The sequence below is a fragment of the Enhydrobacter aerosaccus genome, from assembly GCF_900167455.1.
Taxonomy (GTDB): Bacteria; Pseudomonadota; Alphaproteobacteria; order Reyranellales; family Reyranellaceae; genus Reyranella; species Reyranella aerosaccus.
In genome coordinates this window covers 169,073-277,639 of record NZ_FUWJ01000003.1, presented here as the reverse complement: position 1 = coordinate 277,639, position 108,567 = coordinate 169,073, and the positions used below count along the sequence as shown (strand labels likewise).

Below are 108,567 nucleotides of genomic sequence, written 5' to 3'. Positions count from 1 at the left end.
TACCTACATTTTTTCCATGACTATCCAGCGTCTCGGATTGCCGGGCGGTGTCATTGCGGACGCCAGCCCGGTCCAGCGTCCGGCGACCTCGGTCGCGGAACTGAATGAACGGGCGCGCGAAGTGCTGCGCCTGGTGGTCGAGAGCTACGTCGAGACAGGCGAGCCGGTCGGTTCGCGGGCCTTGACCCGCCGGATCACCGAAACGCTGTCTCCCGCCACCATACGCAACATCATGGCGGACCTGCAGGATCTCGGGCTGTTGTACGCCCCGCATACATCGGCGGGCCGACTGCCGACGGAGGCGGGATTGCGCCTGTTCGTCAACGGCCTGCTCGAGGTCGGTAACATCTCCGAGCAAGAGCGGGAAAGCATCGAGGCGCGCTGCGCCGCAGTCGGCCGCAGCATGAATGAAGCGCTCGAGCAGGCAACGAGCCTGCTGTCCGGCCTGTCGCGCTGTGCCAGTGTCGTCATGGCACCCAAGACCGAACAGCCCCTCAAGCACATCGAATTCGTCAATCTTGGACCGGGCCGCGCCCTGGTGGTGACCGTCACGCAGTCCGGCCAGGTCGAGAATCGCCTGATCGATACGCCACCCGGCATGCCCGCATCCGCGCTGGCCGAGGCCAGCAACTATCTTAATTCGCGCCTGAGTGGCCGCACCTTCGAGGAAGCGCGCCGGCTGATCCTCGAGGATCTGCGGCTGAAGCGGGCCGAACTGGATGACCTGACCGCCCGGGTGATCGAGTCGGGCCTGGCGACCTGGGCCGGCGAGCCGGGCGGAGCGCTCATCGTGCGCGGCCAGGCGCGGCTGCTCGAGGACATCACGGCGATCGCCGATCTGGAGCGGGTCAGGTTGCTGTTCGATGCGCTCGAGCGGGGCGAAAGCTTCGCGCGCCTGCTCGAACTGGCCAACGGTGCTGCGGGCGTCCAGATCTTCATTGGCGCCGATAACCCCATGTTCGCCAACACCGGCTGCTCGATGGTGGTGGCGCCATTTCGCGATTCGCAGGAGCGGATCCTGGGAGCCATCGGCGTGATCGGCCCGACGCGGCTGAACTATGCCCGCATCATCCCGCTGGTCGACTACACCGCCCGCACCATCGGCCGGATGGTCGGTTAGCCCACAACATCTCGGCTAGGCCCAGCCTCGCCGTCTTGGACAGCTACCAGTCCCTTTCGTCGAAATCCTCGAACTGCTTCATGTCCTCGTCGCCGTTGACGGGGGACAGCGCGGTTTCCGCCTTCGGCAATGACAGGACGCGCAACCTGGTCTCGGGACTGATCAGGGGGACGATTTCCAGGAGGTCGTCCCGCCCGAAGGCGACGCAGCCGCGGGTCGGGCTCAGATCCGGGCGCGCGATATGGAGGAAGATCGCGCTGCCCCACTCGCCTTCCGGCGGGTCGTCGTTATAGCCGACCACGACAACGAGATCGTAGAGCCCGTCTTCGCGCCACATCTTCTCGTGGCTCCACTCGTTGGGAATGCGAACCAGGCGGTTGTAGGAGGGCGCCCTCGGATCGTCGCACCAGCCGTCATGCTCTGTGATGGCGCGGGCCGGCAGGCGAACCTTGGGCAGCACCAGCCGGTCGTTGCGAAAATAGATCCGCCGTAACGGGAATATTCCGGCCGGCGTGGCGGCATCGCCTTCGACCTTGTCCTCGCGGACCCCGCCTGCCCCGAGCACGCAGCGCCAGCGGTGGCTTCCGAGCGTCGCCCAGGCGAGCGCGGAATCGGCGGAATCGGCCTGAACGACAAGGGTCTGGGTCAAATCATCGGCATCTGACATTGAATCGCGCTCCTGCCGCCTTCATAAAGGCACGCCTTCGAGGGAGAAAGTTATGGCTTACGTTCTGCCGCCGCCGCCGACCGTTGGCGTCCCGGTCCACGGCACCAGCGATCTGTTTCCCGTCCGCCGCATCTTTTGTGTCGGCCGCAACTATGCTGCCCATGCTCGAGAGATGGGCCATGACCCCGACCGCGAACCGCCCTTCTTCTTCACCAAGCCGGCCGATGCCATCGTGATTTGCGCCGACCCGAAGAACCCGACCAAGGTCGCCTATCCGCCGGCCACCAAGAACCTCCATCATGAGATGGAGCTTGTCGTTGCCATGAAATCCGGCGGTGCCGACATCCCGGTCGACAAGGCCCTCGACCATGTCTTCGGCTATGCCTGCGGCCTCGACATGACCCGCCGCGACCTGCAGAACCAGGCCAAGGACATGGGCCGTCCCTGGGACATGGGCAAGGGCTTCGACCAATCGGCGCCGATCGGCGAAATCTATCCGGCGAGCCGGATCGGGCATTTGTCCAAGGGCACGATCCAGCTCGATGTGAACGGCAAGACACGCCAGAAGTCCGACCTCAACGCACTCATCTGGAGCGTGCCGGAGACGATCTCCTATCTGTCCGGCTTGGTAACGCTTGCCGCTGGCGACCTGATCTATAGCGGCACGCCCGATGGCGTGGCCGCCGTGGTCAAGGGCGATACGCTGGCCGGCTTCGTCGAAGGCTGCGGCACGGTCACCTGCACGCTCGTCTGACCGCTTATTGGGCCGCGAGCCGCCGGCTCGCGGTCCGTCAGAGCTGCTGCGCCCTGAAGGTGTCGCAGCGATTCATGTCCCCGCTCTCCAGGCCGCGCTTGAACCAGCGGACACGCTGGGCGCTGGTTCCGTGCGTGAAGCTGTCGGGCACGACCCGACCCTGCGTCTGTCGTTGCAGGCGATCGTCGCCAATGGCGGTCGCGGCCGCGAGTGCCTGATCGATATCCTGCTCGTCGATCATCCGGCCGCCGCGCTCCTGGTTCGCGTGGCTCGCCCATACGCCCGCCAGACAGTCCGCCTGCAATTCGACCCGGACCGACATGGCGTTGGCGTCGCGCCGGCTCATACCGTCCTGCACGCGGGCGACCTTGCCGGTGATGCCCAGCAGGTTCTGCACGTGGTGGCCGATCTCGTGGGCGATCACATAGGCCTGCGGGAACTGGCCGGGAGACCGGAAGCGGCTGGCCAGTTCATCGAAGAAGGAAAGATCGAGATAAACGCGCTGATCCCCGGGGCAATAGAACGGTCCCATTGCGGCTTGGCCCGTGCCGCAGGCGGTCTGGGTGGCGTCGCGATAGAGCACGAGGCGTGGCTGTCGATACTGGCGGCCAATCTGCTGGAACAGATCGCCCCAGACATCTTCGGTGCTCTTGAGGACGCGGGAGACGAATTTCACCTCCGGGTCCGCGTCCGTTGCCGGCCGCGAGGCGGTGCGGGACGGGCTCGGCGCCTGGACATAAGTGCCGCCGCCGGACAATCCGCCCAGCAGCGAAATCGGATCTATGCCCAGGATCAGCCCGATGACGACGATTGCGATCAGGCCGAATCCGCCCTTGAACAGGCCGCTTCCGATCGGAATCGGAATGCCCGGTCCGCCGAAGCCGCCGCCCAGGCCTCCCCCGAACCCGCCATCACCCCGGCGGTCTTCAATATTGCCGCTCTCATCGCCATCCATCCGCATGGCAGCGTCTCCGTCATCTACCTATATTGGCGGCGATGAGTCTCACCATCGCCACCTGGAACATCAATTCGGTGCGCCTGCGCATCGGCAACGTCGAACGGTTTCTGAAGCTCCGCAAGCCGGATGTGCTTTGCCTGCAGGAGACCAAATGTCCGGACGAATTCTTTCCGCATCAGGCCTTCGAGGCGCTGGGCTACAAGCACCGGCTGATACAGGGGATGAAGTCCTACAACGGCGTCGCCATCCTGTCGAAGGTGCCGTTCACCGCGACCAAGATCCATCACCGGTGCGGCAAGGAGGACTGCCGTCATATCGAGGCGGCTCTCGATACCGGCAACGATCCGATCCTGATCGACAATCTCTACATTCCCGCCGGCGGCGACATTCCCGATCCCGGCGTCAACGACAAGTTCGCGCACAAGCTCGAGTTCTACCGGGAGATGGCCGAGTGGTTCGCCGAACGGCGGCCCAAGCCGCGAATGCGCAAGGGACTGCGTCGGATCGCGGTCGGCGATCTCAATGTGGCGCCGCTCGAACATGACGTCTGGAGCCACAAGCAGCTCCTCAAGATCGTGTCGCACACGCCCATGGAAGTGGAGCTGTTCGGCAACATGATGGCGGCCATGGATTGGATCGACGTGCCGCGACGCTTCGTACCGGAGAACGAGAAGCTCTATTCGTGGTGGAGCTATCGCAATACCGATTGGCGCAAGTCCAACCGCGGACGCCGGCTGGACCATATTCTGGCGACGCCGGCCTTGTCGTCGGCGATCCGCAGCCATCATATCGATGTCGACATGCGCGATTGGGAGCAGGCTTCCGACCATGTGCCCGTACTGGCGACGTTCGATGTCTGATCGTTCGCGGTCCGGCACCGCTTTTGAAAAGGGCGAAAGATGACGTTCCTCGGAATCCTTCTGATCGGTCTGCTGATCGGCCTGATCGCACGGCTGCTAACGCCCGGACCGACACCCCAGGGCATCCTGGTGACCATCGTCATTGGTATCGCTGGTTCGGTGCTCGCGACCTATGGCGGCCAGGCGCTCGGCTTCTATCATGCCGGCGAGACTGCCGGTTTCATCGGCTCGGTCTTCGGCGCGATCGTGCTGATCGTCCTCGCCCGCCTGTTCAGCGGCCGTTAACGAACCCGGTAGAGGAAATAGCGATCCGCAGGAACGCCCGGCGGCTCGGGCAAGCGCTCCCACCGCGGCACCTTGAGAGACTGGTTGGCGAGCACATAGCCGCCGGAAGCCGCGAGTGCGTCAAGCGCCGGGCCGAGCCATTCGCCCATGGCCACGTTGGCAGCATGATCTCCGGTGCCCAGGTCGGTATGGATCAATGCTGCGGTAGCACCCAGACGGGCCGCTGCGCGTGGAATGGACTCGCGTGCTTCGCCGAGAAAGAGATGGTCCTCCGGCGGGATACAGTCGGGATGGGCGGCGACCTGCCGTTCGAACACGTAGATGTCGCGGCCGGGAAAGAGCGTGCGCAGGTGATCGTAGGTTCGGCCATTGCCGAGGCCGACTTCGAAAATGGGACCGGGCAGGCGATCGATCTCGGGCTGGAGGAAGTTCAGGCAGTCGCGCTGCGCTTTCATGCGCGCGATGAAACTGTCGAGGCGGCTCATGGAGGATCGTTCAGGCGGCTTTGGTGGCGGCGCGAAGTTTCTGATTCGTGTCCTCGAGGCGGTGCGCCAGCTCGCGCATCATCTCGATCGCCATCTGTGGGAATTCCGAGACCAGTCGATAGAACATATCCTTGGAGATCTTCAAGGTCGTCAACGGCTCGCGCGCACGGATGGTCGCGGTACGCGGCACGTCGCACAGGATGGCGATATCGCCGACGAAACTGTTCCTCCTTAACTCGGCGACCCGGATCTGGCCACCGGGCGTTTCCAGCAGCACATCGGCCGTGCCGCCCAGAATGACATACATGGCGTCGCCCACATCCCCCTGATGGAACAGCTCCTGGCCTTCGGCGTAGTGCATTCGTTCGCCCGTGAAGGCGATCAGCTTGAGTTTGGCCGGTTCGACCTTGGAGAAGAGTGGCACACCCTTGAGAATCTCCACTTCCTCGTTGAGGTTCATCGTATCCTCCTGACCCCGCTTCCCAACGCCCCACTTTGCCTGTTGCCCGCTAGGCCTGTTGGACGAGCTCGCAATAGAGCCCGCCTTTCGACTTGAGCTCTTCCGGCGCGCCGTGGGCGACGATCCGACCTCCCTGCATCACCAGAACCCGGTCGAACTTTTCCGCCTGGCTCGGTCGATTCGCGATCCAGACCACGCCCCGACCGTCTTTCGTTGCCGCCAGGATATTATCGCGAATGCGATCCTGGGTACGTCCGTCGAACACTGCCACAGCTTCGTTCACTACCAGAAATTGTGGTCGCTTGATCAGGGCGCGGGCGATTCCGAGTTTCTGGCGCTGGGTCGCGGGGAGCCGCTTGCCGGCGACGCCGACATTGTACTCCAGCCCGACCTCGATCACCGAATCGCGCAGACTGAGTTCGGTGAGGACCGTGGTGATCAGAGTGACGATCCGGGCCTCGGCCTGGGCCTGGCCATAGACGAGACGGCCAAACAGCACATTGTCCTGCACGGTGGCGGCGCTGTTGTAGCGGGCAAAATCGTAGAACTCGACCGCGCCGCGCAGGCTGTCCGGCAGGTGGGCGGCAAACTCGCGGCGGGCTGCCAGCAGCCGCTCCTCCATGGCCGCATCGATCAGACCCAAGCGGTGGCGTGCCTCGATGTAGCGCAGCGGGAGCGTCATCAGCCTCGGCCGATCGGCCTCGGGCACGGCCTCGACGCCCTTGCCGCCCAGTCTTTGCAGCAGCAGGCGGACATTGGGCAGTTCGTCGGCGGAGATGAAGCTGTATTGCTCGAACAGCGGGTTGTCGGGCGACAGGCCGGAGAAGAGTTCGACCATGGTTTCCGCGATGGAAAGGCCCATGCGGAGCAAATCCTGGTCCAAACCCGTATCCTTCAGGACCGACAGCATGTAGGCATTGGCGGCCAGATTGTCGCCGTCGAACTCCCGGCCGACCGGCGTGCCGAACAGCAGGTTCTCCGCCACCGACAGGTTCTTGTTGTACTTGTCGGCGTTGAAGGGCTCGATCAGACCCGCATATCCCGGATCCTGCAGGCGGCCATGCAGCGCCTTGCGGGCGGCCAGAATCTTCTCGGCGAGGTCCGGGCGGCGCATGCCGTCGATCGCGCCACGTAAGCCCAGCGAATATATCTCCTCGTCGAACTCGACCTGCTTGAGGACATCGACGACGCGCGGCAGCAGATCGGCCGGACCGGTGGCGCCCGCGAGTTCGTAATCGATCCAGTCGGCATTGGGATCGAGCACCGGATTGCCGGCTCGCGCCGTCTCGCGCCAGAAAGCCTCGCGAACCGCTCGCGTTTCCTCGTCGTAGGTCGCGGGCTTCACCGGGCGATGCTTGAGGCCGAACAGCAGATTGTCACGCACCGACAGCGGGAAGAGATAAGTCTCTTGGCCGATATAGCCGGCCCGTGAACCAAGGACGTATTCGGGAATCTGGAAGAAGTCCTGACCGTCGATCCGTATCGATCCGCTGCTCGGCAAGGTCAGGCGGCCGAGCACCTGGCCCAGCACGTCCTTGCCGGAACTCGCCGCACCGATCACCGCCAGCCTGGTATCCGTGGCCAGGGTCAAATTGACGGAGTCGAGCTGCTTGACCCGGCCGTCGTCGGACACCGTCACGCTGGACAGGACGAATTCGTGGCCGAGAGATGGCGGCGGTCCGTCGGGCAAGGCCTGCAGTTCCGGCGGCATCATGCCTTCGGGTTGGAACTGGTCGATCACCTGCTCGTACTTGATCTGCACGTCCTGACGCTGCTGATCCCAATCGATCAGCTCCTTGATCGGCGACGGCAGGTCCTTGTAGGCGAGCAGGACGCCGACGACCGCGCCGACATCCATCTTGCCGGTGATCGCGAAGTAGCCACCCAGCAAGTAGATCGCGAACGGCGTCGCCTGGGACAGGATGTTGTTCCAGAACTTGGCGACGAACTTCTTGTTGTAGAGATCGAACCGGATCTTGAAGATATGGCCGAGGCGCTCGGAGATATCGGCGCGCTCGTAGTTCGATGCACCGTGGACATGGATCTCGCTCACGCCGTCGGCGGTCTCGGCAATGCGGCCGGCGAGCAGGCGGGCTGAAATTTGCCGTTGCCGCCCGAGCACCAGGACTGGTTTGCGCAGGCGTGGCACGATCACCATCTGCACCCCCAGCAGGGCGATCACCACGAGGCTGAGAAGCAGGTTCTGCATCATGATGAAGGCGATCGCCGTCAGTGCCTGACCGCCTAGGAACATCGGCTGCACGAAGGCGTCGCCGATGAAGCCGCCCAAGGGCTCGACCTCGTCCTTGATCATGGTCGCCAGCTCGGCCTGCTTGACCTTGCGAAAATGCGCCGGCGGGAAGCGCAGGATGCGATCGTAGAGCTCGAAGCGCATGCGCCGCAGCATGCGCTCGCCCATCCGGCCCTTCTGGGTGTTGATCGTCTTCTTGAACTCGCTGTTGATGATCACCGCGACCAGGAAGACGAAGCTCATGACCACGAGATACTGGAGCTGATCGACCCGGAAGCCGTTGAGCAGGCGTATCGTGCCCCCTAGGAAATCCGGCAGGGGGATGTCGATCCTCAGGATGCGAACGTCCGCTGCCGCTTTGAAGGCAATGCCGGTGATGCCGTTGTTGACGATCGACTTCGGCACGCTGAGCGACAGGAAATAGAAGACCTGGGCCAGAACCACGAGACCCAGAATGACCAGCTGCTCGGGCCTGCTGTGCCGCCAGATATATGAGAAGAGGTTGCGCTGCATCGAGCCCCGAGGTGCAATCGCCCTGTAACACGTATATTCGATCAGTCCATTGATTACATTCGATATTTTTGAACCGGGCGGTGGGGGTTCGCGCTGGCCTCCGCTTATGGCATAGTCGGACGGAAATCCGGTCGGGGCAAACGCGCAACGGCCACGGGGGAGATCGCGTCGTATGCCCGCCAGCAGCCGGTCAAAGCGTGTGCTGCTCTACAGTCACGACTCTTACGGCCTCGGCCATGTCAGCCGCTGCCGCACGATCGCCAATGCCATCGTCGAGGCCGACAACTCGATCTCGGTCCTGATCATATCGGGATCGCCCGTGATCGGGTCCTACGAGTTCCGTTCGGGCATCGATTTCGTGCGTATCCCGGGCATGGTGAAGCAGATAACCGGCGAATATGACGCCGCCAATCTGAGGGTTGGTGCCGACCATACGCTGGAGATTCGCACTCGCATCATCCGTGACACGGCCGATATCTATCGGCCGGACCTGTTCATCGTCGACAAGGAGCCGCTGGGCCTGCGCGGCGAGGTGGTGCCGACCCTGGAGCTGCTGAAGGGTCGCGGCACGCCTCTGATCTACGGTCTGCGCGACGTGGTGGACGATCCAGCCCAGCTCGCGGTCGAATGGCAGCGCAAGAACGTGATGCCGGCCCTGCGTGATCTCTACGACGAGATCTGGGCCTATGGACTGCCGCAGATAAACAAGCCCCTGGCCGGGCTCGAATTGCCGCCATCGGTCCGCCACAAGACCATCTACACAGGCTATTTGCGCCGCGATCTGCCGCTGCATGCGGACATCCCGCACGAAGTCGAGGAGATCAACGGTCCGTTCATCCTGGTCACGCCCGGCGGCGGCGGCGACGGCGAAGATCTGGTGGATTGGGTCGTATCCGCCTACGAGACCGATCCGAACATTCCTTATGGCGCGGTGATCGTGTTCGGCCCGTTCATGTCGGCCACGGCGCGCGAAGCCTTCAAGGAACGGGCCGCCAGGTTCCCCAACATCCGCACCCTCACCTTTACCAGCCACCTGGGTGTCCTGATGCAGCGGGCGGCGGGCGTCGTGGCGATGGGCGGCTACAACACGTTCTGCGAGATACTGTCCTTCGACAAGCGGGCCATCATCGTGCCCCGCACGCGGCCCAGGCTCGAGCAGTTCATCCGCGCCCGGGCGGCGCGCAATCTCGGCCTTGTCGAGATGCTCGATCCCGGGAAGGGACGCGATCCACACGTTATGGCGACGGCGCTCCGGCAACTCCCGCAGCAGGGCTTGCCGAGCGACGTCATCGTGCCCGGGCTGCTCGACGGCCTCGGTAATGTGTGGCGTCTCGTCGCCAAGCAGCTCGCCCGGCCGCATCGTGGGCCGGCGCCGGTCGACGCGCCCGAAACGCCATCGCCGACTACTCCGGCATCCGATGGCTTGGCGGCGCGCAGCAAGCTCTAGAACAATCGGTGTTTCATGACAGATGGAAATGACGCGCAGATCGCGGTCGTAGTGAAGTGTTGGCCGCGTCTGTCGGAGACCTTCATCGCGCAGGAAATGGCGGGACTGGAGGCGCGCGGACTCAAGCTGGTCATCTACTCGCTGCGCCTGCCGACCGATCCGGCCATTCACCCGGTTCATGCGCGCGTGAAGGCGCCGATCGTTTATCTGCCGGAATACTTGAAGAACGATCCGCTGCGTGTCCTGCGCGCATGGTGGAAGGCGCGCAAGCTGCCCGGCTATCGCGCCGCGCGTGCCCGCTTCCTGCACGATCTGGTGCGCGATCGCACGCCCAACCGGATAAGGCGGTTCGGCCAGGGCCTGGTGCTGGCCGCCGAGATGCCGGCGGGTATCAAGCGCATGTATGCCCACTTCATCCATACGCCGGCCTCGGCGACGCGCTATGCCGCGATCATGCGCGGCCTGCCCTGGAGCGCCTCGGCCCATGCTAAGGATATCTGGACCAGCCAGGAGTGGGAGCTGCGGGCCAAGCTCGCCGATATCGATTGGCTGATCACTTGCACCCAATATGCCCTGGGCCGACTCAAGGAGCTGGTGTCCGATCAGACGCGCCTGCGCCTCGTGTATCATGGTCTCGATCTAGCCAACTTGCCGATGCCGCCAGCCCAGCGGTCGCGGCGCGATGGGTCCGATCCGAAGGATCCCGTTGTGATCCTGTCGGTTGGTCGCCGGGTCGCGAAGAAGGGTTATGACGATCTGCTGGCGGCGCTCGCCATGCTGCCCAAGGATATCAACTGGCGCTTCGAACATATCGGTGCGGGCGTGCTGGGCGATTCCTTCGAGCATATGGCCGAGCAGCTCGGCATTGGCGACCGTTGCGTGTGGCATGGCGCGCGTCCCCAGGCCGAAGTCTTCGCCGCCTATCAGCGCGCCGATATCTTCGTGCTGGCGAGCAAGACGGCCGACGATGGCGATCGCGAGGGCATGCCCAACGTCCTGCAGGAGGCCGGCTATCAGCGCATGGCCATCCTGTCGACGCGCTCGGCCGCGATCGGCGAGTTCATCACCGACGGCGACAACGGCCTGATGGCCGATCCGGCTGCTCCCGATCAGCTGGCCGCCGGACTGGAGAAGCTTGCTCGCGATCCCGATCTGCGCGCTCGGTTTGGCATGCGCGCCAACGAAGTGGTGCGGACCCGCTTTTCCTACGAGGCGGGCGTGGACTGGATCGCGCGCTCTCTGGCACTGCCGGCCCATGCCGACCTCACGCCCCAGATCGAGATTCCCGAGGCGCGCGCGGCGGAGTAGGGATGTCGCGTGATCCTGCGCGGCTTTTTCGAGCCGGACGAAGACGATAGCCGGAGAGGGCGCTATGCGCGTGCTGTTCCACACGCCGCTGAAACCGCCCGATAGCCCCATTGCCTCGGGCGATCGCGAGATGGCGAAAGGATTGGCGCGGTTGCTGCGGCGGTTGGGTCACCGGCTGGTCGCGCCGCTGGGCAGTCGCGTCGCCCCCGGCATTCCGGATCCCGAGGCCCATCTCGATCTCGAGCGGCGCGCTCGCGCCCAGGCGATGCGTCTCGTGACTCGATGGCGATCGCTTCCACCTCGCCATCCCGAACGCTTCGATCTGTGGTTTACCTATCACTGCTGGTACCGCAAGCCGGACTGGCTGGGGCCGCTGGTGACGCGGGCCCTTGGCATTCCCTACGTGATCGCCGAGGCCTCTCATTCGGTTCGTCGGGCGCAGGGCGCCACCCGTCTTGGCCATCGCGCCGTGGAGCGGAGCTTAGCCGCTGCCGATCTCGTGCTGACCCTAAATCCGCGAGATGTGCCCGGCATCAGGTCCCGGCTACAACCAGGCGTACACCAGATCTTGCTGCCGCCCTTCATCGATACGACGCCCTACCGCGCCGCGGCGACGATACGCTCGAAGAACGAGCCGCCGCTCCTGCTGACCGTCGCCATGATGCGGCCGCGCGACAAGCTCGATTCCTATCGCGTGCTGGCGCAGGCCTTTTCTTGGCTGAGCGATCGGCCGTGGCAGGCTCTGCTGGTTGGCGATGGCGGGGCTCGCCGAGAGGTCGAGGCGTTGATGGCGCCGTTCGGGGCGCGCGTCCGGTTCGCTGGCGCCGTTCCGCATGCGCAGTTGCCGGCGCTGTACGCCGCCGCCGACCTTTACCTGTGGCCCGCCGTCAACGAAGCCTATGGCATGGCCTTTATCGAGGCCCAGGCCGCCGGCTTGCCGGTCGTGGCTGGTCGGACGGGCGGCGTGCCCGCTGTTGTGGCCGATGGAATTTCCGGTCTGCTGACCCCGGTCGGGGATGCCGCGGCCTTCGCTTCCGCAGTCGCGCGCCTGCTCGATGATCCCGGCGAGCGCACTCGTCTTGCCGCTGGAGCGGCACGCCGGGCTCTGCAGCACCACGATGAGAAGGCAGCGGCGCACAGACTCGCCGCTGCGCTGGAGTTGGTGCGATGAGAGGGATCTTGTTTGCCGTCCTTCGTCATGCCCCGACAACGTGGAACGAAGGCCGACGCCTGCAGGGTATGACGGATGTGCCGCTTAGCGCCGAGGGCGAAGCGATCGCGGCGTCCTGGACGCTTCCATCGCCAATACACGGCTGGAGGCGCTTTTGCAGTCCGCTCGCACGCGCCCGCCGTACGGCCGAACTGCTCCAGCCCTCCGCCGTACCGGTCGTCGATCCGCGTTTGCGTGAGATGAGCTTTGGAGCCTGGGAAGGGCGCACGGTCGCCGAGCTGCGTATGACACTGGGGGCGACTTTCATCGATGCCGAGGGCCGCGGGCTCGATTTCGAACCTCCGGGGGGCGAGTCGCCGCGAACAGTCATGGCCCGGCTCGGCGAGTGGGCATCGGATATAGCCGCAAGCAGCGAGCCGGCGCTGGCAGTCTCGCACAAGGCCGTCATCCGCGCCTTTCTCGCCCTCGCCACGGGCTGGGACATGACCGGACGGCAGCCGATAAAGCTCGATTGGCAGAAGCTTCATCTGTTCCGGGCCCATCGCGATGGCCATGTGACTCTCGAACAGGCCAACGTCGACATGGATCGCGCATGACCCGCCGGGTCTTCTTCTACGTCCAGCACCTGCTTGGCATCGGTCACCTGCGGCGCGCCGCGATCGTTGCGCGTGCCTTGGCCGAAGACGGCTTCGATGTGCTGCTCGTCTCTGGCGGCGCGCCGATCCCGCTCGATCTCGGGCCCGCGCGCTTGCATCAGCTTCCGCCCGTTCGGGCTCGGGATGCCACTCTGCGCGAATTGGCGCGGCTGGACGGATCGCCGCTCGACGAGGCCTTTCGCGTGGCGCGCGCCCGGGAACTGGTTTCCCTCCTGCAAGCGGAAACACCCTCTGTGGTCATCACCGAGCAGTTTCCGTTCGGGCGCACGCAGTTGCGCTTCGAGCTGGTGCCGCTCCTCGAAGCAGCACGTGACTTGCGGCCGCGACCGCTGATCGTTTCCTCGGTCCGCGACGTCGTGCGCCGTACGGCCTCCCCCGCGCGCGTCACCCAAACCATCGAGACCCTGGCCGACTTCGATCTGGTGCTGATCCATGCGGATCCCGCCATGGCGAATTTTGCCGCGAGTTTCGTCGGATGGGAGCAGATTGCCGCGCGCGCCGTCTATACCGGCTATGTGGCGTCCCCGGCCACGCCGCCTAAAACGGACGATGCGGGGAAAGGCGAAGTGATTGTATCGGTCGGGGGAGGCGCGGTCGGTGGCCCGTTGCTCAAGGCCGCGATAGCGGCCCGCCCCTTGAGTCGTCTGGCTAATCGTCGTTGGCGTCTTCTCGTTGGCGGCAACCTGCCCGAGGCCGAGCTTCTGTCGTTGCGGCAGGAGGATGGCATCATCGTGGAGCCGGCCCGGGCCGATTTTACGACGTTGCTGTCGAATGCCAGCCTGTCGATCTCCCAGGCCGGTTACAACACGGTGATCGACATCCTGCGCTATGCCGATCGCGCCGTTCTCGTTCCCTTTTCGAGTGATCGCGAGACAGAGCAAGGCGATCGGGCACGCCTGCTGGCCGAGCGCGGCGCCGTGGCGGTCGTGCCCGCCGAGCAGCTGTCCGGGGAACGCCTTGCCGAGGCCATTGCCAACGCGCTTGACGGGCCGTCGATCCGAAGCTTTGCCCCTTGTGATGTGAGTGGCGCGGAGGCGACCGTGCGGCTTTTGCGGCAGAAACTGTCATGACTTGGCAAGCGTTCGACGACGAGATCGCCCGCTGGCGTGACGGCGGGCAGACGGCGGTGCTGTGGTGGCGAGACGATGATGCCGTCGACCTCAGTCCTGCTCTCGATCGGTTGTTGGCTCTCCGTCAAGAGACCGAGGTACCGCTGGCATTGGCCGTCGTTCCGGCGGCGGCAACACCGGCGTTGGCGGCCCGGCTGTCGGACGAAGCCGAGATCGACATATTGCAGCATGGCTACGCCCACACCAATCACGCCCCCGATTCCGACAAGAAGAGCGAATTGGGTCCGCATCGACCCGCCATGCAGGTGCTGGGCGAACTCGGAACGGGACGGCTCGCCCTGGAGAGACTTTTTGCCGGGCGTGCCCTGGCCGTGCTGGTGCCGCCGTGGAACCGGGTCGCCCCGGGGCTGGTGCCGACTCTGCCGGAAATCGGCTTCGTCGGCCTGTCGACCTTCGGCGATCGACGCCGTGCCGAACCGGTCCGCGGATTGCTCCAGGTCAATGCACATGTCGACCTGATCGACTGGAAAGGCGGGCGTGGCTTTGTCGGTGAGGAAAGGGCCTTGGCCGATCTCGTCCGCGCGCTGGCGGCAGCGCGAAATTCGCGCGAGCCCGTAGGCATCCTCAGTCATCATCTTGCGATGGACGGGAGGGGTTGGGATTTCCTAAGGTCCTTGATGGGAAGGGCAAGAATGACGTCGGGCGTCGAGCTGCGCACGGCGCGGAAAATTTTCGCGTCACGGGAGGCGCGCCTTTGAACTCGTTGGTGCTGAGCTATCCGCGCCATTCGCTGTGGGCTGATTACATACGGGCTGTCGGCGGCTGCCTGCTGTGCGGGTTGCCGCTGTTGCTGTTGCCGGTCGAGCGATGGATCGGCTTGATTCTGGCGTCCGGCTTCGTCGTCTTCGCTCTCTTCTGCGTGCGCACGCTGCTGCGTCAGAAAACGCGCTACGTGCTGAGCGGCGACACGTTGGCAGCGGACGGTCCATGGGGCAGCTTGATCGAGTGGGGGCGCCTCGACCGCATGAAGCTCGCCTACTATTCGACCAAGCGGGACAGGTCGGGCGGCTGGATGCAGCTTGTGATCCGATCTGCCGGTGCACGGACCGTGAAGATCGATTCCTCCCTCGATGGATTTTACGATATCGTCGAACGTGCCGCGCAGGCGGCGGAAGCTTGCGAACTCGAACTCAGTCACGCAACACGCGTCAATCTCAGGTCGATGGGAATCTCCGTGGCAGGCCAGGAAGAGACAGTATGAAGGATCTGCTGCGAGTAGAGAACCTGACGGTCGAGTTCGGCGTGCACGAGGGCATCGTCCGGGCGGTCGACAACGTCTCGTTCGCCATGCCGCCGGGCGGTACCGTCGCACTGGTTGGCGAATCCGGATCAGGCAAGTCGGTCTGCAGCCAGGCCATCATGGGACTGCTGCCTCGACCGGCGAAGATCACTTCCGGCTCGATCCTGTTCAAGGATCCGCGCGACGCATCGCCGGTCGTCGATATCGCCAAGCTCGACCGGCACGGACCGGAGATGCGCGAGATCTGCGGCGGTGAGATCTCCATCATTTTCCAGGAGCCCATGACGTCGCTGTCGGCGCTCCACACGGTGGGAGATCAGATCGGCGAAGCCGTGGAGCTGCACGGCCAGCATAGCGACAGCGGAGGGCGGTCGCGCCGGCTGAGCCGGGCCGAGATCGACGAGATCACCATTTCCATGCTGCGCATGGTGGGTTTCCCCGATCCCAAGCGCGCATTGCGGACCTACCCGTTCGAGCTGTCCGGGGGGCTGCGCCAGCGCGCGATGATCGCCATGGCGCTGGTGTGCCGTCCCGCCTTGCTGATCGCGGACGAGCCCACGACCGCGCTCGACGTCACCATCCAGGCCCAGATCCTGCGTCTGATGAAGGATCTGCAGAAGGAACTGGGTATGGCGCTCCTGATGATCACGCACGATCTGGGCGTGGTCGCCAATGTCGCCGATGATGTCGTGGTCATGTATCGCGGCAAGGTGGTGGAAGCGGGCGGCCTGCGCGACATCTACAGAGATCCGCAGCATCCCTATCTCAAGGCCTTGTTGCACGCCGTGCCGCGCTTCGACATGAAACCGGACGAGCGGCTCGCGCCCATTCGCGAAATCAAGGCGACGACCGGCCATCTGCTGCAGCAGAAGCCGGAAACCAAGCCGCTCCCGACCTTCAACCCGAAGGCACCGGTTCTCAAGGTCCGCCATCTCAGCAAGACCTTCAAGATTCGCAAGGCCGACACCTTGCTGGAGCAGCTGCTGGGCGGTGGTGCGACACGGGTCGTGCGCGCCGTGAACGATGTGAGCTTCGACGTGATGCGCGGCGAGTGTCTGGGACTCGTGGGCGAGTCGGGCTGCGGCAAGACCACACTCAGCAAGATGCTGATGCGCGGCGTCTCCGCCGATCCCAACGAAGGCGCCGGCCGGGTGATCTTCGACGACTGGGGCCGCAAGACCGACGTCTTGATGCTGGAGGGTGACGATCTCGCCCGCTTCCGCACCAAGCTGCAGTTCATCTTCCAGGACCCGTTCGGCTCGCTCAATCCGCGCATGACGGTTTACGACATCCTGGTCGAGCCGCTGGTGATCCATAGGGTTGGGGACGACGCCTATCGGCGCGAGATGGTGGGCGAGCTGATGGAGCTGGTCGGCCTCGATCGCCGGCAGCTCAGCCGTTACCCGCACTCCTTCTCGGGCGGCCAGCGCCAGAGAATCGGCATCGCCCGCGCCCTGGCACTGCGCCCCGACATGGTGATCTGCGACGAGCCCGTTTCGGCCCTGGACGTGTCGATCCAGGCCCAGATCCTGAATCTGCTCAAGGATCTGCAGAAGAAGCTCGGCCTCACTTACCTGTTCATCAGCCACAATCTGGCGGTGGTGGACTATATCGCCGACCGGATCGCGGTGATGTGCGCCGGGCGGCTGGTCGAGCTGGCGCCCGCGGGCGAACTGTTCCGCAAGCCGATGCATCCCTACACCCGGGCCCTTGTCTCGGCGGTCCCGATCCCCGACCCTAACCAGCGGCTCGACCTGCGGGCGCTGATGGAAGGCAAGGCCTCCGATCCGAAGCAGTGGCCAGCGCCCTTCACCGACACCGGCACCGCTCCGCTCTATTGGACCGAGGTCGAGCCCGGCCATTATGTCCGCATGACGAGGGAGGCGGCCTGACCATGCTGAACTACGTCGCCCGCCGATTGCTGCTGATGATCCCAACCCTCTTTGTCATCAGCCTGATCGTCTACATGATCATCAACATGCCGCCCGGTGACTGCGTGACGTCGCAGATCGACGAGTTGCTGTCGCGCGGCGACGCCAATGCGCTTGCGCGCGCGGACGAGCTGCGGGCCCTCTACGGGCTCGATCATTCCGTCTGGTATCGCTTCTTCCACTGGATCGGCGGTGTGTTCCGCTGGGATTTCGGCCTGTCCTGCCAGGACACCGTTCCGGTCAAGGATCTGATCGGCGAGCGCCTCATGCTCACGATCGTGATGGAAAGCTGCACCATCATCTTCATCTGGACCGTATCGTTCGTCATCGGCGTCTACGCCGCGACGCACCAATACAAGTTCGGCGATTACGCGGCTTCCTTCGTTGGTTTCCTCGGCCTGGCGATCCCGAACTTCCTGCTGGCTCTGGTGCTGCTCTATGTGGGCAAGGTCTATTTCGGCGTGTCGATCGGCGGCCTGATGGATCCCGAATTCATCGAGAAGCCGATGTCGTGGGACAAGTTCGTCTCCGTCGCCAAGCATCTCGTGATCCCGACGATCGTAATCGGCACATCCGGGACGGCCGGCATGATCCGCCGGCTGCGCGCCAACCTCCTGGACGAGCTGCAGAAGCAGTATGTCGTCACCGGCCGCGCCAAGGGCCTGTCGCCCTTCAAGCTGCTGGTGAAATATCCGCTGCGCCACGCCATCAATCCGTTCGTCGCGGATATCGGCCATCTTCTGCCCGAGGTCGTGTCGGGATCGGTGATCGTCTCGGTCGTGCTGTCGTTGCCGACCATGGGTCCGATGCTGCTGAACGCGCTCAAGACGCAGGACGTCAACCTTGCCGCGACCTTCCTGCTGTTCGTCGCGGTGCTGACGGTGATCGGCATGCTGATCTCCGACCTTCTGCTGGCGGCGCTCGACCCGCGCATCCGCTTCGGCGCGGCAGGCGAGAAGTGAGGCGGCCATGACAGACACCACATCCACGCCGGCTACGCGTTCCACGAGCCAGCATTTCGTCAGCCGGGAGCCCTGGGATCCGTACGTCGCCGACAAGCTGACGCCGGAGCAGGAAAAGTACTACATGGCCGGCCAGTGGAAGCTGATGTGGTGGCGCTTCCGCCGCCATCGGCCGGCGGTCATCTCGGCGGCGTTCCTGGCGCTGATGTATCTGTCGATCGTGATCTGCGAATGGATCGCGCCCTACGATCTTCATACCCGGCACGCCAAGTATATCTTCGCGCCGCCCCAGGGCGTGCATCTGTTCCATGACGGCAAGTTCATGGGGCCGTTCGTCTATGGCCTGAAGATCGGTCGCGACATGGACACGCTGCAGCGTGTCTACCAACCCGACCATTCCCAGCCGCAGAAGCTGCGGTTTTTCTGCTCCGGCGAGCGCTACGAGTTCTGGGGCCTGGTCGAGGGAACATTCCACTTCGTCTGCCCACCCGAGAATGGCAGCTTCTTCCTGCTGGGGACCGATCGACTCGGCCGCGACATGCTGAGCCGCATCGTCTACGCGGCCCGCATCTCGCTCACCATCGGCATCATCGGCATCGTGCTGTCATTCACGCTCGCCCTCGTCCTGGGTGGCCTCGCTGGCTATTACGGCGGCTGGGTCGATCTCGTGGTGCAGCGCGTGACCGAGATCCTGAAGAGCTTCCCCCATCTGCCGCTGTGGCTCGCCTTGTCGGCCGCGCTACCGGTGACGTGGTCGCCGCTGCTGATCTATTTCGGCATCACGCTCATCCTGGCCCTGCTCGACTGGCCGAGCCTCGGCCGTGCGGTGCGCTCCAAGCTGCTGTCGCTGCGCGAGGAGGATTACGCACTCGCGGCTCAGATGATGGGGGCAAAGCCCGCCCGCATCATCGGCCGGCATCTGCTGCCCGGCTTCATGAGCCATCTGATCGCCTCGGCGACCCTGTCCATCCCCTCCATGATCCTGGCCGAGACCGCGCTGAGCTTCCTCGGACTGGGGCTTCGGCCGCCGATCACCTCCTGGGGCGTGCTGCTGAACGAGGCCACCGACATCAACGTGGTGGCGGTGAACTGGTGGCTGATGTTCCCGGTGGTGCCGGTGATCCTGGTGATCCTGGCCTACCAGTTCATGGGTGACGGCATGCGCGACGCCGCCGATCCGTACGCCTGATCTGCAGGAAGGCCAAAGGCCGAGCTGATGTTGGCTAGCGGATGATGGGAGGTGGCGGCGGTGGAGTCGTGGATCCCGGTCCGAGAGGCCGCTGCACCATGACGCTGTCGGCCCAATGACCGTAGCGATAGGCGACGGCCGGCAGGTAACCGACCCTGGTGAAGCCGAACCGCTCATGAAGGCCGAGCGACGCGGCATTGTCGGCATCGATGTAGCCGATCATCTGCCGGAACCCGGCGGCGGCACAGGCATCGACCAGCCCCTGCAGCAGTAGGCCGCCGATCCCGCGGCCAAGATGCTCATGGTGGACGTAGATCGAGTGCTTGGCGGTGTAGCGGTAGGCTGGCCGTTTGCGGAACAGGACGGCGTAGGCGTAGCCCAGGACTTCCTCGCCCTGCGCCGCCACCAGATGTGGAAGTCGACGATTGCGCATGTTCTTGCGCCGTTCGCGCAGATCGTCGGGCTCCGGCATCCCGCTTTCTTCGGCTCCCTCTTCGACGCCTCGCCGGATGTGACGCCGGTATATCGACAGCATGGCGTCGATATCGGTGTCGCGTGACGGGCGAATGAAGATGGGTCGCTCGCTCTCCATCTCTGGCTTGGCTTCCATGCGGAAGCTCTATTCGGAGACCATATAAGTGTAAAGCCGGACCCGGCCGTCGGCATCGACCTCGCGGTAGACGCCCTGGATCTCGACCTCGAAGCCGGGGAAGGTATTGAAGCTCGCCTCGAACATCTTGAGGTAATCGATCATGGGCTTGGCCCGTTCGGTCAGGCGCTCGCCCGGCACGATCGTGGCGATGCCGGGGGGATAGACGACGAACGGCGTCGTCGCGATACGGCCGACAATGGCGTCGAGCGGCAGGTAGTCGACGTCGTTGCGCACCAGGCAGCGCGCCGCGTCGTGCGGCGACATCGCAATCTCCGGAAGATGAAGGGACGAGAACTGCTTCGCCTGCAGGGCACTGACATCGGCGTTGCGGAAGAAGCGGTGCATGTCGGCGCAGAGATCGCGCAGCCTCACGCCGGCATAGCGGGCCGGTCGTCGCCGGCAGAACTCGGGAATCGCCTCCTCGAGCGGCGCGTTGTCGTCGTGCAGCTTCTTGAAGGCGACCAGCCCGCTGACCAAGGTGCCGGCCTTGCTGGCCTCGACGCCGGGCGTAAGCAGGAACAGCAGCGAATTGAGGTCGTTCTTCTCCGCCACGATGCGGTTCTCGCGCAGGAACTGCGCCACGACCGGGGCGGGAATGCCGTGCTCGGCGTAGGTCCCAGTGGCGCGATCGAAGCCGGGCGTGAGCAGCGTCAGCTTGTTCGGATCGGTCATGGCGAAGCCCGGCTCCATGTCGGGGAAGCCATGCCACGCGGCGCCCGGCGCGAGCTGCCAGTAGGAGGGATCGGTGGCCAGCTGGTCGGTGCTCACTGTCTCCCAGGCGACGTCGTGCACGGCGCCGTCTCGCGCGACGTCGGGGATGGCTATGCGATCGGGCACGAACGGGTCGAAGAACCAGCGCCGCTCGGGGCGTGTCTCCTTCTCCTCGAACTCGCGTCGGATCGCGCGGATCTTCTTGCGCAGCTCGATGCCGAGCCGGATCGTGTCATCCCACAGCACCTCGCCCGAGCGACCCTTCATCATCTGCGCGCCGACATCGAGCGAGGCGAACAGCGGGTAGAAGGGAGAGGTCGACGCGTACTGCATAAAGCTCTCGTTGAAGCGACGATGCTCGACGCGGCGCTTCTGGCCGGTGATATGCCGGTCTTTGACGTGGATCTGCGAGGCCTGCGAGAAGCTGGCGAGCTGCTTGTGCGTCGACTGGGTGGCGACGATGCCCGGCGCGTCGGGGCCAAGCTCCGCGAGACCCATGGCGAACCGCCCGGCGTAGAGCGGATGGAACTTCATGAAGCCCGCCCAGGCTTCGTCGAACAGGATGTAGTCGCAGAGATGGCCGATGCGTCGCAGGATCATGTCGGCGTTGTGGATGCTGCCGTCGTAGGTGCATTGCTCGATCACGGCGACGCGGAACGGCCGCGGCTTGCGCCAGGCTTCCGGATCCTTGACCAGCGGATGGGTGCGGATCTGCTCGCGCAGCGCCTCTTCCTCCAGCGCGTCCCACCGCATCGGCCCGATCAGGCCCCAGGAATTCCGGGCCGTCGGTACATAGACCGGAATACCGCCGCTGATCAGCAGGGCGCCGTGATGCGCCGCCTTGTGGTTGTTGCGATCGAACAGCACCAGGTCGCCATCGGTCACCAGGGCTCCGAGCGCGATCTTGTTGGAGGTCGAGGTTCCGTTGAGGACGAAGTAGGTCTTTTCCGCCCCGAAGATCTTGGCTGCCTCCTTCTGGGCGGCGAGCGCCGGCCCTTCATGGGTCAGCAAATCGCCGAGATCGAGCACCGAATTGTCGAGATCGTCGCGGAACACGGCCTCGCCGAGATGTTCCATGAAGACGCGCCCGATCGGGCTGCGGCTGTAGAACACGCCGCCATTGTGGCCGGGACAGGTCCACAGCTGGTTGCCCTGTTCGGCATAGTCGACCAACGTGCCGAAGAACGGGGTCTTGAGCGTGTCGGCGTACTTCTTGAGGCGGCTGATGAGGTTCTTGGCGATGAAGGCGGGCGTTTCCTCCGACAGGAAGACATAGCCGTCGATGAAGTCGAGAACCTCGACCGGCAGGTCCTCGAACCGCTTGCGCCGGATCAGCAAGACGATCGGGAAGTCGAGGCCGCGGCGGCGCATGAGGTTGATCAAGGCGGCCGTCTTGCCCTCCAGGCCCCTCTTGCCCCAGTCGACCACCATGCAGCCGATGGCGGCATCCGTCTGGACCGCGATCTCGGCATCCTCGATCTTGCGTGCCTTGACGACCTCGAAGCCCGAACGCTCGATCTCGTCCACGATCTGGTTGAAGCGGACGCCTTCGAGATTGTCCGGCTCGAAGGCCGGCATCGCGAACAGAAAGGTGAATCGGCGAAAATAGTCCATGGGCGCCCCCGGTCGTTCAAACAGACATGTCGGCGCGTTGCATGACAGCACGGTGACTGTCGAGCCCGCATTGAGGAGCAGGCACGTTTGGCCGCAGAACTTTGCCAGGAATGACCCGCCCGACCGTGCGGTGCGCTGGAGTTGCAGAGGGGCTGAATGCCGGGTGGCGGCTCTTGCGTTGACCCCGTATCTCGCCAAAGCCTGCATCGCGTTGATCGCGCGGCCAAATCCCAGAATAACCATACAGCACGGAGTGTGATTAAAAAATCACAGTTCCGCCCCATTTGGGTCTAGCGACGGCCATCGGGGGTTTCCATCTTCGGGCTGTATCTCCCCCGAACGTGGTCCCCCCAAAGCCACGTTCAGCCTCCTCGGAGGCGTTCGGCCGCCCTCTCATTCTCCCCCGAGAGGGCGGCCATTTTCTTTCCGGCATGTCTCGGCTGCCATGGTAGGAACGGCGGCGCATGACGATCGCCCTTCTCGAAGTTTCGGGCCTTTCCTGCCGCCGTGGCGGTCGGCGCGTGTTCGACGCTCTCTCCTTCACCCTGAACGCCGGCGAATTGCTGGCGCTGACCGGCCGCAATGGCAGCGGCAAGACCACGCTGCTGCGGGCGCTCGCCCTGCTGGTGCCGGCGGACAAGGGCAGTATCCGCTGGCGCGGCCAGGATGTTAGCGACGATCGGGAAGGCTGGCGTGGAGAACTGGCCTGGCTCGGGCATCTGGAAGGGTTGAAGGGGGATCTGACCGTGGCGGAGAACATTGCCGTCGCCCAGCGTCTACGCGGCCAGGCGGAGGCTGCAGACCTCGACATCGCCCTGACGGCCTTCGGCCTTGCCAAACTCGCCCAGCGTCCGGTGCGAACGCTGTCGGCAGGCCAGCGTCGCCGCGCGGCTCTCGCTCGGGTGGCGGCGTCCCGGGCGACGACCTGGTTGCTCGATGAACCCCTGAATGCGCTCGACGCCGCCGCGAGAGAAGCGCTGCAGACTGCCCTTGCCGCCCATCTTGCGGCCGGCGGGCTCGCCATCGCCGCCACCCATGCACCGCTTGCCGGCGCGCGCGTGCTGGACATGTCATGACCGGCTTCACGGCACTCTTCCTGCGCGATCTGCGGCTGGTCTGGCGGCGGCCCGGCGATGTGGCAGTGGTGCTGGCCTTCTTCGTCGTGGCGACGGTGCTGTTCCCGCTCGGCATTGGCCCGGAGACCAACCTGCTGGCGCGGATCGCCGCCGGCATCCTGTGGTGCGCGGCGCTGTTCGCCTCGCTGCTGTCGCTCGATAGGCTGTTCGCATCGGACTACGAGGACGGCTCGCTCGACCTGCTGCTGCTGGCGCCCTGGCCGCTCGAGCTCGCGGCGCTGGCCAAATGCGCGGCGCACTGGGTCGTGACCGGCTTGCCGCTCGCCGTGCTTGCCCCGTTCCTGGGGGTCGCGTTCGGGCTCGACGATCGCAGTCTGATGGTGCTGGCCCTCACGCTCCTGGTCGGCACACCGACACTATCGCTGATCGGCGGACTTGCTGCCGCCTTGACGCTGGGCGCCCGCCGCGGCGGTGCGCTGCTGGCCCTGTTGGCGCTGCCGCTCTGCGTGCCCACCTTGATCTTCGGGGCTTCGGCCATCGAGGCCACCGCCACGGGCGAAAGCTTCGTCGTGCACCTTGCGATCCTGGGGGCGCTGGCCCTGGTGTCGCTGGCCACGCTGCCTTGGGCGATCGCCGCTGCCCTGCGGCAGGCGGGCGAGTAGACAGGCCATGCCTCACGAAGGATAGAAAGCCTCAACCATGGCCGACCTCCATTTCCTCGCCAATCCGGCCCGCTTCCGGCGCTTCAGCCAACGCGTGTTGCCGGCTCTGTCGATCGTGACGGCGTTGGCGCTGGCAATCGGGCTCTACTGGGGCCTGGTGGTGGCGCCGCCCGACTACCAGCAGGGCGACACGGTGCGGATCATGTTCCTGCATGTGCCGACGGCGTCGCTGGCCATGGGCGGCTACCTGCTGCTCGCGGCGCTGGGCGCCTCGCTGCTGGTCTGGCGCCATCCGCTGGCCGCGCTGATGGCGCGGGCGACGGCGCCGGTCGGAGCGACCTATGCCGCGGTCTGCCTGATTACGGGCTCGCTGTGGGGCCGGCCGATGTGGGGCACCTATTGGGTGTGGGATGCGCGCCTGACCTCGTTCCTGCTGCTGTTCTTCCTCTATCTCGGTCACATCGCGCTCAGCCGCGCCTATGACGATTCGGAGCGCGGCGACCGCGCCGCCGCCATCCTCGCCATCGTCGGCGCCATCAACGTGCCGATCATCAAGTTCTCGGTCGACTGGTGGAACACGCTGCACCAGCCGGCCTCGATCATGCGCATGGGCGGCCCGTCGATCGATCCCTCGCTGCTATGGCCGCTGTTCTGGATGATGGGGGCGCTGGCGCTCCTGTTCGTGACGCTGGTGCTGCTGCGCACCGAGACCGAGATCGACCGCCGCCGCCTTGAGATCGCCGAGAACCAGGACTAGCGCATCGCCATGGACAAGCGCGGACGCTGGCTCTTCGTCGGGATCAATCTGGGCGCGGTCGCCGTCGCCGTGGCCGCGTTCCTGATCTATCGCAACCTGCAGCCGGTACCGGGCGCCGACACCAATCTCGAAGGCACGATCAGCAAGCTCGAGACCTACGACCTGTTCGACGATGTCGGCTATCTGCCCAAGCCCAACCAGCGCATCACCGCGCGGCGGGTGGTGCCGGGCAAGGTCGTCTACGACGTCACCTACGGCATCGACGGCAACGGCTTTCGCGCCATGCCGCGGAATTCGACCGATCCAGAGGCCTGTGTCCTGCTGTTCGGCGATTCGAATACTTTCGGCATCGGTGTCAACGACACCGAAACCTACGCCTCGCAACTTGCCGAGCGCGGCAAGGGCAAGATCGCGGTCTACAATTTCGGCATCGGCGGTTCGGGGCCCCACCAGATGCTGGCTGGCCTGCAATCGGGCCGCTTCCAGAAGGCGCTGACCTGCACGCCGACCGATGTCTATTACTTCTTCATCATCGAGCATCTCGGCCGCGTGACGGGACGGTTGGCGCCATGGGATCCGCATGGCCCGCGCTTCCGTCTCGGCGGCGATGGCCGGCCGGTCCGCGACGGCAATTTCGACACGCCGCCGCCCACGCCGCTGCCCGATCTCGACGAGGGCTTCCTGGGCTGGCGACGGCTGGTCTATGGCATCGATGGCTATGGCACGCGCGAGGAGGCGTCGCTGACCGCCGCCATCCTGATCGATTCGGCGCGCGAGATCGCCCGCATCGCGCCCAAGGCGCGGTTCCATGTGCTGGTCTGGACCATGGTCGACGACAAGCGCGTCGCGCAGATGGAGGAGGCGCTGACCGCGGCCGGCATCGCTGTCGATCCGGTGCAGCGCGTCATACCCGACTACCGCGACGACCAGCTGCGCTATGTCGTGGGTCGGGAGGATGGCCATCCCAATCCCATGACCCATATCAAGATCGCCGACTATATTTTGACGCAAATCGGGACAAACCGCCGCTCGGCCTCGGCTTCCGCGCCCCGGCCAAGTGGGCTATCCCACGATCCATGATCCTGCTTTCCACGGGCTTCTTCGCGATGGGCGGCTATGGCGGCTTCATCTGGAGCGCCTATGCCGCGGGGCTGATTGCGCTGGGCGGCCTGGCGCTGATCTCGGTGGCACAGCGCCGCCGCGTGCGCCGCGCGCTTGCCGCCCGCGGGCTCGATCGCCGGCGGTGAAGCCATGACCCCGAAGCGCAAGATGACGCCGAAGCGAAAGCGGCTGTGGCTGCTGATCGGCTCGCTGTGCGTTTTGGGCGCGGCGGCCGCCCTCGTTTTGTCGGCGCTGAGCGACAATATCGTCTTCTTCTATTCGCCCAGCCAGCTTGCCGAGAAGCATGTGCCGCCGGAGCGGCGCTTCCGCCTCGGCGGGCTGGTCGAGGAGGGCAGCGTGCGCAAGGAGGGCAGCGAGGTGCGCTTCCGCATCACCGATCTCAATCGGAGCCTCGAAGTGGTCTATCGCGGCATCCTGCCCGACCTGTTCCGCGAGGGACAGGGCGTGATCGCCGAAGGCGCACTCGATCGTGACGGCGTGTTCATGGCGCGCGAGGTGCTGGCCAAGCACGACGAGAAATACATGCCGCCGGAGGTGGCCAAGGCGCTGAAGGAGTCGGGGCGGTGGCAGGAAGGCGAAGGGACAAAGAAGTGATAGCGCGAAGCGAAGGCCGTTCACCATACGCACCGTGTCATCCCGAGCGCAGCGAGGGATCCCTCGCTATGCTCGGGATGACACGGTCATTGCCAGGGGTGAGCGCTATTGGTCGGCGACCTTCGTTCACGTCGCACGCTGCGGGCGCCGCATGATCCCGGAGCTAGGCCACTTCGCCTTGATCCTGGCGCTGGCGGTGGCGCTGGTGCAGGCGACGTTGCCGTTCGTCGGCGCGGCGCGCGGCGACATCCGGCTGATGGAGCTCGGCCGCATGGCGGCGCTGACGCAGGCGTTCCTGATCGTGCTGTCCTTCGCCGCCCTGATGCAGGCCTATGTCGCGTCGGATTTCTCCGTCGCCACGGTGGTCGCCAACTCGCATTCGGCGAAGCCGCTGCTCTACAAGATCAGCGGCGTCTGGGGCAATCACGAGGGATCGATGATGCTCTGGGTGCTGATCCTGGCGCTGTTCGGCGCGGCGGTCGCGCTGTTCGGCGAGACCCTGCCCGACACGCTGCGCGCGCGCGTGCTCGGCTTCCAGGCCTGGATCGGCGTCGGCTTCCTCGCCTTCATCCTGTTCACGTCGAATCCCTTCCTGCGCCTGAGTCCGGCACCCGCCGACGGCAACGGCATGAACCCGCTGCTGCAGGATCCCGGCCTCGCCTTCCATCCGCCGCTGCTCTATCTCGGCTATGTCGGCTTCTCGGTCACCTATGCCTTCGCGCTGGCGGCGCTGCTCGAAGGCCGCGTCGACGCCGCCTGGGCGCGCTGGGTGCGGCCGTGGACGCTGGCGGCGTGGTGCTTCCTCACGCTCGGCATCACGCTCGGCAGCTGGTGGTCCTATTACATCCTCGGCTGGGGCGGCTTCTGGTTCTGGGATCCGGTCGAGAACGCCTCGCTGATGCCGTGGCTGGCCGGCACCGCGCTGCTGCACTCCGCCATCGTGGTGGAGAAGCGCGACGCACTGAAGAGCTGGACGGTGCTGCTTGCCATCCTCGCCTTCTCGCTGTCGCTGCTCGGCACCTTCCTGGTCCGTTCGGGCGTGCTGACCTCGGTCCATGCCTTCGCGCAGGATCCGGCGCGCGGCATGTTCATCCTCGGCTTCCTGCTCGCTGTCACCGGCGGCGCACTGGCGCTCTATGCCTGGCGCGCGCCCAGCCTTCAGGGGGGCGGCCTGTTCCAGCCGATCAGCCGCGAGGGCGGGCTGATCCTGAACAACCTGCTGCTCTGCACGCTGTGCGCCACCGTGCTGCTGGGCACGCTCTACCCGCTGTTCCTCGATCTCGTCAGCGGCGCCAAGGTCTCGGTCGGCCCGCCCTTCTTCAACGCCACCTTCGTGCCGATCTCCTTCGCGCTGTTCGCCGCCCTCTGCGTCGGCCCCTATCTCGGCTGGAAGCGCGCCGAACTGGGACCGGCGCTGGTGAAGCTGCGCTCCGCCTTCGCGATCGCCGTGATCGCCATGATCCTGGCGGCCACCGTCATCGACCGCCATGCGGCGCTGGCCGCGATCGCCTTCGGCTTCGGCATCTGGCTGATCCTGGGCAGCCTCTACGAGCTCGCCGATCGCGTGAAGCTCGGCCGCGTTTCCTGGAGCGAGACCCGGCGCCGCCTGCTCGCCACGCCGCGCGCCAGCATCGGCATGACGATCGCGCACGCGTCGCTGGGCGTCGTCGTGCTGGGCGCGGTGGCGACCGCCGCGTGGAACGTCGAGCTGATCCGCACCTTCCGGATCGGCGACCAGGCCGAGTTCGCCGGCTGGCAGGTTACGCTCTCCAAGGTCGAGCCGGTGCGCGGCCCGAACTATGAGGCCGAGCGCGCCGCCCTCACGCTCTCCCGCGACGGCCAGACCGTGACGGTGCTGACGCCGGAGCGCCGCCTGTTCCTGGTCCAGCGCCGCGAGGTGGCCGAGACCTCGATCCACTCCAACCTGCTGCGCGACGTCTATGCGACGCTGGGCGAGGGCGATGCCCAGAAGGGCTGGACCGTGCGCCTCTACTACAATCCGCTCGCGCCTTGGATCTGGCTCGGCGCGGCGCTGTGCGCCTTCGGTGGCTTCGTCTCCCTGAGCGACCGCCGCCTGCGCATCGGCGCCCCCAAGCGCTCGCGCGCCGTCCTGCAGGCCGCCGAATGAGCGCTGAGGGGTTTCGCCGGGGGCGCGCGACTCCAGTCGCGCGTCTTCTTCTCTCATCGTCGCATGATCGCGCGACTGGAGTCGCGCCCCCAGCCATGAACGCAGCCAAGATTTTCTTCAGAGGAGCGCGCCACTCCAGTGGCGCCTCTTCTCATGAGCGCCACGGGAGTGGCGCGCTCCTCCGAACGCTCCCATGAAATCGAACCGTCTGCTCTATCTCCTGCCGCTGCTGACGCTGGCCATCCTGGCCGGCTTCTTCGGCTGGTCGCTGCTGTCGGGCCGCGATCCGGCCTCGATCGGCTCGGTGATGGTCGGCCGTCCGGCGCCCCGGCTGGCGGCGCCGGCGCTGCTGCCGGGCCAGCCCGCGCTTACCGACGCGCTGCTGCACAGCGGCAAGCCGGTGCTGGTGAACTTCTTCGCCAGCTGGTGCACGCCGTGCCTGGCCGAGCATCCCCTGCTGGAGCGGCTGGCCAAGCGCGACGGCATCACCATCATCGGCATCGCCTGGAAGAACAAGCCGGAGGAGGCGCGCGCCTGGCTGGAGCGGCTGGGCAATCCCTTCGCCCAGGTGGGCTACGATCTCGATGGCAAGATGGCGCTCGACTGGGGCCTGTCCGGCGTGCCCGAGACCTTCCTGATCGATGCCCAGGGCATCGTCCGCCTGCACTTCCGCGCCCCCCTCCTCGAGAAGGACGTCAACGAGCGCATCATGCCGCTCCTCAAGGCGGGTTCGTGATGGTCGGTGGCCGCGGACTGCCACGTCGGCCGGGACACAATCGGTGTCATCCCGAGCGAAGCGAGGGATCCCTCGGCCTTCGGCCTCGGGAGGACACCGGAAGGATGCGACTGCCAAGGGCATTTGTCGGCGCCTGTCTGATGCTGCTCCTTGCCCTTCCCGTCCTCGCCCCCGCTTTCGCCGTCGAGCCCTCCGAGATGCTGCCCGATCCGGCGCTCGAGGCGCGCGCGCGGGAGATCAGCCGCGAGCTGCGCTGCGTGGTGTGCCAGAACCAGTCGGTCGACGATTCCAACGCCGAGGTGGCGCACGACATCCGCCGCGCCGTGCGCGAGCGGCTGGTGGCCGGCGACAGCGACAGCCAGGTGCTCGATTACATGGTCGCGCGCTACGGCGACTACGTGCTGCTGAAGCCGCCGTTCCGGATGCGCACCCTTATCCTGTGGCTGGGTGCGCCGCTGGTCCTGCTGCTGGGCGGGCTCGGCATCTGGAGGGCTGCCCTGCGCAGGCCGCCGACCGCCGCGCCGACGCCGCTGAGCGAGGAAGAAAAGAAGAAGGTCGAGGCGCTGCTGGACTCCAAGGAGGGTGTCATCCCGAGCGAAGCGAGGGACCTTTGAGGCAACAGGAAAGGTCCCTCGGCCCGCGACCTCGGGATGACGGGTAGACCGTCATGTTCGAGTTCCTCCTGGCGCTCGTCACCGCCGGCACCATCGGCGTGCTGCTGATCCCGCTGCTGCGCACGCGCCTCGCGGGCACCAGCCGGCTCGACAACGATCTCGCCATCTATCGCGACCAGCTGGCCGAGGTGGAGCGCGAGCGCGCCGCGGGCAGCCTCAGCGAGACCGACGCCGCTTCCGCCCGCACCGAGATCGAGCGCCGCATCCTCGCCGCCGCGGAGAAGGATGCGCCCGAGCGGCAGCCCAAGCCCGACGCGGCGCTGCATCGCCTGCTGCCGCCCGTGCTCTGCCTGCTGATCCCCGCCCTCGCGCTCGGCCTCTACCTGAAGATCGGCCAGCCCGGCCTGCCCTCCGCCCCCTTCATCCCGCACACCGGCCGCCCCGCCGCGCCGGCGGACCAGGGCCCGAGCCTCGCCCAGCAGATCGCCACCCTGCGCGAGCGGCTGAAGCAGGCGCCCGACGATCCCGACCTGCTCTCCGCCCTGGGCGAATTGCTGACGCAGAAAGCCGACGGCGTCGTCTCCCAGCCCGCCGTCGAGGCGTTCCAGAAGGCGCTGGCGAAGCAGCCCGGCGATGCCCGCGCCCAGTTCTATCTTGGCCTGCACGAGAGCCAGGCCGGCGACTCGAAGGCCGCCCTGAAGCGCTGGCTCGATCTCGAGGCGCAATCGCCCGACGACGCGCCGTGGCTGGCCATGCTGCGCGCCGAGATCGACCGGGTGGCGAAGCAGGCCAACCTCGATCCGCTTGCGATCAAGCCCGACCGCAGGCCCCCTGCGCCACCGCCGGCCGCGCCCGCCGCGCCGCCCATGGCCTCCGGCGGCATGGGCATGCCGCAGCCGACGCCGGAGCAGCGCGAGGCGATGGCGAAGATGAGCCCGGCCGAGCGCCAGCAGGCGATCCGCGGCATGGTCGACCAGCTCGAGGCCAAGCTGCGCGATGCGCCACCCGGCCAGCCAGCCGATCGCGACGGCTGGCTGCGGCTGGCCAACGCGCGCCGCGTGCTGGGCGATGCGCCGAAGGCCGCCGAGGCCTTCGCCAAGGCCGATGCGCTGAAGCCGCTGGACCCGCGCCAGCTCGCCGACTGGGCCGAGGTCGAGGTGCGCCAGATCCAGCCCGGCGCGGCGCCTTCGCCCGAGGCCGTCGCCGTGCTGACACGCCTCGAACAGGCCGAACCCGACAACGGCCTGGCGCTGTTCTATCTCGGCGCCGCCTCCTTCGCCCACGGCGACAAGGCCGACGCCGCCCGCCGCTGGAAGAAGCTTTTAGCTTTGCTCCCGCCCGACGCCCCGATCCGCAAGATGCTGGAGGAGAAGATCAAGCAGGCGGAGTAGACGGCGAACACTTGGAGCGGCGTCCTATCGCGCTTTCAATTCCATGTGCGGGCGCGGCGCCCGGCGTAGATGAAAACATGCCAGCACGACGACCTGTCCGTTCTCGATCAGGTAGAACACGCCGTAGGGAAAGCGGCGTAGGGGCGCACGCCGGATACCCGGCATCACCTCGTGATAGAGCGCTGGATTTTGCTGCAGATGGGCTTCGATCCGCCGCAACTCGTCGAGGAATGCCACGCCCACTCCCGGGCGCTGGGCTTCGTGATATTCGACGATATCGGTGATCTCGGCTTCGGCCGCTCTCTTGTAGACGACCGTGACGGCCACGCCTCAGCCAGCGAGCAGCTTGCGGCGAATCTGATCCAGCGTGACGGTCGGCTCGTTCGGATTCATAAAATGATCGCGCTGCCGCTCACTGAGTTCTCGCCTCTGTTCGACGCTGAGGGGACGCGCGGCTTCATCGTCGGAAACGCCATCGAGCAACGCCCAAGCGATATCGACCCGTTCTTGTGCGGGGAGCTGCTGAAGCTCATGGAGCCAAGACTTTCTGTCCATGTAATAAAGGTACTCCTCATCGCGCGATTTTCAACCCTGGCCGACTGGGCCGAGGCTGAGGTGCGCCAGATCCAGCCCGCTGTGCCTCTGGCGGACCAGCTCGTCCCCGCGCTAAGATTCCACCGGGGGCACAACTATGAAGACGCCGAAACAGCGCCGACCGCGGCGCCAAGGCCTTGCTGAAGGGCAACAAGGAGGAAAAGGTCCTCCAGCTCTTCCCGGAAGGCGCGCGTGTCCGGGCGACAAACCACAAGAAATCATTCAGCGCCATCATCCGGCGCGACGGGCAGGTGCGGTTCGACGGAACGCTCTACAGCTCGCTGTCTGCCGCTGCAAAGGCAGCTCTCGGCAGATCGGTGAATGGCTGGTGGTTCTGGCAGGTCGAGCGGGGCAAGAACAATTGGATTAGACTCCACGAAGCTAGGCGCGCCGGCATCCCCATCTTCCGGCGCAAGTGACTCTCTAACAGTCAAGAATCGGAACACCATCCCGTCCATGAACGACTCCAAGCTTTCCGCGTTTCTCTGGTCCGTCGCCGATCTTCTTCGGGGCGACTACAAGCAATCCGACTATGGCAAGGTGATCCTGCCCTTCACGGTGCTGCGGCGCCTCGATTGCGTCCTCGAGCCGACCAAGGCCGCTGTGCGCGCCGAGCTGGCCAAGCGCAAGGCCGCCGGCGTCAATCCCGAGCCGTTTCTGCTGAAGAAGTCGGGGCAGGGTTTCTACAACGTCTCGGACCTCGACCTGAAGACGCTGATGGGCGACCAGGCCAATATCGCCGAGAATCTGCGCGCCTATCTGCAGGGCTTCTCGCCGTCCGTGCGCGACATCTTCGAAAGCTTCGACTTCCACACCCAGATCGATCGGCTCACCAAGGCCGGCCTGCTCTACCTCGTCACCGAGAAGTTCGCGAACGTCGACCTTCACCCCAATGTCGTCGGCAACGCCCAGATGGGCATGGTGTTCGAGGAGTTGATCCGCAAGTTCGCCGAGCTTTCCAACGAGACGGCCGGCGAGCACTTCACGCCGCGCGAGGTCATCCGCCTCATGGTCAATCTGCTCTTCATCGAAGACGATGAAGCGCTGACCAAACCCGGTGTGGTACGCTCGATCTACGATCCGACCGCCGGCACCGGCGGGATGCTGAGCGTCGCCAGCGAGCATCTGGCGGAGCTCAACCCGAAGGCGCGTCTCGTCGTGTATGGGCAGGAGCTGAACCCCGAATCCTACGCCATCTGCAAGGCGGACATGCTCATCAAGGGCGAGGAGATCACCAACATCGTCTTCGGCAACACGCTTTCCGCTGATGGCCTGCCGGGGCAGAAATTCGACTACATGCTCTCCAATCCTCCCTTCGGCGTGGAGTGGAAGAAGATCGAGAAGGAGATCCGCAAGGAAGCAGAGCAGATGGGCTACAACGGCCGCTTCGGGCCGGGCCTGCCGCGCGTCAGCGACGGCTCGCTGCTCTTCCTGCTCCATCTCGTCTCGAAGATGCGGCCCGCTGCCGAGGGCGGCAGCCGCTTCGGGATCGTGCTCAACGGCTCGCCGCTGTTCACCGGCGGCGCCGGCTCGGGCGAGAGTGAAATCCGCCGCTATATGCTGGAGAACGACTTCGTGGAGGCCATCATCGGCCTGCCGACCGACATGTTCTACAATACCGGCATCGCGACCTACATCTGGATCGTCAGCAATCGCAAGCCAGCCGCGCGCAAGGGCAAGCTGCAGCTTATCGACGCCAGCGGCTTCTGGCAGAAGATGCGCAAGAGCCTGGGCAGCAAGCGCAAGGAGCTGAGTCCGGACCATATCGACGACATCACGCGCCTGTTCGGCCAATTCGAGGAGGTTACGCGCGACGGCGTTCCGATCAGCCGCATCTTCGAAAGCAAGGCGTTCGGCTACCGCACCATCACCGTCGAGCGTCCCGAGAAGGATGCCGCTGGCAAGATCGTTCTCGGCACCAAGGGCAAGGGCAAAGGCAAGCCGGTTCCGGACGCCTCGCTCCGTGACACCGAGAACGTGCCGCTCGCCGAGGACGTGGAGACGTACTTCGAACGCGAGGTCCTGCCCCACGCGCCTGATGCGTGGATCGATCCCGGCAAGACCAAGATCGGCTACGAGATTCCCTTCAATCGGCACTTTTATGTTTTCAAGCCGCCGCGGCCACTCGCCGAGATCGATGCTGAGTTGAACAGCGTGACCACTCGCATCTTGGATATGATCGGTGGGCTCACCGCATGAGTTTTCAGCGCTACCCGAAATACAAGGATAGTGGGACACCATGGCTGAGCCATGTTCCCGAGCATTGGGAGATCGTTCAATTTAAGCAGCTTGTCGAAGTTCAAAATGGGGTGGATCACAAGCACGTCGAGCAAGCGGACGGATATCCAGTATTTGGATCGGGTGGGCCATTTACCTATGCATCGGACTTTCTTTACGATGGCGAATCAGTTCTGCTGGGTAGAAAGGGAACGATCGACAAACCGCTCCACGTGATCGGTCGTTTCTGGACTGTCGACACCATGTACTGGACAAAAATCTGCCCCGGCACATACGGACGTTTCGCCTTCTACGCGGCTCTGGTTATTCCCTTCGACTTTTACTCAACTAACACCGCGCTGCCGAGCATGACAAAAAGCGTCTTGAGTAGTCATCTACTCGCGCGCCCTCCATTAGCCGAGCAAATTCATATCGCCGCTTTTCTGGACCGAGAGACAGAAAAAATCGATGAGCTGGTCGCGGAACAGCAGCGGCTGATCGAGCTTCTGAAGGAAAAGCGCCAAGCCGTCATCTCCCACGCCGTTACCAAGGGACTCAATCCCGCCGTTCGCATGAAGCCTTCTGGCATCGAATGGCTCGGCGATGTGCCCGCGCATTGGGCGGTGAAGCGACTCAGGCATATTAGTCCAGAGATTACGGTCGGCATCGTGGTTGAGCCTTCGAAATACTATACAGACGAAGGTGTTCCTGCCCTTCGATCACTGAACATACGACCGGGCGCGATGAAGCTAGAGAACCTAGTCTTCATCTCGGAATCCGCAAATGAGCTGCATAAGAAATCGCAGCTCCGGGCTGGCGACTTGGTCGCCGTACGTTCGGGTCAGCCAGGAACGACAGCTATCGTTCCAAAAGAACTCGACGGATGCAATTGCATCGATCTGATCATTGTCCGCAAGCCGGCCATCGATAGCGAGAAGTTCTTGTGCTGGTATTTAGCTTCCGACGCTGCCGTCATGCAGTTTTCCGTAGGGTCGGATGGCGCGATCCAACAACATTTTAACGTTGGAACCGCAATGAACCTGGTTGTTTCCATGCCGACGCCAGCAGAACAGGAGCAGATAGTCGACTTTATCGATAGGGAAGCGAGTAAGCTCGATTCGCTCGTCGCTGAAGCTCAGCACGCGATTGGTCTTCTGCAAGAGCGCCGCACCGCCCTGATCTCCGCAGCCGTCACCGGCCAGATTGACGTGCGCGGGCTTGCCGAACGGAAGGCCGCATGAACCTTCACAAGGAGATCAGCTTCGAGACGGAGATTTGCCAGCACCTGAAGGCGCATGGCTGGTTCTACGCCGAGGCCGATGCCACCAGATACGACAAAGCGCGAGCCCTCTTCCCGTCCGACGTTCTCGCCTGGGTACAGGATGCCCAGCCCACGGCATGGGAAACGCTGAAGAAGAACCACGGCTCGAAAGCGGAGGAAACGCTGCTGGGCCGCCTGCGCGAGCAGCTCGACAAGCGCGGCACACTCGACGTGCTGCGGCACGGGATCGAACTGCTCGGGCTGAAGCAGCCCCTGAAGCTGGCCGAGTTCAAGCCGGCCTTCGGGCTCAACCCCGACATCCTAGCCCGCTACCGCGCCAACCGGCTGCGCGTGGTGCGGCAGGTCCGCTATTCCCAGCACAACGAGAACAGCATCGATCTGGTGCTGTTCCTGAATGGCCTGCCGGTCGCGACGGCGGAGCTGAAGACGGACTTCACCCAGAGCATCGACGATGCGGTCGACCAGTATCGGTTCGACCGGCTGCCGCGGCCGAAGGGACAGACGCCGGAGCCGCTGCTGTCCTTCCCGTCCGGCGCGCTCGTGCATTTCGCGGTTAGCAATGCCGAGGTCCGGATGGTGACGCGGCTGGATGGGCCAGGGACCATGTTCTTGCCGTTCAACCGGGGCAACGAGGGCGGCGCCGGCAATCCGGTCAATCCGAAAGGCGGCCACCGCACGGCCTATCTCTGGGAGCAGGTCTGGGAGCGCGAAAGCTGGCTGGAGATCATCGGCCGCTACCTGATCGCGCAACGGGACAAGAAAAAGCAGATCGAGCGGATCGTCTTCCCGCGCTTCCACCAGCTCGACGTCACGCGCAAGCTGCAGGCGGCGGTGCTGGCCGAAGGCGTCGGCGGCAAATATCTGGTCCAGCATTCGGCGGGCTCGGGCAAGACCAACTCCATCGCCTGGACGGCGCATTTCCTGGCCGAGCTGCACGACTCGCAGAACAAGAAAGTGTTCGATTCGGTGCTGGTGGTATCGGACCGCAACGTGATCGATGCGCAACTCCAGGAGGCGCTGTTCGATTTCCAGCGCACCACAGGCGTCGTGGCGACGATCACCAACAAGGAGGGCAGCAAGAGCGGCAAGCTCGCCGAGGCGCTGTCGGGCGACAAGAAGATCGTGGTCTGCACCATCCAGACCTTTCCCTTCGCGCTGGAGGCGGTGCGCGAACTGGCGGCGACGCAAGGCAAGCGCTTCGCGGTGATCGCCGACGAGGCGCACAGCTCCCAGACCGGCGAGGCGGCGGCGAAGCTCAAGGCCGTGCTGTCGCCCGAGGAGCTGAAGGAGGTCGAGGACGGCGGCGAGGTCAGCGGCGAGGACGTGCTCGCGGCCCAGATGGCGGCGCGGGCGGAGGATCGGGGCATCACTTTCGTGGCCTTCACGGCGACGCCCAAGAACAAGACGATGGAGCTGTTCGGGACGCGCCCGGACCCCACGCGAAAGCCGGCGCCCGACAACGTGCCGGCGCCGTTCCACGTCTATTCGATGCGGCAGGCGATCGAGGAGGGATTCATCCTCGACGTGCTGCAGAACTACACGTCCTACAAGCTCCTTTTCAAACTGGCGCAGGAGGACAAGGAGTTCGATGAAACCGAGGTCGAGCGCAGCGCGGCGCTGAAGAAGATCATGGGCTGGGTGCGGCTGCATTCCTACAATATCGCCCAGAGGATCGAGATCGTCGTCGAGCACTATCGCCGGTTCGTGGCGCCCCTGCTCGACGGCAAGGCCAAGGCCATGGTGGTGGTCAGCAGCCGGGTTGAGGCGGTGCGCTGGAAGCTGGCGATCGACAAATACATCAAGTCGCACGGCTACAAGATCGGCACGCTCGTCGCCTTCTCCGGCGAGGTGAATGACAAGGAGTCCGGCCCCGACGCCTTCACGGAAAACAGCAAGGCGCTCAATCCCAACCTCAAGGGCCGTGATATCCGCGAAGCCTTCAAGGGCGACGAGTACCAGATCCTGCTGGTGGCGAACAAATTCCAGACCGGATTCGACCAGCCGCTGCTCTGCGGCATGTATGTCGACAAGCGGCTGGCCGGCATCCAGGCGGTGCAGACTCTGTCGCGCCTCAATCGCGCCCACCCGGGCAAGGACACGACCTACGTCCTCGATTTCGTCAACGACTCGGCCGAGGTGCTGGAGGCGTTCAAGGTCTATTACAAGACCGCCGAACTTTCGGGCACGACCGACCCCAACCTGATCTTCGACCTGCGCGCCAAGCTGGATGCCGCGGGTCATTACGATGACTTCGAGATCGATCGCGTGGTGGCGGTCGAACTCGACCCCAAGTCCAAGCAGGGCGACCTGGTGGCGGCGCTGGAACCGGTGCACGACCGGGTGATCAAGCGCTACAAGGCCGCGCAGCAGGAGCTGCAGACGGCGACGGAGAAACAGCAGGAGACGGCGGCCGCCAATGCCCGAGACGAACTGGACGCCCTGAAGCTCTTCAAGGCGGACATGGGAGCGTTCGTCCGCCTCTATACGTTCCTGTCGCAGATCTACGACTACGGCAATACGGCCATCGAGAAGCGGGCGATCTTCTACAAGCGCCTGCTGCCCCTGCTCGAATTCGGCCGCGAGCGCGAGCAGATCGACGTCTCGAAGATCGTGCTCACGCATCACCACCTGAAGGACCTCGGCAAGCAGGCGATGCCGCTCAACGACGGCAAGACGCCCAAGCTCGATCCGATCGCCGAAGCCGGCAGCGGCAGCCTGCAGGACAAGGAAAAGGCTTATCTGAGCGAAATCATCGAAAAGGTGAACGATCTCTTCGAGGGTGATCTCTCGGATCAGGACAAGCTGGTGTACGTGAACAACGTCATCAAGGGGAAGCTGCTGGAGTCCGAGACGCTGCGGCAGCAGGCGGTGAACAACACCAAGGAGCAGTTCGCCAACTCGCCCGATCTCAAGACCGAGCTGTTGAACGCGATCATGGGCGCCCTGGACGCCCATAACGCCATGAGCACGCAGGCGCTCAACTCCGATACGGTCCAGCAGGGCCTGAAGGACGTCCTGCTGAACAACGCCGGCCTGTACGAGAGCCTCCGGAAGGCATCGGACACGTAGAGTTCGGCTTGATCATTACCTCCCGTACAATCGCCCCGCGCTCGCACCTGTCGTACCTCCTTCGCACCACAACCGAGCCAAAGGAGGTCACCATGTCCAACCGCACCATCGCCGCTCCCACCGCCGTTGCGCCGGCGGTCGAGGCCACCATCGAGGCCTACGTCGCCACCTGGAACGAGACCGATGCCGGCCGCCGCCGCGCCGGGATCGCGCGGGCCTGGGCGCCGGCGGGCACCTATCGCGATCCGGTCATGGCGTCGGACGGGCCGGCCGAGATCGACGCCATGTTGGGCGCCGTGCAGGCCAAGTTCCCGGGCTTCGTGCTGAAGCGGACCTCGAAGATCGACAGTCACGTCGCGGCCGGGGAGCGATACGTCCGCTTCACCTGGTCGCTCGGGCCCGAGGCCGGGCCGTCGGTCGTCGAGGGCGTCGATTTCTGCACGCTCGATGGCGAGGGCCGGCTGCGGTCGGTCGTCGGCTTCATCGACAAGATGCCGTCGGCCTAGCCGGCCGCGCCGTCGGTCAGCGGCGGGCCGGTCAGGTCCATAATGCGGGGCGCGGGGAGGCCCGTGATAAGGTCTTCCCGTCCCCGTCGTCCTCGCTCTATGCCTCGTCTGGAGGGCGGGTGTTTCGCGCGGGCGAGTTAGCGCAGTTAGCGCTACCCCGCTGACGGTCTTTGTCCGCCTGCGTCTGCTTCTGCGGCCGACGGTCCGTCGGTGATCGAGGGCGTCGATTTCGGCACGCTGACGCCCGAGGGCAAGCTCGCCTCGATCGTCGGCTTCATCGACAAGATGCCGACCGCCTGAGCCGCGACGGCGGGGCAGGAGCCGGTGGTCCGGCTCCCTGCTCCGCTCCGGTCACTTCACTTTTCCTCATGCGTCAGGAGACCGGCGGCGCGGCCGTCGCCGAGTCGGGGGTAAGAACCGGAATCGGCGCTTGGCGGGCGGCGGCGTTAGGATGGCCGCGAAAGAGTATGTCCGGTGTCCGCATCCGCTGTTCCGCTCCGCGCCGTCGGGAAGGCCGCGCCCCTTTATGGGCCATTTATTTAATGGCGACCCACCAGCGCAGCGGGTTGGCAAGCCCGAAAGTCGTCGTGGCGCGCCGCCTCGGGGCCGCGCCCCGTGCATGGCGGTCCGGCGCGCATCGATGTCGCGGCTGGCTCCTTACCGGCTGGGCGATGCCCGAGTTTTCTTGAGGTCTCCGCCGTGCCCTCGCGCACCGGGCGCAAGGCCGTCGCTGCGGCTTGCGCAAGCGTCGCGTGCGGGCGGCGGAACGACCGAGGCGCGTTATCGCTCGGCCGGTCGTTCCAGGCCGTTGGCGGCGAAGGTGGCGCCGACCGCGGGATTGATCTTCAGCGCCAGCGCCACGTCGGCCCGGCCGGCATCGGCCTCGCCGCGTTCCAGTCTCGCCAGGCCGCGTCCGTAGAGCGCATGCGCTTCCGTCGGCCGCGCCTTCAGCACCCGGTCGAAGCCGGCGATCGCCTGGCTGACATTGTGCTGCTGCAGCTCGGCCAGGGCATTCGCCTCCTGCGCCTCGAGGCTGCGCGGCGCCCGTTGCAGCGCGCGCTCGCACTCGGCCGATGCGCTGGCGCTGCTGCCGGCCTGCAGTCCCTGGGCGAGGCACTTGCCGATCACGGCCTCGGCGAGGTCGGGAGCGAGCGCCAGCACCGTGTCGTAGTCGGCGATCGACTGCGCATAGGCGCCGGCGGCGAAGTGAGACGCGGCGCGGGCGTAGTAGGCGGCGGCTGCGCCGGGAGTCAGCGTCACGACGCGGTCGAGGTCGGCAAGGGCCTTGTCGTGATCGCCCTGCCAGGCATGGACGCGGGCGCGATCGAAGTACGGTTGCGCCGCGGCGGGATCGAGCCGGATCGCCTCGTCGAAATCGGCCAGGCCGCGATCGATGCTGCCGGCCATCACCTCGATGATGCCGCGATAGTAGCGGGCGCGGGCGAAGCGCGGCGCCAGTGCGACGGCGCGATCGAGATCGGCCAGACCCTTGTCGAAGGCGCGCCGCGGCGCCTGGGCGAGGCCGCGATGGGTCAGGGCGATGACGTTGTTGGGCTCGATTTCCAGGGCCTTCGTGAAGTCGTCGAGGGCGAGGTCGTATTGCTGCTTCTGCGTGTAGGAGACGATGCCGCGATCGATGAGCGGGGCGACGTTGCCGGGATCGAGGCGATGGGCTTCGCCATAGTCGGCGATCGCCTTGTCGGGCTCGTTCAGCGCCTGATAGGCGAGGCCGCGCTGGAGATGGCCGTTGGCGTTGCCGGGCACCAGCCGCAGCGCCTCGCTGAAGTCGGCGACGGCGTTCTTCATCAGGGCGAGCGCGCGGCCGGGCTCGGTGGCGGGATCCGTGGTCGCAGTGTCGAGGGCGGCGCGGCCGCGGCGATAATAGGTTTCGGCGCGCTGCGTTTCCGGCGGCAGTGCGCGGACTGTCTGGCTCGCTTCGCGCGGGCCGCCCTTGAAGAAGATCGGGCCGACGGGAATTGCTTTTTCCTGTCCCGGAATGGGACCGGCCATCGGCAGGCCGGGCATCAGGGGCGGCGACAGGCCCTGCGCCTGCGCCAGCGGGATCGCACCATCGCAGCCGAGCGCGAGTGCGACCAGGACGCCCTGTGCCAGCCGCCGCAGGGTGAAGGACGGTGGGGTTTCCCGAGTGAGGGTGCTTTCCCGCGTGTGGGCCATAAAACGCTCCTCTGCTCACACAGACGAAAGACGGCAGTCGTTGTTCTCGTGTGCGAGGGGAGCACTTGTAGGACGGCAGCGATTGCCACCGCCCGTTGAACGAACCTTAACCCCGATTCTTGACAGGGATATGTTGGTGTCAGTGCTGCAATAACTTCGCGCGGCACTCCGGGAGGGCGGAAGCGCGGACAATGCGATTATCGCATTGACTATTGCGTGCGGCTATCGCTATATTGAGATGAGCCAGTCACCGCCTCGAATGGCGCCATGCACGCATGCACGCATGCACGCATGCACGCATGCGCCATGCGGATTTCAGAATGCCGACCGCTTCCGAGGACGGTTAGGTGGAACGATTCGTCGCTTTGAGTGGTGGCGCATTTCAGCCTTGCATCGAAGCATGGCTGTCTTCACAGGCGGCCGTGCTACGGAAGACGTGTACATACAAAGGCCTTCTTCAGAGCCCGACCGTGAGGAATTCCGGTCGGGCTTTTTTTCGCCGTCGCGATGACGACGCGGAACGGGCCGCAGAGCGATCCGTCAGTGCGTGCCGCCGGGGGCCGTCGCCGGCGCGCTGTCGCCGCCGGCGGAAGGACCGGTCATGCCGCCCGGATTGTTCGGTGTCGCCGTGCTGCCGCCGAGCGGTGCGGCACCGGGTGTGGCAGGGCCGGGCGCGGTGTGCTCGGTCGTCAGCGGCGCCTGGGCCTGCTGGGTGTCGGCCGGCTTGTGGTTGAAATAGAGCAGCCCGCCGATCACGCCGATCGCCACCAGGAGCGCCAGAAGGACATAGGGCCCGCGGCCGCTATCCTCGATGGGCTCGAAGCGGGAATTGCCGTACTCGTCGTAAGGCCGGTTGCCCGGCGTGACATTGTAGGGGTCGCGGTTGTCGTAGTTGGCCATGGGATTCTCCTCGTTTTGGTCATCTCCCTTTCCCAACGACACCCCGGCCGCGGAGTTGCGGCATTTGGCGCAGGCCGTGCTAGGCTTTCGCATCGCTTGCGCATCACTTGGCTCCGTTCCGGAGGGAACCTTATGCCTGACGCACTTCCGCCTCTTTCGCCCGCGCTGCTCGACGCCGATGCCGCGCGGGCGCTGGTCGCGTCCTACGGTGAGGTGAGTTCGCTCGCCAAAGCCAAGGATATCGGCCGCATCGACGCCCATATGCGCCGCTTCATCTCGCTGGCGCCGATCTGCTTCGTCGCCACCGCCGATGCCGAGGGCCGGCAGGATGTGACGCCGCGCGGCGATCCGCCGGGCTCCTTCAAGGTGCTGGACGAGAGCACCGTCGCCATCGCCGACCGGCCCGGCAACAACCGGCTCGATACGCTGCGCAATCTGCTCGAGAATCCGGAGATCGCGCTGATCTTCCTGCTGCCCGGCACCAACGAGACGGTGCGGCTCGCCGGCACGGCGCGGCTCTCGACCGATCCCACGCTGCTGTCCGCGATGGCGGTGCAGGGCAAGGAACCGCGCTGCGCCATCGTCGTGTCGGTGCGGCAGGCCTATCTGCACTGTGCCAAGGCGCTGCTGCGGTCGCGGCTCTGGACCGGCGACTATGCCCAGCCCAAGGGGACCTTCCCGTCGATCGCGCGCATGATCGGCGACCAGCTGGGGCTTAGCGAAACGGACAAGGCGACCGGCGAGGCGCGCGTCGAACGGGCATATCGGGATGGATTATGGGAACCGCTGAAGTAGCGTCGTCGTCCTTCGTCGTCACCGGCGCCCGCGCCCGCCAGATGCGGGTCGTGCCGGCGCCGGTGCTGAAGCGTCTCTATGCCCGTTCCGATGTTGCCGGCGCGCTGCAGACCGCGGCGCATCTGGTGCTGCTGGTCGCGGGCGGCTGGCTGGTGTGGGCGACGCGCGGCACCTGGTGGGTGCTGCCGGCGCTGGTGATGCAGGGCCTGTTCATCAACGCGCTGTTCGCGGCCATGCACGAGTCGGTTCACTACGGCTCGTTCAAGACGCGCTGGATGGCCGATCTGCTGGCCTTCTTCTCGGGCGCCGCGATCCTCAACAACGCCGGCTACTACCGCCACTATCACATGGCGCATCACCGCTACACCCAGGATCCCGCCCGCGATCCCGAGCTTTTGAGCGCGCCGGCGCCGACCCGCTGGGGCCAATATCTGTGGCGCGTCTCGTCGATCCCGTTCCTGGTCCTGCGCCTGCGCGACGTGTTCCTGTTCCCGTTCGGCTATCGCGGCGGCATCACCTACATCCATGAACAGGCCTGGCCCGAGGTGCGGCGCTGGGGCCGCTGGCTGCTCGTCTTCTATGCGCTGCTGCTGGCCGGCTCGCTGGCGCTGCACACGACGCTGCTGCTCTGGGTCTGGCTCCTGCCGTTGCTGGTCGGGCTGCCGTTCCTGCGCCTCTATCTCGTCTGCGAGCATACGCTCTGCCCGCATTCCGACGACGGTTTCGCCAACACGCGCACGACCCTGAGCAACCCGCTGGTGCGTTTCCTGATGTGGAACCTGCCCTATCACGCCGAGCACCACCTGTTTCCCAACATCGCCTTCCACCACCTGCCCGAGGCGCACACCTATCTGCGCCCGCATCTCAAGCACGTGGCCAAGGGCTATATCCAGGTCCAGGCCGAGATCCTGCGCTCGCTGGCGTGAGCGCGAGGGGCGAGCATGCGGACCAGTGAGGGCGTATTCGATTGCGGTGACGTCACGCTGCAGCGCGGCGGCACGCTCAAGGGCGCGCGCATCGTCTACAAGACCTTCGGCACGCTGAACGCGGCGCGGGACAACGTCATCGTCTATCCCACAAGCTACGGCGCGCAGCACACCGACATCGAATGGCTGGTGCGGCCCGAACATGCGCTCGATCCCAGCCGCTATTTCGTCGTCATTCCCAACATGTTCACCAACGGGCTGAGCACGTCGCCTTCCAACTACGATGGCGCCTTCCCCGACGTGACGACCTGCGACAACGTCCTGCAGCAGCGGCGGCTGATGATGGAGGTGTTCGGCGTCGATCGCGTGCGGATGGTCTATGGCTGGTCGATGGGGGCGCAGCAGGCCTATCACTGGGCGGCGCTGTTCGGCGAATCGGTCGAGCGCATCGTCGTCAATTGCGGCTCGGCCCGCACGGCCCCGCACAACTTCGTCTTCCTCGAAGGCATCCGCACCACGTTGCAGGCGGCGGCCACGGCCGAGCAGGGCTTGCGCGCCATGGGCCGCATCTATGCCGGCTGGGCACTCAGCCAGACCTTCTATCGCCGCGAGCTGTGGCGCGGGCTGGGCTTCAGCGATCTCGAGGACTTCCTGGTGCGGTCCTGGGAAGCGAACTTCGTGCGCCGCGACAGGCGGGATCTGCTGGCGCAGCTCTGGACCTGGCAGCATAGCGACATCTCGGCCAACGATCTGTTTCGCGGCGATCTGGCGATGGCCCTGGCGGCGATCAAGGCGCGGGTGCTGCTGATGCCATCCGCGACCGATCTCTACTTCCAGACCGACGACAATCGCCTCGAGTTGCCGCATCTCAAGGACGCGACGCTGGTCGAAATCCCCTCGGTGTGGGGCCATCGTGCCGGCAATCCGCGCGACAATCCCGAGGATGCGGCCTTCCTCGACACCCAGGTCGAGGCGCTGCTGGCGCGCTGAGGCGGGCCGCTCAGTCCTTGAAGTTGGCGAAGGTGTCGACGGTGTCGGTCAGCGGCCGCAGGTCGACGCGCAGGAAGCCGGTGGTCGAGCGGTCGAGATCCTGGATGAGGATGATCGCCAGCGAGACCAGGATGCCCATCATGTGAATGGGCAGGCGGATCAGCCGCTTGTCGAGCCCGTCGGAATAGCCGGCCAGGGCGAGGCCGACGAGGGCGAAGCCGTAGAGCGCCAGCAGCACGATGTTCGGTACGTGGTCCCGGAACATCGCCAGCCGCTTCTCGTGATTGTCGAACATCTCGTTGAGCGACTGGAGATAGAGGCCCGTCGGCACCATGCCGGCGTCGCGGGCCTGGGCCTGCTTGGCGAGCTGCCACAGCTTTTCCTGCAGGACGCCGGAGCGGGCGATGGCCGCGTCTCTCTCCAGATCACTCCAGTTGTTGCGGGCGCCCTCGACGCGGATCTGCAGGTAGTCCTTGATGAGGGCGACGCTGTCGGCGTTGATCGGCGCCGGCAGCAATCGCGCCCGCAGTCCGGCCGTGCCGATGGCGTTGGCCTCGTCGACCACCGATTGGCGCCGGCCATCGAAGCGCGACAGCGCCATGGCGAAGGTGAAGCTGATCATCAGCGTCAGCAGGCCGAGCACCGCGCCCTCGAGCGCTCCCAGCCCGCCGCCGCCGCGCGCGGCATTGCGCAGCCCATACTGTCGTCCCGCCTCGGCCGCGGCAGCGATCGCCGCCGTCGACACGAGAAGGATCAGCCACAACGGATAGCTGTTAAGATCCAGCATCGCAGCTCCCCAAACGAAAACCTCCTCTCCCCGATCGAGGAGAGGAGGTCAATCGCCGACCAGGGTCGCCGAGCTTACTTTGCGTACTTGAGGGTGACGCCGGCCACGCCAGCCGCCACGTTGAGGCCCGTGTTGCCCTCGACGCTGACCGGCTGCAGGGTGATGTTCTGGGCGCCGCCGCCGACCAGGACGTTGACCGCCCCGCCGCCGCCGACAGTCGCCTGGGCGGTGCCGCCGACATAGTCGCCCGCGACCGAACCCGGCGCGAGGTTGCCCGGCGCGAACACCAGCCACACCATGTGGCCTTCCTTGGTGAAGCCGATATCGACGCCGAAGCGGGTGATGGAGCCGGTATACTTCTCCGCCACGCCGTCGTTGCGTACGAACAGGCAGTTGAGGTCCTTGGACGAGCCGATGATGAAGCCCATGCCGCCTGCCACCTTGCAGGTGAGCGTGCCGACATTGACGCCGCCCTTGTTCTGGGCCTCGGCGGCTCCGGTGAATGCCGCCAGTGCAATGGCGCCAACGCTTAACAGGGAAATAGCCGTGCGCTTCAACATGTAATTCTCCTCTCCTTCGACGCTGCCGACAATCACGGTGCGGGCCTCAAGGAGCATTGATCTATCGCAAGGGCCTCGGATCGGGTGGGCAACCTACGCCACGAGCGACGAGGCCTTGGCGCGAAGGCTGATCGCCATTGCTCCGTTCAAGGTCTGGTGGTGATCGACGAACTGCCGGGCAAGGGCTTCCAACGCCACCTCGGAGCGGGCCGCGGCGATCGTCGCCTTGAAATCCGTCAACTGTCGCCGTGGCAGGATCGCCACGCCGTGGACCTGGGCGTGATAGGTGACGATGGTCGCGAAGATCGCTTTCTTGTCGGCATGGGGGAGGCGGTCGATGAAGGCATGCCCGACCCGCGCCCCGTCTCGCGTCCTGAGGTAGGTTGCCAGTACGCAGGCGGTGCAGGTCCGTGTCCCGATCGCGCCGAACACCGCATCGGCATAACGGGCCACGTAGCCCGTCTCACCGTTCTCGAGTTGAACCTCGATCAGCATGAGCCGGCGCCGCAGCGCGGACATCAAATCGAACATGCAGGTGAACCGGTATCCGCTGGTACCGCACCATGGCCTCCTCCCGTTTCGCCTTGATGACGTTATGCCGGAGCGGGCCGCAGACCGTCAGTCCTTCTCCGGCACGATCGATGGTGCCACCGGCTGATCGGCGCTGGGCGGCGTGGCTTCCGTCGGCGGCGCCAGCGGACGCGGCGGCTCCGTCGGCAGGAAGGCGGCGACGGCCGCGGCGGTGGCGACGGGATCTTCTTCCATCGGCGCATGGCCCAGGGTGGAGAAGACCGCGAGCTTCGCGCCCTTGATGTCGCCCTGCAAGCGGAACGCGGTGTTCACGGGCACTTGCTGGTCCTTCGCGCCCCAGATGACGAGCGTCGGCACATCAAGGCGCCGGATCGGTGTCGGATCGAGCGGTTCCTGGGTGCGCAGCCGTTGCAAGGTCGCCTGGCGATTGCCCGGATAGCGTTGCAGGTCGCTGTAGCGGCGCAGGCGCTCGGGCGTCACCATGGCCGGATCGGCATAGGTCTCGAGCAGCGCGCGTCGCATCATGCGTTGCGGCTTGAAGTAGATTCCGATGTCGCCGATCAGGCCCAGTCGCGCCAGTCGGGTCGTGAACGGAAGCTCGCCCTCTCCCGGATAGCCGGCCGAATCGACCAGGATCAGCTGGCTGACCCGCTCCGGCCGCGTGCTCGCGAAGCTCCAGGCGACCGCACCGCCCATCGACTGGCCGGCGATGGCGAAGCGGTCGAGGTGCAAGGCGTCGGCGAGTACCTCGATGAAATCGGTGTAGGCCTCGATGGAATATTCGCCGCGCGGCCAGGGGCCGGTCAGCCCATGCCCCGGCAGGTCGACGGAGATGAGGCGGTAACGATCCTTGAGCTGGTCGACCCAGCCTTCCCAGACCTGCAGCGATCCCAGCGAGCCATGGATCAGCAGCAGCGGCATGGCATCGGCCTTGCCCTCGTCGCGGACATGCGCGCGCGCCCCGCCGACATCCAGGAACTGCGAGTGAGCGTTGGCGTATCGCTCGACCAGAAGATCCTTCGGCAGGTCCGGCGAATAGGCCCAGAACACCACGCCGGCCAGCACGCCCGTCGCGAACAGCAGGACGAGCCACCATGGCCGGCGCGGTCCCTCAGCGCGGCGTCGGCGCAACGGCATCGGTACCTTTCTCCTGCATGCCCTTCTCCGGCACGATCGTTTCCCTTGGATGTCCCGAGAGCAGCGCGGCAAGCTTGTCGAGGTCGCGCAACCTCAGTTCCGGCACCGGTGCCGGGTCGATGATCTTCGCCTCGATGAGCCGCGCCAGGATATCGCGATTGAGGTCGTTGTTCACGATCGTGCGGTCGGCGAGCTGCATGACGAAGACGAAGAGCTCGAACTCGAGGCCGGTCGGCGTGACGCGGACGAAACGCACGATCGGCGCCGGCACCCTCAGCACACGTGGATGGGCCAGCGCCGTCTCGCGCAGGATCGCCTCCATCTTCGCGACGTCTGTGCCGAGGCCGACCGTAAGCGGGATGTCGATGCGGCTCGATGTGTCGGCGTAGGTGCGGTTGATCACCGGATTCTGCAGGAACAGGCTGTTGGGCACGATCACGTGCGTGCGCTGGAAGGTCTCGATCTCCGTGGCGCGAATGTTGATGCGTCGCACGAAGCCTTCGAAGCCGTTCACCGACACCCAGTCGCCCGCTTTCACCGGCCGCTCCAGCAGCATGATGACACCGGAGATGATGTTGTTGGCGATGTTCTGCAGGCCGAGGCCGATACCGACCGACAAGGCGCCCAGCACGATGGCGAGGTTGGTGAAGTCGATGCCGAGCGCGCCAACACCGATCAGGATGGCAATGATGACGCCGGCATAGTTGAGCGCGGCGTCGATCGACTGGCGCAAGGGCAGCGGGGCGTCGACCGTGGGCATGACGCGATCGCGCACCACGCTGCGCACCAGCCGCGCCAGCAGCATGGCGATACCGAACGCCAGGATCGCCAGGCCGATATTGCCGAGCGAGATGGTGACGCCGCCGATCTTCACGCCATAGAGCAGATGGCCGAATCCGGTCTGGATGGCGTCGATGTCCATGCCCCAGGCAGCGGGGATGGCGATGCCGAGCAGCGTCACCAGGACGAAATCGATCAGCAGGAGCAGAATGTTCTGGCCATGCAGGTCGGCATCGGGGGCGAGGCCGAAGCGGCGCCGGACCCAGCGGCCCGTCGGCGTGTCCGCTGCCGCGGCCGTCTCGAGCGCATCCCCGCAGAAGCGATGGAACAGCAGGGCCAGCGCCAGCAGCAGCGAGGTGATGGCGATGGCCGAGTGGATATGCGCGGCAAGCGTCGCGTAACCGAGCAGGGCGAAGACGATCGACGACAGGACCGCCACCGAGAGCACCAGCCGGACGATCGACCATTTGGTGCCGCCGACCATCGACGGCAGATCCGAGCCTTCCGGTCGGATCGCCTGCCAGGCCCGGTCCGCCAGCGCGGGCAGGGTCAAAAAGGCCACGGTGGCCGCGAGGACCAGCGCGCCGACCGCCGTCAGCGCTTCGCGATCGGCACCCTGGGTCAGAGCCAGGAACACCATGTCGACAAAGACGCCGACCGCCATGAGGCGGCGCAGGGACGTCGACAGATGCTGGGCGGCCGAATCGGTGAAAGGCAGGACCCTCCAGGCCGGCCGATGCGGCGCCAGCGCCGTTGCCGTCAGGCCAAAGACCAGGAGGAGCGAGATCAGCCGCGAGATGAGCTCGGACAACAGCCGGTCGATGGGCATCGGCGGATGGCTGGCGGCCAGCAGTTTGCCGATCAGCCACACCGCCAGCATCGGCACCAGCACGACACCCACGCCGTCGATCGCCGCGGCGATAGTGCGGTCGCGCTGGCCAGGTTCGGCATGCTCGCCGCGGCCGAAGCGCTGGCGCGCCTGTCGGCCCAGCCACCACAGGGCAATGGTCAGCAACGCCCACCAGATCAGCGGCGTGAGGTCCTCGTCTCCCGAGCGCAGGGAGAAGAGACCGCCTTTCGCCCAGGTGCCCACGGCATCGGACAGACTTTGAACGGCCGACACGAGTTCCGGCCCCATGCGCTGCCAGACCGCCGGCGACAATGGCGACATATCGCGCCGCAGCAGCGTTTGCAGCATCACCTCGCCGCGCAGCTTGGTCATCCGATCGAGCAGCTGGTCGGAGCGCGCGATGATGACCTCGCATTGCTTGACCCGACTCTCGCTGATGGTGGCCTGTTCGGTCAGTCGATCGTGCTCGGCCTTTACGGCATCCGTGTCCGGCGGCGATGGCTGTTCGGCCGTCTTGTCGGTGCCCGCCTTGGGTTCGAGCGGTGCGAGGAGCTTCTTGGTGTCGGCCAGGTCGGAGCGGGCCAGCGCCGCCGCGGCGGCGGCGGCCGTGCGCACGTCGAGGGCTTGCTCGCGCAGGGCGTCGATCTCGCTCGGCTGGAGGTCGGGCTGGTCGGCGCGGCTGGCGATGCGATCGAGCTGCCGGGTCCATAGGGCGACAAGCTGCGAGAACGGCCGCTGCGGCTGTGTGCCGTTCTGGGCGAATGCGGCCAGGGTGCTGGAGCAGAGCACCAGCACGACACAGGCCAATCGGAAGAATCCCCGCATGTCCATCTCAGTAGCACGGGTATCGGAGGGAAGTCCCCGGGATCAGGTCGTCTCGAACGTGGGTCACGGCCACTGAAGCATTGCGATGCGGCTTGAACATTGACAGCTCGGTTACGACGCGGAACGTTGCACCCGAATAAGGTCGATCTCGGGAGGGAATAGGGCATGGTCGGGCAAAGTGGCGTCGGCGAGATCAGGATCAAACCCGATCGGCTCCATGCCTTCACCGTCGCGATCTGCCGCGCCGACGGCAGCTCGGCCGAGGAAGCCAAGCTGGTAGCCGATCAACTGGTCCTGGCCAACCTGTTCGGCCATGACAGCCACGGCGTCGGCATGATGCCGTCCTACATCCAGAACACGACGACCGGACGCTGTATTCGTAATCACCATGCAACTATCGTCAAGGACAATGGCGCTGTCATTGTGATCGACGGCGGCGCCGGCTATGGGCAGGTCATCGCCAAGGAAGCGATGGATATCGGCATCGAGCGCGCAACAAAACACGGCGTGTGTGTCGTCGGCCTGACCAACTCGCATCACATCGGCCGCATCGGCCATTGGGCGGAACAATGCGCGCGCGCCGGCCTGGTCAGCACGCACTGGGTCAATGTGCATGGCCACAAGTCGCTGGTGGCGCCGTTCGCGGGCGCCGAGGCGCGCTTCACGACCAATCCCTACTGCACGGCGATTCCACGCAAGGGCCACGAACCGATCGTGCTCGATTTCGCCACCAGCCAGGTCGCGATGGGCAAGGTGCGCGTGGCCAACAACAAGAAGGTGGAGATGGAGTCCGGGCTGCTGATCGATGCCGAGGGCCGGCCGACAGTGGATCCCGCCGTGATGTACAACTCGCCTTATGGTGCCATCCTGCCGTTCGGCCTGCACAAGGGGGGCGGACTCGCCGTGATCTGCGATCTGCTGGCCGGTGCGCTCACGGGCGGCCGCACGCACAGCCCGCGCACCATCAAGAAGGACGGGCACGACATCATCAACAACATGCTGTCGGTCATCATCGATCCCGAGACGATGGGCGGCACCGAGTTCTTCGAGGACGAGGTCGAGACCTTCTTCAAATGGGTCAAGTCCGCCAGACCTCAGCCCGGGGTCGAGGAAGTGCTGATGCCGGGCGAGCCCGAACGGGCACGGCGACAAGATCGCGAGAAGAACGGGATTCCGATCGATACGACCACGTGGCAGCAACTGCTCGACGTGGCGCGCAAGGTTCGGGTCAACGATACGGAGATACCGCATGTCACCTCGACCTGAAGTGACGGCGGGATAGGGGAGAGACAACAATGGCCAGAATGAAGCTCTATTATTCGCCGGCCTCGCCCTACGCCCGCAAGGTCCGGGTGATGGCCATCGAGACCGGCCTCGACAAGAAGATCGAGATGGTGAACGTGGCGCTGTCGCCGGTGGCGCCTAACGCCGACGTCGACAAGCACAACCCCATCGGCAAGATTCCGGTGCTGTCGGTGAAGGGCATGGACCTCTTCGACTCGCCGGTGATCTGCGAGTACCTCGACAGTCATCACAAGGGGCGGAAGCTGTTCCCGCGCAAGGGTCGCGAGCGATGGATGGCGCTGCGTCAGCAGGCCATGGCCGACGGCCTGCTCGATGCCGCCTTGCTGGCCCGCTACGAAGGCGCCCTGCGGCCCGAGGAAAAGCGCTGGTCCGACTGGAGCAAGGGCCAGATGAAGAAGATCGAGGGGGTGCTGACCCAGCTCGATGCCGAGGCCAAGGCCCTGAAGGGCAAGCCCACGATCGGCACCATCTCCGTCGCCTGTGCGCTCGGTTACCTCGATCTTCGCTTCGCTGCTTTCGATTGGCGCGCACGGTATTCCAAGCTCGCCAAGTGGTTCGCCGCGATCGCCAAGACGCCGTCGATGAAGGCGACCGTGCCGCCCCCGGGCTGAGCGATGGCTGCGACCGCAGACGACATCATTGCCCGCCTCGGGCTGCAACCGCATCCCGAGGGCGGTCATTATCGCGAGATGTATCGCGCCGCCGACCGGCCGCGCGGTGCCAGCACGGCGATCTACTTCCTGCTCAAGGCCGGCGAGCGCTCGCACTGGCATCGCGTCGATGCCGACGAGATCTGGCACTTCTACGCCGGGGCGCCTTTGGAGTTGTCGCTCAGCGAGGATGGCTACAAGAAGCACGCGTTGCGTCTCGGCGGCGATTTCGAGATTGGCGAGATGCCACAGGCGGTGGTGCGGCGCGGCGTCTGGCAGGCAGCCCGCTCGCTCGGCCACTGGACCCTGGTTGGATGCACTGTCGCTCCCGCCTTCCAGTTCGAGGGGTTCGAACTCGCCCCGCCGGGCTGGGAACCTTCGTGACGGCAACGGCCGTTCTGGCGGTCAGCGCTTCCACATCTCGCGCGAGGCCAGCACGGCGCCGGCCGTCACCAGTAGGGCGGCCAGCAGCAGGGATCGGGTCGGATCGGCCAGGCCGCACAGGATAAGCAGCGTGGTCGAGAGGATCGGCGCCGCGTAGCTGAGCGCACCCAGGGCCCGGATGTCGCCGCGCTTGACCGCATGATCCCACAGATAGAAGGCGCCGCCGGTCGGGCCGATCCCGAGCGCGATCACGGCGAGCCAGGCGGTCGTCGTCGCCGGCCAGACCGTCGCTTCGAACAGCAGGTGGCACACCAGCGAGAGCAACGAGGCCGCGGTGCAGAAGGCGGCGATCGCATCGGTCGGAGTCTCGCCGAAGCGGCGCGACAGGACCGAGTAGAGCGACCAGGTGACGGCGCAACCCAAGGCCAGTAGATAGCCAAAGGCATGGGCGGCGTCGAAGGTCAGACCGCGCCCGAAGGCGAGCAAGGCGACCCCGGCGAAGCCCAGCGCCGCCCCCATGATGTGGGACCAGCCCAGGCGCTGGCCGGCGAGGGGCGCCGACAGCAGGACGATGAGCAGCGGCCACAGATAGTTCACCAGATTGGCCTCGGCCGGTGGGGCAAGCTGCAGGGCCGCGAAGTACAGCGCGTGATAGCCGAACAGTCCTGCCACGCCCAGCAACCAGACGCGTCCTGGCCAGCGCAGCAGGTCGAGCCAGCCCAGGCCGCGGCGGCGTGCCCGGACGATGCCGATCGTGGCGCCGATGGCAAAGGTCATGGCCACCATCTGGAAGGGCGGCACCGGACCGGCCAGCACCGACAGCGTGGCCAACGCGCCCCACAGGCCGATGGCGGCAAGGCCGGCGGCCATGGCCCGGTTGCGTTCGAGGGTGACGATCGTCATAGGCCGCGCTTAGAGAAGGTTGGATGGCCTGTCGAGGGGATTAGCGCTGCCGGGATGGACGGGATGACTTTCAGCGTTACGATGCCGTGACAGTGGAGACGGTATGATCTTTCGCGCGGCCAACCCGGTAAGCCATCGCCTGGCGCGTATGGCTTTCTACTTGGCTTGCCTGGCGGCGCCGGTCGTGGCGATCGCCGGACCGCTGCACCGTTATCTCGGCCTCGATCGCGATATCGCGCTGGATGTCTTCCGCTATGGCTTCTACCTCGCCACCGGCGCCATTGCCCTCGGGCTCGCCACGGTGGTCCCGACACGTCCGGGCGAACGACGGCGCGGCTTCCTCGCGGCCCTGCTCGCCTTGGGGATCGGTATCGCGGCCGCCTGGGCGCCGCTTTCCTGGCTGATGCATGCCTATCGGGCGCCGGCGCTGAACGACATCACGACCGATACGGAGGATCCGCCCAAGCTGGTCGTCACCGCGAAGATGCGCCAGGGCGCAACCAACGACCCCGCCTATCCGGGGCCGAGTGCCGCCGAGCTGCAGCATGCGATCTATCCGGATCTGACACCGATCAAGCTACGCATCGCGCCGGCCGAAGCCTTCAAGCGGGTCGATCAGGTCGCGATGGAGATGGGCTGGGACGTGGTGGCGCGGGCACCGTCTGAGGGACGGATCGAGGCGGTCGCGACCAGCCCCTGGTTCGGTTTCCAGGACGATATCTCGATCCGGATCCGCAAGGATGGACCGGATGGCAGCCGCATCGACATTCGCTCGAAGAGCCGGACCGGTAAGTCCGATCTCGGCGTGAACGCCGAACGCATCCGGACCTTCGCCACCCGTTTGCTGCAGCAGGGATCTTGAAGCCGCCGACGCTCAGGCGATGGCGGATGGCAGCGTGAAGCGGAAGGTGGTGCCCTGCGGGCCGGTGGCATTCAGCATGATCTCGCCACTATGGGCCTGCACGAGATCGCGCGCGATCGCGAGTCCAAGACCTGCCCCGCCAGCGCGGCCGCCGGTCGTGAACGGCCGGAAGAGCTGGGCCATCACTTCGGGAGGGATGCCGACGCCATTGTCGGCGACGTCGACGGCCAGACAGGGCCCCTCATCCTGTGCCGTGATCGTGACCGTCGTTGCGCCGGCTTCGAAGGCGTTGCGGCCGAGATTGGTGAAGACGCGATAGAGCAGATCGCGATCGGCCTGCAGCCGCCGCTCGCACTCCAGCGCGTTGATCCAGTTGCGCAGCAGGTTCGGATCGCTTTCTTCGCCCTGCTCCTGCAAGGCAACCCCCACCTCGTCGACGAGGTCGCTGAGGTCGAACCAGGTCAGCCGGGGAGTCGGTCGGTCCCGCACATATTCGATCGCCTCGCTGGCCAGTCGCGTCGCGCGGTCGATCGTTCTCAGGATCGTCGGTGCGAACTTGCGGGTGCGTTCGTCGTCGCTCTGCGCCAGGCGATCCGACAATAGCCGCGCAGTCGACAGCATGTTGCGCAGATCGTGATTGATCTTGTTCGAGGCGGCGCCGATCTCCGCCAGCCGCGATTTCTGGCGTAGCGAGGCGCGTAGCTCGCGTTGCAGGTTGCGGAACTCGCGATCGACAATGCCGATCTCGTCGTCACGACCGCTGGTCGGCCGTTCGCGTCCAAGCTCCTCCGGCGCGCGCCGGAAGGCGGTCATATCCTCGGACAGATCCTGCAGCGGCCGGATCACCAGCCAGCGCAACGCGAGGAACAGCAGCGAGGCGGTGAAGGCGGCGACGATCGCCGACAGCATCAGCATGCGTCCGGCATAGGCGTACATGGCGATGCGGATCGGCAGCTCGTCGACGACGATCCAAACCATGGCGTGCGGCAGGCGCATGGATTCGCCGCCGACGCGGATGTAGTACGAGCCATCGCGCGCCATCGCCACCAGCGCATCCCAGATCAGTCCGATGGCGCCCCGCTCCTTCAGGTTGAAGGTCGGCATGTCCGGTCGTGGCAGAATGTTGAGCAGCGCCCGCTTGGGCCGATTCGGCTCGATCAGCACCACCGCATCGACACGCGCGTTGTTCAGCAGCGTGCGCTTCACGTCTTCCGTGACCATGTTGTCGGGCGTGGCATCGAGCGCCAGGGCCGCCAGCGTGCCGCTCTCGATCAGCTGTTCGAGATGGGCCATGCGGAAGCGCCCGATCATCGGCAGGAACAGCAGCATCTCGGCGGCCATGATGGCGGCGACGACCAGGCCCATGATGCGCCAGGTGAGGCCGAAGGCCGGGACGAAGCGCGTTGCCTGCCGCGCCGATGGGGCGTGGATGGTGATATCGGCGGCCATTGCCCGGATATTATCGGAGACGGACCCGCCAGCCTAGCGCGCTGCCCCGCGGGTGCGGCCGCCGGTCGCCCGGGCCGGGAAACCGGTCTTTCTGCAGAATCCGTTCCAGAATGCCCCGCCCCAATTGCACGGGCGCCGAGGGTTGGGGGCAGCCGCTGCGTCGCTTCCGCATTATTCTGTAGCGCACGTTCCAGAATAATGGTTGCATGCCGCCCATGGCCCGTCTCAAGGCTTTCGACGAAGATCAGGCGCTCGACTCGGCGGTCGATTGCTTCTGGGCGCGGGGTTACGAGGCGAGTTCGGTGCGCGACCTGGCGGAAGCCATGGGGATCGGCAGCGCCAGCTTCTACAACGCCTATGGCGACAAGCGCGAACTCTTCCGGCGTTCCCTGGAGCGCTATGCCAATCGCTCGATGCGCGAGCGCATCGCCCGGATCGAGGCACGCCACGCCCCGAAGCAGGCAATCGAGGCCTTTTTGGCGGAGATCATCGAGCGCTCGGTCAAGGATCCTGACTGCAAAGGCTGCCTGCTCGTGAACTCCGCTCTCGATGTCGCCACGCGCGACGCCGAGCTGGGCCGCCTGGTCGCGGGCTACCTGGACGAGATCCGGGCGTTCTTTCGCCGCAATCTGGAAGCGGCAGCGCGCCAGGCGCAGGTGCCCGCCGATATCGATCCCGCAACCATCTCTGCCCATCTCCTGGGCGTGGTCCTCGGCATTCGCGTCCTGGCTCGCACCGGCGCCAAGCGGCGCGTCCTCGACAGTGTTGCACAGCCCGCCCTCGCGCTTCTGGAGATGGCACCGTGATCGACCATCTCAACGTCCTCAACGTCGATCTTCTGCAGGCTCTGCCGGATGACGGACCCGTCACGATGCTGAACCTGATGCGCTTCCGCGAACGCTCGCGCGACGGCAACGGCAGCGGCTGGGATGCCTATCTCCGCTACAGCGCCCTGTCGATCAAGCTGATCAAGGCCCAGGGCGGAACGATCGTCTGGACGGGCGAGGCGCAGGCGGTGGCGCTGGGCGTGCCCGAGGCGCATCGCTGGGACTATGTCGCGCTGGTCCGCTATCCGTCGCGGGCCTCCTTCATCGCCATGATGACGTCGTCCGATTATGCCCGCGCCAACGTCGAGCGCGAGAATGCCTGTACCGACCACGCCATCGTCGCCGTTCGTGAAACCTACACCAAGCTTGCCAAGCCCTGATGGAGGACCGACCGATGTCTCTGGAAGAAAAGCTCGCCGCCACTCGCGCGGCCTCGGCGACGCGTATTCCCCCCGAAAGCCAGGCGATCATGCACCGGGCCACCGAGGACCTGCGCCGTTCCGGTATTCTCGACCGCATCGTGCCGGTGGGCGGCAGGATGCCGGCCTTCGAGCTGTCCAACCACGACGGCAGGCGCGTGTCGTCGGAGGATCTGCTGGCCGGCGGCCCGCTGGTCCTATCCTTCTTCCGGGGATCGTGGTGACCCTACTGCAGACATGAGCTGGACGCTCTGCAGACCATCTACGCCGATATCGCCGCCCTTGGGGCATCCTTGGTTGTGATCTCGCCAGAACTGCCCGCGCGCGTTGCGGACATGGCGGCCAAGCAGAAACTCACTTTTCCGATCCTGTGGGACGAGAAGTCGGCCGTCGCCGAGGCGTTCGGTCTTGCCTTCACGCTGCCCGACGACCTGCGAAAGGTCTATCTCAGCTTCGGCAACGACCTTGCCGTCCGCAATGGCGATCCCTCGTGGCGCCTGCCGGTGCCGGCGCGTTTCGTGATCGACGACGGCGGCATCGTGCGATCGGTCGAGGCCGATCCCGACTATACCCATCGCCCCGAGCCCGAGAGCACGCTCGAGGCGCTGCGCAAGATCGTAGGTTAGGAACATCGGACAGCGGAGACAGAATATGGTGAAGCGTCTCGACGAAATGCCGGAGGTCGAAGCCAATCATCTTCGCCGTATCGAGTGCCCGACTTACGACGACACGCCTCTGCTGCCCGGCAAGCCTCTCGCCGAGCGCCGCGTTGCGATCATCTCGACGGCGGGCCTGCATCGTCGCGGGGACCGGCCGTTTCGCCCGGGCGATGGCAGCTATCGGGTGATTCCCGAGCAGACGCCCGCCAACGAACTGGTCATGAGCCATATCTCGGTCAATTTCGACCGCACCGGCTTCCAACAGGATCTCAACGTCGCGTTTCCGATCGATCGGCTGCGCGAACTGGTGGCCGACGACACCGTGGGATCGATGGCGTCGGTGCACTATTCCTTCATGGGTGCCTTTCCGCCTGAAGCGGCGCAGCCCCATGCCAAACATCTGGCCGGTCTTCTGAAAGCCGACAAGGTCGACGCTGCTCTGCTTGTGCCGGTTTGACCCGCTTGCACGCGTGCCGTGGGCGCGCTGGGCCATTTCCTCGAACGCGAAGGCATTCCCACGGTCGGGATCAGCCTGGTGCGCGAGCATACCGAGACGGTGCGACCGCCCCGGGCGCTCTGGGTGACCTTCGATCTCGGCCGGCCGCTCGGCATTCCCGACGATCCGCCGTTCCAGCGGCGCGTCGTGAAGGCAGCCCTCGACCTGCTCGCGCGGACCGACGGCCCGATAATCGTCGATTACCCCGAATTCGTGACGGAAGAGGCCGACTTCACCGGCTGGGCCTGCCCGATCAATCTGGCACCGACCGAAGTCGACACGCTTGCCGCGGAGATCGACCGGCTGGCCGCCTGGTATGATCGTGCCAGCGCGACGAACGGGCGAACGACGGTTGGGGTCTCCGGCCTCGATATGCCGGCGGCGGGCATGCTGGTGACGCAGGCTCTCGACGGTGAGTTGCCCGCAGCGCAGGCGCTTAAGGAAGCGGTCGATGATCTCAAGGCCTACTACCTCGAGGCGGCCTCGGCCTTCCCCGATCCCGGCACGGCAAAAACCCGCAAGGAGTGGTTCTGGAGCGAGACGCGGCTTGCCGCGGCATTGTTGGCGCTGCAACCCAAGCTCGCGGCCAGCAGCGATCCGCAGCACAGGATCCTCGGAAACCTCACCTTGATCCCGGCCACCGAGCGACACCGCGTCGACCGCTCCTGACTCGTCAGAGCCGCGCGCTGGGATCGGTGGCGGCAAATGCCGAGCGCGAGGAAAGAAGCGTCCACCAAGCGGCAAGTCGCGGATAGCGCCGCAGGAGGGCCGCTCCTTCAGGCGCCTGAACGAAATAGGCGATCATCGCCCCCAGATGCAGGTCGGCCAGGGACAGCGCTGGTCCCGTCAGGAAAGTGTCGGGGCCGGCCAGTCTCTCCAGCGCCGCCAGGACCTTGGGCGCGGCGGCCAGGCCCTGGGCGATCTCGGCCTCGTCCGCCGGCCGGCCGAGCCGGGGGCGCATGACGCGATGGGCGAACACTTGCCGCACCAGCGGCCAATAGGCGTAGGAATCGACTACGCCGATGATCTGGTCCATCCGCGCCAGCGCCTCCAGGGCGGTTGGCTGCAACGCCGGCGAAGGGAAGCGCCGGTCGAGATAGCGGGTGATCGCCCCTGTCTCGTAGAGGACGAAACCGCCGTCGACGAGGGTGGGGACGCGGCCGAAGGGATGCAGCTCGAGATAGGGCCCGAGGTCGGGCTTGAACGGATCGACCTCGACGAGTTCATAAGAACACGCCTTCTCCGCCAGGGTCAGGCGGGCGATGCGGACATAGACGCTATGGATGTAGCCATGCAGGACGAGGGCCATGGCGCCATTCTAGCCGGACGCCGCTGGCGTTGACTCAGGCCGCGCGCGCGCTTATTACCCACGCCCACCAGAATTCGCCCCCGCTGCTAGCGCGCGGGGGCTTGTCTTTGAAGGAGTTGCGTCATGAAACGCACCTATCAGCCGAGCAAGCTGATCCGCAAGCGGCGGCATGGCTTCCGGTCCCGCATGGCGACGGTCGGCGGCCGCAAGGTCATTGCCAACCGCCGCAGGTCGGGCCGCAAGCGCCTGTCTGCCTAATCCAGGCTTTTGTTCCTTGACCCCGGCGCGCCCCGGGCGTCTTCCCAAGCGTAGGGATTTCCTGCGCGTCCAGGCCGGGCGCCGCTGCGCCATGCCGGGATTCGTGCTTCAGGCGGCCCCGGTGCCGCCCGACCTTGCCATTCCGGCCGTCCGGGTTGGTTTCACGGTCAGCCGCAAGGTAGGCAATGCGGTCGTCCGCAATCGCGTCCGTCGCCGCCTGCGGGAGATCGCCCGGCAGGTGATACCGGCCCAGGCCAAGTCCGATCTCGATTATGTCCTGGTCGGCCGCCAGGGCGCCATCGACCGCGACTTCGCGCTGCTCCGGCAGGAGCTGGTCGAGGCGCTGCGCCGGCTGAAGGCGCTCGGCCCACCCCGAGACATCGCGACGCCATGACCGCTCAAGGATGGCTTGCGCCCGCCCCGGCAAATCGCCAGTTTCCGGGCCGCATGATGTCCCTGGCCCTGCCCTCGATGCTCCTGAAGGGCGCGATCCGTCTCTATCAATTGACGCTCGCCTATTTCTTCGTCGGCGCTTGCCGCTACGAGCCGTCCTGTTCGGCCTATGCGGCCGAGGCCATCACGGTGCACGGCGCCGTGAAGGGTAGCTATCTTGCCGCCCGTCGCCTGTGCCGCTGCCACCCCTGGGGCGCGGGCGGCTACGACCCGGTCCCGCCGGCCCGCTCGGCGACGCGTCGCGGCGGCCTTTCCTGTCACACTGTTGAGCACCCCTGAAGTTTCCCAAAATGGACCAGAAGAATTTCATCGTCGCGATCGTGCTCTCGGTGCTGATCATCCTGGGCTGGCAGCACTTCTTTCCGGCCAAGCCATCGGCCCCGCCGCAACAGACGACAGCGCAGTCGACGACGCAGCCGGGCGGGACGCCCAGCGCACCCGGCCAGGCCACGGCACCCGGCGCGCCCGGCAGCCCCGCCGCACCGACGACGGAACCGTTCGTCTCCCGCAAGGAGGCGCTGGCCCGCGTCCCGCGCGTCACCTTCGACACGCCGCAACTGATCGGCTCGATCGCGCTCAAGGGCGGTCGCATCGACGACGTCCAGCTCGCCAAGCATCGCGAGACGCTCGATCCCGACAGCCCGCCCGTGCCGGTGCTGTCGCCGATCGGCAGCGAGCATCCCTATTACGCCGAGTTCGGCTGGTCGACCTCCGATCCCTCGCTCAAGTTGCCGGGACCCGACACGCTCTGGACGGCTGACAAGCCGACGGTAGCGCCGGGCAAGCCGGTCCGGCTGACCTGGGACAACGGCCAGAACATCGTCTTCGTCCTCACGATCTCGGTCGACGACGAGTTCTTGTTCAACGTGAAGCAGAGCGTCGAGAACAAGTCCGATAAGCCGATCACGGTGTTCCCGTGGGGCCTCATCGTGCGCTTCGGCGAGCCGCCGCCGGAGGGCACCTATGTCCTGCATGAGGGACCGTACGGCGTCTTCAACGGCAGCCTGAAGGAATTCAGCTACAAGGACTTCAAGGGCGACAAGCAGGAGAAGATCAGCACCACCGGCGGCTGGGTCGGCATCACCGACAAGTACTGGATGGCGACGCTGATCCCCGACCAGAAGGTCAAGGTCGACGTGTCGCTGAAGCAGACCGGTACCGAGCCCAACGTCAAATACCAGATCGACTTCGTCGATCCTGGCCAGACCATCGCGCCTGGCGCCACTGCCGATGCCGACGCCCATCTGTTCGCGGGTGCCAAGATCGTGCGCGTGATCGACGCCTACAGCGAGAAGTACGGCTTCGACCGCTTCGACCTGACGATCGACTGGGGCTGGTTCCGGTTCCTGACCAAGCCGATGTTCTGGCTGCTCGAGTGGCTCTATGCCCAGGTCGGCAATTTCGGCGTCGCCATCCTGCTGCTGACGGTGATCGTGAAGGCGCTGTTCTTCCCGCTCGCCAACAAGTCCTACGCGGCGATGAGCAAGATGAAGCGCCTGCAGCCGGAGATGGAGAAGCTGAAGCAGCGCTACGGTGAGGACAAGCAGCGCCTGAACCAGGAGATGATGCAGCTCTATCGCCGCGAGAAGGTCAATCCGGCGGCCGGCTGCTTGCCCATCATGGTGCAGATCCCCGTCTTCTTCGCGCTCTACAAGGTGCTCTACACCACGATCGAAATGCGCCATCAGCCGTTCTTCGGCTGGATCCACGATCTCAGCGCGCCCGATCCACTGACCATCCTGACCGGCTTCGGCCTGTTCCATTGGGAAGTGCCGGCGTTCCTGCACTTCTTCAACATCGGCCTGTGGCCCCTGATCATGGGCGTGACGATGTACCTGCAGCAGAAGCTGAATCCCGCGCCGGCCGATCCGATGCAGCAGCGCGTGTTCCAGTTCCTGCCCATCATGTTCACCTTCATGATGGCGCCGTTCCAGGCCGGCCTGGTGATCTACTGGGCCTGGAGCAACACGCTGTCGATTGCCCAGCAGTACTTCATCATGCGCCGCCACGGCGCGCCGATCGGCGGCAAGGTGGCGGCTCCCGTCGCCGCCACGGCTTCGGGGGCACCGGCCCCGCGCGGCAACGGCAAGAAGGCGGACGCCGGCAAGGGAGCCAAGGGCGCGGCCAAGAAGGGCTGATGGACGAGCAGAGGCCCAAGTACTCTCCGGAAGAGATCGAGGCGGCCCGCAAGCTGTTTGCCGGCGCCTGCGAGTTCGTTGCCGGCGCTGCCTCGTTCGAGTCGCTGATCCCGATCAGCCTGCCGGAGGTCGCCTTCGCCGGCCGCTCGAACGTCGGCAAGTCGAGCCTGGTGAACGCCCTGACGGGCCGCAAGACGCTGGCGCGCACCTCGTCCAACCCGGGTCATACGCGGCAGATCAACTTCTTCGATCTCGCCGGGCGGCTGATGCTGGTCGATCTGCCGGGCTACGGCTTCGCCCAGGTCTCGAAGTCGATGAAGGAGACCTGGCAGGACCTGGCCTCGGCCTATCTGCGCGGACGACCGACCCTGAAGCGGGTCTGCCTGCTGATCGATTCGCGCCACGGCGTGAAGGACACCGACCGCGAGACCATGAAGAACCTCGACGCGGCGGCGGTCTCCTACCAGCTCGTGCTGACCAAGACCGACTATCTCAAGAAGGCGGAGATCGCGCGGGCCATCGCCGCCGCCGAGGCGATCACGCGCAAGCACGGCGCCGCCCATCCCGAGGTCCTGCCGACCAGCAGCGAGACCGGCTTCGGCATTCCCGAATTGCGCGCCGAGATCATGGCCGTCGCCGCGCGCTGAAGACCGGCTGCCTCAGGCGGCGTCGTGGAAGATGATGCCGAGCGTGAAACGCTCGCCGCGGCGGAGGGTCGACACGCCGTGTCGCATCGCTGTGCGATGCCAGCCGCGTGTTCCCTTCGCCGGTCGCTCGTTGACGGCGAAGATGACGGCGTCGCCCTGCCGCAACGGCACCACCTCGCCGCGTGACTGCTGACGCGGCCGCTGCTCGACCAGCATGAACTCGCCACCCTCGAAGTCGCGTTGCGGTTCGCTCAGCAGGATCGCGACCTGCAGCGGAAAGACGCGCTCGCCGTAGAGATCGCGATGCAGGCAGTTGTAGTCGCCGGCGCCGTAGCGCAGCAGCAGCGGCGTCGGCCGCGTCTGGCCGGCGGCATGACAGTCGCGCAGCCACTGCTTCAGCGTCGCGGGGAAGCGCTTCTCGAGCCCCAGCACCTCGTTCCAGCGATTGGCGATCCCGGCCAGCGGCCCATAGAGCGTTTCGCGCAGGCGCTGGATCTCGGCCGGCAGCGGGTAGGTGAAATACTGGTACTCGCCCTGCCCGTAGCCGTGGCGCTGCATCACGATGCGTTTCCGAAACAGCGCGGCATCGGACCACCAGCCCGCCAGCGTGCGGCACTCCTGGGCCGAGAGAAGCGACGGCGCCACGATGTGGCCGCGATCGGCGAGGGTTTCTGTGTCGATCATGTGAATTTCCCGACGTTTAGCTTGACGGGGCCCGGCCTTATCTTCTATCCGCCGCGCGCCTGATATATGATCTTGCCTTAGCCCTCTCCCGGCCCGGGAGAGGGCTTTTGCCAACTTGGGGTTCCGACGACATGGCCGACCCGGTTCAGACCGACAAGGAGCAGAAGCGCCTGATCCGCATGGCGGAGACCATTTCCAAGGCGCTGCCCTACATGCGTCGGCACAACGACGCGACCTTCGTCGTGAAATATGGCGGTCACGCCATGACCGATCCCAAGCTCGGCGATCTGGTGGCGCGCGACATCGTGCTGATGAAGCAGGTCGGCATGAACCCGATCGTGGTCCATGGTGGCGGCCCGCAGATCAACAAGATGCTCGAGCGCGTCGGCATCAAGAGTACGTTCGTCAACGGCCTGCGCGTCACCGATGCGGCAACCATGGAGATCGTCGAGATGGTCCTGGCCGGCGCCATCAACAAGGCGATCGTGGCCGACATCAACGAATGCGGCGGCATCGCCGTCGGCATCTGCGGCAAGGACGGCAACCTGATCCTGGCCAAGAAGGTCACGGAGATGCGCGATCCCAAAACCGGCGAGCTCCTGAAGGTCGACCTCAAGCAGGTCGGTGAGCCGGCCAAGATCAACGTCATGGTGCTGGAGCAGTTGCGCCGCGCCGATGTCATTCCCGTCGTGGCGCCGATCGGCTTCGGCGTCGACGACGAGCTGACCTACAACATCAACGCCGACACCTCGGCCGGCGCCATCGCCGGTGCCATGAAGGCCAAGCGCCTGCTGTTCCTGACCGACGTGGCGGGCGTGCTCGACAAAGATGGCAAGGTGATCCCGGACATGACCGTCGAGCAGGCGCGCGCCCTGATCGCCGACGGCACCATCTCCGGGGGCATGATCCCCAAGGTCGAGAACTGCATCGACGCGGTCAATCGCGGCGTCGAGGCGGCGGTCATCATGGATGGCCGCATCCCGCACTGCCTGCTGCTCGAGGTGTTCACCGAATCGGGCGTCGGCACCCTGGTCAAGCGGGCCTGAGGAAATAGGCCTGGCGGCCTGGCGGCTCCGGCCGCCGGGCTTGAAATGCCTGATTTCGCTGCATATTTAGGCACCATGGCTCTTCTGACCATCCTTACGGCGCCGGATCCCCGGCTCAAGAAGAAGTCCCTGCCCGTAGCGGCGGTGGACGACGACGTGCGCCAGCTCATGGACGACATGCTGGAGACGATGTACGCTGCGCCCGGGATCGGCCTGGCGGCGCCGCAGGTCGGCGTGCTCAAGCGCGTGATCGTGCTGGATATCGACCGCGAGGACACCAAGACCGGCCCGCTGTTCATGGCCAACCCCGAGATCGTCGAGGCCTCCGAAGAGGATGCGACCTACGAGGAAGGCTGCCTGTCCCTGCCCGAGCACTACGCTGACGTGGTCCGTCCGGCGCAGGTGACGGTGCGCTATCTCGACCGCGACGGGCAGAAGCAGGAACTCGCCTGCGAGGGGCTGCTGGCCACCTGCGTGCAGCACGAGATCGACCATCTCGACGGCATCCTGTTCGTCGATCACATCTCGGCGCTCAAGCGCAACATGATCCTGCGCAAGCTCCTCAAGACCCGCAAGGAGAAGGAGCGCGAGGAGGCCGAGGGCGCGCCCGCGGCTACGGTCAAGGAGCCGGCCACCGCGCTCTGAAGCGCGATGACTTTTGCTTCGGCCGTCGTTCCGACGCTCTTAGCGTCGTCGTGTCTGCGCTGGGACGACGGCGTGATCTGACGAAAAGCCTTCGCGCTGCAGACGGTAGGGACCAGAATCGTCGCGTCGCGGGGCCCGGGCTTATTCTGGGCCCATGAGCAATCCCACCGTCGATCCCCTCTCATCGGGCGTCCGCCCGCCCCTTCCTTTCACCCGACACGTTCCTCGGTGACACCTCCGCCCGGCCGGCAGGCTGGCCTTCGTCTTGGGACGACAGCCCGTTGCCGGATGCGGTGCCCATGCCCGAAATCCTGATCGCTCAGGCGCGGCCGACCTCGGATGAACCGCCTTTCATGCCTGGCGGTGGCGGTCCCAATGATCCCAATTCCACAAACTGGCACGGCTTCGAGCTTGTTCTGCCGGACGGCAGCACTATTCCCGACGATGATCCCAAATCGGCAAGCCTGACAGGGACGGTCAGGACGCCGGTGCTCAATCTCGACGAAGTGGCAGCTGCCGGGTGCGCTGCCAGAGAGCGGCTGCGCCGTCAGGCTGGGAATCGTCTGGAAGTGCCGGTTGCCGTGCCGAACTTCCTCCTTGATGCTGCCGCCAATCTCGGCCACGGCGGCCGATTCGACTATCAGCGTCGCGGCACTTTCAACCCGATTGTCGACGAAGTCATCGGCCGCACCGGCCTGCATGGCGTGTTCGAGCAACGTCCGCAATTTCTTCCCATCGCCAACATCAATGTCGGACTATACAGCCAGCAATCCGGTCTGAGCTTGGAACAGACGCTCGCCCGTGCCGGGTGGTTCGCTCGGCATTTCTCGAGCAATGCTCGGCCGGATCAGCCTTACGGCCTCGACCCGAGGACGGCGCGCTTCATCGAAATCGGCTACAAGCTTGGGCAGAGCGGCCGATTTGGACGCGCCGCAACGCCGCCATAGGACTCGTGTGGCAATCGTCTCGGGTTGTGTCCGACGCACAACTGCAATTGCAATTGATCGGGGAAATGCCGATACCGGCGCAATGGCACCGCGCTTGGATAGGGTCTGGCACCGTATCGCCTGGTCGGTCGTGGCGATCGGCCTCGCGCCAGTCAGCGTGGTCGCTGCTTTCATCCTCCACTTCGTCTTCGTCGACTCCTGCATCCAGGGCTTCAACGCACGCGATACGTCTCTCGCCGGCTTGACGTTCGACTTCGCAAGCTACCAGTGCGGCTTTTTCGGCGCTGTCGAATACCAGGCCTTCTCGATCTCGCGCGGCCCCGGCCTCATAGACTGGTTCGGCAAGGCAAGAATCCTAGAATATCAAGGTACGGCAAACGAGCCGCCGGTCGTATCGCTTGTCGATCAGCATACGATCAGGATTTCCGTCGCTGGTGTCGAGGTGATGGGCTTTGCGATGGAGAAATGGCAGGACCTGAACATCGTCTACGACATCCGTCGGCTCGATCGGAAACGATACGAGTTCAGGCCGTGGACGCCGCCCGGCGCCGATACAGTCCGCTAGAAAGCGCGGCGACCGGTCAGGCTTGAAGACGGCATCATGAGGCGGCCACCGCGTGTGCATGCTTCCCCGCCATCGGTAATCCATCCGGAGTGCGAAGTATCAATGGAAAAGGTCATGGGCTCACCCTTCTCCGCCTGGCATTGGGTTTTGGTCCTCGGCGTTCTGGGCGGCGGCTATGCGATCATGGCGGTCGTGCGCGCGATGCGCTTGTCGGTGCCGGAGGCGGGCCCTGCGGGTATTGGCGGCTGGCTGGTGATCGTGGTGCTGGGCGAGCTCTGCAGTCTGCTGGGCGGCATGGCGGGGATCACCGGTAGCCTTGCCGGCCCGACCGGAAGCGGCGCCGGGGCGATCGACTATGCTGGTCTCGGGAGCGCTCTTGTCTGGGTCGGCCTTGCGACAGCGATCCTCATTGCCGCGTTTCGTCGAAGCCGAACATTCAAGCCTCTCTGGAAAATCCAGGGTGCGCTCTTCATCGCCGGCGCCGTGGTGAGCGTCGGCAGCTACGTCCTGATGCGGCCCGACGACCCGTTCGATCAGCCGGGCATTATCGCCGCGGTCGCGGGCGTGGTGCTCGTCGCGCTCGGCTGGTGGTACGTGAACGTGTCCCGGCGTGTCCGCAATACCTTCGGCCAAGCGGCTCCGAGTCAGGCGGGCCGCCCGATGCAGCGACCCGGGCCGGCGGTCAATATGGTCGAGCGGCTCCTCCGATGGTTTGCCACTGGCTTTGTCCTTGCCGGCTTTCCCACCGCTCCCGCAATCGTCGCGGGACCGAATGCCTTCGTCGATGCATTCGTTCTGTGCGCGACCGTCGGCCTGGTGTTTGCCGGCGTGGCCGCGGCGGTCATCCGGCTGCGCCGACACCCGGCCGCGTAGCCGCGGACTCGCCGCCAGCCACTTCCCCCCAATGCCCCCCCCCAACTTCCCCCGCGATGCTCGGCTGGCCGCGGCACTGGCGGCATGGAAGTTGCGGCGTCTCTCCCGCCTAACCCTGGAGAGACCGATGACGCCACAGCAAATCGCACTGGTCCAGACGAGCTTCCAGAAGGTGGTGCCGATCGCCGGCACCGCTGCCGACCTCTTCTACAACCGCCTGTTCGAGATCGCGCCCGGAGTGCGCGCCCTGTTCCCCGCTGACCTCAGCGAGCAGAAGAAGAAGCTGATGGCCATGCTGGCCACGGCCGTCACCAACCTGCACAGGCTCGACGCCATCCTTCCCGCCGTGAAAGCGCTCGGCGAGCGCCATAGGAGCTACGGCGTCGCCGACGACCATTACGCCCCCGTCGGAGCAGCCCTGCTCTGGACCCTTGAGCAGGGGCTGGGCGACGATTTCACCCCGGAGACGAAGGCGGCCTGGACCGAGGTCTACACCGCCCTCGCCGCGGTGATGACCGCGGCTTGAGGGGGGCGCGCCACTCCAGTGGCGCGTCGTTCTCTAGACCCAATGATCGTGCCCCTGGCGCTACTGCGCGGCAATCTTCGACGCCGCCGGAGCGAAGTCCCGTTCCATCTCGCGGCGCAGCTTCACGGCGGTCAGCGTCTCGTCCATCGCCACGTCGGCATAAGTCAGGGACTGGCCGGCCTTGATCGGCTTCAGCAGCTTCACGTTGTGGGCGAGGCCGAGCGGCAGGCTGCCGAGGCCGGTCGACTTCTCGGCCGGGAACAGCTTGCCGTAGACCGTATAGCCGCCCTCGCCGTCCAGCATCTCGCCCGGCTTGAGGTCGCGCTTGGCGGTGGCGATCACGTCGGCATGGAAGCCGATCGGGCAGCCGGTCGGCTCCTTGCGCAGCCCCACCGAGGCGACCGACATGCCGACCTCCAGCCCGATCAGGTGCCAGCGCTTGTACATCACCGAGTAGCGGCCCGACGGGTCGGTCTGCAGCATGTATTCCTCGAAGCAGTTCTTCTGGTACTCGGTCGAGGCCTCGAACACGACCCACACGCCCTTGCGGATCTCGTAGGGGATGGCGCGGCCATCGCGCTCCAGCGACGAGGCGACCTCGACTTGGCCCTTGTGATGCAGATGCCCGCCCTCGGAGACCGGCCGCATCACGAACGGCAGGTCCTCGACCGAGCAGGGCGGGAAGGCGAGCCCGTCCGGCGCCGGCGTCAGGCCGGTGGCGTTGGCGACCGCGGTGCTCTCGATCGCCGGCTTCGAGCCGTCGAGGAAGGAGTTGAACATCTTCGGATTGAGGCCGCCGCGCTTGGCTTGCTCCTCGTTCAGGCCCCAGTATTTCCACACCGTCTCCGGCGTCGATTGCGCGAACTGCGGCAGCCACTTGTGGCCGCGTCCCGCCGCCGTCACCGAGAAGCCCGAGGTGCGCGCCCAGTCGACCAGCTCGCAGATCAGCGCCGGCTGGTCGCCATAGGCGAGGCTGTAGACCACGCCGGCCTTGGCGGCGTGCTTGGCCAGCAGCGGGCCGCAGAAGGCATCGGCCTCGACCGTCACCATCACCACGCTCTTGCCGTTGCGGAAGGCTTCCAGCGCATGCTCGACGGCGGCGATCGGATCGCCCGTGGCCTCGACGACGATGTCGATCTCGGGATTGGTGACCAGCGCGCGCCAGTCGTCGGTCAGATGCGTGTTGCCGTGCTTGCGGGCCTCGGCGAAGGAGGCTGCCGCGGTGACGTCCGGCTTCCAGCCCAGCCGCGCCAGGTTTTCCTTGGCCCGGGTGGGAGAGAGATCGGCGATGCCGACCAGATGGATGCCCGGCGTGGTCGGGATCTGGCTGAGATACATGGCGCCGAACTTGCCGGCGCCGATCAGGCCGATGCGCAGCGGATTGCCGTTGGCGGCGCGCTCCAGCAGCATGCGATGCAGGTTCATTTTCTTCCTCCCGACAGGGTTACGCTTGATTATTCCGCGGCTGACTTGCGCCGCGCCGCCTGCAGCACCGCATCGTCGCTCCACGCATCGATCGGCGTGAAGTCGCGATGGGCGATGTAGTCCGGCCGCTTGAAGCGGCGGATGGCGTTGGAGACGGCGTTGTAGGTCACGTAGATGATCTGCCGGTTCCACGGCGACATGTTGGGCGGGCTGCCATGCACCAGCGTGCCGTGGAAGAAGATCGCCGAACCCGGCCCGCCCTTGGGCGAGACGATGCCGCCCTGCTTCACCAGCTTGGCGATGGTGTCGTTGTCGATCACCCACAGCGGATAGGAGGTGGTGGTGAGGTCGTGCTTGGCCTCGATGGCGCCCTTCTTGTGGCTCTTGGGGATGAACCACAGCGGGCCGTTGAACTCGTTCACGTCGTCGACGAACACGGCGAGGTTCATGGCCCGCGCCTCCGGCATGTCGTCGTCGGCCTTCCAGGTGCCGTAATCCTGGTGCCACTGCCACACGTCGCCGTCGAAGGCGGCTTTGCCGTTGATCTTGAACTGATGGATGTAGGTCCGGTCGCCCAGCAGCTGCTCGGCCGGCTCGACGAAGCGCGGATGATGCACCAGCGCCTCGAAGATCGGGTCGTAGGTGTGCACGGCGAAGGCGGTGCGCACCACGTCGCCGCTCTTCTCGCGCACGTTCTCCTCGCGGCGCTGCTGGAATACGCCGGGGATCTCCGATTTCAGGATCTGCGTCTCTTCAGGCGAGAAATAGTTCGGGAAGAAGAGATAGCCTTCCTCGTCGAATTGCTTCAGCTGCTCCGGTGTGAGCTTCATGGCGGTTCCTCCTCATTGTTCGTTCGATTTTTCTTGTCGTTAACGATATCGGGGCGGTCAGGCGGCGCGCGAGATCACCACCTTCAATCGCTTGGTCAGGATGTCCGACATCTGCTCGGCGTGATGCCGGCAGAGCGATTCGGCGCCGGCGGCGTCACCCGCCTCGAGCGCCTTCAGGATGGCCTCGTGCTCGTCCCAGACGTTGACGCGCAGATCGTCTTCGCTGAGCGCCGCCGCCATCACCCGGCGCAGATGCTGCCAGTGCGGCTGCGCGGTCTCCGAGATCAGCGGATTGCCCGAGGCTTCGTAGACGAACAGATGGAAGTCGATATCGGCCTCGATGACCGAGGGGACGTAGCCGTTGGCCACGGCGCGCCGGCCGACATCGAGCAGCAGCCGTCCGCGATGGGCCAGCTCGCGCGTATAGCGGCCGGCGGCGAGCCGCGCCGCCGCCCCGTCGAGGGCGCCGCGGACGATATAGAGGTTGGTGGCCTTCTCGACATCGAGCGGGGCGACGCAGACGCCCTTGCGGCCGGCATCGATCAGGAAGCCTTCGCGGCGCAGCAGCATCATGGCCTGCAGCACCGGCTGGCGCGAGACGCCGAACTTGTTGGCCAGCTCTTCCTGGGTGATGCGGGCGCCGGCCTTCAGCTCGCCGGAACAGATCGCCTCGAGGACGGCGTCATGGATTCGTTCGCTGAGATCGGGCTCGGGCTCGAAACGGCGCATGAGATCTGTATACAGAACACAGATCGTCGGGAGTCAACGGCTAAGCGCCGAGATCGCGGAGTCGGGCGATTCTGGAGGCAATATCCGGGTGAGTGGCGAACAGCGACGATGTCTTGGCCGTCATCGCCTGGACGGGATTGACGATGAACAGGTGCTGCGTCGCGCGGCTGACGCCGGGAAACGGCCCGGCGGCGTCGGCCAGCTTGGTGAGGGCAGAGATCAAGCCGTTGGGATTGCGCGTGAACTGGACCGAAGTGGCATCCGCCAGATACTCGCGCTGGCGCGACACGGCCATCTGCACCGCCCTGGCCGCGATCGGGGCCAGGATCGCCACCACGACCAGCAGGATGATCAGCAGGCCGGCGCCGCTCGAGTCCTTGCGGTCGTCGCGCCGGCCGCCCGACGAACTGCCCGAGGAGGAGCCGCCCCAGCTCATGGTGCGCAGGATCATGTCGCAGACCAGGGCGATCAGCCCGACGGTGACGCCGACCACCACCATGTAGCGCGTGTCGAGGTTGGCGAGATGCGCCATCTCGTGCGCCACCACGCCCTGCAGCTCGTCCCGGTTCAGCCGTTCGAGCAGGCCGCGGGTGACGACGATGGTGCCGCGCGCCGGCGTCGTGCCGGTGGCAAAGGCATTCAACGCCTCGGTCTCCAGGATCATGACGCGCGGCATCGGCACGCCGGCCGCCAGCGACATCTCCTCGACCACGTTGTAGAGCTGCGGCGCATCCGCCTTCTCGATCGCCCGCGCCTCGGCCATGGCCAGCACCATGCGGTCGCCGAAGGCGAGCGAGATCGCGCTCCAGCCGACGCTGGCCAATGCCATAAGCCCCGCGGCCGCGAGCCCGACGCGGCTCAGCATCGGCACCTGGTCGGTGGCTTCGCCTTCCAGCAGCCAGCCGACGACATAGCCCGTGATCGCCGCCAGGGCCGTGAGCACGACCAGCAGCACGAGCGTGTTGCGCCGGTTCACCGCCTGCGCGGCGACGAAATCGGTCGTGCCGGCCATGGCTAGCGCAGGGCGACCTTGGGCACCTCGCGCTCGGTCTCGGGCATGGTGAAGAGATCCATCGGGCCGAAGCCCAGCGACGCCGCCGCCAGCACGGCCGGGAAGCTCTGCCGCCGGGTGTTATAGGAATTGACCGAGTCGTTGTAGAACTGGCGCGCGAAGGCGATCTTGTTCTCCGTGCTCGCCAGCTCTTCCTGGAGCTGCTTGACGTTCTCGTTGGCCTTGAGCTGCGGATAGTTCTCCATCAGTGCCAGCAGCCCGTGTGTCGCCTGGCTGAGCGCCGCCTCGGCCGGTCCGGCCTGGGCCGGCCCGGAGGCGGCGGCCGCGGCGTTGCGGGCCTGGATTACCTTGGTGAGCGTCTCCTGCTCGTAGCCCATGGCGTCCTTCACCACCTGCACGAGATTGGGGATCAGATCGTGGCGGCGCTTGAGCTGCACGTCGATCTGGCTCCAGGCCGTCTGCGCCTGGTTGCGGCCGCCGACCAGCCCGTTGTAGGTCGCGATCAACCACAGCGCGATCACGGCGACGATGCCGACGACGATCCAGAGCGTCATGACGAAGCCTCCCCCTGCTCAATCGCCGCACTCTAGGGTCTTTCCGCCCTGGATAGAACCGTCGCTCCGGAGGGCCGGTTTCGGCCGGCCGTTCCCCCTTGAAGGCCGTCTCCCAGAAGGTCGTTCCCCCAGAGAGCTGTCCCTCCAGAGAGCCGTGTCATCCCGAGCGCAGCGAGGGATCCCTCGCTTTGCTCGGGATGACACCATTTCCGGGAAGGGACGCGACGCCGACCGAAGCATCAATAGCGCTTGCGCTCGAGGAACATGCGGTCGGTCTCGGCGCTCAGGATGCCGCCCAGCAGGAACGGCTTGGCGAACGGCGTCGCATCCACGATGTCCTGCGCCGAGATCCGGATCGGATCCATGCCGGCCTTCTTCTGGCCGTCGAAGGCCGAGGTGGCGAACACGACGCCGCCGATGCCGGCAAAGATGAGGGCGGTCATGCACATCGGGCACGGTTCGGCCGTCGAGTAGAGCATCTTCGAGCCCCAGTCCCGGTTGCCGTGCCGGGCGACGTAATCGTTGATGCAGACGATCTCGCCGTGCAGCGTCGGATTGGCCCGCGCGTTGTTGGTGCCCGTCGCCATTATCGCGCCGGTCTCCGGCTCGACGATGACCGCGCCGAACGGATAGTACGGGTTCTTCCGCCCCTGCTCGATGGCCAGTCGCATGAACCGCTCGTGCTGCGCGCGCGACAGGTCCGATGGCGGCGGAGTCGATCGCGACGGTGGCGACGGAGCCGGCGCGTCGGCGCGGGCGCGCTCGGCCGCCGGCAGGCAGACGAGGGCACCGATCGACAGCAGCAAGGTACGCTTCGCAATCATGGCGGCTTCCTCCAGGCGATCCGCCGCGCCGGGAACGTTCCCCGTCGCGTCGCCAGCCGGCATGATGGCGGCAGAATGGAGGAACGAGAATGGGCACGACCGATCTGCTGACGGAATTCTGCGCCGCCGTCGAACGCCGCGACGGCACCGCCTTCGCCGCCCTGTTCACCGAGGACGGCGTCTATCACGATGTCTTCTACGGCCCCTTCGAGGGCCGGCAGAAGATCGCCGCCATGATCGACGATTGGTTTTACAGGACCGCGAAGGACTTCCGCTGGGAGATGTTCCGGCCGGTCAGCGACGGCCACACCCTCTATGCCTATTACACCTTCAGCTACGTCTCGACCCTGCCCGAGGCGCAGGGCCGGCGTGTCGGCTTCGACGGCGTCTCGATCATGCAGCTGCGCGACGGCAGGATCGCCAAGTACCGCGAGGTCGCCAATTCGGCCATTGGCCTGCTCGAGATCGGCTTCGCCCCCGAACGCGTGGCGAAGATCCTGGCCAAGGAGGCGAAGGAGATCAGGGCGCGGCCGGAGTGGCAGCGGCACCTCGCGTAGCGCCGATGCCGGCCGCTCAGGCCTCGTCGCCGACCTGGAAGTCGCCGGCCTGTGCCGGCGCCAGGGGGTTGAACAGCGTGCGGTCGGGCTTGAGGTCGATCAGCGGCGTTCCGTCGAGGCAATCGAGCCCTTTGACGTGGAGGACCGGCCCGTCCACCTTCACCAGCCGCACGATGGACGTCCCGATCGGATTCGGCCGCACCGGCGTGCGCAGCGAGAACACGCCGCGCGCCTCGCCGTCGTTGCGCGGGCTCTGCTTCATCAGGTCCCGCCGCGATTCGTTCAGCCAGTAAAGCACCTCCAGCTGCTCGAATGCCTCGATGCCCTCCAGCCCCCGATCCCATGGCGAGGCCACGTCGATGCGGCAGGTCGGACCGTCCAGGCGACCCTGCCGCGGGCATTCGAGCCGGTCGGTCCAGGGCGTGCGGATCGTGCCGATGAAGTAGAGGCCGGCATCCTGTCGGGCCGGCAGCGGCACCGCCAGTTCGCCTTCCCGGATTTCGTTCAGGCGCACCATGGCATCAACCGTCGATGCCGATGGCGTTTGCGATGCTGCAGTTCACGGCGACCTCCTGACGCTATCGTTGTGCAACTATAGCGAGCTGGTGCCCGGCCCGAAACCGCGATGCGTCGCCATCGCCGCCCTTTCAATCCTCGATCGAAACGCCTTTCGGCCGCGCCCGGAACATGATGCCCCACATCCGGCCTTCGCCGAGAAGCCGGCCGATCTCGTGCAGGCCGAAGAACGGCAACAGGGAGATCGCCATGATAGCCCAGATCGTGATGGCGCCCTTCCAGGTGCCGCCGCCCATGTGGGGCAGGCTGGCGGCGATCGAATGTCCGCCGATCACGCCGACCAGCACGCGCTCGGCGGCGTGGAACGCCATGAACACCAGAGCGAACACCGCCGACTTGTGGGCGATGGGATAGATCAGCGGCATGTGGTCGAAGCGGCGGCCGAGCTTCAGGTTCTCGGCGATCAGCATCACCTTTGCCATGATGGCGGCATTGATGAGGGCGAATCCCTGCGCCGTGAAGACGATGTGCCGCTCGCTCAGCACCAGGCTTTCGTTCAGCACGAACAGGCCGAACACCACCCACAGATAAAGGAACATCAGCAGGAAGCGCCGGAACTCGTCGATGCCGCGTTCCTTGAGGTGATGCAGGCGGTCGTTGGTCATGGGCGGAATCATTCACTTGTTTGGGCGGTGCGCGCCAGTTCCTCGGCGAGAATCGGCACGGCGAGATCGCACGCCCTGTACCACACAAGGCTTCAGCACCTCCAAGATCTCCTAAATCGAGGCCTGGTCCTTGGCGAATGGAAGCTCGACAGTAATCCGTTCACGCTGAGAACGGCCGATGGGTGTGCCAACTTTGACCTTATCTCCGTGTGCTTCAGATATGTGACGCCAAGCGTCAATCCCGTTACGGGAAGCAGCGGCAGCAATTGGTCATGCCGGCCAGCCTACATGTATTTGAAGGGTATCGCAGAATCAGCGAGCGGTGATGTCTTTGGTCTTTTGCAACGACAGACACCCCCATTTGTCCCGGATCCCGAGCGGACAACGATCGCTTCGCTGAAGGAGAAGGCGAGCCGCATGTAGAAGAGGGTCAAAGGGAAAAGGATCGTTTGGCGTGGATCGGCCTCACCAATCATAGGCGACCATAATGGGTCCCGCCCGCCCTCAGGCGTAAAATGACGCTATGGTCCGCCAGTTCTCGCCGTCCACCCTCTCTTTTCCGCTGGGCATCGCTTCCGTTGCCACTCGCGAGGCTCGCGAGCCTCGCGAGGAATTGGCTTTGGTCCAGCAGGGCCGGCGTTTTAGGCGATTCCTCGCGAGCCGATTTTTTTCTGCGAGGGGGAGGGGGGCTCCGCGTGGGAAGACCCGCGTGAGCTCAGTCGCGCAGCAGATCGTTGATCGAGGTCTTGGAGCGCGTGCGCTCGTCGACGGTCTTCACGATCACGGCGCAGTAGGTCGAGGGCCGGTCGGGGCCGCCGCCGATATTGCCGGGCACCACCACCGAGTAGGGTGGCACCTTGCCGACATGGATCTGGCCGGTGGCGCGGTCCACCACCTTGGTGGTGGCCGAGATGAACACGCCCATCGACAGCACCGCGCCGGTGCCGACGATCACGCCCTCCACCACTTCCGAGCGCGCGCCGATGAAGCAGTTGTCCTCGATGATGACCGGGTTGGCCTGCAGCGGCTCGAGCACGCCGCCGATGCCGACACCACCGGAGAGGTGGCAGTTCTTGCCGATCTGCGCGCACGAGCCGACCGTGGCCCAGGTGTCGACCATGGTGCCGCTGTCGACATAGGCGCCGAGATTGACGAAGGAGGGCATCAGCACGACCGACGGCGCGATGTAGGAGCCGCGGCGCACGATCGAGCCCGGCACGGCGCGGAAGCCGGCCTTGCCGAAGCGCGCGGCGTCCCAGCCGGTGGTCTTGAGCGGCACCTTGTCGAACCACGGCGCGGCGCCGAGGCCGGGGAAACTGGCGCCGCCATCCATCGGCACGGAGTCATAGAGGCGGAAGGAGAGCAGCACGGCTTTCTTCAGCCACTGGTTCACGATCCATTCGCCGCCCACCTTCTCGGCGGTACGGAAGGTGCCGTCGTCCAGGCCGGCGATGGCGGCCTCGACCGCATCGCGCACCTCGCCCTTGGTGGCGCTGTTGATGCCGTCGCGCGCCTCCCAGGCGGCGTCGATGGTGCTCTGAAGCTGCTTGCTCATGGTTCCCCCGGAAAAAGCCGCCGGACCATAGCCGGGGGCGGCGGGGAGTCAATGACGCGGCCGGCAGGGTCGCTATGCTGGCGGCGATGACGTTCAAGATCCCGGAATCGGTGCTGGTGGTGGTCCATACGCCGGCCCTCGAGGTGCTGCTGATCGAGCGGGCGGCCCAGCCCGGCTTCTGGCAGTCGGTCACCGGCTCGCGCGAGCCCGACGACGCCGATCTCGCCGCCACGGCCTGGCGCGAGCTGCGGGAGGAGACAGGGCTCGCCACCGGCACGCTGACCGACTGGCGGCTCACCAACCGCTATGAAATCTGGCCGCAATGGCGGGCGCGCTATGCTCCCGGCGTGACGCACAACACCGAACACGTGTTTGGCTTCGAGGTCGAGCAGGTCGCGGTGGCGACGCTCGATCCCGCCGAGCACACCGCGCAGCTCTGGCTGCCGTGGCAGGAGGCGATGGTGAAGGTCTTCTCGCCCACCAACCGCGACGCGCTGTGGCAGTTGTCCCGCCGGGTCGGCCGGCGCGGGAGCGCGGCATGACGACGGTTTCGCCGGCCGTCGCGGCATCGACGGAAGAGGCGTCGCGGCTCGGCCAATGGAGCTGGGCGCTGTTCGACTGGGCCAATCAGCCCTTCTTCACCGTCGTCACCACCTTCATCTTCGCCCCCTACTTCGCCAACGTGATGGTCGGCGACGCGGTCGCGGGGCAGAGCGCCTGGGCCTTCACGCAATCGACGGCCGGCCTCTTCATCGCCGTGCTGAGTCCGTTCCTCGGCGCCATGGCCGATGCCGGCGGCCGGCGCAAACCCTATGTCTTCGTCTTCCAGCTCCTGCTGGCCGCGGGCTGCGCGGCGCTGTGGTGGGCCTATCCGCACCGCCCCGACCTCGCCGGGCCGATCGGCTGGGCCATCATCGTGGCGACGGTGGGCGCCGAGATGTCGATCGTGTTCAACAACGCGCAGCTGCCCGACATCGTGCGGCCGGAGCGCATGGGCCGGCTGAGCGGCTTCGGCTGGGGGCTGGGCTATGTCGGCGGCCTGATCGCGCTGTTCATCGTGCTGGCGGTCAGCCTGCCGGCGATGTTCGGTCTCGCCCCGACCAACGACCGGCCACTGTTCGGGCTCGATGCCGCCAGCCATGAGCTGGAGCGGCTGACCGGGCCAGCTTCGGCGCTGTGGCTGGTCGTGTTCGTGGCTCCGATGTTCCTGTTCGCGCCCGACCGTCCGGCCGCGCGCCGCCTGCCGCTGCGGCAGTGCGTGCGGGAGGCCGGTGCCTCGCTGCGCGCCACCCTCGGCAAGCTGCGCGACTATCGCAACGTGCTCGCCTTCCTGGTCGCCTTCATGCTCTACAACGATGGGCTCGCGGCCATCATCGCCTTCGGCGGCGTCTATGCCTCGGCCACTTTCGGCTGGAGCACGACCACGCTCGGCATCTTTGGCATCATCCTCACCGTGTTCGCCATTCCCGGCGCCTTCCTGGGCGGTCGGTTCGACGACTGGATGGGCTCGCGGCGTACGGTGCTGGCGGCCACCTTCGGCGTCATCGTGGCGACGGTCGGCATCGTCGGCGTGACGGCCGACCGCATCCTGTTCGTCGTGCCGGTCCAGCCGCTGGCGGCGACGCGCGGCCTGTTCGGCTCGGCGCAGGAACAGACCTTCATGGCCTTCGCGCTGCTGCTGGGCTTCTGCATGGGGCCGATGCAGGCGGCCAGCCGCACCCTGATCGGCCGTCTCGCCCCGCCGGGCATGAGCGGTGAATTCTACGGCCTGTTCGCGCTGTCGGGCCGCGCCACCGCCTGGATGGCGCCGCTCGCCATCGGCGTCGTCACCACGGCCACGCAGTCGACGCGGCTCGGCGTAGCCTGCGTGCTCGTCTTCCTGGTGCTAGGCTTCGCGCTGCTCGGGCGGGTGCGCGAAACGCGCGCGCCGGCCTGAACTGCGACATTGCTCAAGGACCTGTACGCGATGAGATGGTTCACTCCCTGCGCCCTTGCCCTCCTCGTCCTGCCGATGGCGGCCGCGGCCCAGTCGCTGGCGCCGCAGACGCGCTGGGTGAACAATCACGGCTCGGAGCTGGTGATCGAGTCGATCGGGCCCGATGGCCGCTTGACCGGCACTTATTCCAGCAGCGCGCCGGGCTACAAGTGCCGCGGCATCGCCTTCCCCATCGTCGGCTGGGTCGACGGCGAGCGCATCGCCTACACCATGCAGGCCCGCAACGGCTCGGCCGACTGCGGGACCATGACGTCGTGGACCGGCTACCTGCAGGGCGGCCGGCTCTATGCCGAGTGGAGCCTCGCCTACTTCGACACCGAGGCGAACCGCCCGATGCTCGACCGCGGCACCGACATCTATCGTCCGAAGTGACAAGCCAGGAGGAAACGCATGATCACCGCCATCGTGAACTTCAAGCTGCCGGCCGACATCGACGCGCAGAAGGCGGCCGAGCTGTTCAAGGGCTCGGCGCCCAAGTACCGCGGCATGAAGGGGCTGGTGCGCAAGTACTATCTGTTCGATGCGGAGAAGCGCATCGGCGGCGGCGTCTATCTGTGGAAGAGCAAGGCCGATGCCGAGGCGGTCTACACGCCGCAATGGCAGGCCTATATCGCGGAGCGCTATGGCGCTCCGCCGGAGATTCGCTACTTCGAGACGTCGGTGGTGGTCGACAACGAGACAGACACCATCCTGGCCGACGCCGCGTAGGGTCGTCGTTCGTGCGAGGAAGATCAGCCGCGCCGCGCCGCCTCGATGGCGGCGACGTCGATCTTCTTCATGCCCATCATCGCCTCGAAGGCGCGCTTGGCTTCGGCGCCGCCGGCGGCAACTGCCTCGGTCAGCACGCGCGGTGTGATCTGCCAGGAGATGCCCCAGCGGTCCTTGCACCAGCCACACGCGCTCTCCTGCCCGCCATTGCCGACGATGGCGTTCCAGTAGCGATCGGTTTCGGCCTGGTCGTCGGTGGCGATCTGGAAGGAGAAGGCCTCGTTGTGCTTGAAGGCGGGGCCGCCATTGAGGCCGATACAGGGAATGCCGGCGACGGTGAACTCGACCGTGATGACATCGCCCTTCTTGCCCGACGGATAGTCGGCGGGTGCGCGATGGACCGCCTTTACGGCGCTGTCGGGAAAGGTCGCGGCATAGAAGCGGGCCGCGGCCTCGGCGTCCTTGTCGTACCAGAGGCAGACGATGTTCTTGGCCATGACGGATCCTTTTGCGGTGGAGCAGAGATGCTAGGCGTCCAGAATTGGGGCGAAGCCGCCATAGATCAGGCGTTTGCCGTCGAAGGGCATGTCGCGGCCGCGCATCCGCTCGTCGGCCATCATCTTCTTCCAGCCCTCGTCGCGGACAGCGCGGGACGGCCATTCGACCCAGGAATAGACGACCTTCTCGTCACCCGTGGCCTTCACGGCGCCCTTGTAGTCGGTGACCTTGCCGTCGGGCACGTCGTCGCCCCAGGCCTCGACCACGCGCACGGCGCCGAACTCCTTGAGCAGCGCCGCGGCCTTGGTGGCCATCGCGCGATAGGCGTCCTTGTTGGCGGTCGGGACGGGCACCAGATAGCCGTCGACATAGCCCGTCCGGCCACTGCCGCGCTCGTCGATCAGGGGCGTGAAGCCGCCCATGATCGCGCGCTGACCGTCGAACGGCATCTCGCCCATGTCCTTGACGCGCGGGTCGCTCATGAACTTTGCCTGGGCTGCGTCGGCCACGGCCTTGCTGGGATATTCGATCCAGGAGAAGACGACGACCTCGTCGGGCTTGGCCCTCACGGCGCCCTTGAAGTCGGTGACCTTGCCGTCCGGCACGTCGTCGGCCCAGGCTTCGACATGGCGGCGGGCGCCGAACTCCTTGAACAGCGGGGCGGCCTTGGCGGCCAACGAGAGGTAAGCGTCCTTGGCCGCAGCCGGGACGGCGACGACGAATCCTTGCACATAGGTCATGGCGTCCTCCTCTTGGTTGGTCTTGACGGGAAGGGTTGATATCAACGTAAATAGCCCATGTCAAAGCTGGTCGACCTTCCCTACGAAACAACCAAGTATGTGCATGATCGTTGCCTGTGCTTCGCCACCCAGCGCGCGGCGCGGGCGCTCGCCCGGCGCTTCGACGAGGCGCTGCGGCCGGTCGGCCTGACCAACGGCCAATTCTCGCTGCTGATGTCGCTCAATCGGCCCGAGCCGCCGTCGATCAGCGCGGTGGCATCGCTGCTCGCCATGGACCGCACCACGCTGACCGCCAATCTGAAGCCCTTGGAGCGGCGCGGCCTGCTGGAGACGACGGTCGATCCGTCAGATCGCCGCGGTCGCCGGATCGTGCTCACGCGCGATGGCCGCCGGTTGCTGCGCAAGGCGATGCCGGTCTGGGAGCGCGAGCATGCCGCGGTCGACCAGCAACTGGCCGGCACCGATCCAGCGGCCCTGCGCGCCGGCCTGCGGGCGCTGGCGTGAGCTGGCGCGCAGCGCTGTCAGGCGGCGATCGTCTTCGCCTTGAACTTGCAGACGTCGTTCACGACACAGCGCGGGCATTCGGGCTTGCGCGCCTTGCAGGTATAGCGCCCGTGCAGGATCAGCCAATGATGGGCGTGCAGGCGGAATTCCTCCGGCACCCGCTTGAGCAGCTTGAGCTCGACCTCGAGCGGCGTCTTGCCCGGCGCCAGGCCGGTGCGGTTGCCGACGCGGAAGATGTGCGTGTCGACGGCGATGGTCGCCTCGCCGAAGGCCACGTTCATCACCACGTTGGCGGTCTTGCGGCCGACGCCCGGCAGCTCCTGCAGCGCCTCATGGCTGCGCGGGACCTCGCCGCCATGCTTCTCGACCAGCAACCGGCTCAGCGCCATGACGTTCTTTGCCTTGGTGCGGTACAGCCCGATGGTCTTGATGTAGTCGATCAGCTTCTTCTCGCCGAGCGCCAGCATCTGGGCCGGGGTCTTGATCTTCTCGAACAGCGGCTTGGTGGCCCGGTTGACCCCGGCGTCGGTGGCCTGCGCCGAGAGCACGACGGCGACCAGGAGCTGGTAGATCGTGTCGTATTCGAGCTCGGTTTCGGGCTCCGGAATGGACTCCCGCAGACGGGTGAAGAAAACGTGGATCTCGGCAGGCTTCATCAAGGGCATGGCGGGACGCTAGCCGAGGCATTAGGGTGACGCCATGGCCGACTCATCTTCGGCAATCCATTTTGCCACCTTGCTCCGCCCCTACCGCAGCCTGCCGCCGACGGGGTTCAAATGGCTGATCCGGGTGGTGGTGGCCGCCAACCTGATGATCGGCCTGCCCGCCTATTTCATGGGCGCCTGGCCGGTGATGGGCTTCATGGGGCTCGACATCGCCCTGCTGTGGTGGCTGTTCCAGCGCAACTACTTCGATGCCCGCCGCAGCGAGGCGCTGACGCTGACGGACAGCGAATTGATCATCGACCGCGTCGCCCCGGACGGCGAGCGCGAGGAAGTCCGGCTCGATGCCTACTGGCTCAAGCTCGAACGGACCGAGGAACGCCTGGTCGCCAGCTCACGCGGCAATCGGGTCGTGCTCGGCCGCTTCCTGGGACCGGACGAGCGCGAGCGCGTCGGCCAGGAACTCGAGGCCGCCATCGCCCGCATGAAGGCGCCGCGCTTTGTCCATCGCTGGGACCGCGAGGACGAGGGCGCCTAGAGCCCCAGCACGTCCTTCATGCCATAGAGGCCGGGCTTCTTTCCTTCGAGCCACAGCGCCGCGCGCACCGCACCCGAGGCGTAGGTCTCGCGGCTGAAGGAGCGGTGGCTGAGTTCCAGCCGCTCGCCGGCGGCGGCGAACATCACCGTATGGACGCCGACCTCCTCGCCGCCACGCAGGGTGGCGAAGCCGATCTCGCCCACCGGTCGGGCGCCGGTGTGGCCGTCGCGGCTCTTGCGCCACACATCCTCCAGCTTGACCTGCCGGCCGGCCGCCGCCGAGCGGCCGAGGGCGAGTGCCGTGCCCGAGGGCGCGTCGATCTTGTGCCGGTGGTGCATCTCGACAATCTCGATGTCGTAGCTCGGATCCAGCATCGACGCGGTCTTCTCCACCAATGCCATCAGCACGTTGATGCCCAGGGACATGTTGGCGGCCCACAGGATCGGCACGCGCTTGGCGCAGTCGTGGATCGCCGCCGTCTGCTCCGGATCGAGGCCGGTCGTGCCGATCACAACGGACACGCCCCTCTCGGCCGCGATCCGGGCATGCGCGACCGTCGCGGCCGGCACGGTGAAGTCGATCACGACATCCGCGGCGGCGATGGCAGCGGCGCTGTCGCCAGTGATCTTCACGCCGTTGGCTTCGAGGCCCGCGACCTCACCGGCATCGCGACCGATGGCCTTGCCATTGGGAGCCTCGCTGGCGCCCGCAAGGCTGCAGCCCTCGGTGCGGGCGATCTGGCGGATCAGCATTTGGCCCATGCGCCCCGAGGCGCCGACGATGGCGATCTTCATTTCTATGGTCCTGTCCTGAATGTCCGGCGACAATACCGATATTCCGGACGCGACGGGAGACGCTACGTGCTGTTCATGGTGGTCGAGAAATTCCGCAACCAGGACGGCAAGGCCGTCTATCGCAAGCTGCGCGACTCGGGGCGCGGCCTGCCCGACGGGCTGAAGTTCGTGGCGAGCTACGTCACCGCCGATCTCGATCGTTGCTTCCAGCTCATGGAGACCGACGACATCACCTTGTTCCAGCGCTGGATCGCCGATTGGCAGGACGTGGTCGAGTTCGAGGTCGTGCCCGTCGTCGAGGGCAAGGCAACCCGACAGGCGATCGAGCCGCTACTCTGAGGACGCAAATCCCCCGAAGAGAGAAGCCTCGCCTTGACCATCACCATTACCGCCTTTGAACACTCGCCGGATCGGGGCCAGGGACTGGCGCGCGATACCCGCGTTCGATGGGCGCTCGAGGAAGTGGGCCAGCCCTACGAGGTTCGTCTTGTTTCGTTCCGCGCGCTGAAGGAACCCGCGCATCTGGCGCTGCATCCGTTCGGCCAGATTCCGACCTATGAGGATGGCGATCTCTCCCTGTTCGAGACGGGCGCCATCGTGTTCCATCTTGCCGAGCGCCATGCCGGCCTGCTGCCGGACGAGGCCAAGGCCCGGGCACGTGCCATCACATGGATGTTTGCCGCGCTCAACACGGTGGAGCCGCCGATCCTCGAGCTCACAACCGCGCGGATTCTGGAGAGCGATAAGCCCTGGACCAGGGAGCGCCTGCCTATGATCGAGGAGCGCGTCCACGACCGGTTGAAGCAACTCTCGGCCCGCCTCGGCGGTGCCGACTGGCTCGATGGTGCCTTCAGCGCCGGTGACCTGATGATGGTGTCCGTGCTGCTGAGGCTGAGGTCATCGGGCCTTCTCGACGCGTATCCGAACCTCGCCGCCTACGTCGCGCGGGGCGAAGCCCGGCCGGCCTACCAGCGGGCCTTTGCTGCTCAATTGGCGGTGTACACCGCAAGCCAACCGCCGGCGGATTGAGAGCCACCCGGGTTCGAAATCGCTGCTTTGATCCAGACTACTTCCAGGGATCGGCGACCTTGGGCCAGAACGGTGTCTTGCGCTTGGTGTAGGGCAGCCGCGTGACATCGGGATCGGCGGCGCCGGGCGAGGCGACGTAGAGGATCTCCTTCGCCAGGCCGACGAAGCCGTTATAGAAATGCTGCGCCGACTTCACGACGACGACGCGATAGTCGGCCGGATCGGCGCCGACGGCCTTGAAGGCGTCGGCATGGAAGGTCTGGGTGCGCAGCGTGCAGATCGCGACATCGACATGCTCGGATGATAGCAGCGCCATGTCGCCGAGCGGCACCGTCACCGGACCATAGGGTTGGCGGGCACCGCGGGTGATCTTCTTCACCGTCACGTCGAGATCGACCGGATCGCCGCTCACCGCGCCCGACTTACCACCCAGCCGCATGCGCAGACGCGCGCCCTCGCCGGCTTCCTCGGCGATGCGAAAGGCCATGGGATCCCACATGACGCCGAACAGCGTCGGCCCGATCTGCCGCTCCACCAGCGCCTTCAGCACGAAGGTCGAATCGCCGGGAGCACCCGAGCCGGGATTGTCGGCGCGATCGGCCAGCACCAGCGGGCCCTGATTGTGCGAGGCGGCACGGTCCATCGCCTCCTCGATCGAGAGATACCTGGTCGCGTAGCGCTCCCGGTTCTCCCACAGCTCATCGCCGAGCTGCTTCGCCAGCGCTTCGGCCTTGGCCCTGTCGCCGTCGGCCACCACGAGCGTCCGCGTCCCGACATCCTCGACATCGGCGAAGGAGAAGCCGTGGCTCAACGACACCGACAGAATGCCGTCCTTGCCTTCCAGCGACTTCATGCGGGTCACGAACTCGCTGATCGGCGGCACCGAGGTGCGATACTGCGCGATCATGCGGCAGTCGTGCCGTGCCATCACCGGCTTGACCTTGCCCTCGATCGTATCGGCGACGATGGCGAACAGTTCGGCCGCACGTTCCATCGTGTCGGTGTGCGGATACTCCTTGTAGCCGATCAGCACGTCGGCGCTGTCCAGCATCAGCTGGGACAGATGGCAATGCAGGTCGAACTCGGCGCCGATCGCGACGGTCGGGCCGACGATCGCGCGAGCGCGCGACAGGAGATCGCCTTCGCAATCGTCGTAGCCGTCCGCGACCATCGCGCCATGCACGTTGATCAGCACGCCATCGACCGGCATCGCAGCCTTGAGGCCGGCGAGCAGCTCGTCGCGAAAGCCCTCGTAGACCGAGCGCACCGTGGTGCCGGACGGTGCGGCGAAGGTCGCCAGCCCCTCGATCACCGTCCAGCCGCGCTTCTCCGCTTCCTGGCGCCAGACATGCAGCGGCGCCGTGAAGTTGGTGGGTGCGTGCCGGGTCGCGTCGCCGCGCCAGATGCCATGTTCCTGGTAGGAGCGAAGGCCGGTCGGAAAGGGCACGAACTGGTTGGTCTCGGTGCCCAGCGCGGCGATGAAGATACGCTTGCTCACGAACTCACTCCTGACGACTAATCGCGATGACGATGACAGCCCACGACATGATCGTCGACCATGCCCGAGGCCTGCATGAAGGCGTAGCAGATCGTCGATCCCACGAACTTGAAGCCGGCCTTCTTCAACGCCTTCGACATCGCGTCACTTTCCGGTGATCGGGCCGGAACGTCCTTCAGGCTCCTGGGGACATTCTTCTTCGGCTTGCCGCCGACGAAATCCCAGAGGAAACCGGAGAACGATCCCTCGCGTTCGATCAGCGCCAGATAGGCCCTGGCATTGCTGACGCTCGCCTCGATCTTGCCCCGATGGCGGATGATGCCGGGATCGGCCAGCAGCTTCTCGAGCTTGGCCGGCGTGTAGCGTGCGATCCGCTTCGGATCGAAGCCATCATAGACCTTGCGGTAATGCTCGCGCTTGCGCAGCACCGTGATCCAGGACAGCCCGGCCTGGCAGCCTTCCAGTGTCAGCAACTCGAACAGGGCCTGATCGTCCTTGAGCGGTCGTCCCCATTCCTTGTCGTGATAGGCCTCGTAGAGCGGATCGGCGGTCGCCCAGCCGCAGCGCGGCTTGCCGTCGGTGCCTGCAATCGTGTCGTGCTTCCAGACCATGGCCGGACCCTACCCAAGCGGCGCGCGGGACGCCACACTGCGCCGCAATTTGGAGGAACGTGTCATGGCAAAGGACTTCAGCGATCTCAAGGTCTGCATCTTCGACGTCTTCGGAACGGTCGTGGATTGGCGGGGCAGCCTGATCGAGGATCTGCCCAAACTCGGCCGCAAGCACGGCCTCGACACCGACTGGACCAGCTTTGCCGACGACTGGCGCGGCCTCTACCAGCCGCAGATGGGCCGGGTGCGCAAAGGCGACCTGCCGTGGACGCGCATCGACGACCTCCACAAGGAGGCCTTCGAGATGCTGCTGCAGAAGCGGGGGCTGAAGCATCCGGGCGAGGAAGCAGTCTGGGAGTTCACGCATCTCTGGCACAAGCTCAGGCCCTGGCCGGATTCGGTGGAAGGCATTGGCCTGATGAAGAAGAAGTATGTCGTGGCCACGCTCAGCAACGGCAATGTCGCGCTGCTGATCAACATGGCCAAGAATGCCGGCATCCCGTGGGATCATTGCTTCTCCGGCGAAACTTTCCACCACTACAAGCCCGACCCTGAAGCCTATCTCGGCGTCGTCGATAGCATGTACCTGAAGCCGCACCAGGTGATGCTGGTAGCCGCGCACAACGGCGATCTGGCCGCGGCGCAGAAATGCGGCCTGTCGACCGGCTTCGTCCACCGGCCCCTGGAACACGGGCCCGGCCAGACGCGTGATCTCAAGGCCGAGGGTAACTGGGACGCGGTCGGCAGTTCCATTGTCGAGGTCGCGAAAAAGATCGGCTGCTGATATCCTGTCACCACTGCAAAAGGATAGTCCGATGGATCGCTGACATAGTCAGGCTTCCGCATTTCCTGCCGGCCCGAGGGGGCCGGCACGTCAGGAGCTCGCTATGTTGAATTCCATTCCCGAGGACCGTCGCCAGATGGCCCGTGCGGCGTTGAAAGCGGCTTTCGGTCCGACCGCTGTCTCGTTGATCAAACCGATCGTGGGCGGCGCCTCGGCGCTCATCTACCGAATCGAAGTGGGCGGTCGGCCCTATCTGTTGCGCTTCGACTCGTTTCTGCGCGATGACGTGCGCGATCCGCCGCGGGCATATCGCTGCATGCAAGCGGCGGCTGAAGCAGGCATCGCGCCTGCTATCCGCTACGCCGATGCGGCCGCCGGCGTCGTCGTCATGGACTTCATCGAGAGTCGCTCTCTCGCCGACTATCCCGGCGGCCTCGAGGCGCTGTCGCGTGCGCTCGGCCATCTCGCCGCCAGGCTGCAGGCGATACCGCCCTTTCCGGCCGTCGGCGACTACCCATCGATCATTGGCGGGATGTTCGATCGGCTGCTGCGCTCCCGGCTCTTTGCCGACGGTTTGCTCGATGCCCACCGTGAAGGCTTCGAGCGCATCCGCGCCGCTTATCCCTGGAACGACGCGGCGTTGGTTTCGAGCCACAACGACTCGCATCCCGGCAATATCCTGTTCGATGGGCAGAGGTTGTGGCTGATCGACTGGGAGACGGCCTATCGCAACGATCCTCTGGTCGATATCGCGATCATGACGATGTACGTGGCCGCGACGCCGGATTTGCAGGAAGTGCTGATCCGGTCGTGGTCGGGTCGTCCATCGGATGGACTGCTGCGCGCCCGACTGCTGGTGATGCGGCAGCTCACGCGTCTGTTCTACGCCTTGGCCAATGGCTTCTTCGTTGCCACTGCGCGGCCCGATCTGCGGGAGAGCGATCTCGCCGCGCCGACGCCTGCCGCCTTCCGGGCCGCCCTCGATGATGGCCGTTTGATCTCGAACACCTTCGAGACGCAGAGGATCGCGAGCAGGGTCGCGCTTCGTGCCTTCCTCGAAGGTCTTGCAACGCCCGCTTTCGCGGACGCTCTTGCCATCGTTCGGTCGGGCTAGCGGCTAGACTCCGATCGTCGTCAGGTCCTGGAACCAGTGCTGGGCCTGGACGTACGACTTGATCTTGGGCGATAGCGCATGCGGGTTGACGTCGTGCACGACCCAGATCAGCACGGCATCGTCGACCACCTTCTCGTGCACGCGCGCCATCAGTGCATCCTGCTTGGCGGGGTCGAAGGTCGTCTGCGCCTCGCCGATCAGCTTGTCGACCTCCGGATTCGCGTAGTAGCTCCAGTTGACGCCCACCGGAGCGGCCTGGTTGGAAGCAAAGAACCGGGTGATGGCGTAGACCGGATCGGACGTCACATAGGCGATGTTGTTGGCGCTGATGTCCTTGTTCATGTCGGCCTTAGCCCCGGCACGCCAGGCCGTATACATCGCCTCGAGCTCGACGACCTTGAACTCGACGTCGATATAGACGTCCTTGAACATCTCCTGGATCGCCTCGTTCATGGGCAGCGACAGCATCTGGCCGGTACCGCCGCTTGCGACAACGAACTTGGTCTTGAGCGGCTGCGCCTTGCTGAAGCCGGTGTCGGTCACCAGCTTGCGTGCCTCGTCCGGTGCGTACTTGATCTCGAAAGTCGGCTTGCCGAACCACGGGCTGGTGCGATCGACCTGACCGTAGGCGGGCTTGGCCAGGCCGTTCAGCAGCTTGACGATGGCATCGCGATCGATGGCGAGATTGGCGGCCTTGCGCAGCCTGATGTCGGTCCAGGGAGAGCCCGGAAGCAGAGAGGGGTGGTAGTTCCAGACGTGCGGCGTGACGTTGGTCTCGATCCGCATGCCGGCCTGCTTCAGGCGATCGACCGTATCCGGCGGCGGCGTCTCGATCATGTCGACCGAGTTGGAGATCAGGGCGGCGGTGCGGCTTGAATCCTCGGGTGCACAGACCAGCACGATACGATCGCTCTTGGGAATGCGCTTGGGATTCCAGTAGCCATCGTTCTTCACCAGCTCCGCACGTTCGCGCGGCACCAGGCGGGCGAGCTTGAACGGGCCGGTGCCGGAAGGTTCGGAGGCGAACTTGTTCCAGTCCTTGCCGACCTTCTCCCATTGCGCCGGACTCGACACCAGGAACCACAGCATCTGATACGGGAACAGTGCATCGACGGCCTTGGTCTTGATCTCGACCGTCATGTCGTCGAGCTTCCGATAGCTGGCAATCGAGGGCAGGCGCGGCCGGACCTGGGCCGCCTGGCGCTGATCGAATTGCGGCGCCTTGCTGTCGAACACCTTGTCGAGGTTCCAGATCACCGCATCGGCGTTGAAGGTGGAACCGTCGTGGAACTTCACATCCGGCCTGAGCTTGAAGACCCACAGGGTCTTGTCGGCGTCGTCGACCTTCCACTCGGTGGCAAGGCCGGGGATCAGCTTGCCCGGCCGGTCGGCGACATCGAGCTCCCATGCCACCAGCGGATCGTAGAGCGTGAGCCCAGTGAACTGATAGGCGCCGGCGCCGCGATCGGGCTGGCCTGTCGTAAGCGGAATGTCGGCCATGGAGATGCCATAGCGCACGACCTTCTCCTGCGCCGACGCGGGCCGTATGCCTTCCAGCACGGGCAGGGTCAACGCGCCCGCGCCAGCGAGCAACGTGCGGCGTGATAGCTTCATCATCGTCTCCTGATTTTCAGAGGGCCGGCCGCCGCGACCGCCAACCGGTCGCGCGCTCATAGGCGGCGCCTGCGGCGAAAACGCTCGCTTCGTCGAAGGCGCGTCCGCCGAGCTGGATACTAAGCGGCAAGCCATCGCTGCCATAGCCGCAGCACAGGGCAAGCGCGGGCTGCCCGGTCACGTTGAAGGGCATGGTGAGGGACGGCTTGCTGAGGAAATGGAAGATCGCCGGCGCTTCGTCGGCGGGCTCCGGCGGTCCCCACTGGCTCGCCATCATGACGAGGTCGTAGCCTCGCATCGCCGCCCGCGTCTCCTGATGGAGCTGGCGACGCAGGCGTAGCGCGGACAGATACTGCTCGGCCGAGAAGAAGGCGCCGATCTGGAAGCGCCGCCGTGTCGTGTAACCGAACTTCTCCGGTCGTTCGATGATATCGCGGCGATGAATGGCGTGCGCTTCCACCGAGATGATGATCCGCCCGCAGACGTGATAGCCCCAGAGATCGGGGAAGACGACGTCTTCGACGATTGCGCCTAGATCCTTGAAGACGCGGACAGCCTCGTCGATGCCCTTCTTCGTTTCGGGCGTGATGCTGGCATCGTCGCGCTCGTACCAGCTTCGCGCCAGGGCAATGCGCATGCCCTTGATCGGCCGTTGCGCCGCCGCGCCGTAATCGACCTTGGCGACCTTGGCGGAGGCCTGGTCGTTGGGATCGTGGCCGGCCAGCACGTCGAGCATGAGGGCGCAGTCCTCGACCGTCCACGCCATGGGGCCGGCGGTGTCGAGGCTGAAGGCGAGTGGGAAGATGCCGCAGCGACTTACCAGGCCGTAGGTCGGCTTGATGCCGGCGACGCCGCAATAACCGGCGGGATTGCGGATCGAGCCGCCGGTATCGGAGCCCATGGCGCCCATGCACAGGGCCGCGGCCACGGCCGCTCCCGAGCCGCTCGACGATCCGCCGGGCTGGTGCTTCAGCGTCCAGGGATTGAGCACGGCGGGAAAGGGCTGGTCGGCCGTCATCGCGCCATTGGCGAATTCGTGGGTGCCGAGCTTGCCGAGCAGGACGGCACCTCCCGCCTTGAGACGGCGCACGGTTTCGGCATCGATCGACGGCACATAGTCGGCCTTCAGATGCGAATGGCCGGTCGTGCGGATGCCGGCCGTCTCGTAGATGTCCTTCAGGGCGACCGGAATACCATGCAGGGGACCGCGCCAGAAGCCGCCCCTCATCTCCATGTCGGCCTGCTGGGCGGCGAGCCGCGCGACATCCGCCGTGACCGTGATGTAGCTGTGAACCTTGGAGTCCACGGCCTCGATCCGCTTCAGGAACGCTTCCGTCAGGGCGACCGAGGTGATCTCGCCGCGCGCCATCAGGCGGCCGGCCTCGGCGATGCCGAGCGTTGTCAAATCCGTCATGTCTGTTGTCTCTATTCGTCGGCGCGGAAGACGTGAGGCGGCTCGGCAGCCCAGGCCCAGCGGACCGGCATGCGTTCCATCTGGGCGAGCAGCCCGACATAGCCCTTGTACAGATGCCCGATATCTTCCTCGGTCAGCGTGAGGCCGGTCAGCGCCGCTCTTGCGCGGAACTCATCGAGCGTTGGCGGTGGCTTTGGCGACGACATGGAACGGCCCTCCCGCCCGGTCCATGCAAGTGACATGCCGCAGCTTGGCTTGCCCCTTGCATGGAACTGTCCCGAGAGAGGGGTGGGTTCATGTTGCATCGTCTACGCGCCGTCGCGGCCGGCTTCGGCCTTCTGATCATCTCCAGCATGCCTGCCCTGTCGCAGGGCACTTTGCGCATCGGCATGACAGCCGCCGATGTTCCTTTGACCACGGGGCAGCCCGATCAAGGCTTCGAGGGATATCGCTTCGCTGGCTACACGATCTATGACGCGCTGGTGAATTGGGACCTGTCGAAGGCCGATGTCATCGCCGACATCAAGCCCGGCCTGGCGACGGAATGGAAGCCGGTCGAGGGCGATCCCAAGCGCTGGATCTTCAAGTTGCGCGAGGGGGTCAAATTCCAGGACAGCACGGATTTCGATGCCGACGCCGTCATCTGGAACCTCGACAAGATCCTGAACGACAAGTCGCCCCAGTTCGATTCGAAGCAGCTTGCCCAGGTCCGCGCCCGTATCCCGACCCTTGTCGGCTACAAGAAGATCGACAAATACACCGTCGAGCTTGCGACCAAAGTCGTAAACGCCCTGTTCCCCTACGACATGTCCTACGTCTTCTATTCGAGCCCGGCCAACTGGGAGGCGCAGGGCCGCGACTGGAACAAGGTGGCGCTGCATCCGGTCGGTACCGGTCCGTTCAAGGTCGACCGCGTGGTGCCGCGCGAGCGCCTGGAGCTGTCGCGCTTCGATGGCTACTGGGACAAGGCGCGCGTGCCGAAGCTCGACAAGGTGATCCTGTTCCCGATGCCCGAGGCGGCGACGCGTACCGCCGCGCTCCTGGCCGGCCAGATCGACTGGATCGAGGTGCCCGCACCTGACGCGATCGCCCGACTCAAGCAGGGCGGCATGACGATCGTCACCAACAAGTATCCGCACAACTGGGCCTACCAACCCAGTATGATCGAGGGCTCGCCCTGGACCGATATCCGTGTGCGCAAGGCCGCCAATCTCGCGATCGACCGCGCAGGCCTGGCCAAGCTGCTGGGCGGCACGATGATCGAAGCCAAGGGCCATGTTTATCCCGGACATCCGTGGTTCGGGCATCCGGATTTCGACATCAAGTACGACCCCGAAGAGGCCAAGAAGCTGCTGAAGGAAGCCGGCTACGGTCCCAACAAGAAGCCCAAGATCAAGATCGCGATCTCGACCTCCGGGTCCGGCCAGATGCAGCCGCTGCCGATGAACGAATACGTGCAGGAGAACCTGAACGCGGTCGGCTTCGACTGTTCGTTCGAGGTGATGGAATGGAACGCGTTGGTGACCTTCTCCTTCCAGCCGGTCACGGGCGATGCCGCGCAGAAGGCCGGCGTCAATGCCATCAATATCAGCCGTGCGTTGGTCGATCCCTATTCCGGATTCACCAGGCTCATGCACAGCAACTACGTGCCGCCGGTCGGCGCGAACTGGGGCATCCTGAAGGATCCCAAGCTCGATGGCATGATCGAAAAGGTGCAGACGACCTTCGACAAGGCCGAGCAGACCAAGGCCATGATCGACATACACAACTACATCGTCGATCAGGCCTACTGGATCTGGATTGCGCACGATCTCAATCCCCGTGCCATGAGCCCGAAGGTCAAGGGTTTCGTGCAGGCGCAGAGCTGGTTCCAGGACCTCACTCCGGTTTCCATTCAATAACGAAAGGCATGCGGCGATGCTGCTCTATGCGCTTCGACGTCTGATCTACCTCGTGCCGGTGGCGTTCGGCGTGTCCCTGCTGGTGTTCGCGCTCGTCCATCTCGCGCCGGGCGATGCCATCTCGGCCATCGTCCCGCCCGACGCGCCGCAGGAAGTCGTCGAAAAGATCAAGGCCTACTACGGCTTCGACAAGCCGCTGCCGGTGCAATATTTCCGCTGGTTGACGGTGACCTTGAGCGGCGACTTCGGAACTTCCATCGGCACCGGGCGGCCGGTCTCCGAAGAAGTGGGGACGGCCTTCGCCAACACGCTCATCCTTGCGGTTGGAGCTACCTTCCTTTCCTTCACGCTGGCGACCATCCTCGGCACCGCGGCGGCCTATGCCAAGTCCCGCCTGCTCGACCGCTTCGTGACCTCGATCGCCCTGTCAGGGGTGAGCGTGCCGCACTTCTGGCTGGCGATCGTGCTGGTGATCATCTTCTCGGTCGAGCTGGGTTGGCTGCCCCCGATGGGAATGGGTCCCGATAACGCAACGGGATGGCGACTCGACGGCGCCCATCTCGCCCACATGGTGCTGCCAACCATCGCCCTATCGGTGATCCCGCTCGGCGTCATGACGCGCACCGTGCGTTCGACGGTCAAGGAAATCCTGAACATGGAGTTCGTGACGGCGTTGCAAGCCAAGGGCATGAACGACCGCCAGATCCTGCTGCATGTTCTCAAGAATGCCGCGCCGACCTGTCTGGCGGTCATGGGCCTGCAGGCGGGCAACCTGATCGGCGGCTCGATCCTGATCGAGACGGTGTTCGCCTGGCCGGGCACGGGCTTCCTGCTGAACAGCGCCATCTTCCGGCGCGACCTGCCCATTCTCCAGGGCACGACGCTCGTCCTCGCCTTCTTCTTCATGTTGCTCAACCTGGTCGTGGATGTGATCCAGACCATGGTCGACCCGCGCATCAAGCGAGCGTGACACCATGACCTTCCAGACCCCGTCGTTCGATATCGCGGCTCCGCCGACCGTCAAGGCGACCCGTGCCTCCGCATCGCGCAGTTACTGGCAGAGCGTCCGCCGTCGTCTTTCACGCGACCCCGTGACCGTGATATGCGGCATCGTCCTCGTTCTGATCGTCGCGTCGTCGCTCGCCGCGCCCTGGCTCGGCCTCGCCGATCCCTACAAGACCTCGATGATCCGCCGACTCTATCCGGTGGGCTCTCCCAACTATCTGCTCGGCACCGATGAGCTCGGCCGCGACATGCTGAGCCGCCTGGTCTATGGCGGCCGGCTCTCGCTGTTCATGGGCGTGACACCGGTCGTGCTGTCGCTGCTGATTGGCGGCCTGCTCGGTATCACCGCGGGCTTCCTGGGTGGCCGCGTCAACATGCTGATCATGCGCACGATGGACGTCTTCTACGCCTTTCCCTCCGTGTTGCTGGCCATCTCGCTGTCGGGCGCCATGGGCGCGGGCGCCGACAATACATTGCTTGCCCTGACCCTGGTGTTCATTCCGCCGATTTGCCGCGTGTCCGAAAGCGTAACGACCCAGGTTCGCGGCTTCGATTTCGTCGATGCCGCAAAGGCGAGCGGCGCCAGCACCTTGACCATCGTTCGGGTCCATGTGCTCGGCAACGTGCTCGGACCGATCCTGGTCTATGCGACGTCGCTGATCAGCGTGGCCATCATCCTGGCGGCCGGCCTGTCCTTCCTCGGTCTTGGCGTGAAGCCGCCCGAGCCGGAATGGGGCCTGATGCTGAACACGCTGCGCCAGGCCATCTACGTCAATCCGGTGCTCGCGGCGCTGCCGGGTGTGATGATCTTCGTGACCTCGATCTGCTTCAACCTGATGAGCGACGGTCTGCGGGCCGCCATGGATGTGAAGGGCTGACATGGACACTCTCCTGCCCGTGACCGACCGCGGCGGTCCCGCCCAGCCGCTCCTGCTGGCGACGGGGCTGCGCAAGCATTTCCCCATTCCCGGTGGCCTCCTTGGTCGCACGACCAAGGTCGTGCGTGCAGTCGATGATCTCTCGCTCTCGGTCGCCAAGGGCGAGACGCTGGGTGTCGTCGGCGAATCGGGCTGCGGCAAGTCGACCGTGGCGCGCCTGCTGATCCGCCTCATCAAACCCGATCGCGGCAGCATGGTGCTGGACGGCGATCCCGTCGACGAGCCGCATGGCATCACGGTGAACGAGCTGCGCCGTCAGGTGCAGATGGTGTTCCAGGACTCCTACGCCTCGCTCAATCCCCGGCTCACCATTGTCGAGACGCTCGCCTTCGCCCCCAAGGCGCATGGGGTGCCGGCGGCAGAGGCGCGCGACCGGGCGCGCGATCTCCTGGCCAAGGTCGGATTGGAACCGTCGAACTTCGCCGATCGCTACCCGCACGAACTCTCGGGAGGCCAGCGCCAGCGCGTGAACATTGCGCGCGCCCTGGCGCTGCGGCCGCGCCTGGTGATCCTGGACGAGGCCGTGTCAGCGCTCGACAAGTCGGTGGAGGCGCAGGTCCTGAACATGCTGGTCGATCTCAAGCAGGAGTTCGGCCTCACCTATGTCTTCATCAGTCACGACCTGAACGTGGTCCAGTATCTCAGCGATCGCGTCATGGTCATGTATCTCGGCAAGATCGTCGAGATCGGACATGTCGATGCCATCTACGGCAATCCGCAGCATCCCTATACCCGGGCGCTGCTGTCGGCGCGGCCGTCGATGGATCCTCGCAAGCGCACGCGGGAGGCGCCGATCCAGGGCGATCCACCCAATCCCATCGATCCACCATCCGGCTGCCGGTTCCGCACGCGCTGTCCCTTTGCCGAGGAGGCGTGTGCCAAGACGGTGCCGGTTCTCGCCGATACCGGCGCCCAGTCCGTCGCTTGCCTCATGTACGTGCCGGGTTCCGGACATTCGAGAGCGGGTCGCCCATGAGTTCGTTGCTGCAGGTCAAGGACCTCCACGTCACCTTTGTCACGCCTGATCGCACGGTGCACGCGGTCAACGGCGTCAGCTTCGATGTCGCGCGCGGCGAGACGCTGGGAATCCTGGGCGAATCCGGCTCCGGCAAGAGCGTGACCTTGCGCTCGATCCTGAAACTGCATCCCGAGCATCGCACGCGCTGGTCGGGCAGCATCAGGATCGAAGGCGATGAAGTGCTGTCGATGACCGGCAAGTCGCTGGCCGATCTGCGCGGCAACCGCGTCGCCATGATCTTCCAGGAGCCGGCGACGGCCTTCGACCCCGTCTTCACCATCGGCCAGCAGATCGCCGAGACGGTGCGGCGCCATACCGGCAAGAGCGACTCCGACGCCTGGAAGCGGGCCAAGGAGCTGCTGGAAATGGTGCGCATTCCCTCGCCGGCGCAGCGTCTCAAGGCCTATCCACACGAGATGTCGGGCGGCATGCGACAGCGCGCCATGATCGCGCTCGCGCTCTCCTGCAACCCCAGCCTGCTGCTGGCCGACGAGCCGACCACGGCGCTCGACGCCACCGTGCAGATCCAGGTCCTGCTGCTGATCCGCGAACTGCAGCGCGAACTCGATCTCGGCGTCATCTTCGTCACCCACGATATCGGCGTGGCGGTGGAAGTCTCCGACCGGATCGGCGTCATGTATGCCGGCAAGCTGATCGAACTCGCGACCGTCGAACAGATGGTCGACAGTCCGCGCCATCCCTACAGCCGAGGCCTTCTCGCCTCGACGGTGCATGAAGGCATGCGCGGTCAGAGGCTCGAGGCGATCCCGGGCGCTCCGCCGGATCTCGCCGAGGTGCCGAAGGCCTGTAGCTTCGCGCCGCGCTGCAAGTTCGCGGAGGCGAGATGCCTGGCGGCACCGCCTGTGCTTTCGCCGGTGGGCGACAATCATTCTGTCCGTTGCGTGCTCGCCGCATAGCCGGGCGGAAAGCGGATTGCGCGCAGTGGTTGTGGCGAGAGGCGGCTGACATCGCCAAAATGGCGATGCCATGGCCGTCGGTCACAACTTCATTGTCCGCGAAATTCACGCCGCCAACTATCGGTCGCTGCGGTCAATTCGCTTTCCCGTCGGTGCGTTGACGGTGTTCGTCGGCGCCAACGGCGTCGGCAAGACCAACCTCTATCGAGGTCTGCAACTGCTGCAGGCCGCCGCAGCTGGGACACTGGCGCTTGAGCTCGCCCGCGAGGGCGGGATGAACTCGGCTCTATGGGCCGGACGGCGCCGCGCCGATGTGCCGGTCCGCATCGCCCTGTCGGCCGGGTTTGGCGGTCCCGCGAGCGGCAGCGATACCGTCTATTCCTACAGGATCGAGACCGGACTGCCGGCTCCGTCGGGACCGGGCGCCTTCGCGCTCGAGCCTCAGATCAAGGAAGAGACGCTGCTGTTCCATCATGGCGGCCGGGCGACCAAGCTTCTGCAGCGACGGGGACCGGCATTGGTGGCGCGGGATTGCGAGGAAGGGCGCGTGGAGATCGCGCGCGATCTGCTTGCGTCCGAAACGGCACTCGCCTCGCTCGACGAGCCGCAGCGCTTTCCGGAAGTTCATGCCATCCGGCACGCGATGCTCGACTGGCGTTTCTATCACAGCCTCCGGACCGACTCCGATTCGGCGCTGCGGCGACCTTGCCTCGCAGTCACCACACCGACACTGGCGGCCGACGGCTCAAATCTCGCGGCGGTGCTCGCCACTCTGGTGCATATCCGCAAGGACTCTGCCGCCCTCGATCGTGCCGTGGCGGATGCCTTTCCCGGGGCGGTACTCGACATACCGTATCCGGAGAGCCATGCCTCCTTCGGGATGATCTTTCCCGACCATCCGCGACGCGTCTTCCAGGCTGCCGAACTCTCGGACGGAACGCTGCGCTATCTGGCCCTGATGGGGGCGCTGATGGCCCTGCGGCTGCCCGCCTTCATCGCCCTGAACGAACCGGAGAGCAGTCTTCATCCCGACCTGCTGGAGCCGCTCGCTCGACTGATCGCGCAGGCGGCGGAGCGGACACAGATCTGGCTGGTGACACATTCCGAGCGCCTGGCGTTGGCGCTCGCAAAGCATGGCGGAGTTCAGCCGCGAACCGTCCTGAAGAAGGAGGGTGAGACCTGGATCGAGGGTCTCACGCAGATCGGCCGCTTCGAGGGCGAGGATTGAAGGGGAAGCTCAGAAAGTCTTGAGCACTGCACCGAGCGCTGCGCCGGGCTGCTGGGCCAGGACGGTTTCGAACGGGCTGTCGAAGATCGCCATCACGACCAGGCAGAAGCTGAAGGCTGCCGTGAACAGCCCGACCGCAATGCGTTGAGCATGGCGGTTGCCGACATGGACCAGCAGCAGGGCAATCTGGGTGATGCCGCCAAAGACCACGATGGAGATCCACTTGATGAATGACGTCTCGTCGGTGGCGAGGTGGAGCCGGTCGTCATGCGCCTTCTGCAGGCTTTGGGCGCTGCCCGACAGCAGGGATCGCGTGGTGGCATCGAGGCTCGAATTTTTGGTGATCGTCCCCAGCAGCTCCTCGAACGCCGTGTCGGTCTTGCTGCGGGCCTCCTCGATCGAAGCCGAAGACGGCACCTCGGCGCTGGCCGCCGCGATGTAGCTCCTGAGTCGAGGCACGATCTGCGCCTCGATGCCGCCGACGCGTGCCTGATGGGCCATCGTGCGAACCGCATCGGCCTCGGCCTCGACGGCCGTGCGGGCCATGGTTTCCTTACGCCAGGCGTCGCTGGCGAGCAGGGCCGCGAACAGGCCGAAGATGACGGCGACGGCGCTAAAGTACGACGCGACCAGCCCGGTGCTCGCCTGTATCGGCTTGGCCAGCGGACCGTATTGCTCGGCCACGAACAGAAGGATTGCCATTGCCACCGGCACGGCCGCGGACAGGGCGATCTGCCACGGTGCGGCGAGCCACGTATGCATCAGCCGCCGAACATCTCCTTCACCTTGCTGAAGAAGCCTTCGGATTCGGGGCTGGTCTTGCCGGCCTTCTCGAATTCCTTGAGCAGCTCCTTCTGCTTGGCGGTGAGGTTGGTCGGCGTCTCGACCATGATCTCGATGTACATGTCGCCATGCTGGGTCGACCGTACGATGGGCATGCCTTTGCCACGCAGGCGGAACTGATGGCCGCTCTGGGCGCCGGCGGGGACATTGATCCGCGCCATCTTGCCGTCGAGAGTCGGCACCTCGATATGGCCGCCGAGGGTTGCCTGCACCATGGAGATCGGCACGCGGCAATGGACGTCCGCGCCTTCGCGCTCGAACAGGGGATTGCGCCGCACCGACAGGAAGACATAGAGGTCGCCCGGCGGCCCGCCGCGCGTGCCGGCCTCGCCTTCGCCGGACAGGCGGATGCGGGTGCCGTCCTCGACGCCGGCGGGAATATTCACCTTCAGGGTCTTCTCGCGCCGGACGCGCCCCTGGCCGGCACAGGTCCGGCACGGCTTGTCGATGATCTGCCCGGCGCCATGGCATGTGTGGCAGGTGCGTTCGACCGTGAAGAACCCCTGCTGCGCGCGCAGGCGGCCTCGGCCATGGCAGGTCGGGCATTGCTGCGGCTTGGAGCCGGGCTCCGCGCCGCTGCCATTGCAGGTCTCGCAGGCGACCGAACTCGGGACGCGGACCGTCGCCTCGGTGCCCGAATAAGCCTGCTCAAGCGTGATCTCGAGATTGAAGCGCAGGTCTTGGCCGCGCATGTCGGCCCGGCCGCCGGGGCGGCCTCGGCCGGCTCCGAACATCTCGTCGAAGATGTCGCCGAACACCGAGCCGAAATCGAAGCCCTGGCCATTGAATCCGCCAGGCCCACCCGGCCCCATGCCACCCTCGAAGGCGGCAGCGCCATAGCGGTCGTACGCAGCGCGCTTCTCTGGATCCTTCAGGATGTCATAGGCGTGGTTGACGTCCTTGAATTTCTTTTCGGCTTCCTTGTCGTCCGGATTGCGGTCCGGGTGATGCTGCATCGCGAGCTTGCGGAACGCCTTCTTGATCTCGTCGGCGCTCGCCGTGCGGCTAACGCCCAGCAGTTCATAGTAGTCCTGCGACATGATCCGTTATGCAGCCCCCAACTTGCCGCCCTCACGTAAAGTTCGGCCTCCCGCTGGTACGGGAGGCCGTCTTGGCTTGTCTCAGGACCGGATCAAGCTGACCCGGTCTTCTTGTTCTTGTCGGTGACATCCTCGAACTCGGCGTCGACGACCTTCTCGTCCTTGGCCTGGTTCGCCGCACCGCCAGCGTCCGTGGCGGTGGCTCCGCCTTCGGCCTGCTGGGCCTTGTACATGGCCTCGCCGAGCTTCATCGAAGCCTGGGCAAGATCGTTGGTCTTGCTCTTGATGGCTTCGGCATCCTCGCCGGCGAGCGCTGTCTTGAGCGCCTCGAGAGCGCCTTCGATGGCGGTCTTCTCGGCTGCGCTCACCTTGTCGCCGAACTCCTTCAGGTGCTTGTCCGTCGAATGGACCAGCGCCTCACCCTGGTTGCGGGCGTCGATCAGCTCGCGCTTCTTCTTGTCTTCTTCGGCGTGGAGCTCGGCATCCTTCACCATCTTCTGGATGTCGGCTTCGCTCAAGCCGCCGGAAGCCTGGATGCGGATCTGCTGCTCCTTGCTGGTGGCCTTGTCCTTGGCGGAGACCTGCACGATGCCGTTGGCGTCGATGTCGAAGGTGACCTCGACTTGCGGGACACCGCGCGGTGCCGGCGGGATGCCGACCAGATCGAACTGACCCAGCAGCTTGTTCTGGGCCGCGATCTCGCGCTCGCCCTGGAACACGCGGATGGTCACCGCGGTCTGGTTGTCGTCGGCCGTCGAGAAGGTCTGGCTCTTCTTCGTCGGGATCGTCGTGTTGCGCTCGATCAGACGGGTGAACACACCGCCCAGCGTCTCGATGCCGAGCGACAGCGGCGTCACGTCGAGCAGCAGGACGTCCTTGACCTCACCCTTCAGCACGGCCGCCTGGACTGCGGCGCCGACCGCGACGACTTCGTCGGGGTTGACGTTGCGGGCCGGCTCCTTGCCGAAGAACTGCTTCACCGTCTCGATGACCTTCGGCATGCGGGTCATGCCGCCGACGAGGATCACCTCGTCGATCTGTCCCGCCTGCAGGCCGGCATCCTTGAGCGCGGCGCGGCAGGGTTCGAGCGTGCGCTGGATCAGATCGTCGACCAGCGCCTCGAGCTTGGCGCGCGAGAGCTTCAGGACCAGATGCTTCGGACCGCTCGCGTCCGCCGTGATGAAGGGCAGGTTGATCTCGGTCTCCTTGGAATTGGAGAGCTCGATCTTGGCCTTCTCGGCCGCCTCCTTCAGGCGCTGCAGAGCAAGCTTGTCGTTGCGCAGGTCGATGCCCTGCTCCTTCTTGAACTCGTCGGCCAGGTAGCTGATGACGCGCAGGTCGAAGTCCTCGCCACCGAGGAAGGTGTCGCCGTTGGTGGCTTTGACCTCGAACACGCCGTCGCCGATCTCCAGGACCGACACGTCGAACGTACCGCCGCCCAGGTCATAGACCGCGATGGTGCCGCTCTTGCGCTTGTCCATGCCGTAGGCGAGCGCAGCCGCCGTCGGCTCGTTGATGATGCGCAGGACCTCGAGGCCGGCGATGCGGCCCGCATCCTTGGTGGCCTGGCGCTGGGCGTCGTTGAAGTAGGCCGGGACGGTGATCACCGCCTGCTCGACCTTCTCGCCGAGATAGGACTCGGCGGTCTCCTTCATCTTGCCCAGGATGAAGGCCGAGATCTGGCTCGGGCTGTATTGCTGTCCCGCCACTTCGACCCAAGCGTCGCCGTTCGCGGCCTTCACGATCTTGAAGGGCACCAGCGCCATTTCCTTCTGGACCATCGGATCGTCGAACCGGCGGCCGATCAGGCGCTTCACGGAATAGAGGGTCTTCAGCGGGTTGGTGACAGCCTGGCGCTTGGCCGACTGACCAACCAGTCGCTCGCCGCTGTCAGCGAACGCGACCATGGACGGCGTCGTACGCGCGCCCTCGGAATTTTCGATAACCTTGGTATCGCCGCCTTCCATGACTGCGACGCAGGAATTCGTCGTACCCAGGTCGATGCCAATGACTTTCGCCATGTTCCCACTCTCTTGCTCGGCGGATCGCTCCAGCCCCAAAGAGCGCCGGACGGATCCCCGTATGTTGTTACCTGCCGGAAAACCCGGGTCAGGACAGGGGCTATATAGGTCCTATCGTGCTGCCTGCAATGGGCCGGAAGCCCGGAAACTAACGAAAATCTCGGCCTCGCCGAGATCTAGTCCAAGAGCCGATCTCCATTGCAGCCTTTGGTGCCGATCTGCTCGGTCGCTCATGTCAGCGAGCGGCCGAGATCACCACGTTGCCACGGTTTCCAGGTCGATGCATCCCGACGCTGTTCGCCGTGCGATGCGGGCCGGTCAGCGTTCGTTGCTGGCTTCGGCAGTCCGTGCCGGACCGCCCTTGGAGACGGAGACCATCGCCGCACGCAGCAGCCTGCCGGCCAGGAGATAGCCGGGGATCAGCTCCTGCACGACGGTGCCGGACGGAACCGACGGATCCTCGACTTCCATCATGGCCTGGTGGAACTCGGCGTTGAACGGCTTGCCCAGCGCTTCGATGCGCGTGACGCCATGGCGCTCGAGCACCGACTGCAGTTCGCGTTCGGTCGCCCGGACGCCGGTGATCACATTGCGAAGGCCGGGGTCGAGCGATTCCTCGACCGGTACGGCCGACAGGGCGCGCCCGAGATTGTCGGCAACCGAGAGCACATCGCGGGCGAAGCGCTCGATGCCGAACTTGCGCTCCTTCTCGATGTCCTGCTGTGCCCGACGGCGCACATTCTGCGCCTCGGCCATCGCACGCAGATGCTTGTCCTGCAGGTCCGCATTCTCGGCCTTGAGCTGCTCGATCTGACGTTCGAGATCGGCCGGCTGACGAATGTCGAGGTCTTCGGCGCTCTCGACCGGCATCTCAGCCGGGGCGTCGCCCGCGGTTGGATCGCTGGCCATACGTTTTAATCCCTAGTTCGAGTGGTTTCTTTAGGCGGCCTTCACTTAGGGACGCGCCAGCCCTTGGTCAACCCGCCTGCGCCTAGACGGCATCGAGGGGCGCCTGCAACCGCGTGCCGCGAACGATGATGCCGCCGCGATCGCCGACGGTCACAGAGCCATAGCGCTGGGCGAAGACCGCGGGCAGCGGCCGGGCATCGGTGGCCGCCAGCCACAGACGTAACAGGTGGCGACGGCGCTCCGGCTCGGGCCAATCCTCGAACGCCGTGCGGTCGTGCAGCAGCGTGTGATTGTGGACGAACTGCACGTCTCCCGGACGGAACTCCATGAACAGATGCAGTTTGGGATCGTTGGTCAGGGCATCGAACATGTCCAGCGCCTCGACCTGCTGCGGCGTGAGACGCGGCGCATCGGGGAAGCGCTGGGCCGAATCGATGTACTGGCGTTGGTAGATCGCACTCAGAAAGCCGTCGTGCCAGTTGAACACCGGGATCTCGAAATAGGGCTTCTGCCCTTCCGGCACCTCGCCTCTGCGATCGGTTGCCAAAGGCTGAAACAGCAGCTTGAGCAGATCGGGCCGGCGGCGACGCATCTCGTTGAAGATCGTGGTCGAACTGACCAGAGCCGACAGTCCGCCCGATTTCGCCGTCTTGAGACAGAGCAGGCTGACGATATCGCAGGAATCCGTGTGATAGGTCTGACGCTCGTGCGTCTGGTAGATGCGGACGTTCGGGTCCTTCACATCGAGGCCGAGATCGCGCACGTGGCCCAGCACATGGCCCTTGCCATTCTGCGAGCGGGCGCTGCCGAGATGCGTGCCCAATCCGTAGAACGCCGTCGCCGACTGGCGCATCGTCCAGCGCTGCACGGGCAGGCCGCGCATCAGCAGGAAACCGCGGCCGTTCAGCACTTCGTCCCTGATTCGTCGAGAGAGCTTCGGGCCGAGCGTCGGCAGTGGAAACTCGGCCTTGGAAATGCTCGCGATATCCGCTTCACGCGCGACGAGCGGTTCGACGGCGGCCTCGACCTCGGCCACGTCGGCCGGCGACAGCGGCATCAGCCAATCGTCGCGCCGCGCCATCTCGGGACCGTACCAGGCAGCCGGGCCGGTCTGTTCTGGTGGAAGCTCGAAGGACAGGGGCATCAGGCCGTTTCCCAGGGAAAGCGCGGCGCGAACATCGCATCGTCGGACATCGACAGCCGATAGCTTTCCGTGGCGTTGACGAGCGCGGCGCGAATCCCCGGCTCCAAGGCGCTGTGCCCGGCATCGGGAACGATGACGTAGCGGGCTTCCGGCCAGTTGCGTGCCAGAGCATCCGCTGTCACCGGCGGACAGACCACGTCGTAGCGCCCTTGGACGATCGTGCAGGGCAGATGGCGGATGCGTCCCAGCTCCGTCCAGGGCCAACCCTCGGGCACGAAGGTACCGTGGACGAAGTAGTGCGCCTCGATCCGGGACAGGGCGAGGGCAAAGCCGCCATGGTCGGATTCGAAAGGTGCCCGCGTCGTCGGATAGAGAGTCGAGCAGGCGGCCTCGTAGCGGCTCCAGGCCCGGGCCGCCGGCCGATGGACGTCGGGATTGCGATCGACCAACCGGCGATAATAGTTGCCCAGCAGATCTGTGCGCTCGTGCTCGGGCAGTTGCTCCGCGAACTCACGCCACGCCTCGGGGAAGATCATCCGCATTCCGTGCAGGAACCAGTCGATCTCGGAGCGTCCGCCGAGGAAGATGCCGCGCAGGATGAACCCGGTCGCCCGATCGGGATGCTTCAGCCCGTAGGCAAGGGCGAGGGTGCTGCCCCAGGAGCCGCCAAACAGAAGCCAGCGCGAGATGCCCAGATGGACCCTGAGCTTCTCCATGTCGGCGACCAGATGCGGCGTCGTGTTGTCGTGCAGGTCACCCAGCGGCATCGAGCGACCGCATCCCCGCTGGTCGAACACGATGATGCGATAGAATTGCGGATCGAAAAAACGGCGATGGACCGGAGCCGAGCCGGCACCGGGGCCGCCATGAAGGAAGACGACCGGCTGGCCCTCCGGATTGCCGCTCTGCTCCCAGTACAGGGTATGGCGTCCGTCGAGTGCCAGCATCCCGCTGGCATAGGGCGAGATTTCCGGAAACAGGTCGGAGCGAAGCGGTGTCTCGGAACGCGGCATGCTTAAATCCCTTCGCATCACTGCCACAGAGGCGGCTCATGTTCCAGCCTCGCGCGCATTGCGAGGGCTATCGTCTAGGCGCTAAGGTCGCTATGGGCGCCGAGGAGGAATAGTGGGTTTTCGGAGTATTCTGGCGCTGATCGCGCTCCTTTTTGTCGCCACCGCCTGTACGAGCGGCAACAATCTGCCGCAGCCGGGCGCATCCGAGGCCCTGCCGCCGCAGATCGAGCGCGAGGTCGGGCCGGTCTATACATCGCGCGACCTGCAGAGCCTGGTCGATCGCGTCGGGCGGCGGGTGGTAGCCGATTCCCGCCTGCCGGGCAGTTTTCGCTTCTATGTGCTCGACGATCCGATCCCAAATGCCCACGCGATCTCCTCCGGCTACGTCTTTGTCACGCGCGGTCTGCTTGCGCTGATCGAGGACGAGGCCGAACTGGCCGCCGCCTTCGGGCACGAACTCGGCCACATCGAGCTGAAGCATGCCGCGCAGCGCGAAAGGGTGCGCCGGGACGTGACTGACGCGGCGGTGAAGGCGGCGATTGCGAGCGGCTCGGTCAGCGTGGGCCGCTCGGTTGCGAGAGACGGCTTGTTGGCTCTGCGCCGCTATTCGCGTGACCAGGAACTCGAAGCCGATCGGGTCGGGCTGGGCTATCTCGTCCACGCCGGCTATCGCGGCGATGCCATGGCGACGCTGATCGAGAAACTGCAACTCCAGGCGCGGCTGGAGGACGAGATCATGGGTCCGTCGTCGGACACGGCCGACCGTAGCGCCCTTTCGACCCATCCCAATCCTGAGCAGCGTCTTGCCGCCCTACAGACGCTTCCGGCGGCCCGCCAGCGCGGCGATTCGGGCCGCGAACCCTATCTGACGGCCGTCGAGGGCATGTCGGTCGACGATTCGCCGGAAGAGGGCTTCGTTCGCGGATCCTCGTTCCTGCATCCGGTGATGCGCCTGGCCTTCACCGCGCCTTCCGACTTCAGGCTGTTCAATGCCCATGACGGCGTCCTGGGTGTCGGCCGCGGCCGGTCGTTGATGTTCTTCTCGTGCACGGACGAAGAGGTACCCGGCCGGCTCGACGTGTGGATGCGCAATGAATTGAAGCCCACGCCGGTCAACATCCAGGCGACGGAGATCGGCGGCGCCGAAGCAGCGATCGGCTCTCGGCCGCGCGGATCGGATACCAGTCTCGCGCAGATCCGCTACGTGTTGATCCGGCGCGGCCAAGGGATCTGCTACTTCAATCTATTGAGCGATGGCCCCGATCGGGACCGCCAGATCGAGGCGATGGTCGCCGCGACGCGCAGCTTCCATACCCTTTCGGAGGCCGAGGCTGCGGCCCTTCAGCCGCTGCGTCTGCACGTCGTCCCCTCCGCCGGGACATCGCCGGAGGCCCTGGCGGCACGCATGCCCTATCGTGACTACAAGATGGATCGACTGCTTACCCTCAACGGGGTGGATCAGCCGGCGGCTCTGATGCGCTTGCCTCAGGTCAAAATCGTCCAGCCCTGACAGCTGCGGGCACGAAACCGGGCACGAAAAAGGCGGCAGGCCTTTCGGACCGCCGCCTTTTCCTGACTATTCGCGAGCGTCGCTTACGCGACCTTCTGCAGAACGCTGTTCAGCTTCTGCGTCGCCAGATCCTTGTCGATGCGCTCGACGGCGGCCAGCTCGCGAGCCAGACGGTCGAGGGCGGCCTCATAGATCTGGCGCTCGCTGTAGGACTGGTCCGGCTGACCGGCATTACGATGCAGGTCGCGCACGACTTCCGCGATCGATACCGGATCACCCGAGTTGATCTTGGCTTCGTATTCCTGGGCGCGGCGATTCCACATGGCGCGGCTCACGCGGCTACGGCCCTTGAGCGTCACCAGAGCGCTTTCCATGATCTTGCGCGAGGAGAGTTTACGCAGCCCGGAGATCTTCGCCTTCGCCACAGGCACGCGCAGCATCATGCGCTCCTGTTCGAACGAGATCACGAACAGGTCGAGCTTGTGGCCGGCAATTTCCTTGGCCTCGATATCGATCACGCGGCCCACGCCATGGGTCGGATAGACGACGAAGTCGCCCTTCTCGAAAGCAAATTCCTTCGCCTTCGCCGCGGTCTTCTTCGGCTTGGCCATATCCTCTTGTCCCTTCACACTTCGCCCCTTCGTAAAGCGATACCGCGGCCCGCCGCATGCGCTCCCCTGCGCAGTCAGCCCGATGCCTGGTATCGGTGAATCAAGTTGCTTTCGGATACCGATACGGCGACCGAGCCAGCGGCGACCCGGACCCGGATCACTTCCAGCCAGATTCATATAACAGAAAAATGCTCGGGAGTCGCGCCCTATGTTGCATTTCGGCAACGCTCCGCCTATGCGCGAAGTGCATGGCTCCCGCAAATAAGCGCGTAAGGGCGTGTAAAGAACGGAGCGGTGCGCTAACGCGCCGCCGGCTTGTCGCTAAAGTACTTCTCGAACTTGCCCTGCTCACCCTTGTGGGCTTCTGCATCGGCCGGCGCCTCGCCCTTGCGGGTAATGTTCGGCCATTGGCCCGCCAGGTTGCGATTCAATTCCAGCCACTTCTCGATGCCCTTTTCCGTATCCGGCACGATCGCTGCCGGCGGGCATTCGGGCTCACAGACGCCGCAATCGATGCATTCGTCCGGGTTGATGACGAGCATGTTCTCGCCCTCGTAGAAGCAGTCTACCGGGCAGACCTCGACACAATCCATGTACTTGCACTTGATGCAAGCTTCCGTAACCACATACGTCATCAACAGCTCCTGACACGAGCGGCCGGGTGCTTAACGCGGGGCGAGGCCGCGCGCAAGGCTCCCAAATCACGCTGCGTCGATTTCATCATACAACGTCCGGGCCTCGAGCGCCGGACCCCGCCGCTCTCCAAGTGCCTTTATCCGAATGACACGCACGCGAGGCCCCAGTGCGAAGGTCAATACCATGCCAGGAGCCACGGTCGCGTGCGGCTTGTCCGTGACGCGTCCATCGACGCGACAGCGGGAGGTC

The 108,567-nt window shown here is 65.6% G+C and carries 117 protein-coding genes and 1 pseudogene (1 of these 118 running past the window's edge); 71 read left to right on the top strand and 47 right to left on the bottom strand.

The features are described 5' to 3' along the window. Window positions 1-16 precede the first annotated feature (16 nt). Window positions 17-1,120, top strand: coding sequence for a heat-inducible transcriptional repressor HrcA (gene hrcA, locus B5D62_RS16660; protein WP_085935033.1), 1,104 nt, complete (start codon window positions 17-19; stop codon window positions 1,118-1,120). Between the two features lie 43 nt (window positions 1,121-1,163). Here hrcA and B5D62_RS16655 read toward each other — a convergent pair whose 3' ends face one another. Then, window positions 1,164-1,787, bottom strand: coding sequence for a L,D-transpeptidase family protein (locus B5D62_RS16655; protein WP_085935032.1), 624 nt, complete (start codon window positions 1,785-1,787; stop codon window positions 1,164-1,166). Between the two features lie 52 nt (window positions 1,788-1,839). On the opposite strand from B5D62_RS16655, the gene B5D62_RS16650 reads away from it, so the two are divergent. Continuing rightward, window positions 1,840-2,541, top strand: coding sequence for a fumarylacetoacetate hydrolase family protein (locus B5D62_RS16650; RefSeq protein ID WP_085935031.1), 702 nt, complete (start codon window positions 1,840-1,842; stop codon window positions 2,539-2,541). A 37-nt stretch (window positions 2,542-2,578) separates the two neighbouring features. Here B5D62_RS16650 and ypfJ read toward each other — a convergent pair whose 3' ends face one another. Continuing rightward, entirely contained in the window at window positions 2,579-3,502 is a 924-nt protein-coding gene (ypfJ, locus tag B5D62_RS16645; RefSeq protein ID WP_085935030.1) for a KPN_02809 family neutral zinc metallopeptidase, read from the bottom strand. A gap of 35 nt (window positions 3,503-3,537) precedes the next feature. Between ypfJ and B5D62_RS16640 the strand changes: the two genes are divergently transcribed. Together B5D62_RS16640 and B5D62_RS16635 are read left to right on the top strand one after the other, a co-directional pair. After that, window positions 3,538-4,359: an exodeoxyribonuclease III gene (locus tag B5D62_RS16640; RefSeq protein WP_085935029.1), complete on the top strand. Its 822-nt coding sequence runs from the start codon at window positions 3,538-3,540 to the stop codon at window positions 4,357-4,359. A gap of 39 nt (window positions 4,360-4,398) precedes the next feature. Beyond that, a complete protein-coding gene (locus B5D62_RS16635; RefSeq protein WP_085935028.1) occupies window positions 4,399-4,644 on the top strand; it encodes a GlsB/YeaQ/YmgE family stress response membrane protein in 246 nt (81 codons plus the stop codon). Here B5D62_RS16635 and B5D62_RS16630 read toward each other — a convergent pair. Genes B5D62_RS16630 through B5D62_RS16620 form a run of 3 tightly spaced genes read right to left on the bottom strand, consistent with a single transcriptional unit; the run spans window position 4,641 to window position 8,353 of the window. Beyond that, on the bottom strand, window positions 4,641-5,129 hold the full coding sequence (locus B5D62_RS16630; protein ID WP_085935027.1) for a class I SAM-dependent methyltransferase: 489 nt from the start codon (window positions 5,127-5,129) through the stop codon (window positions 4,641-4,643). The two genes, B5D62_RS16635 and B5D62_RS16630, sit on opposite strands and share 4 nt — an antisense overlap. A gap of 10 nt (window positions 5,130-5,139) precedes the next feature. After that, window positions 5,140-5,589 carry a cyclic nucleotide-binding domain-containing protein gene (locus tag B5D62_RS16625; RefSeq protein WP_085935026.1) on the bottom strand — a complete coding sequence of 150 codons (450 nt, stop codon included), beginning with the start codon at window positions 5,587-5,589 and terminating at the stop codon, window positions 5,140-5,142. A 49-nt stretch (window positions 5,590-5,638) separates the two neighbouring features. Then, entirely contained in the window at window positions 5,639-8,353 is a 2,715-nt protein-coding gene (locus B5D62_RS16620) for an ABC transporter ATP-binding protein (protein ID WP_085935025.1), read from the bottom strand. A gap of 172 nt (window positions 8,354-8,525) precedes the next feature. Between B5D62_RS16620 and B5D62_RS16615 the strand changes: the two genes are divergently transcribed. The 10 genes from B5D62_RS16615 to B5D62_RS16570 all read left to right on the top strand — a co-directional run bounded on the left by B5D62_RS16615 (window position 8,526) and on the right by B5D62_RS16570 (window position 19,387). Next, on the top strand, window positions 8,526-9,800 hold the full coding sequence (locus B5D62_RS16615; protein ID WP_085935024.1) for a glycosyltransferase family protein: 1,275 nt from the start codon (window positions 8,526-8,528) through the stop codon (window positions 9,798-9,800). Window positions 9,801-9,815: 15 nt separating this feature from the next. Further along, on the top strand, window positions 9,816-11,108 hold the full coding sequence (locus tag B5D62_RS16610; RefSeq protein WP_085935023.1) for a glycosyltransferase family 4 protein: 1,293 nt from the start codon (window positions 9,816-9,818) through the stop codon (window positions 11,106-11,108). Window positions 11,109-11,172: 64 nt separating this feature from the next. Then, window positions 11,173-12,279 carry a glycosyltransferase family 4 protein gene (locus tag B5D62_RS16605; RefSeq protein ID WP_085935022.1) on the top strand — a complete coding sequence of 369 codons (1,107 nt, stop codon included), beginning with the start codon at window positions 11,173-11,175 and terminating at the stop codon, window positions 12,277-12,279. Further along, window positions 12,276-12,875 (top strand): histidine phosphatase family protein, encoded by a 600-nt coding sequence (locus B5D62_RS16600; protein WP_085935021.1) that lies wholly within the window; start codon window positions 12,276-12,278, stop codon window positions 12,873-12,875. Before B5D62_RS16605 ends, B5D62_RS16600 begins: the two co-directional genes overlap by 4 nt. 77 nt (window positions 12,876-12,952) lie before the next feature. Then, window positions 12,953-14,005 carry a glycosyltransferase family protein gene (locus B5D62_RS16595; protein ID WP_170920975.1) on the top strand — a complete coding sequence of 351 codons (1,053 nt, stop codon included), beginning with the start codon at window positions 12,953-12,955 and terminating at the stop codon, window positions 14,003-14,005. Next, window positions 14,002-14,763, top strand: coding sequence for a polysaccharide deacetylase family protein (locus B5D62_RS16590; RefSeq protein ID WP_085935019.1), 762 nt, complete (start codon window positions 14,002-14,004; stop codon window positions 14,761-14,763). Before B5D62_RS16595 ends, B5D62_RS16590 begins: the two co-directional genes overlap by 4 nt. Beyond that, entirely contained in the window at window positions 14,760-15,266 is a 507-nt protein-coding gene (locus B5D62_RS16585; protein WP_085935018.1) for a hypothetical protein, read from the top strand. Before B5D62_RS16590 ends, B5D62_RS16585 begins: the two co-directional genes overlap by 4 nt. Continuing rightward, on the top strand, window positions 15,263-17,197 hold the full coding sequence (locus B5D62_RS16580) for a dipeptide ABC transporter ATP-binding protein (protein WP_085935017.1): 1,935 nt from the start codon (window positions 15,263-15,265) through the stop codon (window positions 17,195-17,197). The genes B5D62_RS16585 and B5D62_RS16580 overlap by 4 nt, the downstream gene beginning before the upstream one ends. Window positions 17,198-17,199: 2 nt before the next feature. Continuing rightward, a complete protein-coding gene (locus B5D62_RS16575; RefSeq protein ID WP_085935016.1) occupies window positions 17,200-18,198 on the top strand; it encodes an ABC transporter permease in 999 nt (332 codons plus the stop codon). A 7-nt stretch (window positions 18,199-18,205) separates the two neighbouring features. Beyond that, the gene (locus B5D62_RS16570; RefSeq protein WP_085935015.1) at window positions 18,206-19,387 is read left to right on the top strand and encodes an ABC transporter permease; all 1,182 of its coding nucleotides are present in this window, start codon (window positions 18,206-18,208) and stop codon (window positions 19,385-19,387) included. A 34-nt stretch (window positions 19,388-19,421) separates the two neighbouring features. On the opposite strand, the gene B5D62_RS16565 is transcribed toward B5D62_RS16570, so the two are convergent. Both B5D62_RS16565 and B5D62_RS16560 read right to left on the bottom strand, forming a co-directional pair. Next, window positions 19,422-19,997, bottom strand: coding sequence for a GNAT family N-acetyltransferase (locus tag B5D62_RS16565; RefSeq protein WP_419188787.1), 576 nt, complete (start codon window positions 19,995-19,997; stop codon window positions 19,422-19,424). A gap of 9 nt (window positions 19,998-20,006) precedes the next feature. Next, window positions 20,007-22,364 (bottom strand): Orn/Lys/Arg family decarboxylase, encoded by a 2,358-nt coding sequence (locus tag B5D62_RS16560; RefSeq protein ID WP_085935014.1) that lies wholly within the window; start codon window positions 22,362-22,364, stop codon window positions 20,007-20,009. Window positions 22,365-22,828: 464 nt separating this feature from the next. Between B5D62_RS16560 and ccmA the strand changes: the two genes are divergently transcribed. From ccmA to ccmI, 10 genes are all read left to right on the top strand, one after another. Next, window positions 22,829-23,440, top strand: coding sequence for a cytochrome c biogenesis heme-transporting ATPase CcmA (gene ccmA / locus B5D62_RS16555; protein WP_085935013.1), 612 nt, complete (start codon window positions 22,829-22,831; stop codon window positions 23,438-23,440). After that, a complete protein-coding gene (ccmB, locus tag B5D62_RS16550; protein WP_085935012.1) occupies window positions 23,437-24,102 on the top strand; it encodes a heme exporter protein CcmB in 666 nt (221 codons plus the stop codon). The genes ccmA and ccmB overlap by 4 nt, the downstream gene beginning before the upstream one ends. A 37-nt stretch (window positions 24,103-24,139) precedes the next feature. After that, the gene (gene ccmC, locus B5D62_RS16545) at window positions 24,140-24,859 is read left to right on the top strand and encodes a heme ABC transporter permease CcmC (RefSeq protein ID WP_085935011.1); all 720 of its coding nucleotides are present in this window, start codon (window positions 24,140-24,142) and stop codon (window positions 24,857-24,859) included. Window positions 24,860-24,868: 9 nt separating this feature from the next. Beyond that, the gene (locus B5D62_RS32935; RefSeq protein WP_139373929.1) at window positions 24,869-25,939 is read left to right on the top strand and encodes an SGNH/GDSL hydrolase family protein; all 1,071 of its coding nucleotides are present in this window, start codon (window positions 24,869-24,871) and stop codon (window positions 25,937-25,939) included. After that, a complete protein-coding gene (gene ccmD / locus B5D62_RS32930; RefSeq protein ID WP_139373928.1) occupies window positions 25,936-26,106 on the top strand; it encodes a heme exporter protein CcmD in 171 nt (56 codons plus the stop codon). Before B5D62_RS32935 ends, ccmD begins: the two co-directional genes overlap by 4 nt. Before the next feature lie 4 nt (window positions 26,107-26,110). After that, a complete protein-coding gene (ccmE, locus tag B5D62_RS16535) occupies window positions 26,111-26,575 on the top strand; it encodes a cytochrome c maturation protein CcmE (protein ID WP_419188786.1) in 465 nt (154 codons plus the stop codon). 151 nt (window positions 26,576-26,726) lie between these two features. Further along, on the top strand, window positions 26,727-28,703 hold the full coding sequence (locus tag B5D62_RS16530) for a heme lyase CcmF/NrfE family subunit (protein WP_085935010.1): 1,977 nt from the start codon (window positions 26,727-26,729) through the stop codon (window positions 28,701-28,703). A 193-nt stretch (window positions 28,704-28,896) separates the two neighbouring features. Continuing rightward, window positions 28,897-29,439, top strand: coding sequence for a DsbE family thiol:disulfide interchange protein (locus B5D62_RS16525; RefSeq protein WP_085935009.1), 543 nt, complete (start codon window positions 28,897-28,899; stop codon window positions 29,437-29,439). A gap of 140 nt (window positions 29,440-29,579) precedes the next feature. Next, window positions 29,580-30,053 (top strand): cytochrome c-type biogenesis protein, encoded by a 474-nt coding sequence (locus B5D62_RS16520; RefSeq protein WP_231714833.1) that lies wholly within the window; start codon window positions 29,580-29,582, stop codon window positions 30,051-30,053. A gap of 53 nt (window positions 30,054-30,106) precedes the next feature. Further along, the gene (gene ccmI, locus B5D62_RS16515; protein ID WP_085935007.1) at window positions 30,107-31,444 is read left to right on the top strand and encodes a c-type cytochrome biogenesis protein CcmI; all 1,338 of its coding nucleotides are present in this window, start codon (window positions 30,107-30,109) and stop codon (window positions 31,442-31,444) included. A gap of 24 nt (window positions 31,445-31,468) precedes the next feature. Here ccmI and B5D62_RS16510 read toward each other — a convergent pair whose 3' ends face one another. Continuing rightward, on the bottom strand, window positions 31,469-31,771 hold the full coding sequence (locus B5D62_RS16510; protein ID WP_085935006.1) for a type II toxin-antitoxin system RelE/ParE family toxin: 303 nt from the start codon (window positions 31,769-31,771) through the stop codon (window positions 31,469-31,471). A 3-nt stretch (window positions 31,772-31,774) separates the two neighbouring features. Then, window positions 31,775-31,999, bottom strand: a complete 225-nt coding sequence (locus tag B5D62_RS32925) for a hypothetical protein (RefSeq protein WP_139373927.1) — start codon at window positions 31,997-31,999, stop codon at window positions 31,775-31,777. A 176-nt stretch (window positions 32,000-32,175) separates the two neighbouring features. On the opposite strand from B5D62_RS32925, the gene B5D62_RS16500 reads away from it, so the two are divergent. From B5D62_RS16500 to B5D62_RS16480, 5 genes are all read left to right on the top strand, one after another. Continuing rightward, on the top strand, window positions 32,176-32,457 hold the full coding sequence (locus B5D62_RS16500) for a restriction system modified-DNA reader domain-containing protein (protein WP_085935004.1): 282 nt from the start codon (window positions 32,176-32,178) through the stop codon (window positions 32,455-32,457). 37 nt (window positions 32,458-32,494) lie between these two features. After that, a complete protein-coding gene (locus B5D62_RS16495; RefSeq protein WP_139373926.1) occupies window positions 32,495-34,237 on the top strand; it encodes a type I restriction-modification system subunit M in 1,743 nt (580 codons plus the stop codon). Next, window positions 34,234-35,496, top strand: coding sequence for a restriction endonuclease subunit S (locus B5D62_RS16490; RefSeq protein ID WP_085935002.1), 1,263 nt, complete (start codon window positions 34,234-34,236; stop codon window positions 35,494-35,496). The genes B5D62_RS16495 and B5D62_RS16490 overlap by 4 nt, the downstream gene beginning before the upstream one ends. Beyond that, entirely contained in the window at window positions 35,493-38,606 is a 3,114-nt protein-coding gene (locus B5D62_RS16485) for a type I restriction endonuclease subunit R (RefSeq protein WP_085935001.1), read from the top strand. Before B5D62_RS16490 ends, B5D62_RS16485 begins: the two co-directional genes overlap by 4 nt. A gap of 92 nt (window positions 38,607-38,698) precedes the next feature. Beyond that, window positions 38,699-39,112 (top strand): nuclear transport factor 2 family protein, encoded by a 414-nt coding sequence (locus B5D62_RS16480; protein WP_085935000.1) that lies wholly within the window; start codon window positions 38,699-38,701, stop codon window positions 39,110-39,112. 780 nt (window positions 39,113-39,892) lie between these two features. On the opposite strand, the gene B5D62_RS16475 is transcribed toward B5D62_RS16480, so the two are convergent. Together B5D62_RS16475 and B5D62_RS33405 are read right to left on the bottom strand one after the other, a co-directional pair. After that, window positions 39,893-41,287 (bottom strand): tetratricopeptide repeat protein, encoded by a 1,395-nt coding sequence (locus tag B5D62_RS16475; protein WP_085934999.1) that lies wholly within the window; start codon window positions 41,285-41,287, stop codon window positions 39,893-39,895. A gap of 540 nt (window positions 41,288-41,827) precedes the next feature. Next, on the bottom strand, window positions 41,828-42,187 hold the full coding sequence (locus B5D62_RS33405) for a hypothetical protein (protein WP_170920974.1): 360 nt from the start codon (window positions 42,185-42,187) through the stop codon (window positions 41,828-41,830). Window positions 42,188-42,319: 132 nt separating this feature from the next. Between B5D62_RS33405 and B5D62_RS33400 the strand changes: the two genes are divergently transcribed. From B5D62_RS33400 to B5D62_RS16460, 3 genes are read left to right on the top strand one after another with little or no spacing between them, the layout of a single operon-like run. Beyond that, a complete protein-coding gene (locus B5D62_RS33400; protein WP_170920973.1) occupies window positions 42,320-42,982 on the top strand; it encodes an MSMEG_1061 family FMN-dependent PPOX-type flavoprotein in 663 nt (220 codons plus the stop codon). Next, window positions 42,964-43,908 carry a fatty acid desaturase gene (locus B5D62_RS16465; RefSeq protein ID WP_085934997.1) on the top strand — a complete coding sequence of 315 codons (945 nt, stop codon included), beginning with the start codon at window positions 42,964-42,966 and terminating at the stop codon, window positions 43,906-43,908. The genes B5D62_RS33400 and B5D62_RS16465 overlap by 19 nt, the downstream gene beginning before the upstream one ends. A gap of 15 nt (window positions 43,909-43,923) precedes the next feature. Further along, entirely contained in the window at window positions 43,924-44,898 is a 975-nt protein-coding gene (locus tag B5D62_RS16460; RefSeq protein ID WP_085934996.1) for an alpha/beta fold hydrolase, read from the top strand. 10 nt (window positions 44,899-44,908) lie between these two features. Here the strand turns inward: B5D62_RS16460 and B5D62_RS16455 are convergent, their stop codons facing one another. The 5 genes from B5D62_RS16455 to B5D62_RS16435 form a co-directional block, all read right to left on the bottom strand. Beyond that, the gene (locus B5D62_RS16455) at window positions 44,909-45,685 is read right to left on the bottom strand and encodes a bestrophin-like domain (protein ID WP_085934995.1); all 777 of its coding nucleotides are present in this window, start codon (window positions 45,683-45,685) and stop codon (window positions 44,909-44,911) included. A gap of 74 nt (window positions 45,686-45,759) precedes the next feature. After that, window positions 45,760-46,302, bottom strand: a complete 543-nt coding sequence (locus B5D62_RS16450; RefSeq protein WP_218191099.1) for a DUF992 domain-containing protein — start codon at window positions 46,300-46,302, stop codon at window positions 45,760-45,762. A gap of 36 nt (window positions 46,303-46,338) precedes the next feature. Continuing rightward, window positions 46,339-46,776 (bottom strand): hypothetical protein, encoded by a 438-nt coding sequence (locus B5D62_RS16445; protein ID WP_085934994.1) that lies wholly within the window; start codon window positions 46,774-46,776, stop codon window positions 46,339-46,341. A gap of 87 nt (window positions 46,777-46,863) precedes the next feature. Further along, window positions 46,864-47,913, bottom strand: coding sequence for an alpha/beta fold hydrolase (locus tag B5D62_RS16440; protein WP_085934993.1), 1,050 nt, complete (start codon window positions 47,911-47,913; stop codon window positions 46,864-46,866). Then, the gene (locus B5D62_RS16435) at window positions 47,888-50,368 is read right to left on the bottom strand and encodes a DUF3772 domain-containing protein (protein ID WP_170920972.1); all 2,481 of its coding nucleotides are present in this window, start codon (window positions 50,366-50,368) and stop codon (window positions 47,888-47,890) included. Before B5D62_RS16435 ends, B5D62_RS16440 begins: the two co-directional genes overlap by 26 nt. A gap of 165 nt (window positions 50,369-50,533) precedes the next feature. Here B5D62_RS16435 and B5D62_RS16430 point away from each other — a divergent pair, with 165 nt between their 5' ends. The 3 genes from B5D62_RS16430 to B5D62_RS34010 are packed head-to-tail and all read left to right on the top strand — an operon-like array spanning window position 50,534 to window position 52,707. Beyond that, window positions 50,534-51,634 (top strand): malate/lactate/ureidoglycolate dehydrogenase, encoded by a 1,101-nt coding sequence (locus tag B5D62_RS16430; protein ID WP_085934991.1) that lies wholly within the window; start codon window positions 50,534-50,536, stop codon window positions 51,632-51,634. Window positions 51,635-51,663: 29 nt separating this feature from the next. Beyond that, window positions 51,664-52,284 (top strand): glutathione S-transferase, encoded by a 621-nt coding sequence (locus B5D62_RS34015; protein ID WP_231714832.1) that lies wholly within the window; start codon window positions 51,664-51,666, stop codon window positions 52,282-52,284. A 3-nt stretch (window positions 52,285-52,287) separates the two neighbouring features. Continuing rightward, window positions 52,288-52,707, top strand: coding sequence for a cupin domain-containing protein (locus B5D62_RS34010; protein WP_085934989.1), 420 nt, complete (start codon window positions 52,288-52,290; stop codon window positions 52,705-52,707). Between the two features lie 21 nt (window positions 52,708-52,728). Here the strand turns inward: B5D62_RS34010 and yddG are convergent, their stop codons facing one another. Then, window positions 52,729-53,610, bottom strand: coding sequence for an aromatic amino acid exporter YddG (gene yddG, locus B5D62_RS16415; protein ID WP_085934988.1), 882 nt, complete (start codon window positions 53,608-53,610; stop codon window positions 52,729-52,731). 103 nt (window positions 53,611-53,713) lie between these two features. Here yddG and B5D62_RS16410 point away from each other — a divergent pair, with 103 nt between their 5' ends. Then, window positions 53,714-54,472: a DUF1499 domain-containing protein gene (locus tag B5D62_RS16410; protein ID WP_085934987.1), complete on the top strand. Its 759-nt coding sequence runs from the start codon at window positions 53,714-53,716 to the stop codon at window positions 54,470-54,472. Window positions 54,473-54,484: 12 nt separating this feature from the next. Here B5D62_RS16410 and B5D62_RS16405 read toward each other — a convergent pair whose 3' ends face one another. Continuing rightward, window positions 54,485-55,921, bottom strand: coding sequence for a sensor histidine kinase (locus B5D62_RS16405; protein ID WP_085934986.1), 1,437 nt, complete (start codon window positions 55,919-55,921; stop codon window positions 54,485-54,487). A 215-nt stretch (window positions 55,922-56,136) separates the two neighbouring features. Here B5D62_RS16405 and B5D62_RS16400 point away from each other — a divergent pair, with 215 nt between their 5' ends. The 6 genes and pseudogenes from B5D62_RS16400 (at window position 56,137) to B5D62_RS16380 (ending at window position 58,991) form a co-directional block, all read left to right on the top strand. Then, window positions 56,137-56,727 (top strand): TetR/AcrR family transcriptional regulator, encoded by a 591-nt coding sequence (locus B5D62_RS16400; RefSeq protein ID WP_085935151.1) that lies wholly within the window; start codon window positions 56,137-56,139, stop codon window positions 56,725-56,727. Continuing rightward, a complete protein-coding gene (locus B5D62_RS16395; protein ID WP_218191098.1) occupies window positions 56,724-57,128 on the top strand; it encodes a DUF1330 domain-containing protein in 405 nt (134 codons plus the stop codon). The genes B5D62_RS16400 and B5D62_RS16395 overlap by 4 nt, the downstream gene beginning before the upstream one ends. A gap of 14 nt (window positions 57,129-57,142) precedes the next feature. After that, a complete protein-coding gene (locus B5D62_RS32920; protein ID WP_139373925.1) occupies window positions 57,143-57,391 on the top strand; it encodes a redoxin domain-containing protein in 249 nt (82 codons plus the stop codon). A 12-nt stretch (window positions 57,392-57,403) separates the two neighbouring features. Beyond that, window positions 57,404-57,793: pseudogene (locus B5D62_RS32915) on the top strand (redoxin domain-containing protein); the annotation flags it as partial. Between the two features lie 25 nt (window positions 57,794-57,818). Further along, the gene (locus B5D62_RS16385) at window positions 57,819-58,283 is read left to right on the top strand and encodes a glycine/sarcosine/betaine reductase selenoprotein B family protein (RefSeq protein ID WP_218191097.1); all 465 of its coding nucleotides are present in this window, start codon (window positions 57,819-57,821) and stop codon (window positions 58,281-58,283) included. 18 nt (window positions 58,284-58,301) lie between these two features. Then, window positions 58,302-58,991, top strand: coding sequence for a hypothetical protein (locus B5D62_RS16380; RefSeq protein ID WP_085934984.1), 690 nt, complete (start codon window positions 58,302-58,304; stop codon window positions 58,989-58,991). Between the two features lie 4 nt (window positions 58,992-58,995). Here B5D62_RS16380 and B5D62_RS16375 read toward each other — a convergent pair whose 3' ends face one another. Then, window positions 58,996-59,631 (bottom strand): glutathione S-transferase family protein, encoded by a 636-nt coding sequence (locus B5D62_RS16375; RefSeq protein ID WP_085934983.1) that lies wholly within the window; start codon window positions 59,629-59,631, stop codon window positions 58,996-58,998. A gap of 123 nt (window positions 59,632-59,754) precedes the next feature. On the opposite strand from B5D62_RS16375, the gene rpmH reads away from it, so the two are divergent. The 5 genes from rpmH to yihA are packed head-to-tail and all read left to right on the top strand — an operon-like array spanning window position 59,755 to window position 63,127. Further along, a complete protein-coding gene (rpmH, locus tag B5D62_RS16370) occupies window positions 59,755-59,889 on the top strand; it encodes a 50S ribosomal protein L34 (protein WP_085934982.1) in 135 nt (44 codons plus the stop codon). A 16-nt stretch (window positions 59,890-59,905) separates the two neighbouring features. Continuing rightward, the gene (rnpA, locus tag B5D62_RS33395; RefSeq protein ID WP_231714831.1) at window positions 59,906-60,283 is read left to right on the top strand and encodes a ribonuclease P protein component; all 378 of its coding nucleotides are present in this window, start codon (window positions 59,906-59,908) and stop codon (window positions 60,281-60,283) included. Next, the gene (gene yidD, locus B5D62_RS16360; protein WP_231714830.1) at window positions 60,280-60,621 is read left to right on the top strand and encodes a membrane protein insertion efficiency factor YidD; all 342 of its coding nucleotides are present in this window, start codon (window positions 60,280-60,282) and stop codon (window positions 60,619-60,621) included. Before rnpA ends, yidD begins: the two co-directional genes overlap by 4 nt. Before the next feature lie 11 nt (window positions 60,622-60,632). Beyond that, window positions 60,633-62,480: a membrane protein insertase YidC gene (gene yidC, locus B5D62_RS16355; RefSeq protein ID WP_085934980.1), complete on the top strand. Its 1,848-nt coding sequence runs from the start codon at window positions 60,633-60,635 to the stop codon at window positions 62,478-62,480. After that, complete coding sequence (gene yihA / locus B5D62_RS16350) at window positions 62,480-63,127, top strand: ribosome biogenesis GTP-binding protein YihA/YsxC (RefSeq protein WP_085934979.1); 648 nt, start codon at window positions 62,480-62,482, stop codon at window positions 63,125-63,127. Before yidC ends, yihA begins: the two co-directional genes overlap by 1 nt. 12 nt (window positions 63,128-63,139) lie before the next feature. Here yihA and B5D62_RS16345 read toward each other — a convergent pair whose 3' ends face one another. After that, window positions 63,140-63,811, bottom strand: a complete 672-nt coding sequence (locus tag B5D62_RS16345; protein WP_085934978.1) for a 2OG-Fe(II) oxygenase — start codon at window positions 63,809-63,811, stop codon at window positions 63,140-63,142. A 131-nt stretch (window positions 63,812-63,942) separates the two neighbouring features. Between B5D62_RS16345 and argB the strand changes: the two genes are divergently transcribed. From argB to B5D62_RS16315, 6 genes are all read left to right on the top strand, one after another. Beyond that, on the top strand, window positions 63,943-64,857 hold the full coding sequence (argB, locus tag B5D62_RS16340) for an acetylglutamate kinase (RefSeq protein ID WP_085934977.1): 915 nt from the start codon (window positions 63,943-63,945) through the stop codon (window positions 64,855-64,857). A 75-nt stretch (window positions 64,858-64,932) separates the two neighbouring features. Beyond that, window positions 64,933-65,502 carry a peptide deformylase gene (gene def, locus B5D62_RS16335; RefSeq protein ID WP_085934976.1) on the top strand — a complete coding sequence of 190 codons (570 nt, stop codon included), beginning with the start codon at window positions 64,933-64,935 and terminating at the stop codon, window positions 65,500-65,502. Between the two features lie 488 nt (window positions 65,503-65,990). Beyond that, the gene (locus B5D62_RS16330) at window positions 65,991-66,449 is read left to right on the top strand and encodes a hypothetical protein (RefSeq protein WP_170920971.1); all 459 of its coding nucleotides are present in this window, start codon (window positions 65,991-65,993) and stop codon (window positions 66,447-66,449) included. A gap of 82 nt (window positions 66,450-66,531) precedes the next feature. Next, a complete protein-coding gene (locus B5D62_RS16325; RefSeq protein WP_085934974.1) occupies window positions 66,532-67,014 on the top strand; it encodes a hypothetical protein in 483 nt (160 codons plus the stop codon). A 114-nt stretch (window positions 67,015-67,128) separates the two neighbouring features. Next, window positions 67,129-67,887 (top strand): hypothetical protein, encoded by a 759-nt coding sequence (locus B5D62_RS16320; RefSeq protein WP_139373922.1) that lies wholly within the window; start codon window positions 67,129-67,131, stop codon window positions 67,885-67,887. A 127-nt stretch (window positions 67,888-68,014) separates the two neighbouring features. Beyond that, complete coding sequence (locus B5D62_RS16315) at window positions 68,015-68,413, top strand: globin family protein (RefSeq protein WP_085934972.1); 399 nt, start codon at window positions 68,015-68,017, stop codon at window positions 68,411-68,413. Between the two features lie 60 nt (window positions 68,414-68,473). Here B5D62_RS16315 and B5D62_RS16310 read toward each other — a convergent pair whose 3' ends face one another. From B5D62_RS16310 to B5D62_RS16285, 6 genes are all read right to left on the bottom strand, one after another. After that, on the bottom strand, window positions 68,474-69,838 hold the full coding sequence (locus B5D62_RS16310; RefSeq protein ID WP_085934971.1) for an NAD(P)H-dependent oxidoreductase: 1,365 nt from the start codon (window positions 69,836-69,838) through the stop codon (window positions 68,474-68,476). Between the two features lie 29 nt (window positions 69,839-69,867). Next, window positions 69,868-70,668 carry a phytanoyl-CoA dioxygenase family protein gene (locus B5D62_RS16305; protein ID WP_085934970.1) on the bottom strand — a complete coding sequence of 267 codons (801 nt, stop codon included), beginning with the start codon at window positions 70,666-70,668 and terminating at the stop codon, window positions 69,868-69,870. 57 nt (window positions 70,669-70,725) lie between these two features. After that, a complete protein-coding gene (locus tag B5D62_RS16300; RefSeq protein ID WP_085934969.1) occupies window positions 70,726-71,397 on the bottom strand; it encodes a GntR family transcriptional regulator in 672 nt (223 codons plus the stop codon). Between the two features lie 40 nt (window positions 71,398-71,437). Next, window positions 71,438-72,409 (bottom strand): M48 family metallopeptidase, encoded by a 972-nt coding sequence (locus tag B5D62_RS16295; protein ID WP_085934968.1) that lies wholly within the window; start codon window positions 72,407-72,409, stop codon window positions 71,438-71,440. A 2-nt stretch (window positions 72,410-72,411) separates the two neighbouring features. Beyond that, window positions 72,412-72,963 (bottom strand): LemA family protein, encoded by a 552-nt coding sequence (locus tag B5D62_RS16290; RefSeq protein ID WP_085934967.1) that lies wholly within the window; start codon window positions 72,961-72,963, stop codon window positions 72,412-72,414. Between the two features lie 239 nt (window positions 72,964-73,202). Beyond that, the gene (locus tag B5D62_RS16285; RefSeq protein ID WP_170920970.1) at window positions 73,203-73,787 is read right to left on the bottom strand and encodes a nucleoside deaminase; all 585 of its coding nucleotides are present in this window, start codon (window positions 73,785-73,787) and stop codon (window positions 73,203-73,205) included. An 89-nt stretch (window positions 73,788-73,876) separates the two neighbouring features. On the opposite strand from B5D62_RS16285, the gene B5D62_RS16280 reads away from it, so the two are divergent. Next, complete coding sequence (locus tag B5D62_RS16280; RefSeq protein ID WP_085934965.1) at window positions 73,877-74,344, top strand: nuclear transport factor 2 family protein; 468 nt, start codon at window positions 73,877-73,879, stop codon at window positions 74,342-74,344. A gap of 16 nt (window positions 74,345-74,360) precedes the next feature. On the opposite strand, the gene tsaA is transcribed toward B5D62_RS16280, so the two are convergent. The 3 genes from tsaA to dapD all read right to left on the bottom strand — a co-directional run bounded on the left by tsaA (window position 74,361) and on the right by dapD (window position 77,080). Next, window positions 74,361-74,861, bottom strand: a complete 501-nt coding sequence (gene tsaA, locus B5D62_RS16275) for a tRNA (N6-threonylcarbamoyladenosine(37)-N6)-methyltransferase TrmO (RefSeq protein WP_085934964.1) — start codon at window positions 74,859-74,861, stop codon at window positions 74,361-74,363. 130 nt (window positions 74,862-74,991) lie between these two features. Continuing rightward, window positions 74,992-75,525, bottom strand: a complete 534-nt coding sequence (locus B5D62_RS16270) for a hypothetical protein (protein ID WP_218191096.1) — start codon at window positions 75,523-75,525, stop codon at window positions 74,992-74,994. A 715-nt stretch (window positions 75,526-76,240) separates the two neighbouring features. After that, window positions 76,241-77,080, bottom strand: coding sequence for a 2,3,4,5-tetrahydropyridine-2,6-dicarboxylate N-succinyltransferase (dapD, locus tag B5D62_RS16265; protein WP_085934962.1), 840 nt, complete (start codon window positions 77,078-77,080; stop codon window positions 76,241-76,243). A gap of 86 nt (window positions 77,081-77,166) precedes the next feature. Here dapD and nudB point away from each other — a divergent pair, with 86 nt between their 5' ends. Genes nudB through B5D62_RS16245 form a run of 4 tightly spaced genes read left to right on the top strand, consistent with a single transcriptional unit; the run spans window position 77,167 to window position 79,784 of the window. Then, window positions 77,167-77,622 (top strand): dihydroneopterin triphosphate diphosphatase, encoded by a 456-nt coding sequence (gene nudB, locus B5D62_RS16260; protein WP_085935147.1) that lies wholly within the window; start codon window positions 77,167-77,169, stop codon window positions 77,620-77,622. Continuing rightward, window positions 77,619-79,016: an MFS transporter gene (locus B5D62_RS16255; protein ID WP_085934961.1), complete on the top strand. Its 1,398-nt coding sequence runs from the start codon at window positions 77,619-77,621 to the stop codon at window positions 79,014-79,016. The genes nudB and B5D62_RS16255 overlap by 4 nt, the downstream gene beginning before the upstream one ends. A gap of 30 nt (window positions 79,017-79,046) precedes the next feature. Then, window positions 79,047-79,448: an avidin/streptavidin family protein gene (locus B5D62_RS16250; protein WP_139373921.1), complete on the top strand. Its 402-nt coding sequence runs from the start codon at window positions 79,047-79,049 to the stop codon at window positions 79,446-79,448. Window positions 79,449-79,466: 18 nt separating this feature from the next. Beyond that, window positions 79,467-79,784, top strand: a complete 318-nt coding sequence (locus B5D62_RS16245) for a monooxygenase (protein WP_085934959.1) — start codon at window positions 79,467-79,469, stop codon at window positions 79,782-79,784. A gap of 23 nt (window positions 79,785-79,807) precedes the next feature. On the opposite strand, the gene B5D62_RS16240 is transcribed toward B5D62_RS16245, so the two are convergent. Both B5D62_RS16240 and B5D62_RS34005 read right to left on the bottom strand, forming a co-directional pair. After that, window positions 79,808-80,281, bottom strand: a complete 474-nt coding sequence (locus B5D62_RS16240) for a VOC family protein (protein WP_085934958.1) — start codon at window positions 80,279-80,281, stop codon at window positions 79,808-79,810. A 30-nt stretch (window positions 80,282-80,311) separates the two neighbouring features. Then, on the bottom strand, window positions 80,312-81,022 hold the full coding sequence (locus B5D62_RS34005; protein WP_085934957.1) for a DUF1428 domain-containing protein: 711 nt from the start codon (window positions 81,020-81,022) through the stop codon (window positions 80,312-80,314). Between the two features lie 57 nt (window positions 81,023-81,079). Here B5D62_RS34005 and B5D62_RS16230 point away from each other — a divergent pair, with 57 nt between their 5' ends. Further along, a complete protein-coding gene (locus B5D62_RS16230; protein ID WP_085934956.1) occupies window positions 81,080-81,526 on the top strand; it encodes a MarR family winged helix-turn-helix transcriptional regulator in 447 nt (148 codons plus the stop codon). Between the two features lie 17 nt (window positions 81,527-81,543). Here the strand turns inward: B5D62_RS16230 and nth are convergent, their stop codons facing one another. Then, window positions 81,544-82,191, bottom strand: a complete 648-nt coding sequence (gene nth, locus B5D62_RS16225) for an endonuclease III (RefSeq protein ID WP_231714829.1) — start codon at window positions 82,189-82,191, stop codon at window positions 81,544-81,546. Window positions 82,192-82,225: 34 nt separating this feature from the next. Here nth and B5D62_RS16220 point away from each other — a divergent pair, with 34 nt between their 5' ends. Next, window positions 82,226-82,726 carry a DUF2244 domain-containing protein gene (locus B5D62_RS16220; RefSeq protein ID WP_085934955.1) on the top strand — a complete coding sequence of 167 codons (501 nt, stop codon included), beginning with the start codon at window positions 82,226-82,228 and terminating at the stop codon, window positions 82,724-82,726. On the opposite strand, the gene dapB is transcribed toward B5D62_RS16220, so the two are convergent. Next, window positions 82,723-83,520 (bottom strand): 4-hydroxy-tetrahydrodipicolinate reductase, encoded by a 798-nt coding sequence (gene dapB, locus B5D62_RS16215; protein WP_085934954.1) that lies wholly within the window; start codon window positions 83,518-83,520, stop codon window positions 82,723-82,725. The genes B5D62_RS16220 and dapB overlap by 4 nt on opposite strands. Window positions 83,521-83,595: 75 nt before the next feature. Here dapB and B5D62_RS16210 point away from each other — a divergent pair, with 75 nt between their 5' ends. Then, window positions 83,596-83,859 (top strand): DUF3303 domain-containing protein, encoded by a 264-nt coding sequence (locus B5D62_RS16210; RefSeq protein WP_231714843.1) that lies wholly within the window; start codon window positions 83,596-83,598, stop codon window positions 83,857-83,859. 33 nt (window positions 83,860-83,892) lie between these two features. Beyond that, window positions 83,893-84,549, top strand: a complete 657-nt coding sequence (locus tag B5D62_RS16205) for a glutathione S-transferase family protein (RefSeq protein ID WP_085934952.1) — start codon at window positions 83,893-83,895, stop codon at window positions 84,547-84,549. A gap of 37 nt (window positions 84,550-84,586) precedes the next feature. Here the strand turns inward: B5D62_RS16205 and B5D62_RS16200 are convergent, their stop codons facing one another. Then, on the bottom strand, window positions 84,587-86,047 hold the full coding sequence (locus tag B5D62_RS16200; RefSeq protein WP_085934951.1) for a M81 family metallopeptidase: 1,461 nt from the start codon (window positions 86,045-86,047) through the stop codon (window positions 84,587-84,589). 17 nt (window positions 86,048-86,064) lie between these two features. Continuing rightward, complete coding sequence (locus tag B5D62_RS16195) at window positions 86,065-86,658, bottom strand: DNA-3-methyladenine glycosylase I (protein ID WP_085934950.1); 594 nt, start codon at window positions 86,656-86,658, stop codon at window positions 86,065-86,067. Window positions 86,659-86,722: 64 nt separating this feature from the next. Here B5D62_RS16195 and B5D62_RS16190 point away from each other — a divergent pair, with 64 nt between their 5' ends. Next, window positions 86,723-87,442 (top strand): haloacid dehalogenase type II, encoded by a 720-nt coding sequence (locus tag B5D62_RS16190; protein ID WP_085934949.1) that lies wholly within the window; start codon window positions 86,723-86,725, stop codon window positions 87,440-87,442. Between the two features lie 103 nt (window positions 87,443-87,545). Further along, complete coding sequence (locus B5D62_RS16185; RefSeq protein WP_085934948.1) at window positions 87,546-88,556, top strand: phosphotransferase; 1,011 nt, start codon at window positions 87,546-87,548, stop codon at window positions 88,554-88,556. Window positions 88,557-88,559: 3 nt separating this feature from the next. On the opposite strand, the gene B5D62_RS16180 is transcribed toward B5D62_RS16185, so the two are convergent. The 3 genes from B5D62_RS16180 to B5D62_RS16170 are packed head-to-tail and all read right to left on the bottom strand — an operon-like array spanning window position 88,560 to window position 91,790. Then, the gene (locus B5D62_RS16180) at window positions 88,560-90,170 is read right to left on the bottom strand and encodes an ABC transporter substrate-binding protein (RefSeq protein WP_085935145.1); all 1,611 of its coding nucleotides are present in this window, start codon (window positions 90,168-90,170) and stop codon (window positions 88,560-88,562) included. A 16-nt stretch (window positions 90,171-90,186) separates the two neighbouring features. Next, window positions 90,187-91,584, bottom strand: a complete 1,398-nt coding sequence (locus B5D62_RS16175; protein WP_085934947.1) for an Asp-tRNA(Asn)/Glu-tRNA(Gln) amidotransferase GatCAB subunit A — start codon at window positions 91,582-91,584, stop codon at window positions 90,187-90,189. A gap of 11 nt (window positions 91,585-91,595) precedes the next feature. Next, complete coding sequence (locus tag B5D62_RS16170; protein WP_085934946.1) at window positions 91,596-91,790, bottom strand: hypothetical protein; 195 nt, start codon at window positions 91,788-91,790, stop codon at window positions 91,596-91,598. 90 nt (window positions 91,791-91,880) lie between these two features. Here B5D62_RS16170 and B5D62_RS16165 point away from each other — a divergent pair, with 90 nt between their 5' ends. The 6 genes from B5D62_RS16165 (at window position 91,881) to B5D62_RS16140 (ending at window position 98,591) form a co-directional block, all read left to right on the top strand. Then, window positions 91,881-93,485, top strand: a complete 1,605-nt coding sequence (locus B5D62_RS16165) for an ABC transporter substrate-binding protein (RefSeq protein WP_085934945.1) — start codon at window positions 91,881-91,883, stop codon at window positions 93,483-93,485. A gap of 16 nt (window positions 93,486-93,501) precedes the next feature. After that, window positions 93,502-94,455, top strand: a complete 954-nt coding sequence (locus tag B5D62_RS16160; RefSeq protein WP_085934944.1) for an ABC transporter permease — start codon at window positions 93,502-93,504, stop codon at window positions 94,453-94,455. Window positions 94,456-94,459: 4 nt separating this feature from the next. Further along, window positions 94,460-95,368 carry an ABC transporter permease gene (locus tag B5D62_RS16155; RefSeq protein ID WP_085934943.1) on the top strand — a complete coding sequence of 303 codons (909 nt, stop codon included), beginning with the start codon at window positions 94,460-94,462 and terminating at the stop codon, window positions 95,366-95,368. 1 nt (window position 95,369) lies between these two features. Continuing rightward, the gene (locus B5D62_RS16150; protein ID WP_085934942.1) at window positions 95,370-96,404 is read left to right on the top strand and encodes an ABC transporter ATP-binding protein; all 1,035 of its coding nucleotides are present in this window, start codon (window positions 95,370-95,372) and stop codon (window positions 96,402-96,404) included. Beyond that, window positions 96,401-97,363, top strand: a complete 963-nt coding sequence (locus tag B5D62_RS16145) for an ABC transporter ATP-binding protein (RefSeq protein ID WP_085934941.1) — start codon at window positions 96,401-96,403, stop codon at window positions 97,361-97,363. The genes B5D62_RS16150 and B5D62_RS16145 overlap by 4 nt, the downstream gene beginning before the upstream one ends. Before the next feature lie 70 nt (window positions 97,364-97,433). Beyond that, window positions 97,434-98,591, top strand: a complete 1,158-nt coding sequence (locus tag B5D62_RS16140) for an AAA family ATPase (RefSeq protein ID WP_085934940.1) — start codon at window positions 97,434-97,436, stop codon at window positions 98,589-98,591. A gap of 9 nt (window positions 98,592-98,600) precedes the next feature. Here B5D62_RS16140 and B5D62_RS16135 read toward each other — a convergent pair whose 3' ends face one another. The 6 genes from B5D62_RS16135 to pip all read right to left on the bottom strand — a co-directional run bounded on the left by B5D62_RS16135 (window position 98,601) and on the right by pip (window position 105,561). After that, complete coding sequence (locus tag B5D62_RS16135) at window positions 98,601-99,353, bottom strand: bestrophin-like domain (RefSeq protein ID WP_085934939.1); 753 nt, start codon at window positions 99,351-99,353, stop codon at window positions 98,601-98,603. Then, entirely contained in the window at window positions 99,353-100,477 is a 1,125-nt protein-coding gene (gene dnaJ, locus B5D62_RS16130; protein WP_139373920.1) for a molecular chaperone DnaJ, read from the bottom strand. Before dnaJ ends, B5D62_RS16135 begins: the two co-directional genes overlap by 1 nt. A gap of 89 nt (window positions 100,478-100,566) precedes the next feature. After that, complete coding sequence (gene dnaK, locus B5D62_RS16125; protein WP_085934937.1) at window positions 100,567-102,495, bottom strand: molecular chaperone DnaK; 1,929 nt, start codon at window positions 102,493-102,495, stop codon at window positions 100,567-100,569. A 318-nt stretch (window positions 102,496-102,813) separates the two neighbouring features. Then, on the bottom strand, window positions 102,814-103,404 hold the full coding sequence (gene grpE / locus B5D62_RS16120) for a nucleotide exchange factor GrpE (RefSeq protein ID WP_085934936.1): 591 nt from the start codon (window positions 103,402-103,404) through the stop codon (window positions 102,814-102,816). 82 nt (window positions 103,405-103,486) lie between these two features. Then, the gene (locus B5D62_RS16115; protein WP_085934935.1) at window positions 103,487-104,548 is read right to left on the bottom strand and encodes a TauD/TfdA family dioxygenase; all 1,062 of its coding nucleotides are present in this window, start codon (window positions 104,546-104,548) and stop codon (window positions 103,487-103,489) included. Beyond that, window positions 104,548-105,561, bottom strand: coding sequence for a prolyl aminopeptidase (gene pip, locus B5D62_RS16110; protein ID WP_085934934.1), 1,014 nt, complete (start codon window positions 105,559-105,561; stop codon window positions 104,548-104,550). The genes B5D62_RS16115 and pip overlap by 1 nt, the downstream gene beginning before the upstream one ends. Window positions 105,562-105,673: 112 nt before the next feature. Between pip and B5D62_RS16105 the strand changes: the two genes are divergently transcribed. Then, a complete protein-coding gene (locus B5D62_RS16105; RefSeq protein ID WP_170920969.1) occupies window positions 105,674-107,071 on the top strand; it encodes a M48 family metalloprotease in 1,398 nt (465 codons plus the stop codon). A gap of 83 nt (window positions 107,072-107,154) precedes the next feature. Here B5D62_RS16105 and B5D62_RS16100 read toward each other — a convergent pair whose 3' ends face one another. The 3 genes from B5D62_RS16100 to B5D62_RS16090 form a co-directional block, all read right to left on the bottom strand. Further along, entirely contained in the window at window positions 107,155-107,682 is a 528-nt protein-coding gene (locus tag B5D62_RS16100) for a CarD family transcriptional regulator (RefSeq protein WP_085934932.1), read from the bottom strand. Between the two features lie 299 nt (window positions 107,683-107,981). Beyond that, window positions 107,982-108,317 carry a ferredoxin FdxA gene (fdxA, locus tag B5D62_RS16095; RefSeq protein ID WP_085934931.1) on the bottom strand — a complete coding sequence of 112 codons (336 nt, stop codon included), beginning with the start codon at window positions 108,315-108,317 and terminating at the stop codon, window positions 107,982-107,984. A 66-nt stretch (window positions 108,318-108,383) separates the two neighbouring features. Beyond that, window positions 108,384-108,567: the 3' portion of an RNA-binding S4 domain-containing protein gene (locus B5D62_RS16090; protein ID WP_085934930.1), read on the bottom strand. It continues 71 nt past the right edge of the window; only the last 184 of its 255 coding nucleotides appear in the window; its start codon lies beyond the right edge, outside the window; the stop codon is at window positions 108,384-108,386.

What these genes read in the sequence shown, in the direction of transcription:
- hrcA (WP_085935033.1), top strand. Translation starts at nt 17, where the DNA reads ATGACTATCCAGCGTCTCGGATTGCCGGGCGGTGTCATTGCGGACGCC.
- B5D62_RS16655 (WP_085935032.1), bottom strand. Translation starts at nt 1,787, where the DNA reads ATGTCAGATGCCGATGATTTGACCCAGACCCTTGTCGTTCAGGCCGAT.
- B5D62_RS16650 (WP_085935031.1), top strand. Translation starts at nt 1,840, where the DNA reads ATGGCTTACGTTCTGCCGCCGCCGCCGACCGTTGGCGTCCCGGTCCAC.
- ypfJ (WP_085935030.1), bottom strand. Translation starts at nt 3,502, where the DNA reads ATGCGGATGGATGGCGATGAGAGCGGCAATATTGAAGACCGCCGGGGT.
- B5D62_RS16640 (WP_085935029.1), top strand. Translation starts at nt 3,538, where the DNA reads ATGAGTCTCACCATCGCCACCTGGAACATCAATTCGGTGCGCCTGCGC.
- B5D62_RS16635 (WP_085935028.1), top strand. Translation starts at nt 4,399, where the DNA reads ATGACGTTCCTCGGAATCCTTCTGATCGGTCTGCTGATCGGCCTGATC.
- B5D62_RS16630 (WP_085935027.1), bottom strand. Translation starts at nt 5,129, where the DNA reads ATGAGCCGCCTCGACAGTTTCATCGCGCGCATGAAAGCGCAGCGCGAC.
- B5D62_RS16625 (WP_085935026.1), bottom strand. Translation starts at nt 5,589, where the DNA reads ATGAACCTCAACGAGGAAGTGGAGATTCTCAAGGGTGTGCCACTCTTC.
- B5D62_RS16620 (WP_085935025.1), bottom strand. Translation starts at nt 8,353, where the DNA reads ATGCAGCGCAACCTCTTCTCATATATCTGGCGGCACAGCAGGCCCGAG.
- B5D62_RS16615 (WP_085935024.1), top strand. Translation starts at nt 8,526, where the DNA reads ATGCCCGCCAGCAGCCGGTCAAAGCGTGTGCTGCTCTACAGTCACGAC.
- B5D62_RS16610 (WP_085935023.1), top strand. Translation starts at nt 9,816, where the DNA reads ATGACAGATGGAAATGACGCGCAGATCGCGGTCGTAGTGAAGTGTTGG.
- B5D62_RS16605 (WP_085935022.1), top strand. Translation starts at nt 11,173, where the DNA reads ATGCGCGTGCTGTTCCACACGCCGCTGAAACCGCCCGATAGCCCCATT.
- B5D62_RS16600 (WP_085935021.1), top strand. Translation starts at nt 12,276, where the DNA reads ATGAGAGGGATCTTGTTTGCCGTCCTTCGTCATGCCCCGACAACGTGG.
- B5D62_RS16590 (WP_085935019.1), top strand. Translation starts at nt 14,002, where the DNA reads ATGACTTGGCAAGCGTTCGACGACGAGATCGCCCGCTGGCGTGACGGC.
- B5D62_RS16580 (WP_085935017.1), top strand. Translation starts at nt 15,263, where the DNA reads ATGAAGGATCTGCTGCGAGTAGAGAACCTGACGGTCGAGTTCGGCGTG.
- B5D62_RS16575 (WP_085935016.1), top strand. Translation starts at nt 17,200, where the DNA reads ATGCTGAACTACGTCGCCCGCCGATTGCTGCTGATGATCCCAACCCTC.
- B5D62_RS16570 (WP_085935015.1), top strand. Translation starts at nt 18,206, where the DNA reads ATGACAGACACCACATCCACGCCGGCTACGCGTTCCACGAGCCAGCAT.
- B5D62_RS16565 (WP_419188787.1), bottom strand. Translation starts at nt 19,997, where the DNA reads ATGGAAGCCAAGCCAGAGATGGAGAGCGAGCGACCCATCTTCATTCGC.
- B5D62_RS16560 (WP_085935014.1), bottom strand. Translation starts at nt 22,364, where the DNA reads ATGGACTATTTTCGCCGATTCACCTTTCTGTTCGCGATGCCGGCCTTC.
- ccmA (WP_085935013.1), top strand. Translation starts at nt 22,829, where the DNA reads ATGACGATCGCCCTTCTCGAAGTTTCGGGCCTTTCCTGCCGCCGTGGC.
- ccmB (WP_085935012.1), top strand. Translation starts at nt 23,437, where the DNA reads ATGACCGGCTTCACGGCACTCTTCCTGCGCGATCTGCGGCTGGTCTGG.
- ccmC (WP_085935011.1), top strand. Translation starts at nt 24,140, where the DNA reads ATGGCCGACCTCCATTTCCTCGCCAATCCGGCCCGCTTCCGGCGCTTC.
- B5D62_RS32935 (WP_139373929.1), top strand. Translation starts at nt 24,869, where the DNA reads ATGGACAAGCGCGGACGCTGGCTCTTCGTCGGGATCAATCTGGGCGCG.
- ccmD (WP_139373928.1), top strand. Translation starts at nt 25,936, where the DNA reads ATGATCCTGCTTTCCACGGGCTTCTTCGCGATGGGCGGCTATGGCGGC.
- ccmE (WP_419188786.1), top strand. Translation starts at nt 26,111, where the DNA reads ATGACCCCGAAGCGCAAGATGACGCCGAAGCGAAAGCGGCTGTGGCTG.
- B5D62_RS16530 (WP_085935010.1), top strand. Translation starts at nt 26,727, where the DNA reads ATGATCCCGGAGCTAGGCCACTTCGCCTTGATCCTGGCGCTGGCGGTG.
- B5D62_RS16525 (WP_085935009.1), top strand. Translation starts at nt 28,897, where the DNA reads ATGAAATCGAACCGTCTGCTCTATCTCCTGCCGCTGCTGACGCTGGCC.
- B5D62_RS16520 (WP_231714833.1), top strand. Translation starts at nt 29,580, where the DNA reads ATGCTGCTCCTTGCCCTTCCCGTCCTCGCCCCCGCTTTCGCCGTCGAG.
- ccmI (WP_085935007.1), top strand. Translation starts at nt 30,107, where the DNA reads ATGTTCGAGTTCCTCCTGGCGCTCGTCACCGCCGGCACCATCGGCGTG.
- B5D62_RS32925 (WP_139373927.1), bottom strand. Translation starts at nt 31,999, where the DNA reads ATGGACAGAAAGTCTTGGCTCCATGAGCTTCAGCAGCTCCCCGCACAA.
- B5D62_RS16495 (WP_139373926.1), top strand. Translation starts at nt 32,495, where the DNA reads ATGAACGACTCCAAGCTTTCCGCGTTTCTCTGGTCCGTCGCCGATCTT.
- B5D62_RS16490 (WP_085935002.1), top strand. Translation starts at nt 34,234, where the DNA reads ATGAGTTTTCAGCGCTACCCGAAATACAAGGATAGTGGGACACCATGG.
- B5D62_RS16485 (WP_085935001.1), top strand. Translation starts at nt 35,493, where the DNA reads ATGAACCTTCACAAGGAGATCAGCTTCGAGACGGAGATTTGCCAGCAC.
- B5D62_RS16480 (WP_085935000.1), top strand. Translation starts at nt 38,699, where the DNA reads ATGTCCAACCGCACCATCGCCGCTCCCACCGCCGTTGCGCCGGCGGTC.
- B5D62_RS16475 (WP_085934999.1), bottom strand. Translation starts at nt 41,287, where the DNA reads ATGGCCCACACGCGGGAAAGCACCCTCACTCGGGAAACCCCACCGTCC.
- B5D62_RS33405 (WP_170920974.1), bottom strand. Translation starts at nt 42,187, where the DNA reads ATGGCCAACTACGACAACCGCGACCCCTACAATGTCACGCCGGGCAAC.
- B5D62_RS33400 (WP_170920973.1), top strand. Translation starts at nt 42,320, where the DNA reads ATGCCTGACGCACTTCCGCCTCTTTCGCCCGCGCTGCTCGACGCCGAT.
- B5D62_RS16465 (WP_085934997.1), top strand. Translation starts at nt 42,964, where the DNA reads ATGGGAACCGCTGAAGTAGCGTCGTCGTCCTTCGTCGTCACCGGCGCC.
- B5D62_RS16460 (WP_085934996.1), top strand. Translation starts at nt 43,924, where the DNA reads ATGCGGACCAGTGAGGGCGTATTCGATTGCGGTGACGTCACGCTGCAG.
- B5D62_RS16455 (WP_085934995.1), bottom strand. Translation starts at nt 45,685, where the DNA reads ATGCTGGATCTTAACAGCTATCCGTTGTGGCTGATCCTTCTCGTGTCG.
- B5D62_RS16450 (WP_218191099.1), bottom strand. Translation starts at nt 46,302, where the DNA reads ATGCTCCTTGAGGCCCGCACCGTGATTGTCGGCAGCGTCGAAGGAGAG.
- B5D62_RS16445 (WP_085934994.1), bottom strand. Translation starts at nt 46,776, where the DNA reads ATGTTCGATTTGATGTCCGCGCTGCGGCGCCGGCTCATGCTGATCGAG.
- B5D62_RS16440 (WP_085934993.1), bottom strand. Translation starts at nt 47,913, where the DNA reads ATGCCGTTGCGCCGACGCCGCGCTGAGGGACCGCGCCGGCCATGGTGG.
- B5D62_RS16435 (WP_170920972.1), bottom strand. Translation starts at nt 50,368, where the DNA reads ATGCGGGGATTCTTCCGATTGGCCTGTGTCGTGCTGGTGCTCTGCTCC.
- B5D62_RS16430 (WP_085934991.1), top strand. Translation starts at nt 50,534, where the DNA reads ATGGTCGGGCAAAGTGGCGTCGGCGAGATCAGGATCAAACCCGATCGG.
- B5D62_RS34015 (WP_231714832.1), top strand. Translation starts at nt 51,664, where the DNA reads ATGGCCAGAATGAAGCTCTATTATTCGCCGGCCTCGCCCTACGCCCGC.
- B5D62_RS34010 (WP_085934989.1), top strand. Translation starts at nt 52,288, where the DNA reads ATGGCTGCGACCGCAGACGACATCATTGCCCGCCTCGGGCTGCAACCG.
- yddG (WP_085934988.1), bottom strand. Translation starts at nt 53,610, where the DNA reads ATGACGATCGTCACCCTCGAACGCAACCGGGCCATGGCCGCCGGCCTT.
- B5D62_RS16410 (WP_085934987.1), top strand. Translation starts at nt 53,714, where the DNA reads ATGATCTTTCGCGCGGCCAACCCGGTAAGCCATCGCCTGGCGCGTATG.
- B5D62_RS16405 (WP_085934986.1), bottom strand. Translation starts at nt 55,921, where the DNA reads ATGGCCGCCGATATCACCATCCACGCCCCATCGGCGCGGCAGGCAACG.
- B5D62_RS16400 (WP_085935151.1), top strand. Translation starts at nt 56,137, where the DNA reads ATGGCCCGTCTCAAGGCTTTCGACGAAGATCAGGCGCTCGACTCGGCG.
- B5D62_RS32920 (WP_139373925.1), top strand. Translation starts at nt 57,143, where the DNA reads ATGTCTCTGGAAGAAAAGCTCGCCGCCACTCGCGCGGCCTCGGCGACG.
- B5D62_RS16385 (WP_218191097.1), top strand. Translation starts at nt 57,819, where the DNA reads ATGGTGAAGCGTCTCGACGAAATGCCGGAGGTCGAAGCCAATCATCTT.
- B5D62_RS16375 (WP_085934983.1), bottom strand. Translation starts at nt 59,631, where the DNA reads ATGGCCCTCGTCCTGCATGGCTACATCCATAGCGTCTATGTCCGCATC.
- rpmH (WP_085934982.1), top strand. Translation starts at nt 59,755, where the DNA reads ATGAAACGCACCTATCAGCCGAGCAAGCTGATCCGCAAGCGGCGGCAT.
- yidD (WP_231714830.1), top strand. Translation starts at nt 60,280, where the DNA reads ATGACCGCTCAAGGATGGCTTGCGCCCGCCCCGGCAAATCGCCAGTTT.
- yidC (WP_085934980.1), top strand. Translation starts at nt 60,633, where the DNA reads ATGGACCAGAAGAATTTCATCGTCGCGATCGTGCTCTCGGTGCTGATC.
- yihA (WP_085934979.1), top strand. Translation starts at nt 62,480, where the DNA reads ATGGACGAGCAGAGGCCCAAGTACTCTCCGGAAGAGATCGAGGCGGCC.
- B5D62_RS16345 (WP_085934978.1), bottom strand. Translation starts at nt 63,811, where the DNA reads ATGATCGACACAGAAACCCTCGCCGATCGCGGCCACATCGTGGCGCCG.
- argB (WP_085934977.1), top strand. Translation starts at nt 63,943, where the DNA reads ATGGCCGACCCGGTTCAGACCGACAAGGAGCAGAAGCGCCTGATCCGC.
- def (WP_085934976.1), top strand. Translation starts at nt 64,933, where the DNA reads ATGGCTCTTCTGACCATCCTTACGGCGCCGGATCCCCGGCTCAAGAAG.
- B5D62_RS16325 (WP_085934974.1), top strand. Translation starts at nt 66,532, where the DNA reads ATGGCACCGCGCTTGGATAGGGTCTGGCACCGTATCGCCTGGTCGGTC.
- B5D62_RS16320 (WP_139373922.1), top strand. Translation starts at nt 67,129, where the DNA reads ATGGGCTCACCCTTCTCCGCCTGGCATTGGGTTTTGGTCCTCGGCGTT.
- B5D62_RS16315 (WP_085934972.1), top strand. Translation starts at nt 68,015, where the DNA reads ATGACGCCACAGCAAATCGCACTGGTCCAGACGAGCTTCCAGAAGGTG.
- B5D62_RS16310 (WP_085934971.1), bottom strand. Translation starts at nt 69,838, where the DNA reads ATGAACCTGCATCGCATGCTGCTGGAGCGCGCCGCCAACGGCAATCCG.
- B5D62_RS16305 (WP_085934970.1), bottom strand. Translation starts at nt 70,668, where the DNA reads ATGAAGCTCACACCGGAGCAGCTGAAGCAATTCGACGAGGAAGGCTAT.
- B5D62_RS16300 (WP_085934969.1), bottom strand. Translation starts at nt 71,397, where the DNA reads ATGCGCCGTTTCGAGCCCGAGCCCGATCTCAGCGAACGAATCCATGAC.
- B5D62_RS16295 (WP_085934968.1), bottom strand. Translation starts at nt 72,409, where the DNA reads ATGGCCGGCACGACCGATTTCGTCGCCGCGCAGGCGGTGAACCGGCGC.
- B5D62_RS16290 (WP_085934967.1), bottom strand. Translation starts at nt 72,963, where the DNA reads ATGACGCTCTGGATCGTCGTCGGCATCGTCGCCGTGATCGCGCTGTGG.
- B5D62_RS16285 (WP_170920970.1), bottom strand. Translation starts at nt 73,787, where the DNA reads ATGATTGCGAAGCGTACCTTGCTGCTGTCGATCGGTGCCCTCGTCTGC.
- B5D62_RS16280 (WP_085934965.1), top strand. Translation starts at nt 73,877, where the DNA reads ATGGGCACGACCGATCTGCTGACGGAATTCTGCGCCGCCGTCGAACGC.
- tsaA (WP_085934964.1), bottom strand. Translation starts at nt 74,861, where the DNA reads ATGGTGCGCCTGAACGAAATCCGGGAAGGCGAACTGGCGGTGCCGCTG.
- B5D62_RS16270 (WP_218191096.1), bottom strand. Translation starts at nt 75,525, where the DNA reads ATGACCAACGACCGCCTGCATCACCTCAAGGAACGCGGCATCGACGAG.
- dapD (WP_085934962.1), bottom strand. Translation starts at nt 77,080, where the DNA reads ATGAGCAAGCAGCTTCAGAGCACCATCGACGCCGCCTGGGAGGCGCGC.
- nudB (WP_085935147.1), top strand. Translation starts at nt 77,167, where the DNA reads ATGACGTTCAAGATCCCGGAATCGGTGCTGGTGGTGGTCCATACGCCG.
- B5D62_RS16255 (WP_085934961.1), top strand. Translation starts at nt 77,619, where the DNA reads ATGACGACGGTTTCGCCGGCCGTCGCGGCATCGACGGAAGAGGCGTCG.
- B5D62_RS16250 (WP_139373921.1), top strand. Translation starts at nt 79,047, where the DNA reads ATGAGATGGTTCACTCCCTGCGCCCTTGCCCTCCTCGTCCTGCCGATG.
- B5D62_RS16245 (WP_085934959.1), top strand. Translation starts at nt 79,467, where the DNA reads ATGATCACCGCCATCGTGAACTTCAAGCTGCCGGCCGACATCGACGCG.
- B5D62_RS16240 (WP_085934958.1), bottom strand. Translation starts at nt 80,281, where the DNA reads ATGGCCAAGAACATCGTCTGCCTCTGGTACGACAAGGACGCCGAGGCC.
- B5D62_RS34005 (WP_085934957.1), bottom strand. Translation starts at nt 81,022, where the DNA reads ATGACCTATGTGCAAGGATTCGTCGTCGCCGTCCCGGCTGCGGCCAAG.
- B5D62_RS16230 (WP_085934956.1), top strand. Translation starts at nt 81,080, where the DNA reads ATGTCAAAGCTGGTCGACCTTCCCTACGAAACAACCAAGTATGTGCAT.
- nth (WP_231714829.1), bottom strand. Translation starts at nt 82,191, where the DNA reads ATGCCCTTGATGAAGCCTGCCGAGATCCACGTTTTCTTCACCCGTCTG.
- B5D62_RS16220 (WP_085934955.1), top strand. Translation starts at nt 82,226, where the DNA reads ATGGCCGACTCATCTTCGGCAATCCATTTTGCCACCTTGCTCCGCCCC.
- dapB (WP_085934954.1), bottom strand. Translation starts at nt 83,520, where the DNA reads ATGAAGATCGCCATCGTCGGCGCCTCGGGGCGCATGGGCCAAATGCTG.
- B5D62_RS16210 (WP_231714843.1), top strand. Translation starts at nt 83,596, where the DNA reads ATGGTGGTCGAGAAATTCCGCAACCAGGACGGCAAGGCCGTCTATCGC.
- B5D62_RS16195 (WP_085934950.1), bottom strand. Translation starts at nt 86,658, where the DNA reads ATGGTCTGGAAGCACGACACGATTGCAGGCACCGACGGCAAGCCGCGC.
- B5D62_RS16190 (WP_085934949.1), top strand. Translation starts at nt 86,723, where the DNA reads ATGGCAAAGGACTTCAGCGATCTCAAGGTCTGCATCTTCGACGTCTTC.
- B5D62_RS16185 (WP_085934948.1), top strand. Translation starts at nt 87,546, where the DNA reads ATGTTGAATTCCATTCCCGAGGACCGTCGCCAGATGGCCCGTGCGGCG.
- B5D62_RS16180 (WP_085935145.1), bottom strand. Translation starts at nt 90,170, where the DNA reads ATGAAGCTATCACGCCGCACGTTGCTCGCTGGCGCGGGCGCGTTGACC.
- B5D62_RS16175 (WP_085934947.1), bottom strand. Translation starts at nt 91,584, where the DNA reads ATGACGGATTTGACAACGCTCGGCATCGCCGAGGCCGGCCGCCTGATG.
- B5D62_RS16170 (WP_085934946.1), bottom strand. Translation starts at nt 91,790, where the DNA reads ATGTCGTCGCCAAAGCCACCGCCAACGCTCGATGAGTTCCGCGCAAGA.
- B5D62_RS16165 (WP_085934945.1), top strand. Translation starts at nt 91,881, where the DNA reads ATGTTGCATCGTCTACGCGCCGTCGCGGCCGGCTTCGGCCTTCTGATC.
- B5D62_RS16160 (WP_085934944.1), top strand. Translation starts at nt 93,502, where the DNA reads ATGCTGCTCTATGCGCTTCGACGTCTGATCTACCTCGTGCCGGTGGCG.
- B5D62_RS16155 (WP_085934943.1), top strand. Translation starts at nt 94,460, where the DNA reads ATGACCTTCCAGACCCCGTCGTTCGATATCGCGGCTCCGCCGACCGTC.
- B5D62_RS16150 (WP_085934942.1), top strand. Translation starts at nt 95,370, where the DNA reads ATGGACACTCTCCTGCCCGTGACCGACCGCGGCGGTCCCGCCCAGCCG.
- B5D62_RS16145 (WP_085934941.1), top strand. Translation starts at nt 96,401, where the DNA reads ATGAGTTCGTTGCTGCAGGTCAAGGACCTCCACGTCACCTTTGTCACG.
- B5D62_RS16140 (WP_085934940.1), top strand. Translation starts at nt 97,434, where the DNA reads ATGGCCGTCGGTCACAACTTCATTGTCCGCGAAATTCACGCCGCCAAC.
- B5D62_RS16135 (WP_085934939.1), bottom strand. Translation starts at nt 99,353, where the DNA reads ATGCATACGTGGCTCGCCGCACCGTGGCAGATCGCCCTGTCCGCGGCC.
- dnaK (WP_085934937.1), bottom strand. Translation starts at nt 102,495, where the DNA reads ATGGCGAAAGTCATTGGCATCGACCTGGGTACGACGAATTCCTGCGTC.
- grpE (WP_085934936.1), bottom strand. Translation starts at nt 103,404, where the DNA reads ATGGCCAGCGATCCAACCGCGGGCGACGCCCCGGCTGAGATGCCGGTC.
- B5D62_RS16115 (WP_085934935.1), bottom strand. Translation starts at nt 104,548, where the DNA reads ATGCCCCTGTCCTTCGAGCTTCCACCAGAACAGACCGGCCCGGCTGCC.
- pip (WP_085934934.1), bottom strand. Translation starts at nt 105,561, where the DNA reads ATGCCGCGTTCCGAGACACCGCTTCGCTCCGACCTGTTTCCGGAAATC.
- B5D62_RS16100 (WP_085934932.1), bottom strand. Translation starts at nt 107,682, where the DNA reads ATGGCCAAGCCGAAGAAGACCGCGGCGAAGGCGAAGGAATTTGCTTTC.
- fdxA (WP_085934931.1), bottom strand. Translation starts at nt 108,317, where the DNA reads ATGACGTATGTGGTTACGGAAGCTTGCATCAAGTGCAAGTACATGGAT.